The sequence below is a fragment of the Pedobacter sp. KACC 23697 genome (genome assembly GCF_045348445.1).
Taxonomy (GTDB): domain Bacteria; phylum Bacteroidota; class Bacteroidia; order Sphingobacteriales; family Sphingobacteriaceae; genus Pedobacter.
In genome coordinates, this window is record NZ_CP157485.1 from 3114262 (window position 1) to 3229604 (window position 115343).

The 115343-nt window shown below is 38.2% G+C and carries 102 protein-coding genes (2 of these 102 only partly in view); 66 read left to right on the forward strand and 36 right to left on the reverse strand.

All coding sequences use genetic code 11. The features are described 5' to 3' along the window. Positions 1 to 1759, reverse strand: the 5' portion of a protein-coding gene (locus ABEG20_RS12380) for an amidophosphoribosyltransferase (RefSeq protein ID WP_406823648.1). Its footprint begins 143 nt before the window's first position; only the first 1759 of its 1902 coding nucleotides appear in the window; its start codon is at positions 1757 to 1759; the stop codon falls past the left edge of the window. A gap of 368 nt (positions 1760 to 2127) precedes the next feature. On the opposite strand from ABEG20_RS12380, the gene ABEG20_RS12385 reads away from it, so the two are divergent. From ABEG20_RS12385 to ABEG20_RS12400, 4 genes are read left to right on the forward strand one after another with little or no spacing between them, the layout of a single operon-like run. Beyond that, on the forward strand, positions 2128 to 4902 hold the full coding sequence (locus ABEG20_RS12385; RefSeq protein ID WP_406823649.1) for a carboxypeptidase-like regulatory domain-containing protein: 2775 nt from the start codon (positions 2128 to 2130) through the stop codon (positions 4900 to 4902). 2 nt (positions 4903 to 4904) lie between these two features. Continuing rightward, positions 4905 to 6230 carry a DUF4876 domain-containing protein gene (locus ABEG20_RS12390; RefSeq protein WP_406823650.1) on the forward strand — a complete coding sequence of 442 codons (1326 nt, stop codon included), beginning with the start codon at positions 4905 to 4907 and terminating at the stop codon, positions 6228 to 6230. A gap of 29 nt (positions 6231 to 6259) precedes the next feature. Next, on the forward strand, positions 6260 to 7840 hold the full coding sequence (locus tag ABEG20_RS12395) for a DUF6850 family outer membrane beta-barrel protein (RefSeq protein WP_406823651.1): 1581 nt from the start codon (positions 6260 to 6262) through the stop codon (positions 7838 to 7840). Between the two features lie 3 nt (positions 7841 to 7843). Next, on the forward strand, positions 7844 to 8983 hold the full coding sequence (locus ABEG20_RS12400) for a cytochrome-c peroxidase (RefSeq protein WP_406823652.1): 1140 nt from the start codon (positions 7844 to 7846) through the stop codon (positions 8981 to 8983). A 152-nt stretch (positions 8984 to 9135) separates the two neighbouring features. On the opposite strand, the gene murI is transcribed toward ABEG20_RS12400, so the two are convergent. The 14 genes from murI to ubiE all read right to left on the reverse strand — a co-directional run bounded on the left by murI (position 9136) and on the right by ubiE (position 22741). Continuing rightward, positions 9136 to 9963, reverse strand: coding sequence for a glutamate racemase (murI, locus tag ABEG20_RS12405; RefSeq protein ID WP_406823653.1), 828 nt, complete (start codon positions 9961 to 9963; stop codon positions 9136 to 9138). Positions 9964 to 10447: 484 nt separating this feature from the next. Continuing rightward, positions 10448 to 11026: an OmpH family outer membrane protein gene (locus ABEG20_RS12410; protein WP_406823654.1), complete on the reverse strand. Its 579-nt coding sequence runs from the start codon at positions 11024 to 11026 to the stop codon at positions 10448 to 10450. Between the two features lie 62 nt (positions 11027 to 11088). After that, positions 11089 to 11619, reverse strand: a complete 531-nt coding sequence (locus tag ABEG20_RS12415) for an OmpH family outer membrane protein (RefSeq protein WP_406827397.1) — start codon at positions 11617 to 11619, stop codon at positions 11089 to 11091. 252 nt (positions 11620 to 11871) lie between these two features. Continuing rightward, positions 11872 to 12852 carry a hypothetical protein gene (locus tag ABEG20_RS12420; RefSeq protein ID WP_406823655.1) on the reverse strand — a complete coding sequence of 327 codons (981 nt, stop codon included), beginning with the start codon at positions 12850 to 12852 and terminating at the stop codon, positions 11872 to 11874. Between the two features lie 108 nt (positions 12853 to 12960). Then, a complete protein-coding gene (bamA, locus tag ABEG20_RS12425; RefSeq protein ID WP_406823656.1) occupies positions 12961 to 15519 on the reverse strand; it encodes an outer membrane protein assembly factor BamA in 2559 nt (852 codons plus the stop codon). A 149-nt stretch (positions 15520 to 15668) separates the two neighbouring features. Next, complete coding sequence (locus ABEG20_RS12430) at positions 15669 to 16409, reverse strand: isoprenyl transferase (RefSeq protein ID WP_406823657.1); 741 nt, start codon at positions 16407 to 16409, stop codon at positions 15669 to 15671. 19 nt (positions 16410 to 16428) lie between these two features. Beyond that, positions 16429 to 17241 carry a DUF6089 family protein gene (locus ABEG20_RS12435; RefSeq protein WP_406823658.1) on the reverse strand — a complete coding sequence of 271 codons (813 nt, stop codon included), beginning with the start codon at positions 17239 to 17241 and terminating at the stop codon, positions 16429 to 16431. Positions 17242 to 17243: 2 nt separating this feature from the next. Then, positions 17244 to 18125, reverse strand: a complete 882-nt coding sequence (locus ABEG20_RS12440) for an NAD kinase (protein ID WP_406823659.1) — start codon at positions 18123 to 18125, stop codon at positions 17244 to 17246. A 9-nt stretch (positions 18126 to 18134) separates the two neighbouring features. Continuing rightward, positions 18135 to 18797: a CBS domain-containing protein gene (locus ABEG20_RS12445; RefSeq protein WP_406823660.1), complete on the reverse strand. Its 663-nt coding sequence runs from the start codon at positions 18795 to 18797 to the stop codon at positions 18135 to 18137. Next, complete coding sequence (locus ABEG20_RS12450; RefSeq protein ID WP_406823661.1) at positions 18798 to 19562, reverse strand: alpha/beta fold hydrolase; 765 nt, start codon at positions 19560 to 19562, stop codon at positions 18798 to 18800. A 194-nt stretch (positions 19563 to 19756) separates the two neighbouring features. Next, positions 19757 to 20203 (reverse strand): GatB/YqeY domain-containing protein, encoded by a 447-nt coding sequence (locus ABEG20_RS12455; RefSeq protein WP_406823662.1) that lies wholly within the window; start codon positions 20201 to 20203, stop codon positions 19757 to 19759. A gap of 163 nt (positions 20204 to 20366) precedes the next feature. Next, entirely contained in the window at positions 20367 to 21125 is a 759-nt protein-coding gene (locus tag ABEG20_RS12460; RefSeq protein ID WP_406823663.1) for an SDR family oxidoreductase, read from the reverse strand. A 90-nt stretch (positions 21126 to 21215) separates the two neighbouring features. Beyond that, entirely contained in the window at positions 21216 to 22013 is a 798-nt protein-coding gene (locus tag ABEG20_RS12465) for an outer membrane beta-barrel protein (RefSeq protein ID WP_406823664.1), read from the reverse strand. Continuing rightward, positions 22010 to 22741 (reverse strand): bifunctional demethylmenaquinone methyltransferase/2-methoxy-6-polyprenyl-1,4-benzoquinol methylase UbiE, encoded by a 732-nt coding sequence (ubiE, locus tag ABEG20_RS12470; RefSeq protein WP_406823665.1) that lies wholly within the window; start codon positions 22739 to 22741, stop codon positions 22010 to 22012. Before ubiE ends, ABEG20_RS12465 begins: the two co-directional genes overlap by 4 nt. Before the next feature lie 154 nt (positions 22742 to 22895). Here ubiE and yihA point away from each other — a divergent pair, with 154 nt between their 5' ends. From yihA to ABEG20_RS12490, 4 genes are all read left to right on the forward strand, one after another. Beyond that, complete coding sequence (gene yihA / locus ABEG20_RS12475) at positions 22896 to 23519, forward strand: ribosome biogenesis GTP-binding protein YihA/YsxC (RefSeq protein ID WP_406823666.1); 624 nt, start codon at positions 22896 to 22898, stop codon at positions 23517 to 23519. Between the two features lie 204 nt (positions 23520 to 23723). Beyond that, the gene (locus tag ABEG20_RS12480) at positions 23724 to 24581 is read left to right on the forward strand and encodes a UbiA-like polyprenyltransferase (RefSeq protein ID WP_406823667.1); all 858 of its coding nucleotides are present in this window, start codon (positions 23724 to 23726) and stop codon (positions 24579 to 24581) included. 84 nt (positions 24582 to 24665) lie between these two features. Then, entirely contained in the window at positions 24666 to 26372 is a 1707-nt protein-coding gene (locus tag ABEG20_RS12485; protein WP_406823668.1) for a M3 family oligoendopeptidase, read from the forward strand. A 65-nt stretch (positions 26373 to 26437) separates the two neighbouring features. Next, on the forward strand, positions 26438 to 27175 hold the full coding sequence (locus ABEG20_RS12490) for a hypothetical protein (protein ID WP_406823669.1): 738 nt from the start codon (positions 26438 to 26440) through the stop codon (positions 27173 to 27175). A 32-nt stretch (positions 27176 to 27207) separates the two neighbouring features. Here ABEG20_RS12490 and ABEG20_RS12495 read toward each other — a convergent pair whose 3' ends face one another. Next, complete coding sequence (locus ABEG20_RS12495) at positions 27208 to 28431, reverse strand: MFS transporter (protein WP_406823670.1); 1224 nt, start codon at positions 28429 to 28431, stop codon at positions 27208 to 27210. 292 nt (positions 28432 to 28723) lie between these two features. Between ABEG20_RS12495 and ABEG20_RS12500 the strand changes: the two genes are divergently transcribed. Together ABEG20_RS12500 and ABEG20_RS12505 are read left to right on the forward strand one after the other, a co-directional pair. Next, the gene (locus ABEG20_RS12500; protein ID WP_406823671.1) at positions 28724 to 30673 is read left to right on the forward strand and encodes an amino acid permease; all 1950 of its coding nucleotides are present in this window, start codon (positions 28724 to 28726) and stop codon (positions 30671 to 30673) included. A gap of 167 nt (positions 30674 to 30840) precedes the next feature. Then, positions 30841 to 31209 (forward strand): transposase, encoded by a 369-nt coding sequence (locus tag ABEG20_RS12505; RefSeq protein WP_406823672.1) that lies wholly within the window; start codon positions 30841 to 30843, stop codon positions 31207 to 31209. Between the two features lie 63 nt (positions 31210 to 31272). Here the strand turns inward: ABEG20_RS12505 and ABEG20_RS12510 are convergent, their stop codons facing one another. After that, positions 31273 to 31425, reverse strand: coding sequence for a hypothetical protein (locus ABEG20_RS12510; RefSeq protein WP_406823673.1), 153 nt, complete (start codon positions 31423 to 31425; stop codon positions 31273 to 31275). 3 nt (positions 31426 to 31428) lie between these two features. Then, positions 31429 to 33387 (reverse strand): KUP/HAK/KT family potassium transporter, encoded by a 1959-nt coding sequence (locus tag ABEG20_RS12515; RefSeq protein ID WP_406823674.1) that lies wholly within the window; start codon positions 33385 to 33387, stop codon positions 31429 to 31431. Positions 33388 to 33566: 179 nt separating this feature from the next. Between ABEG20_RS12515 and ABEG20_RS12520 the strand changes: the two genes are divergently transcribed. From ABEG20_RS12520 to ABEG20_RS12560, 9 genes are all read left to right on the forward strand, one after another. Beyond that, the gene (locus ABEG20_RS12520; protein WP_406823675.1) at positions 33567 to 34097 is read left to right on the forward strand and encodes a T9SS type A sorting domain-containing protein; all 531 of its coding nucleotides are present in this window, start codon (positions 33567 to 33569) and stop codon (positions 34095 to 34097) included. A 73-nt stretch (positions 34098 to 34170) separates the two neighbouring features. Then, a complete protein-coding gene (locus ABEG20_RS12525) occupies positions 34171 to 34782 on the forward strand; it encodes a fumarylacetoacetate hydrolase family protein (protein WP_406823676.1) in 612 nt (203 codons plus the stop codon). Positions 34783 to 34785: 3 nt separating this feature from the next. Further along, positions 34786 to 36519: a M23 family metallopeptidase gene (locus ABEG20_RS12530; RefSeq protein WP_406823677.1), complete on the forward strand. Its 1734-nt coding sequence runs from the start codon at positions 34786 to 34788 to the stop codon at positions 36517 to 36519. A gap of 122 nt (positions 36520 to 36641) precedes the next feature. Next, on the forward strand, positions 36642 to 37106 hold the full coding sequence (gene bcp, locus ABEG20_RS12535) for a thioredoxin-dependent thiol peroxidase (RefSeq protein WP_406823678.1): 465 nt from the start codon (positions 36642 to 36644) through the stop codon (positions 37104 to 37106). Positions 37107 to 37163: 57 nt separating this feature from the next. Further along, on the forward strand, positions 37164 to 38009 hold the full coding sequence (locus tag ABEG20_RS12540) for a transketolase (RefSeq protein WP_406823679.1): 846 nt from the start codon (positions 37164 to 37166) through the stop codon (positions 38007 to 38009). Positions 38010 to 38097: 88 nt separating this feature from the next. Beyond that, the gene (locus ABEG20_RS12545; protein ID WP_029274068.1) at positions 38098 to 39054 is read left to right on the forward strand and encodes a transketolase family protein; all 957 of its coding nucleotides are present in this window, start codon (positions 38098 to 38100) and stop codon (positions 39052 to 39054) included. Positions 39055 to 39132: 78 nt separating this feature from the next. After that, entirely contained in the window at positions 39133 to 39693 is a 561-nt protein-coding gene (locus ABEG20_RS12550; RefSeq protein WP_406823680.1) for an RNA polymerase sigma factor, read from the forward strand. A 33-nt stretch (positions 39694 to 39726) separates the two neighbouring features. Continuing rightward, entirely contained in the window at positions 39727 to 40389 is a 663-nt protein-coding gene (locus ABEG20_RS12555; protein ID WP_406823681.1) for a hypothetical protein, read from the forward strand. Between the two features lie 7 nt (positions 40390 to 40396). Next, entirely contained in the window at positions 40397 to 40837 is a 441-nt protein-coding gene (locus ABEG20_RS12560) for a hypothetical protein (RefSeq protein WP_406823682.1), read from the forward strand. Positions 40838 to 40876: 39 nt separating this feature from the next. On the opposite strand, the gene ABEG20_RS12565 is transcribed toward ABEG20_RS12560, so the two are convergent. The 3 genes from ABEG20_RS12565 to ABEG20_RS12575 all read right to left on the reverse strand — a co-directional run bounded on the left by ABEG20_RS12565 (position 40877) and on the right by ABEG20_RS12575 (position 44756). Continuing rightward, positions 40877 to 43519, reverse strand: a complete 2643-nt coding sequence (locus ABEG20_RS12565) for a hypothetical protein (protein ID WP_406823683.1) — start codon at positions 43517 to 43519, stop codon at positions 40877 to 40879. Continuing rightward, positions 43519 to 44286: a GLPGLI family protein gene (locus ABEG20_RS12570; RefSeq protein WP_293744324.1), complete on the reverse strand. Its 768-nt coding sequence runs from the start codon at positions 44284 to 44286 to the stop codon at positions 43519 to 43521. The genes ABEG20_RS12565 and ABEG20_RS12570 overlap by 1 nt, the downstream gene beginning before the upstream one ends. A 236-nt stretch (positions 44287 to 44522) precedes the next feature. Then, positions 44523 to 44756, reverse strand: a complete 234-nt coding sequence (locus ABEG20_RS12575) for a hypothetical protein (protein WP_406823684.1) — start codon at positions 44754 to 44756, stop codon at positions 44523 to 44525. A 235-nt stretch (positions 44757 to 44991) separates the two neighbouring features. Between ABEG20_RS12575 and ABEG20_RS12580 the strand changes: the two genes are divergently transcribed. From ABEG20_RS12580 to ABEG20_RS12610, 7 genes are all read left to right on the forward strand, one after another. Then, the gene (locus ABEG20_RS12580) at positions 44992 to 45702 is read left to right on the forward strand and encodes a LytR/AlgR family response regulator transcription factor (protein ID WP_406823685.1); all 711 of its coding nucleotides are present in this window, start codon (positions 44992 to 44994) and stop codon (positions 45700 to 45702) included. A 29-nt stretch (positions 45703 to 45731) separates the two neighbouring features. Beyond that, positions 45732 to 46922 carry an aspartate aminotransferase family protein gene (locus tag ABEG20_RS12585; RefSeq protein ID WP_406823686.1) on the forward strand — a complete coding sequence of 397 codons (1191 nt, stop codon included), beginning with the start codon at positions 45732 to 45734 and terminating at the stop codon, positions 46920 to 46922. A gap of 57 nt (positions 46923 to 46979) precedes the next feature. Next, the gene (locus tag ABEG20_RS12590) at positions 46980 to 47657 is read left to right on the forward strand and encodes a response regulator transcription factor (RefSeq protein ID WP_406823687.1); all 678 of its coding nucleotides are present in this window, start codon (positions 46980 to 46982) and stop codon (positions 47655 to 47657) included. A gap of 281 nt (positions 47658 to 47938) precedes the next feature. Beyond that, complete coding sequence (locus tag ABEG20_RS12595; RefSeq protein WP_406823688.1) at positions 47939 to 49249, forward strand: sensor histidine kinase; 1311 nt, start codon at positions 47939 to 47941, stop codon at positions 49247 to 49249. Between the two features lie 170 nt (positions 49250 to 49419). Next, a complete protein-coding gene (locus tag ABEG20_RS12600) occupies positions 49420 to 49884 on the forward strand; it encodes a hypothetical protein (protein WP_406823689.1) in 465 nt (154 codons plus the stop codon). Next, a complete protein-coding gene (locus ABEG20_RS12605) occupies positions 49871 to 50146 on the forward strand; it encodes a hypothetical protein (protein WP_406823690.1) in 276 nt (91 codons plus the stop codon). Before ABEG20_RS12600 ends, ABEG20_RS12605 begins: the two co-directional genes overlap by 14 nt. Then, positions 50133 to 50408: a hypothetical protein gene (locus ABEG20_RS12610; protein WP_406823690.1), complete on the forward strand. Its 276-nt coding sequence runs from the start codon at positions 50133 to 50135 to the stop codon at positions 50406 to 50408. The genes ABEG20_RS12605 and ABEG20_RS12610 overlap by 14 nt, the downstream gene beginning before the upstream one ends. Positions 50409 to 50555: 147 nt before the next feature. On the opposite strand, the gene ABEG20_RS12615 is transcribed toward ABEG20_RS12610, so the two are convergent. Together ABEG20_RS12615 and panB are read right to left on the reverse strand one after the other, a co-directional pair. Then, on the reverse strand, positions 50556 to 51242 hold the full coding sequence (locus ABEG20_RS12615) for an RluA family pseudouridine synthase (RefSeq protein ID WP_406823691.1): 687 nt from the start codon (positions 51240 to 51242) through the stop codon (positions 50556 to 50558). 157 nt (positions 51243 to 51399) lie between these two features. Further along, a complete protein-coding gene (gene panB, locus ABEG20_RS12620; protein ID WP_406823692.1) occupies positions 51400 to 52215 on the reverse strand; it encodes a 3-methyl-2-oxobutanoate hydroxymethyltransferase in 816 nt (271 codons plus the stop codon). A 278-nt stretch (positions 52216 to 52493) separates the two neighbouring features. On the opposite strand from panB, the gene carA reads away from it, so the two are divergent. The 6 genes from carA to ABEG20_RS12650 all read left to right on the forward strand — a co-directional run bounded on the left by carA (position 52494) and on the right by ABEG20_RS12650 (position 58414). Further along, a complete protein-coding gene (carA, locus tag ABEG20_RS12625; protein WP_406823693.1) occupies positions 52494 to 53606 on the forward strand; it encodes a glutamine-hydrolyzing carbamoyl-phosphate synthase small subunit in 1113 nt (370 codons plus the stop codon). A gap of 75 nt (positions 53607 to 53681) precedes the next feature. Then, positions 53682 to 54542 carry a hypothetical protein gene (locus tag ABEG20_RS12630; RefSeq protein ID WP_406823694.1) on the forward strand — a complete coding sequence of 287 codons (861 nt, stop codon included), beginning with the start codon at positions 53682 to 53684 and terminating at the stop codon, positions 54540 to 54542. A 96-nt stretch (positions 54543 to 54638) separates the two neighbouring features. Continuing rightward, positions 54639 to 55403: an ABC transporter ATP-binding protein gene (locus tag ABEG20_RS12635; protein ID WP_406823695.1), complete on the forward strand. Its 765-nt coding sequence runs from the start codon at positions 54639 to 54641 to the stop codon at positions 55401 to 55403. 78 nt (positions 55404 to 55481) lie between these two features. Further along, entirely contained in the window at positions 55482 to 56603 is a 1122-nt protein-coding gene (locus ABEG20_RS12640) for an ABC transporter permease (protein WP_406823696.1), read from the forward strand. 115 nt (positions 56604 to 56718) lie between these two features. Then, the gene (locus ABEG20_RS12645) at positions 56719 to 57675 is read left to right on the forward strand and encodes a Fic family protein (RefSeq protein WP_406823697.1); all 957 of its coding nucleotides are present in this window, start codon (positions 56719 to 56721) and stop codon (positions 57673 to 57675) included. A gap of 55 nt (positions 57676 to 57730) precedes the next feature. Continuing rightward, a complete protein-coding gene (locus ABEG20_RS12650) occupies positions 57731 to 58414 on the forward strand; it encodes an XAC2610-related protein (RefSeq protein WP_406823698.1) in 684 nt (227 codons plus the stop codon). Between the two features lie 82 nt (positions 58415 to 58496). On the opposite strand, the gene ABEG20_RS12655 is transcribed toward ABEG20_RS12650, so the two are convergent. The 4 genes from ABEG20_RS12655 to kbl all read right to left on the reverse strand — a co-directional run bounded on the left by ABEG20_RS12655 (position 58497) and on the right by kbl (position 61860). Continuing rightward, entirely contained in the window at positions 58497 to 59072 is a 576-nt protein-coding gene (locus tag ABEG20_RS12655; RefSeq protein WP_090501759.1) for a TetR/AcrR family transcriptional regulator, read from the reverse strand. 1 nt (position 59073) lies between these two features. Beyond that, on the reverse strand, positions 59074 to 59484 hold the full coding sequence (locus ABEG20_RS12660; RefSeq protein ID WP_406823699.1) for a hypothetical protein: 411 nt from the start codon (positions 59482 to 59484) through the stop codon (positions 59074 to 59076). Beyond that, positions 59484 to 60524, reverse strand: a complete 1041-nt coding sequence (gene pheS, locus ABEG20_RS12665) for a phenylalanine--tRNA ligase subunit alpha (RefSeq protein ID WP_406823700.1) — start codon at positions 60522 to 60524, stop codon at positions 59484 to 59486. The genes ABEG20_RS12660 and pheS overlap by 1 nt, the downstream gene beginning before the upstream one ends. A gap of 148 nt (positions 60525 to 60672) precedes the next feature. Then, the gene (gene kbl / locus ABEG20_RS12670) at positions 60673 to 61860 is read right to left on the reverse strand and encodes a glycine C-acetyltransferase (RefSeq protein ID WP_406823701.1); all 1188 of its coding nucleotides are present in this window, start codon (positions 61858 to 61860) and stop codon (positions 60673 to 60675) included. A 243-nt stretch (positions 61861 to 62103) separates the two neighbouring features. On the opposite strand from kbl, the gene ABEG20_RS12675 reads away from it, so the two are divergent. The 13 genes from ABEG20_RS12675 to ABEG20_RS12735 all read left to right on the forward strand — a co-directional run bounded on the left by ABEG20_RS12675 (position 62104) and on the right by ABEG20_RS12735 (position 84616). Beyond that, positions 62104 to 64551 (forward strand): DUF5686 and carboxypeptidase regulatory-like domain-containing protein, encoded by a 2448-nt coding sequence (locus tag ABEG20_RS12675; RefSeq protein ID WP_406823702.1) that lies wholly within the window; start codon positions 62104 to 62106, stop codon positions 64549 to 64551. Between the two features lie 137 nt (positions 64552 to 64688). After that, a complete protein-coding gene (locus tag ABEG20_RS12680; RefSeq protein ID WP_406823703.1) occupies positions 64689 to 65624 on the forward strand; it encodes a rhodanese-related sulfurtransferase in 936 nt (311 codons plus the stop codon). Positions 65625 to 65908: 284 nt separating this feature from the next. Then, entirely contained in the window at positions 65909 to 68788 is a 2880-nt protein-coding gene (locus ABEG20_RS12685) for a triple tyrosine motif-containing protein (protein WP_406823704.1), read from the forward strand. A 373-nt stretch (positions 68789 to 69161) separates the two neighbouring features. Beyond that, positions 69162 to 72176, forward strand: coding sequence for a SusC/RagA family TonB-linked outer membrane protein (locus tag ABEG20_RS12690; protein WP_406823705.1), 3015 nt, complete (start codon positions 69162 to 69164; stop codon positions 72174 to 72176). Between the two features lie 11 nt (positions 72177 to 72187). Continuing rightward, on the forward strand, positions 72188 to 73672 hold the full coding sequence (locus tag ABEG20_RS12695) for a RagB/SusD family nutrient uptake outer membrane protein (RefSeq protein ID WP_406823706.1): 1485 nt from the start codon (positions 72188 to 72190) through the stop codon (positions 73670 to 73672). Between the two features lie 19 nt (positions 73673 to 73691). Continuing rightward, positions 73692 to 74516 (forward strand): LamG domain-containing protein, encoded by an 825-nt coding sequence (locus tag ABEG20_RS12700; RefSeq protein WP_406823707.1) that lies wholly within the window; start codon positions 73692 to 73694, stop codon positions 74514 to 74516. A gap of 117 nt (positions 74517 to 74633) precedes the next feature. Continuing rightward, positions 74634 to 75923, forward strand: coding sequence for a M57 family metalloprotease (locus ABEG20_RS12705; RefSeq protein ID WP_406823708.1), 1290 nt, complete (start codon positions 74634 to 74636; stop codon positions 75921 to 75923). 53 nt (positions 75924 to 75976) lie between these two features. Then, positions 75977 to 77644, forward strand: a complete 1668-nt coding sequence (locus ABEG20_RS12710; RefSeq protein ID WP_406823709.1) for a glucoamylase family protein — start codon at positions 75977 to 75979, stop codon at positions 77642 to 77644. 16 nt (positions 77645 to 77660) lie between these two features. Further along, positions 77661 to 79022 carry a glucoamylase family protein gene (locus tag ABEG20_RS12715; RefSeq protein WP_406823710.1) on the forward strand — a complete coding sequence of 454 codons (1362 nt, stop codon included), beginning with the start codon at positions 77661 to 77663 and terminating at the stop codon, positions 79020 to 79022. Between the two features lie 57 nt (positions 79023 to 79079). Beyond that, a complete protein-coding gene (locus ABEG20_RS12720; RefSeq protein WP_406823711.1) occupies positions 79080 to 79481 on the forward strand; it encodes a hypothetical protein in 402 nt (133 codons plus the stop codon). A gap of 13 nt (positions 79482 to 79494) precedes the next feature. Further along, positions 79495 to 81249 (forward strand): discoidin domain-containing protein, encoded by a 1755-nt coding sequence (locus ABEG20_RS12725; protein WP_406823712.1) that lies wholly within the window; start codon positions 79495 to 79497, stop codon positions 81247 to 81249. 96 nt (positions 81250 to 81345) lie between these two features. Then, positions 81346 to 83643 (forward strand): beta-glucosidase BglX, encoded by a 2298-nt coding sequence (gene bglX, locus ABEG20_RS12730; protein ID WP_406823713.1) that lies wholly within the window; start codon positions 81346 to 81348, stop codon positions 83641 to 83643. 193 nt (positions 83644 to 83836) lie between these two features. Next, the gene (locus ABEG20_RS12735) at positions 83837 to 84616 is read left to right on the forward strand and encodes a prolyl oligopeptidase family serine peptidase (protein WP_406823714.1); all 780 of its coding nucleotides are present in this window, start codon (positions 83837 to 83839) and stop codon (positions 84614 to 84616) included. A 568-nt stretch (positions 84617 to 85184) separates the two neighbouring features. On the opposite strand, the gene ABEG20_RS12740 is transcribed toward ABEG20_RS12735, so the two are convergent. Both ABEG20_RS12740 and ABEG20_RS12745 read right to left on the reverse strand, forming a co-directional pair. Then, positions 85185 to 85913, reverse strand: a complete 729-nt coding sequence (locus tag ABEG20_RS12740; protein ID WP_406823715.1) for a YebC/PmpR family DNA-binding transcriptional regulator — start codon at positions 85911 to 85913, stop codon at positions 85185 to 85187. Between the two features lie 74 nt (positions 85914 to 85987). After that, positions 85988 to 86932, reverse strand: a complete 945-nt coding sequence (locus ABEG20_RS12745; protein WP_406823716.1) for an NAD-dependent epimerase/dehydratase family protein — start codon at positions 86930 to 86932, stop codon at positions 85988 to 85990. Between the two features lie 481 nt (positions 86933 to 87413). Between ABEG20_RS12745 and ABEG20_RS12750 the strand changes: the two genes are divergently transcribed. The 20 genes from ABEG20_RS12750 to ABEG20_RS12845 all read left to right on the forward strand — a co-directional run bounded on the left by ABEG20_RS12750 (position 87414) and on the right by ABEG20_RS12845 (position 107525). Then, positions 87414 to 88001: a gluconate 2-dehydrogenase subunit 3 family protein gene (locus tag ABEG20_RS12750; RefSeq protein WP_406823717.1), complete on the forward strand. Its 588-nt coding sequence runs from the start codon at positions 87414 to 87416 to the stop codon at positions 87999 to 88001. A gap of 18 nt (positions 88002 to 88019) precedes the next feature. Beyond that, positions 88020 to 89720, forward strand: coding sequence for a GMC oxidoreductase (locus tag ABEG20_RS12755; RefSeq protein WP_406823718.1), 1701 nt, complete (start codon positions 88020 to 88022; stop codon positions 89718 to 89720). 167 nt (positions 89721 to 89887) lie between these two features. Continuing rightward, positions 89888 to 91045 carry a Gfo/Idh/MocA family protein gene (locus ABEG20_RS12760; protein ID WP_406823719.1) on the forward strand — a complete coding sequence of 386 codons (1158 nt, stop codon included), beginning with the start codon at positions 89888 to 89890 and terminating at the stop codon, positions 91043 to 91045. 8 nt (positions 91046 to 91053) lie between these two features. Further along, positions 91054 to 92112, forward strand: coding sequence for a sugar phosphate isomerase/epimerase family protein (locus tag ABEG20_RS12765; protein WP_406823720.1), 1059 nt, complete (start codon positions 91054 to 91056; stop codon positions 92110 to 92112). 22 nt (positions 92113 to 92134) lie between these two features. Next, positions 92135 to 92515 (forward strand): c-type cytochrome, encoded by a 381-nt coding sequence (locus ABEG20_RS12770; RefSeq protein WP_406823721.1) that lies wholly within the window; start codon positions 92135 to 92137, stop codon positions 92513 to 92515. 32 nt (positions 92516 to 92547) lie between these two features. Continuing rightward, complete coding sequence (locus ABEG20_RS12775) at positions 92548 to 94005, forward strand: Gfo/Idh/MocA family protein (RefSeq protein WP_406823722.1); 1458 nt, start codon at positions 92548 to 92550, stop codon at positions 94003 to 94005. Positions 94006 to 94107: 102 nt separating this feature from the next. Beyond that, on the forward strand, positions 94108 to 94788 hold the full coding sequence (locus tag ABEG20_RS12780) for a DUF1080 domain-containing protein (RefSeq protein ID WP_406823723.1): 681 nt from the start codon (positions 94108 to 94110) through the stop codon (positions 94786 to 94788). A 152-nt stretch (positions 94789 to 94940) separates the two neighbouring features. After that, complete coding sequence (locus ABEG20_RS12785) at positions 94941 to 96179, forward strand: nucleoside permease (protein WP_406823724.1); 1239 nt, start codon at positions 94941 to 94943, stop codon at positions 96177 to 96179. Between the two features lies 1 nt (position 96180). After that, positions 96181 to 97071, forward strand: a complete 891-nt coding sequence (locus ABEG20_RS12790) for a hydroxypyruvate isomerase family protein (protein WP_406823725.1) — start codon at positions 96181 to 96183, stop codon at positions 97069 to 97071. A gap of 8 nt (positions 97072 to 97079) precedes the next feature. Beyond that, entirely contained in the window at positions 97080 to 97955 is an 876-nt protein-coding gene (locus ABEG20_RS12795) for a sugar phosphate isomerase/epimerase family protein (protein ID WP_406823726.1), read from the forward strand. Between the two features lie 8 nt (positions 97956 to 97963). Then, on the forward strand, positions 97964 to 98833 hold the full coding sequence (locus tag ABEG20_RS12800; protein WP_406823727.1) for a sugar phosphate isomerase/epimerase family protein: 870 nt from the start codon (positions 97964 to 97966) through the stop codon (positions 98831 to 98833). Between the two features lie 619 nt (positions 98834 to 99452). Further along, on the forward strand, positions 99453 to 100442 hold the full coding sequence (locus ABEG20_RS12805; protein ID WP_406823728.1) for an aspartate-semialdehyde dehydrogenase: 990 nt from the start codon (positions 99453 to 99455) through the stop codon (positions 100440 to 100442). 59 nt (positions 100443 to 100501) lie between these two features. Then, positions 100502 to 101104 carry a CDP-alcohol phosphatidyltransferase family protein gene (locus tag ABEG20_RS12810; RefSeq protein ID WP_406823729.1) on the forward strand — a complete coding sequence of 201 codons (603 nt, stop codon included), beginning with the start codon at positions 100502 to 100504 and terminating at the stop codon, positions 101102 to 101104. Between the two features lie 105 nt (positions 101105 to 101209). Beyond that, a complete protein-coding gene (gene dacB / locus ABEG20_RS12815; protein ID WP_406823730.1) occupies positions 101210 to 102619 on the forward strand; it encodes a D-alanyl-D-alanine carboxypeptidase/D-alanyl-D-alanine-endopeptidase in 1410 nt (469 codons plus the stop codon). An 18-nt stretch (positions 102620 to 102637) separates the two neighbouring features. Further along, positions 102638 to 102997: a hypothetical protein gene (locus ABEG20_RS12820; protein ID WP_406823731.1), complete on the forward strand. Its 360-nt coding sequence runs from the start codon at positions 102638 to 102640 to the stop codon at positions 102995 to 102997. A 30-nt stretch (positions 102998 to 103027) separates the two neighbouring features. Then, the gene (locus ABEG20_RS12825) at positions 103028 to 103537 is read left to right on the forward strand and encodes a GNAT family N-acetyltransferase (protein ID WP_406823732.1); all 510 of its coding nucleotides are present in this window, start codon (positions 103028 to 103030) and stop codon (positions 103535 to 103537) included. Between the two features lie 72 nt (positions 103538 to 103609). Continuing rightward, a complete protein-coding gene (locus tag ABEG20_RS12830) occupies positions 103610 to 104458 on the forward strand; it encodes a DUF2911 domain-containing protein (protein WP_406823733.1) in 849 nt (282 codons plus the stop codon). Between the two features lie 527 nt (positions 104459 to 104985). Continuing rightward, entirely contained in the window at positions 104986 to 106281 is a 1296-nt protein-coding gene (gene eno / locus ABEG20_RS12835; RefSeq protein ID WP_406823734.1) for a phosphopyruvate hydratase, read from the forward strand. 218 nt (positions 106282 to 106499) lie between these two features. Then, positions 106500 to 106799 carry a septum formation initiator family protein gene (locus ABEG20_RS12840; protein WP_025145767.1) on the forward strand — a complete coding sequence of 100 codons (300 nt, stop codon included), beginning with the start codon at positions 106500 to 106502 and terminating at the stop codon, positions 106797 to 106799. Positions 106800 to 106910: 111 nt separating this feature from the next. Further along, entirely contained in the window at positions 106911 to 107525 is a 615-nt protein-coding gene (locus ABEG20_RS12845) for a trimeric intracellular cation channel family protein (protein ID WP_406823735.1), read from the forward strand. A 65-nt stretch (positions 107526 to 107590) separates the two neighbouring features. Here ABEG20_RS12845 and ABEG20_RS12850 read toward each other — a convergent pair whose 3' ends face one another. Next, entirely contained in the window at positions 107591 to 109675 is a 2085-nt protein-coding gene (locus tag ABEG20_RS12850) for a hypothetical protein (protein ID WP_406823736.1), read from the reverse strand. A gap of 255 nt (positions 109676 to 109930) precedes the next feature. Between ABEG20_RS12850 and ABEG20_RS12855 the strand changes: the two genes are divergently transcribed. Next, positions 109931 to 110665 carry a murein L,D-transpeptidase family protein gene (locus ABEG20_RS12855; protein WP_406823737.1) on the forward strand — a complete coding sequence of 245 codons (735 nt, stop codon included), beginning with the start codon at positions 109931 to 109933 and terminating at the stop codon, positions 110663 to 110665. Between the two features lie 80 nt (positions 110666 to 110745). On the opposite strand, the gene fabG is transcribed toward ABEG20_RS12855, so the two are convergent. From fabG to ABEG20_RS12885, 6 genes are all read right to left on the reverse strand, one after another. Continuing rightward, a complete protein-coding gene (gene fabG / locus ABEG20_RS12860; protein WP_406823738.1) occupies positions 110746 to 111489 on the reverse strand; it encodes a 3-oxoacyl-[acyl-carrier-protein] reductase in 744 nt (247 codons plus the stop codon). 64 nt (positions 111490 to 111553) lie between these two features. Further along, on the reverse strand, positions 111554 to 111922 hold the full coding sequence (locus ABEG20_RS12865) for a VOC family protein (RefSeq protein WP_265850854.1): 369 nt from the start codon (positions 111920 to 111922) through the stop codon (positions 111554 to 111556). A 19-nt stretch (positions 111923 to 111941) separates the two neighbouring features. After that, entirely contained in the window at positions 111942 to 113018 is a 1077-nt protein-coding gene (locus ABEG20_RS12870) for an agmatine/peptidylarginine deiminase (protein WP_406823739.1), read from the reverse strand. Between the two features lie 235 nt (positions 113019 to 113253). Next, positions 113254 to 113607 carry a four helix bundle protein gene (locus ABEG20_RS12875; RefSeq protein WP_132400569.1) on the reverse strand — a complete coding sequence of 118 codons (354 nt, stop codon included), beginning with the start codon at positions 113605 to 113607 and terminating at the stop codon, positions 113254 to 113256. Between the two features lie 186 nt (positions 113608 to 113793). Then, on the reverse strand, positions 113794 to 114669 hold the full coding sequence (locus ABEG20_RS12880) for a carbon-nitrogen hydrolase (RefSeq protein ID WP_406823740.1): 876 nt from the start codon (positions 114667 to 114669) through the stop codon (positions 113794 to 113796). Between the two features lie 266 nt (positions 114670 to 114935). Further along, positions 114936 to 115343, reverse strand: partial view of an efflux RND transporter periplasmic adaptor subunit gene (locus ABEG20_RS12885; RefSeq protein ID WP_406823741.1) — the end only. The gene runs 735 nt beyond the window's last position; the window shows 408 of its 1143 coding nt (coding positions 736-1143); its start codon lies beyond the right edge, outside the window; it ends in the stop codon at positions 114936 to 114938.

A 115343-nucleotide genomic window follows, 5' to 3' on the forward strand; every position in this document is an offset into this window, starting at 1 on the left:
TCTGGTAAATTACTTCAACCTCAGCAACAGTACCTTTTGGGGTAATAATCTGTGCAATTTTAGCCGAAATTTCTTCCGGGGTAAATGGTTTATAAATTTCTTTAACGTGGTTTACAATTTCCTCTTTAGGTAAAAGTAGCGAAGCTTTACATTTGGTATAAACATCTTCAATTACCTGCCACATGCCGCGTTCGGTAAGCAACTGGATAGCCGCATCAAAAGCCACAAACTGCCCCATTCTACTCATATCAATACCATAACAATCAGGGTAACGGATTTGAGGTGCTGAAGAAACAATAATAATTTTCTTCGGGTGTAAACGGTCTACAATTTTAATAATACTCTGCTTTAAGGTCGTACCACGTACAATTGAGTCATCAAGTGCAACCAAAGTATCCTGATGGTTGTTTATAATACCATAAGTGGTATCGTAAACGTGTGCTACCATTTCACTACGATCAGCATCCTGGGTAATGAAAGTTCTTAGCTTCACATCTTTAACCGCCAGCTTCTCTACCCGGGGTGCTAAAGACAGCAAGTCCTCAAGCTGTTGATGGGTTAGCGTTTCTTTTTTATGCAAAAGTATATCTTTCTGGTGCCGGCGTACATATTGCTGAACACCATCAACCATACCAAAGAAGGCTACTTCAGCCGTATTCGGGATGAAAGAGAATACTGTATTTTTTAAGTCGTAATTAACCGCCTGAAGAATTTTATCACTCAATAAGCGGCCCAGCTGTTTCCGTTCACGGTAAATCTCCACATCACTTCCTTTTGAGAAATAGATCCGTTCGAACGAGCAGGATAATCTTTCGGTAGGTTCACGAAACTGCTCCATGCTTACCTCACCGTTTTTCTTGATAATTAAAGCATGACCCGGATCGATCTCTTTAACGTCCTTAAACTGAATATTAAATGCAGTTTGTAAAGCTGGTCTTTCAGAAGCAGCTACAACAATTTCATCATCGTAATAGTAATATGCCGGACGGATACCTGCCGGATCGCGCATGATGAACGAATCGCCATTACCTACCATACCACAGATCGAATAACCGCCATCCCAGGTTTTGGCCGAGCGGCGAAGAATATTGGCAATATCCAGGTTATCAGATATTTTATGGGTAATGGCAACGTTATCGTGTCCTTCTTTTTTGTACTGATCAAAAAGCTCCTGGTTTTCATCATCTAAAAAGTGACCGATTTTTTCTAATACGGTTACCGTATCTGCTTTTTCTTTTGGATGCTGCCCCAACTCGTACAATTGCTCCAATAACTCATCTACATTCGTCATGTTAAAGTTACCGGCAATGACCAGGTTACGTGTCATCCAGTTGTTTTGCCTTAAAAAAGGGTGGCAATTTTCAATACTGTTCTTACCATGGGTACCATAACGCAAATGGCCCAATAAAACTTCGCCAATAAAGCTGACGTTGTTTTTGAGCCATTCTGTATCCTGCATCAATTCGGGGGTATTTTCCTGAATATCAACAAATTTGTTCTGCACATATTCGAAAATATCGGCTACCGCGTTAGAGGCCATGCTCCGGTATCGGCTAATGTACCTGCTACCGGGTTTCATATCCAGTTTAATGGTGGCAATACCTGCGCCATCCTGGCCCCGGTTATGCTGTTTTTCCATTAAAAGGTATAATTTGTTAAGGCCGTAAAGTGCTGTACCGTACTTTTGCTGGTAGTAAGAAAGTGGTTTTAACAGGCGAATAAAAGCGATTCCGCATTCGTGTTTTATCTGATCACTCATTGTGTGGGTTTGAAGCCGCAAAGTTATCCTTTTAAAACATTACTACCTAAACAAAAGTGTTTTCTTTTGTCACAACCGGGTTAATTTGGAAATCATGAAATCCACGAGATTATTTAGAATTATTCAAAATAATTTGCAATTAACTACAATACTAGTTATTATTGTTGCTCAGATATTAATTTATAAAAACTAAAAACTATGAAAAAAAACTTTAGATTAACAGCCCTGGGCGGCTTTTTCTTTATATTAAGATTTCAACAGAGCAAAAAACCATAAAACACTGTATTATTAATTAGAACCATTCTAAATAACTTGCATAATCCATCTTAAATTAACACCTTTGCTTCTTTATTAAGATTTAGTCTAAATTGAAGAAAATTTACACATCCCTATTATTCTTATTTATTTGTGGCAGTGCGCTGGCGCAAATCAAGAACGTGGTTACCGGAAAAGTGGTTGACCCGCAAAACAAGCCTTTAGAACTTGTTAACATCAAAATTGTAGAAACCAACCAATATGCCATTACCGATAAGCATGGTATGTTCAGGGTTAACGGATCGGAAACGAACAACATTTTAACGCTTGAGTTCTCGTACATCGGTTACCAGAAGTTAAGCTTCCCCGTAACTGTTAAAGCCGGAGAAACCAATCTAGGTAATATTCAGTTAAAGGTTTTAGACTTAAGCCTGGAGAACATTGAGATCAATGCCAAGCGGAATTACTCAGGCTCTACCAACTCATCGCTGATTATTAACCGCGATATGATAGAGCAGACTCCAGCCCTGAGCGTAAACGATTTGTTGAACCAGATTCCGAACAGGAAAATTACGCCACCTTCTTTACAGAATATCCAGAATTTGACGTTGCGCTCTGTTTTTGAGCCAACCACTACTGGCCGAGATCCATTTACACTTAACAATTCATTTGGAGTGGCCATCATCATTGATGGAAACAATATTTCCAATAATGCCAACATGCAAGGCTATAACCCCGGACTAAGGGGATTAGGCAGCACAAGTATCAGCAGTAATGATTTTGGTTTAACAGGAACAACCTCTACAAGCTCTTACAGTGGCGATTTTGCTTATGGAGGTACCGATTTAAGGCAGATCCCGGCAGATAATATCGAAAGTATTGAAGTTATTGCTGGCGTACCGTCAGTAAAATATGGCGATTTATCAGATGGTGCAGTGATCATAGAACGCCAGGCAGGAAAATCTCCTGCCTATGTTCGCATGCAGGTAAGGGATAATGCTACATCCTACAATTTTTCTAAGGGTTTTGTACTTGGACCAAAACTGGGCAGCTTTAATATTGGCGTAAATTACGTTAACTCTTATGCTGATAACCGGGATAAAATTAAAGCCTATAAACGTGTTAACACCAATGCAATGTGGACAAATGCCTTTGGAAAAGACAAAAGGCTTAAAAATACTTTGAGTTTTGATTATGGAAAAAATTTGGATGGTGTTAAAAAAGATGATGATGATCCAACCTCAAAAATATTGAATTTCGATAGTTGGAACATGAGCTTAAGCAACCGCACAAGTTATAGGTTTGAGGGAAATTTCTTAAAAAACATCAGCTTAAACTTACGCTATAGCGATTCGCATCAACGCAGTTATACTGAACAATTTGTTAATAGCCCTTATATTTTGTACAGCAACTCAACCGAAACCGGTTTTACCAATGGAATTTACGACAAAGGGATTTACACTGCGGTAAGTGATGTAGATGGAAGGCCGGTTACAGCTTCAGCTCAGTTGGAGCTAAATGCTGAATATAGAACTGGCGAAATAAGGCATTTTGTAAACTTTGGAGGAAACTTTTCCTATGCCGCCAATAGGGGTTTGGGCAGGCTTTCAGATCCAGCCAGACCTAGGATCGGCTATAATACAACCGGTAACAGCCTTTCAAGTGGTCCTTCTGAGCGTTACTATGATTTTTCTCTTGTTTATACGCAAAAAGATTTTGGACTGTATGCCGAGGATGTATTTTCACTAAAAATCAATAACAGGGAACTCAATTTCCGTGGCGGATTAAGGTTAGACGGACAAAACGGTTTTGTTACGCTTTCTCCGCGTACCAACATCAACTATCAAATTACCAACGATTTTAGGTTAGGTTTTGCATATGGCCTATCAGTAAAATCGCCGGGTTTAGCACAAAGATACCCAGGCCCTACATTTGTTGATATTCCACTCATAAATGCCTACAACGGAAATGCTAACGAAAGCGCAAGTATTTTCTACATCCAGCGCTTTGATCCAGATGGCAGCAAATTAAAATCATCGAAAGGGCAAACTTTTGAACTTTCAGGTTTATATAAAATCACAGATTATCAGTTATCGTTTTCATTGTTTAATAAGCTAAATACGCAGGGCTATAATACCGTTAATCAATACGATATATTAACACTCCCGCAATATTCGGCGGTGTTTGTCCCAGGTGCTAAACCTATACTTACCGAAACTGGTGTTAAAAGATTTTTAATTAACCACAATGAGTTTAACAACGATCTAAAAACAGATAACCAAGGTTTCGATTTAATATTAACTACGCCAAAATACGAAGCCATATCTACTTCATTTAATATCAGCGGTGGTATATACCGTTCAAATTATAAGGAAACATCAAATCGTTTTGGGACTACCATTTCGGATAATAATACCGCTCCTGATTATCCTGTTACCGGAGTTTACGCGCCAAGAAAGCGGACTACCTATTTTAGTTCTGGCAGGGTTATCTCTTCAACCCATATACCGGCTATTAGTTTAATTGTACAGTTAACTGCAGAGTTTAGTTTCTTAAACAAAACCCTTATCAACGCAAGCGACGGTGTACCTAAAGCCTATTTTACACGGGATGTTAGGTATGTAGAAATCACAAATCCAGATCCTAACAGCAGCGTTTATGGTCATTTGTTTATACCGGAAAATGAGCTTACCTCTGACAATCAATATCGGATTTACTCCAACTACCATTTAAGCTTGGCCAAGGAAATTAAAAAGAAATTTAGGTTTGCATTTAATGCCTATAATTTCTTGAATTACCAACCTAGATATCAAAGACCTAACAGTATTACAGTTGTGTCGCCAAATAGCGCACCAACATTTGGTATTGAATTATCCTTAAAACTTTAATCATGATGAAAAATTTTCTTTTAATAATAGTTATCGGATTACTGTTCTCTTGCAAAAAAGAACACTCACCAGAGGTACCACCTACAGATTTGAATGTAAAAGTTGCTTTTGATCTTGCCAATAGCGGCTACACCTTTCCGGTAGCAAATATTACAGTTAGGATAAAGAGTTTAATTTCTGGCAGGTTCCGTACACTTACCACAAATGATAAAGGCTTGGGTACTTTTGATGATTTACCAGCTGGAAGATATGATGTAGATGTAAGCTATACGATATCTGCGGCAGATTACACAGCGATAACAGGGATAATTACATCAAAACCCGTAATATTTAATGCCTCTGAAAAAAACAAGCTAGTTAATAAAAATAATACTGCACAATTAATATTAAACCTTAAAGCAGGTGCTGTAGGTACTTGGTTAATAAAACAGGTATATTATGCAGGATCAGATAGAACATTAGGCGCACTTTACAGAGATCAGTTTATCGAAATTTATAATAATACAGACCAGGTAATGTATGCAGATAGCTTGTACATTACCGAAATTTGGGGAAGACAAAGTACAGCTAACACTACCTATAATCTACAAGCAAACGGGCAATATGATTGGTCGAAGTCTCTCAACATGGTTACCGCAAATGGAGATCCTAATAATGACTTCATTTACGCAAAAACGCTTTGTATGATCCCGGGTAATGGCACAACACATCCAGTAAAACCTGGAGAAAGTATTGTTTTGGCTCAAACCGCTTTAAATCATAAATCGCCATTTACAGGAACCGATGGACAAACAATATCAGTAAGAAACCCAGAGTTGACAGTAGATTTAAGTACGGCAGACTTTGAAGCATATTATGGCTCTTTTCTGGCAAAACCTTTAGATTCAGATATCGATAACCCATTGGTAACTAACGTTGAAGTGCTTTCTTATATAGGTACTGATATGATTTTGGATAATAATGGAAGAACAGGTATTGCTATTTTTAAAGTGGATAGGACACAAAATGTAAAAAACTGGCCAATGTATAACGAGCCTAGTAAAACTACGCCGTCATCTACAGCACGCAAGTATTATCAAATTCCGTCGAAATATGTCATCGATGCGATGGAAATACAACCCAATATTGCTTCATCCAGGTTGCCAAAAAAACTTGGGGCCGACCTTGATGCCGGATTTGCATTTGTGCCACAAGGAGCCTACACTTCTCAATCGGTTATCCGCAAAACGGACAGAACAGAAAACGGAAGGGTCATATTAAAAGACACTAATAACTCTACCGAAGATTTCGACTTTTTAGACATTGCTTTAGCAAGAGCTTTTAAATAAAAACATTTACAAGTACCATTTAGATTTATATGAGAAAACTCATCATTATATCAATAGTTATACTTTTATCCACCTCACAGTTGTTTGCACAGCGCAATGATCTTGCATCGAGTGACCAATCACTAGTGAGCAAAATCTATTCTGTTGATTCAGCACTCCTACAACTGTATCAATTTTCAAAAGAAAACCCTTTCTTCATTGAAAAAATGATGCCGAACAAATACAATAATCTAACCGTTAAGTACGATTTTGATAAAGGGCATTATATTCCTGTTCAAGACGCTACTAAAATCAATGCTATTTCTTTGTTCAGTGAAGGTAAAACAACGTTAGAGAAATTTCATCTATATGGTTCATTCAATTATCAGAGGAGCACTGAAGACAGTACCCGATGGGCACACCAATCAAGATTTAGCAATAGCTCACCTTATTATTTCGGATCGATAAAAAATAACCATTACGAACGTTCGGTTTACAGAATCAATGCAGCGGTAAGTAGACCGATAATTGGAAATAACCTGCCCCTTACGTTAGGATTAGACTATAGAATAGGAAATCATTTTAGCAATAATGATCCGCGCGGTGATGTCAAAGATTTTCAGTTAAATATTAATCCGGCATTAGGCTATAACATTACCAGTAAATTACTGGTTGGAGTGGGCTATCAATACGGTTATGGCAGAGAACAAATTAGTGTAGGTTATAAAAACAGTTCGTACTTTGAAAATACGGTTAACGAAATTTTCACTAATTATTTAATAACCGGTTATTCCAGTGCACAGATACTTCAAACTAAAAACTTATTAAAATACGATAATAACCAGGATCGTCAATTTGGAAAAGTATATGCCAATTATGCAATAAGCCCAAATGACAACATAATGTTAGCCTTTAAAAAGGGTAAAGAATCTCAACTGTTTAAACGAAATTTTACCGACAATGTTGGCTTTAGTGAATTTATGACCTACAACATTGAGCATTCTTCTGCAGACCTTATCTGGCACAAAAAAACAGCTAAAAGCGAAATTAATTTCGCTATCAATTACAATTACAATGCCGATGCCGGTTATGACACTGAACTTTCAGGAATAAACTACATCAATGATCAGGAATATTATGGATTGAAACTATTTTATACCTTAAAGGGTGAAAATGGATTAATTAATAATTTAAACTTTGGCGTACAGCATTTTGAAGATATCAAGAAAGATGGAAATTATTCGGTTGATGTTTCTTACAGCCGGATTAATTTTAATGCAGGTTGGGGTATTAATAAACTTTTAGACAAAAACCATAGTTTCGGAGCAGCTGTATCTGCAAATTACAGCATAAAAACATCTTCTAACTTTTATGCACCAATAGAAAATGAAAATATTTTCTACAACTATGTTATTTATCCAGATTACCAGTTCAATACATCTAATAACTATGCAGTTGGTTTTGCGGCTGATTATTCGTTTCCAACCTATAAAGGTATACAAACCTCTATCAGAATATCAGGCAATTACATTCAACATACAGGAAACTACCTCGATCTTCAGAGAACTACCTTTAATACCCCCGGCAAAGACCGTTTTTCTTCCAATATCAGCTTAAACCTCTATTTTTAACCCATGAATAAAATTTTTGCCACCCTTTCCTTAATTCTCACCGGACTAATCTTATTCTCTTTCCAATCGGTCAATTTTAACGATGAGGAAGAACTAAGTGTTGATAGCCTGCGCAAAGTTTATTCGAAACCTACTGATCAATGGCCGAAACCAACGATAGATAAAGGTGTGGTATTTCAGGAACTGGGCGAACTCCCACCCTCCCCTGTTGACCTGAAAAATGATTCAATAAAAAAGGTAGTAGAGCTGGGTAAAATTTTATTTTTCGATCCGCGTTTATCGGGTTCCAACCAGATTTCTTGCTCAAGCTGCCATGCGCCTGATTTACACTGGACGGATGGCCGTCAAGTTTCAATTGGTCACGATCATTTAACCAATATCAGAAATGCACCATCACTGGAGAATGTATGGTTTTACAAACGCCTGTTTTGGGATGGCAGGGCAAACAGTTTAGAAGAACAGGCAGGTAGTCCGGTAGCGGCCCATAATGAAATGCACCAGGACATGAAAGTTTTATCTAAAAAACTGAGTAAGATTAAAGGTTATCAACCTTACTTTACTGCCGCATTTGGCTCAAATAAAATTACCAATAAGCGGATTTTTGAGAGCCTGGCCACTTTTCAGCGCAGTATTGTAAGCCGCAGAACACCTTTTGACCGTTTCCTGGCTAAAGATAAAAAAGCACTTACCGATCAGCAATTGGTGGGTTTACATTTATTCCGCACCAAAGCCCGCTGCATCAACTGCCATAATGGACCATTGTTTACCGATAATGAATTTCACAATGATGGTTTGACCTATTTCGGTCGTAAATATGAAGACTTAGGGTTGTACAACGTAACCAAGAAACCAGAAGATGTAGGCAAGATTAAAACACCTGGTTTAAGAAATGTGATGAAAACTGCTCCATGGTTCCATAATGGTCTGTTCCCTGATATGGATGGCGTAATGAATATGTATAACATAGGCATGCCGGTGCAAAGGGTAAAACCAGAACAAGTAAACGACCCACTTTTGCCTAAAAACGATAAGTTATTAAAAGGTTTAAAGCTGAGCAAGGCCGAGAGGGATGCTGTTATTGCCTTTTTAGATGCCTTGTCATCGCCAACAGTATTGTTGAGGGTTGAGCAGTTACCGCGGTAGGTAGTTTGAAGTTGGCAGTTTACAGTTGGCAGTTTACAGTTTGCAGTTCAGAGTTGGTAGTAGTTTAACAGCTTTAAAAGTTAACCTACCAATCGTCCTCCAGGTCTAGCGGTTTGGTATACAAACAAATAACCAATTACTAATAAATTAACTTACATCTTACCCGATTTCAGCGCTTCGCCAAAAAAGATTGATGCATGTTCGTCAAATGCTGCCGGATCACCGCTGGTGTAAAAAGATCGTTCTCCTTGCTTGCCTAGTTTTTCTTCAATTTCAGGATGCCGTGCTAAATAATCTACTAAACTGCTGGCTACGATATCTCCTTGCGATAAAATATTGATGTAGTCTGGAAATATAGTCTTTAATTTAGGCAATAATAAAGGATAATGCGTACAGGCCAACAATACACAATCGATATCGGCCGACTGGTTTAGCAGCTGACTGCAGTATTCTTCAATAAAAAAATCTGCTCCTGATTCTAAATGCTCATTGTTTTCAATGAGTGGAACCCACATGGGGCAACTTTGCTGGTACACTTGTATATCGGGGAAAAATTTATTGATTTCTAACAGGTATGATTGCGAATTAACCGTTCCTCTGGTACCCATTACCCCCACTTGTCTGGTGCCGGTGTACTCACCTATTACTTCTGCCGTTGGCCTGATTACACCTAATACGCGCCTATCGGGATACCTAGCAGGCAGATCACGCTGTTGAATGGTCCTAAGTGCTTTAGCTGAAGCGGTATTGCAAGCCAAAATCACCAAATCGCAACCTTTTGTAAAGAGCCATTCTACGCATTCTAAAGTATACTTATAAATGGTATCGAAAGCATGATCGCCATATGGGGAACGGGCATTATCGCCCAGGTATATATAATTATAATCGGGCAATTTATCGGCAATGGAGCGAAATACCGTTAAACCTCCGTAACCTGAATCGAAAATACCTATTGGTGAAAAATTTTGCTTGCCTGCCATTGAAAAGTTGGAATGTTGTAAAGTTAGCTTAAATGTTTGATGGTTGAAGAGTTATAAAAGCAGAACCTTTTAATTTAACTTTGCAAATGATGTAATAAGCGTTTAAGAAAGTCCATCGACAGGCTACTACTGACAGAATCCACTAGTCGTGTCGTCATTCTCGCGCATGCGGGAATCTTAAAGCGCTTGCGTTAAGATTCCCAATCAAGTTGGGAATGACGATTTTTCTAGAGATATTAACTAATAAAATTTACCTGTCAATCATATTGATTTTTATAAAATAAATTTTCCCTCAGGATGACATGTAATCTGATATAGATTTCTTCAGAACCTACCTTCTAAATGATGATCTCATTTTTATGATTCTGAAACAAGTTCAGCAAGACGACACTTAATAAAACAAAAAGCGGAACTAAGTTAAACTTAATTCCGCTTTATATTTTGAAGTAGGATGGAGAATTGTGCTCCGAAGTCCCGACTTAGACTATTTCTTAGGTGCAGCTGGTTTTGCAGCAGTAGCTGAAATACCTAATTTAGATTTAACTGCAGCGGTAATATCATCACCACCATCCCAGAATACTAAATTGTTACCACCTTGACCGTTTGCAATATCGAAAACGTAAGCTAATCCTTTTTCTTTAGCAATAGCAGAAATGGCTGTTGCCACTTTAGCCTGGATGGGCTGGAATAACTCACCTTGTTTGGTACCTATATCTTGCGAAGCTTTAGTACGGGCATCAGTGATACGTTTCTCTAAATCCTGTAATTCCTGACCAGCAGCTTGTAATTCTTTACCAACTGTTTCTTTGTTTGCCTCACTTAACGTTTTTTGCTTAGCTTCTGCTGCTGTCATTTTAGTCTGATATTCTTTGATCATGGCGTCAATATCAGCTTGCTTTTGTTTACCCAAGGTTTCAAGTGTAGTTTGAGCTGCTTTAGCTTCAGGTAAATTTGCAAAAACCTCCTCAGAATTAATGTGACCTAATTTTTGTTGTGCACTTGCCATATTCGCTGTAAACATTAACCCTGCTGCTACAAAGAATACGTTAATTAACTTTCTCATCGTTTTATTTTACTTTTTTATTTTTTCTGTTTGTTTTCCTTCAAAAATCAGGGACGAATATACTAATTATTTACGGTCCCTGGTTTATAACCTAATTTTACAATTACATCGTTACTTACATCGTAACTGCTACTGGCATAAATCATCATTGTGGCTTCACTACTCTTGTCGAAGATGAAGTCTAAATATTTAGCTTTTGCAATCTGTTTAATAGCTTCGGCTACTTTATCCTGGATAGGCTTAATGAGTTTCACCCTGCTCTGAAAAAGATCCCCATCAGGCCCAAACTTCGAACGTTGAAATTCTTTAGCTTGTTTTTCTTTTTCTATAATCTCGTTTTCACGTCGTTTGCGCATATCATCAGTTAATAAAACCTGATCGGCCTGGTAAGCTTTATACATCCTGTCAATTTCAGAAAAATTCTGATCCACTTGTTGTTGCCATTGTTTAGAGGCTACGTTTAACTGACTGAGTGCCGATTTATATTCTGGCAAATGTTTCAAAATATATTCGCTGTCTACGTAAGCAAACTTCTGCGCAAATGCACCAAAAGAAGTGCAGAGTAGAAATGCGATAAAAAGATACTTTTTCATCATGTTAATGTTTTTTTAAAGGTGATGAAGCTATCATGATTTTATCTTCTTTATTGCCAAGTAGGCAAAATCCTGATGGTTTCATTTGTGTGTGTGTGTGTGTGTGTGTTAATGATATATAATAACCTAAGCTTTCTTTAAACTCTGATCTTGATATTTTATTTTATTAAATTTAATTTTTCACAAAGATACTATCAAATAGCAAAAGCCCAAGTAAACTTGGGCTTTTAACTTTTTTTAACAAAATTTAAATTAAAAATTCTTTACAAAAGTTTCCTGTGGATTCTGAGGAGCTTTTCTCCATTCGTATGTAGCATTTAATGTATTTATTACAGGCGTCAATCCAGATGAACCTGAAGAAAAAGTATTTCTACACTCAGATATAAGACTTTGTGCTCCTGTGTCGAAGGTATTTGTAAATATTCCGTAGTGAGTAATAGTGTAGCTTCCATAAATTCTTGAATAATACATTAAGTCTTCTCTCCAACTCTTACCTCCGAAAGCCCCGCCCTTTCTATATGCTTCACCAGTAAGAGAAACCCCACAAGAAGAACTAAAAGTGTAATTTTCTGCCCATGCAAATATTTTAACTCTTTCAGGCCTGCCGTTATCGTATTCATTTGAGTAATTTACTTGAGTCCCTCCGCTTAAAACAGATAAAGTAACGGGCCTTTTTATCCCAGGGGATAATGACATAACACTTAAATTTTTACCATCAGATTTAACATCTAATCTCCCTCTCTGAATTATCTTTTCAACCACCTTCGTTGTATCGTTTTTTAACAAAGAGTTATTTATATCTCCTTTTAACTTTTCATAAATTTCAAAATCAGAATTTTTGACAGTAAATTCCTTATCTCCAACTAATAAGTAAATTTTATCACCAATATTAATGGCTCCATCTCTATTTAATAACCTTTTAATAACAGGATCTTTAACATCTGTTATTTTGTTTTCGCTTAGGGTATCTGTTGCCAAAGAATGATAATTGTAATGAATTAACTTTTCATCCACTTGTTTTAAAGATAATTGGTTATATTCTTTAACAAGCTTATTAAAATCCGCCTGTGAGCTAAAAGATAACATATCATTCTTCACGGATAAAGCTGTTGCTTTACTCACAGATAATAAATTGCCATTCTGCTCATTTTCTTTTTTACAAGAATTTAATGTAGTCAATAGAACTGCAGCAAAAGCAGTACTAAAAATAATCTTTTGAGTGTTTGTCTTCATAAATTTTTAAGAGTTATATAATAAAAACAAACATACTAATAAAAATTTAGTTAAACCACATCAAGCAGAATTATAAACAATACAAAAAAAGCTAACAAATAATACAAACTAAAATCCACCCAATTGCTGTGCAATACTGAAAGTAAAGTTTTGTTTACCCCCATCTTGAATACCAGGGATCCTATCAAATGCATGTCCGTAATCAATACCCAATAATCCAAATATAGGTAAGAAAATACGTGCACCAACACCAACTGATCTTCTCACGTTAAAGGGATTAAAATCACCAAATCTATTCCAGGTATTACCAGCTTCTGCAAAAGCTAAAACGAAGGCTGTTGCCTGCTGACTAGCAATTACCGGATAACGGGCTTCTAACACATATTTTGTATAGATCGGACTACCAGAAGTTTGTGCAGTATTTATTCCGCTTGGATTGGTACCAGCAGGAATAACAGCATTATTTGCATAACCACGCATAGCAATTATCTCTGATCCCTGTAAGAAATCGAATCCCTGCATCCCATCACCACCCAGCTTGAACCGTTCGAAAGCAGATTGACCAACGGCTTTGTTATACTGGCCTAAGAAACCAAATTGCGCCTGGGCTTTAACAACCAGGTTACCTGCTATCCTTTGGTACCATTGCGAATCAAATTTCCATTTATGGTATTCCGTAAAACGGTATTTTTGTTGATCAGATGCTGTCGCATAATTTGTTTTATTCAACAACGAATATGGTGGCGTTGCCTGGATAGAGAAACGTAAGAAAGAGCCTGATTTAGGAAATATCGGTGAATCTCTTGAATCACGACTTAGCTCCTGTGATAGATTAATATTATAAGATGTTCCTGTCCGAAATAGAAATCCTCCATAGTTATTTAATATATACTGTTGAAAACTTACAGCATGACTTAGCTGAAAGTAATTATCCGGCCAGTTTAATCTTCTACCCAAACTAACCGTTACCCCATTTAAACGGATTTTTTGATCTAATGGACTGCTACCAGTATTACTATACGGAACATTTTGCAATGAGGTAAACGCACTTACACCAAAGCTTACCGGTTTCTCGCCACCAAACCAGGGTTGTGAGAAGGAGAAGCTATAGGATTGATAATATTTACCGTTGGTTTGTCCACGTAAGCTTAATTTCTGTCCGTCACCTTTTGGCAGTGGTTTGTAAGCTTTTAAGTTAAACAGGTTACGTAACGAGAAGTTATTAAAAGTTAAACCTAACGTACCAATGATCCGGCCACCGCCAAAACCACCTGAAAGCTCGATTTGATCTGAAGGTTTTTCCTCTACCGCATATTCAATATCCACAGTACCATCAGCCGGGTTAGGGCGAGGTGTAGGCACGGTTTTAGACTCATCGAAATTACCCAGTTGACCAATTTCGCGAATGGTACGGATTAAATCACTTTTGTTAAATTTCTGTCCAGGTTTGGTACGGATCTCACGTAAAACAACCTTATCATTTGTAATCGTGTTACCTTTTACCGTAATGCGGTTATTGGTATATTGTGGCCCCTCATACATCCGTAATTCCACATCAACCGTATCCCCATAAATTTTGGTCTGTACCGGGTCGATGTTAAAAGTTAAGTATCCGTTATCGGTATACATACTGTTAATATCGCCGCCGTTTTCGCCGCCACCGTTTAATTTTTTATTTAATCTTTCTTCGCTAAAAACATCACCTTTTTCAATGGTTAACACTTTTTTCAGAATACTATCCGGGTAAATGGCATTACCAGCCCAGGTGATATTACCAAAATAATATTTTTTACCTTCGTAAAGGTCCATTCTGATGTTAACTTTTTTCTGGTTGTACTGGTAAATGGTATCTTTTAATAATTCTGCATCACGATAACCTTTCTCGTGCATTTTAGCAATCATTTTAACCTTATTCTCTTCGTATTTCTCTTTTGAGAATTTTCCGGAACCCCAAAAACGCCACCATGCAAACTGTTTAGGGCTTTTAAGGAATTTTCTCAGTTTTGCTGATTTGAAATCTTTATTTCCGGTAAAATCAATGTGCTGTACTTTAACGCGGTGACCTTTATCAATATAAGCTTCCAATACCACACTGTTTTCTGCATTCGGATCTTTCCGTGTTTTGTAATCGATTTTGGTAAAGAAGAAGCCTTTATCCAGTAAGTACTTTTTAACAATGGCCGATGTGGTATTGTACAGGTTATCGTTTACAATTTTGCCTGTTTTATCATTCAGCTTTTCCTGAATGGCCGTTTTTTCAGATTTACGGACACCTTTTAAATCGATAGAACTTAAACGAGGACGCTCCACTACTTCAATTTCAAAATAAACTGAATCCTGTACAAATTTTTCGATGTTCAGTTTAACGTCATCAAATAAGCCCTGTGCCCACAGTGTTTTAATCGCATCAGAAGTTGCCTCGCCAGGAAGTATAATTTTATCGCCCTTAGTTAGTTTAGACAAAGTGATTAATACTTCTTTATCTAAATATTGGGTTCCTGTTACCGTTGTACCTCCGATAATATACTCTTTTGGACTAAAATAATCGAGATCTAAGCCACCAACCTTTAAAGAGGGGGTTACCGGAGCCTGACCTTGTGGACGTATTTGAGCGAAGGCCGGAGCTGCTAAAACGAGTAGGATTAAAACCTGAAATATTCTTTTCATTAAAATTATTTGTTCAGTAATGACCAAAAGGTAACGCTGTTTTATAAAGCAAAATTTCTTTACGTTGTTCCCTTATTATGGTTTCATTTATCGTATAAAAGTGGCGCTAAGTTAGTTTAAACGCTTGTTAAAAAGTGTTAAAAGAAAAATTAGTTTAATTGTTCACTAATTTTACCAAAACGGCGTTCGCGTTTTTGATAGTCTACAATAGCCTCGAAAAGATTTTCGCGTCTGAAATCTGGCCATAAAACATCAGTAAAATAAAACTCGGTATAAGCCATTTGCCAAAGCAGGTAATTGCTGATGCGGTGTTCTCCGCTGGTCCTGATCATGAGTTCGGGATCGGGTATATTTACAGTTGTCAGTTTAGATGCAAACAGGTCTTCGTTAATATCATCCAGAGCAATATCGTTATCCTTTACAGCTGAAGCAATTTTTTTGGCCGCCTCCAGAATCTCCCATTTTGCACTATAACTTAATGCCAGTGTTAAAGTACATTTTTCGTTATGGGCTGTTTTCTCCATGGCTTCTTTTAAATCATCGATACATTCTTGGGGCAAAGATGCAATATTGCCGATGGCATTTAACTTAACATTGTTTTTATTAAGTGTTTCGGTTTCCCTGTTGATGGTCGAAATCAGAATCTGCATCAAAGCATCTACCTCTTCTTTGGGCCTGTTCCAGTTTTCTGTAGAAAAAGCATATAAGGTAAGGTATTCTATACCCACTTCAACACAACCTTCTACAATATCTTTTACAGAAAGTACCCCCTGCTCATGTCCGAAAACCCGCACTTTGCCCTGGCCTTTAGCCCATCTTCCATTACCATCCATAATTACGGCAATGTGCTTTGGCAGGCGGCTATAGTCTATTTGTTCTTTAAATCCCATTAATTATGTCAAAATCAGCTTAAAAGGAATAGCATTTTGAGGATACAAAGGTAAAAGATATGCCTATACTAACAAATAGATAAGTATCCCTTTTTCTAAAATCGCCTCTTTGGGTACCCGGTGCTCCAATTTGATTAGCCGAAGGATCGGATAAATTAACCCAGCTATCTCCACTTTTAACTAAAACGGGATTAGTTGGATAGCGGCCGCTAACATCGTCAATATAATCGGTAAGTGGTGTTCTGTACCCCAATTCGGTAAAAACGCTCCAGGTATCTTTATAATTGTACCTTAGCCCCAAGCCGTAAGGAATAGTTAACACCGCATTTTTATAACTATTATCCTGGCCTTCGGTAGCTAATCGGTCTAACCTGTATTTTTCGCCATAAACATCTACGGTAGGCTTAAATACGAGTAATCCAACCCCGGTAAAAAGGTACGGCGTAAATTGACGTGTTCCGCCGCCAAGGTTAAAATTAAAAAAATTAAAATCCACCAATCCGCTAAACTCGTTTAGCGTTGTTTTAAAACGCAGGTTTCTTTCACGAAATTGTTCATTACCGGAGCTGGCATCATCAGCCCTGATCTGCCCATAGGTATAATTTAAACGGATGCCCACATATTGGTTAAAATTTCGCTTTACATAAGCTCCGCCTGACAAGCCACTGATCTGCAGGGGATTGTTCTGATTAAGATCGCCCATATAACCCGCACCGCCAGCCATCATCCCAACTTCCCAGGAAGGGTCGCCCACCACTGTACGCTGTGCATGAACTACCTGCGCACAAAAAATGAGAAGGGCTATAATGAATAGCTGTTTGCCTGGTGCCATAATTAGTAGTTACGGGTGTCAATACCCCATAATAATTTATTCCTTAACGTGTTTAAGTAAGTTTCATTATTAAGGCGGATCAGATTTAGGCAAAAGTCTGCCTTTTTTATGCTAATTTTTACTGAACGCTCAACGGTAACAGTCCGGCTATCGCACGAAACCAAAAATTTCGATTCTCTGGCTTCTACCTCAAAAGAGAGTTTATTACTATCAGGTACAACTACCGGCCGTACATTTAAATTATGTGGTGCAATAGGTGTAATGACAAAGTTTTTAGAATCGGGATAAATAATCGGGCCACCACAACTTAAAGAGTAGGCTGTAGATCCCGTTGGGGTAGCAATAATTAATCCATCGGCCCAATAAGAGTTGATGAATTCATTGTTCATGGAGGCATGGATAATCATCATCGCCGAATTATCGCGACGGTGAATGGTAATATCATTTAATGCAAAATTCTCTTCACCAAATAAACCATTGTCCGATTCTAATGCTAAAAGTGACCTGGAATCTAAAGTATATTCTTTATTGATCAATGCATGGAGTGCCGATCCGATTTCGTTTTTATTGATACTGGCCAGAAACCCGAGGCGGCCAAAGTTGATGCCGATTACAGGTATGCCAGAATTGCGGATCAATGATAAAGTATCCAGTAAAGTCCCATCTCCACCTAAGCTCAACAATACATCGGCATGTTCCTTTAGTTCTTTATGGTTATGAAAAATAATGGTATTTACAGGCAATTTTATCTTGCCATGAAGCGATGTTTTAAATTTAGCGTATAAAACAAGCTGAATATCATTTTCAATTAAATGATTAAAAACCTCTTGTACATAGGGCAAAACTGTATCGTTAAAATCTCTGCCGTAAATTGCAATCCTCATAAAGCAGGTTTATACATTTAAATAGTTCATGAAAGAATCGTAACGCTCCTGCGATCCATCATCAGTCTGGGTGTTATTGTATACCTCTTTAACCAGGTAATCATATCTTTCGAAAGCGGCTACCAATGAAGTAATTTCTGTTTTATTTACTTTGAGCGTTACCTCCAGTCGTGTAGAATCTTCAAAAGAATTTACGTAAGAAGAGAGCACCTGTGCATTATCAGCTTCAACAATCTGTGCAATATGTGCCAAAGAATTATCGCGGTTACCGATCTCCAAAACGATTATTCCTCCAGGTTCATTAACCGCGTACTGTTCGGCCATGGCATTTACCATACTGCTGACAGGGATTAAACCAACATAATTTTTATGCTGATCTAAAACCGGAACAGATGTTAACTTTAACTGGTTGAATAACCTGAGGACATCGTAGGCATGTGCATCACTAAAAACGAAAGCATGAAGTATATTTATAGCGCTATTGCTTAGTGGTGTATCGTGATTATCAATGTTCAATAAATCATCTTCAGATACCAACCCCAATAAAGTTACCTCGTTAACAACCGGTAAATGCTTTAGTTTAAAATCGTTCATACGATCTAAAGCTTTCTGTACCGTGTCATCGGTTCTTAGTGATGGAATTGCATCTGATATGATTTCTGCTGCAAACATTTATTTTAACAATATTCTATCTAAAAATTTCTCTAAAAATGCATTGAATATCTGTGGGTGCTCCATCATAGGTGCGTGTCCGCATTTATCAACCCAATTTAATTCGGAGTTGGGTAATAACTGGTGAAATTCTTCTGCCACTTCCGGTGGTGTAACCTTATCGTTTTTTCCCCAGATCAATGAAACCGGTATGGTAATTTTAGAGAGGTCTTTAGCCATGTTGTGGCGTATTGCCGATTTTGCCATGGTTAAAATCCGAATAACCCTCGATCTGTCGTTAACCGTTTTAAAAACATCATCAACCAGTTCCTTGGTTGCTGTTGCCGGATCGTAAAATGTAAATTCTACTTTTTCCTTAATGTAATCATAACTTTCTCTACGCGGGAAAGACCCTCCAAAAGCATTTTCATATAAACCAGAACTGCCCGTAAGTACCAGCGCTTTAACAAACTCCTGATGAGCAACCGTAAATACCAAACCTACGTGGCCACCAAGCGAATTGCCTATAAGCACTACCTGGCTTAAATTTTTATATTTTAGAAAGCGGTGAAGATATCTCGACAATGCTTTTACGCCTAATGTTAAAATAGGCAGATCGTAAATTGGTAAAATTGGAATAATTACCCTGTAGCGATCTTTAAACTGTTCTATAACCTGTTCCCAATTGCTTAGTTCGCCCATTAGGCCATGCAGCAATACCAGTGTCTCGCCAGTTCCGGCTTCAATGTATTTAAATCCGTCTTCTTCTATTATCGGGTAAGTCATATCTATTATAGATGGTATTGTAGTACTAAGTTAGTAGAGTAAAATTAAAATTATGCATTTATATGCCATTTTTCTGAAATAAAATCGAAAACGGTATAAAAACCTATTTATAAGTATCAAGAAGCAAGTAAATAGTATCAAGATACATATTCTTTTATCAGCTTTTAGCTTTAGTCTTTCTGCTTTAAGCTCTACTAAGCTAGTTTTTCTTTAACAATCTCCGCAATTAATTTACCATCTGCCTTACCAGCCAGTGCTGCGTTTGCCATCCCCATTACCTTACCCATATCTTTAACCGATGTAGCGCCAGATTGTTTGATAACCCCCTCAATAATTGAGGCAACTTCTTCCCTATCTAACTGTTTAGGCAAAAACTGATTAATTACTTCAATCTCTTCGTTTTCAACCTGATACAAATCTTCGCGATTTTGTTGCCTGTAAATATCAGCAGATTCGCGGCGTTGCTTAATCAGTTTCTGAAGAATTTTAATTTCGGTTTCTTCTGTAATTTCTTCTGAAGATCCTTTCTCCGTTTTTGCCAAAAGTAAAGCTGCCTTTATTGCTCTTAAGCCTCTTAACTGTGCATTATTTTTAGCCAACATGGCTTTTTTAATTTCCTGATCTATTGTATTTGATATCATTTTCTTTTAAATGGTTAATCGGTTAATCGGTTAATTGTCCAAATCGGTTAATCGCAGAAACCCATAGTCCAAAAACCTAATTTGTTTTTTCTTAGTTGGTTAATTTTTCAAATCGGTTAATCGTACAGTTTATCAATTTAAACAGTTTATACAGTTAACCTGACTAACCTCTGTTTATAATCGTAGCAGTAGCCTGTGCGGTTGGCATAATCAGCATATCGTTAATGTTAACATGTTTTGGCCTGCTTACCACATACCAAATGGCATCGGCAATATCATCGGCAATGAGCGGTTCCAGGTTTTCATATACCTTTTTCGCACGGTCTTCATCACCTTTAAAGCGCACTACCGAAAATTCGGTTTCTACCATACCCGGGTTAATTTCGGTAACCTTTATGCCATAGGGCAATAAATCAATACGCATGCCTTTACTCAAAGCATCTACGGCATGTTTGCTGGCACAATATACGTTTCCGTTTGGATAAACTTCTTTCCCTGCAATAGAGCCTATATTAATAATATGGCCAGATTGATTTGGAATCATCCAGTTGGACACAATTTTGGTTACATAAAGCAGACCTTTCACATTGGTATCAATCATGGTGTCCCAATCATTGGTATCACCTTTATCAATAGGATCTAAACCCTGACTCAAACCAGCATTATTAATCAAAACGTCAACCTTTTTCCATGCTGCCGGCAAGGATTCTAATGTTGCAGCAAGACTATCTTTATCGCGCACATCTGCCAAAACCTGTTGAATACTGATGCCATATTTATCTTCCAAATGATGAGCAGTTTTAGCTAACCGATCTTTTCTGCGGGCCAATAATACCAGATTGTAGCCTTGCTGGGCAAATGTATGGGCGCAAGCTTCGCCAATACCAGAAGTTGCGCCTGTAATTAATGCGATTTTAGACATTTTTATGAATTTTAAGTGTGGGTAAAGCCTTTAAGATACCTTCTTGGATTTACCTACACCAGCAAAGGTAAGTTTTTTTGAATTGCAGGACTATTGAAAAATTAAACTGAATGTTAATTGACGTAATTTCAACTTATCTATCGGGTTGGCGTAAATGGTATTGTCATGCTGTAGCAAATCGTTGGCCGAGTAGGATAGTTTTATTTCGGGCGACATTTTAAAATACTCAAAATAAATATCGAAACCGACACCCGTTTCGTAAGACAGATAATTCCTTTTATTTTTTAAAAACTTGTTAACAGCAGTTTCTCCTTCATCAAAGGTTTTCTTTTTCGAAGCGATGTCTATAGAATATTTAGCGCCACCTAACCAGTATACCCTAAAATTGTTCAGCCGGTTCGATTTTACCTTTATGCCCAGTGGAAATTCAAACATGGTGGCCTGCACTTTTCTATCCACCACTGTTTGGAAATTTTTAGTTTGGCCGTTGCCAACGTTAATCGGCGCCATAGGTTCATACTCGTAAGTGACTACCCTATCGCTAAAAATAAGCGAAGGCGTTGCCCTGATATCAAAGTTATCAGAGATCATTCTATTCATTACAAAGCCCAATCCAAAACCTTGAGATGGCGGACTGGAAACAGCATTTAAGGTTGAGGTAACCGGAATGCCAGAATTTGGATCATACGATGGATCCAAAGAATTTGGCACTTCATAAAAAGGGGATCGCCAATTTGGCTTTTTAAGGATTTTATACTCGGCAGAGATATATTGAAAATTAAAACCAAAACTCCAATCTTCATCATCTATTCCACCACCCCAGTTTTGAGCAAAGGCAGCTGTAGAAATCATAAGAAATGAAAGAATGAGGCTTAATTTTCTGATCATTTGGTTCCTACATATATCGAACTTATTCCAAACGTTAAAATTCTTTGTTTGGTACTTTTAAACCCAATTTTTTCCATCAGGCTGGTAAAATCCTTCCCGTCTGGAAAAGCGGCTACCGATTCTGGCAGATAAGTATAGGCTCTGTGGTCTTTCGAGAAAAGCTTTCCAAAAAAAGGCGTTACCTGTTTAAAGTAAAAACTATACAATTGCTTTACCGGGAAAACCTTTGGTTTTGAAAATTCCAGAATGACCATTTTACCATTGGGCTTTAATACCCTGTACATATCCGCTAATCCTTTTTCGAGATTTTCGAAGTTACGCACGCCATATGCGCAGGTTATGGCATCAAATGTATCGTTTTCGAAATGCAACCCCTCAGAATCGCCCACCTGAACGGCGAAAACTTCATTTAAACTACGTTCGTTAATTTTTTTTCTGGCCACTTCTAACATGCCTTCAGAAATGTCAACGCCAATTACCCTTTCCGGATGCAGCTTTTTAATCGCTTCAAAAGCAAAATCGCCAGTTCCTGTAGCTACATCCAGTAAAGTACGGGGTTGGATGGAAACCAATTCTTTAATGGCTTTTTTCCGCCATAATACATCAATCCCTAAAGAAAGAAAATGGTTTAAAAAATCGTAAGTGCCAGAAATGTTGTTAAACATGGTTGCAACCTGCTCTTTTTTAGTTGCATCTTCTACTTGGTATGGGGTAATATTCTGATTCATGATATGGAGCAAAGATATAGAAAAGAGTTTGCAGTTTGGAGTTTAGAGTTTGCAGTTTAGCGATTGCCTTAAACTTTACGAATCGCTGACGACGACGGATTTTCAACTCCGAACGCCCAACTCTCAACTCAAAACTAATTCATACCTTTGCACAATGATTATCAAAACGGCAACTTTTGTTTGCAGCAACACACAGATTTCGGCATTACCGGCACCAATTATGCCCGAATATGCATTTATTGGCCGCTCTAATGTAGGTAAATCTTCACTGATCAACATGCTCGTTAATCAACATGGTTTGGCCAAAACCTCTCAGCGTCCGGGAAAAACACAGTTGATTAATCATTTTTTAATTAATGAAGCCTGGTATATTGTCGATTTACCAGGTTATGGTTATGCGAAGGTTTCTAAAACGAGTAGAGAGAAGTGGGAAAAATTTATCCGCGCCTACATCACTAAAAGAGAAAGCTTACAGTGCGTTTTTGTTTTGATAGACAGTCGTTTAGAACCGCAGGGAATCGATATCGAGTTCTGCTATTGGCTGGGCGAAAAACAAATCCCTTTTTCGCTTATTTTTACCAAAGCAGATAAACAAGGAATGACCACCACACAGAAAAATGTAGCGGCCTTTAAAAAAAAGCTGGGCGAATTTTTTGAAGAGATTCCGTCAACCTTTATTACTTCTGCCGAAAAAGGCAACGGAAAAGATGAAGTTTTAAATTTCATTTATGAAGTGAATAAAGATTTCGTCGTTCCAACGGATTATAAAAAGTTTTAGATGGTTTATTAGTTCATTAGTCATTAGTTTGATTGGTCAAATGGTTTATAGTTTTGTAGTTCATTGGTCAAAGCATGTTTCAGAAATCGATTTAACGACTGATTTTTCTTTAAACCCTTAAGCTATCAATGAACGATAAAACCATTGACTCAACTAACACAATTAACCAGTTAACCGATTTGTACAGTTAACCCTTTCTAATAAATGAAAAAATACTTTTCACTCGTATTATTCGCTCACTCCGTTTTTGCGCTGCCATTTGCCATGATTGGTTTCTTTTTGGGCGTAACCACAACAGAAAATCCATTTTCCTGGTATAAACTCATTTTAGTGTTGCTCTGTATGGTTTTTGCCAGAAACTCAGCCATGGCTTTTAACCGTTATCTCGACAGGAATATTGATGCAAAAAACCCAAGGACCAAAATGCGCGATATCCCTGCGGGTAAAGTCTCGGCAAATGAGGCACTTACTTTTGTAATCATCAATTGCCTGCTATTCGCTATTGCTACCTATTTTATTAATCCACTTTGTTTCTATTTATCGCCGGTTGCCTTATTTGTGGTTTTATTTTACAGCTACACCAAACGTTTTACTGCACTGTGCCACCTGGTATTGGGCCTGGGCCTGGCGCTTGCCCCTATCGGTGCTTATATTGCCGTAACCGGACATTTTGCCCTGGTACCTGTACTTTACTCTTTAACGGTATTATTTTGGGTAAGTGGGTTTGATATCATATACGCCTTACAGGACGAAGAATTTGATCGCGGAGAAAAATTACATTCCATCCCATCAGCACTTGGCATTAAAAATGCTTTAAATGTTTCGGTGCTTTTGCATATACTTTCGGCCACTTGTGTTATTTTACCTGTGTTTTTTACATCCTTTAGCTGGGTTTATTACGTAGGTATTGTGTTTTTCTGTTCGATGTTGATTTATCAGCATTTGCTGGTAAAACCAAATGACATTAGTAAAGTAAATAGGGCATTTCAAACCTTAAATGGTTATGCATCGGTAGTATTTGCAATATGCTTTTTAATAGATGCGTATTTGAGACATAAATAAAAATGAGTGAATGAATGATTTTGAATGACTGAATGAAAACCATTCTCTAATTCAATCCTTCTCTCATTCAATAATCTTATAAACATGAATATCATAAAGAAACCCAGAAAATACATTCCACAGGAACTAAACATTACCTGGGAAAATTTAGAACCACTTTTTACTGAACTGCAAAACCGCGAAATAAACAGCACCGGCGAATTAGCGCAATGGTTAAAAGACCGTTCGGAGCTGGAAGCAGCTTTGGAAGAAGATTTTGCCTGGAGATACATTAAAATGAGCTGTGATACGGCGAATGAGGAGCTGGTTAAAAACTTTCAATATTTTGCGACGGAAATTGAACCAAAAATCTCACCGTTAGCCAACGAACTGAACAAAAAATTTGTCGAAAGCCCTTTTATGGATGATTTAGACAAAGAAAAATATTTCGTATACAGTCGTGCGATTAAAAAAGCCTTAGAACTTTACCGCGATGAAAATATTGAACTTTTCACTGAACTTCAGGTAAAACAACAGAAATACCAGCGTATTACAGGCGCCATGAGTGTGGAGTTAAACGGACAAGAGTATACTTTGGAGCAAGCTTCTATTTTTATTAAAGATTTAAACCGTGAAGTACGCGAAAATGCCTGGAGAACGATCCAACAACGCCGTTTGGTTGATAAAGACGATTTAAATATTTTGTTTGATGAGCTGATCAGGCTGCGTAATCAGGTGGCCTTAAATGCGGGCTTTGAAAACTATCGCGATTACATGTTCCAGGCTTTGGGACGTTTCGATTATACTCCGCAGGATTGTTATGATTTTGCAAATGCGATTGAAAAGGAAATTGTTCCGATTTTAAAAGAACAGGCTGAAAAACGCCGCGAAGCATTGGCCTTAGAGGTGTTGAAGCCCTGGGATTTGGAAGTAAGCGTAAGCGGTAAACCTGCCTTAAAACCATTCAACAATGGCGAAGAGCTGATTGATAAAAGTATTGCCTGCTTTAATGCCATTGATGAAAAATTGGGGTCAAAATTGGCCACCATGAAAGCCAATAATCTTTTTGATGTAGAAAGTAGAAAAGGTAAAGCACCCGGAGGTTACAATTACCCGCTGGCTGAAACAGGAGCCCCGTTTATCTTCATGAATTCGGCCAATTCGTTACGCGATTTAACCACCATGGTTCATGAAGGAGGACATGCTATCCATACTTTTTTAACCGCAAATCTGGAGTTAAACGATTTTAAACATTGCCCGTCCGAAGTAGCCGAACTGGCATCGATGAGTATGGAATTAATTTCGATGGATAAGTGGGATGTTTATTTCGACAATGAAGAGGATTTAAACCGTGCTAAAAAAGAACAGTTGGCTGATGTGTTGAAAACATTGCCATGGGTTGCCGTAATTGATCAGTTTCAACACTGGATTTACACCAATCCAAGCCATACCGCAGCTGACCGTGAGGAAACATTTAAGCAGATTTATAACCGTTTTGGTGCCGGTTTTGCTGATTGGACTGATTTAGAGCAGCAATTTGGAAATGTATGGCAAAAACAACTGCACTTATTCGAAGTGCCATTTTACTATATCGAATATGCCATCGCCCAGTTAGGTGCCATCGCCGTTTGGAAAAATTATAAAGAAAATCCTGAAAGAGCGCTAGCGCAATATTTAGATGCACTTGCGCTTGGTTATACTAAACCAATAAACGAAATCTATGAAACTGCAGGAATTAAATTTGATTTTAGTTCGGAATATGTACAAGAACTGGCAAGTTTTGTTAAAGATGAGTTAGAGAAATTGGGATAATCAAATATATTTATCAAGTCGCGGTTAATCTCCGCGACTTTTTTATTTTTAGAAAAAAAAATTTTATGCGCCTCCTTAGAGTAATATTGATCATTTTAATATTTTCAAAAAGCATTTGTTACGCACAACCAAATAGTACTATACAGAAATATACCTTAAGCGGTTTCATAAATAAAAAAATTCCGGTTGAATTAAACATTTCTGTTTCGAACCAGCTCATTTTAGGAGAAATCAAATATTTAAATACCAAGTTAAAAAAGCCAATTAAAATTATTGGCCATATAGAAGATCAAAATCAGTATTCGCTGTATGAATTTGAGAAAGATGGAAATATTAGCGGGCGTATTGATGCTGCACGTAAAAACAATAAATTGGAAGGCGAATGGTCTGGCACCAAATCGGATACCCGTTATACGATCATACTAGCTGTTAAAACCAATCAAAGTCTTAAGCCTGAAACATTTTTATCCCTTCAGCCTCATCAACTTGCGGGAGAATATGCTTATCAATACGGAGAAAAAGGGTATCAGGGAAGCATCACCATCAAAAAAGTAAGCGGTAATACCTACAGCTATGATATTGGTTCGGTTACCCATGATCCTGGAAGAAACATTGCTGATGCATCTGGGAAGGCTGTTTTAAAAAATAACCAGCTGATTATTCAGGTGAATAAATCCTGTAAATTCAAAGTTAAATTTTACAATGGCTTTTTAATCATTTCGCAGGAAGGTTCATACCAGTTAAATGATTGTGAATTCGGATTCAACGCAACATTAGAAGGTACTTATCTGAAAATAAAATAGCAAATAAGATCAGGTTATTGAGGCAGAAACAGTTAATCTCCTACCTCATCCTTTTTCCTGATCCTGAGAATTACAAACATCACTAAAACTGACAGTAAAATCATAATCAGATAACTATAACTAAGGTTACGTTCATCTTTAGCCGGGATCAGGTTTACCAATCCATAGCTTAAAAATGATACAATCACATAAGTAATACCTCCTGTTAATCCGCCTGCAATGCCTGCATTTTTCGGAAATTTGCTCAGACAGAAAGTAAAATAATTATTAAAGGTAAAGCCAGCCCCTACATGGATTAAAAAGGCAAAGAAAATTAACGACCAGATGTTAGAAACAAAGTTCAAACTTATCATCATCATAATTACAAATCCTACCTGAAACAGCGAGTTGATCATTAATCTTTTAAAGAACGGCCTGTTAATGGTAGCTTTGCCGATAAAGCCGCCGACCATCCATGCAAAACCTAAAAACAATGAGCTGTAACCCGCAATAACCGGTGAAAAATTAAAATGGTGTTCAATAATAAACGGACCGGTCATATTGTAAACCATCACCATACAATAGGCTAATCCCAACATGACAATACCTAACGTAAAACTGGTTGTTTTAATCATTTCGATATAAATACCTGTTATTTTCTTTAGCTGAAAATCGGTAAAATGTTTTAAAGTTTCGCCACTAAATAATAACTCAAATAATGCAAAAACAAGCGCAAAACCTGCCAAAAAATAGAAATTAGATTCCCAACCAAATACTGTTTGAAGATAACCACCAATAAAAGGCGCTACAATTGGCCCGGTAGACCAAATGATGGAAAACAGACTGAGGTAGTGTTTTAACTGATTGCCTTCGAAAAGATCGACAAAGTATGCTCTCTTTGCAACTACAATCGCGCCAACAGTAAGTCCGTGGATAATGCGCATTAAATAAATAAGGTAAATTTGATGTGTTGTGGCAATGACTACACTTGCTGCTGCAAAAATCAATAACGCATACAGGCAGATTTTATACCTGCCAAAGCTATCAAGCACACTCCCGATAAAAAGTTGTGCAACACCATAACTAATTAAAAAGATACTTAAAGTAAGTTGAACCTGAACACTGCTTACCTGCATTTCGCCTGCCATTGTTGGTAAGGAGGGGATATAAATATCGGTTGCAAAACCCGATAATGGAATTAAGGCAAAGGCCAGTATAGTGGCTAAACCCTGGTGACGTTTTTTAATATATTTTACTTGTGCTGTATCTGCATTCATCCTGGTACTGTTATCGTTAAAAATATTTCAATCAAACACCTGGTTAAGGGCTCTTATTTATCTGATTGATTATTGACAACAAAATTAGGACTTTTAAACAGCGTAAAATTATGCGAATCAAACAAAGGATTATTCAGCCCAAATAATTTTAAATTTTTACTCCAATCTAATAAACAAGCCTCTTTTTTGACTGCATTTTACTACCCATGGCATAGTGTATTGAAAATTATATCTTGCTTTAAACGTTTTTAGCCAAACTTTTTATAAGTTTGAACAAACAAGCAAACAAAAGATGTTCGAAAAGCTATTCAGAAAGAAATCTATTTCCAAGATATTACAAGATGCGGCAAAAGGCTATGGCGATCACGAAAATACATTACATAAAACACTCGGTGTACGCGATTTAACAGCTTTTGGAATAGCAGCAATTATTGGAGCGGGCATTTTCAGTACGATTGGCAAGGCCAGTGCAGATGGCGGTCCGGCGGTAATCTTTTTATTTATTTTTACAGCGGTGGCCTGTAGTTTTGCAGCCTTTGCTTACGCAGAGTTTGCCTCAATGGTACCGGTTTCGGGTAGTGCTTACACCTATTCTTACGTAGCCTTTGGCGAACTGGTGGCCTGGATTATCGGTTGGTCGCTCATTATGGAATATTCTATCGGTAATATTACGGTAGCCATATCATGGTCTGATTACTTTACGGGGCTACTCTCCACCATAAAAATACCGCCGCTTGGCATTGATGGCATCCACGTGCCCGATTGGATGACGATGGATTATTTAAGTGCTTATAACGGACATCAACATGCCGAAGCACTTTTAGCCGCTGGTAAAAACCTTGCAGATTTAGATTCTGCCACTGCTTTGGCCAATAATGCCTGGCTCACTGCTCCAAAAATCGGTAACTTTCACCTTGTTGCAGATATTCCTGCCTTAGGCATTATCATTTTAATTACCTGGTTAATTTACCGAGGTATGAAAGAGAGTCGTAATGCCAGTAACGCCATGGTGGTGGTTAAACTTGCGGTAATTCTTTTGGTTTTAGCTGTAGGTATCTTTTATGTTGATACCAAAAACTGGGATCCATTTGCTCCTAACGGAGTTTCTGGTGTTTTAAAGGGCGTATCTGCAGTATTCTTTGCTTATATCGGTTTTGATGCCATTTCTACAACGGCTGAAGAATGTAAGAACCCACAACGCGATTTACCCCGTGGAATGATGTGGGCAATCATTATCTGTACCATCCTTTATGTAGCTATTGCATTGGTTTTAACCGGTATCGTTAAATCAGATACCTTAGCTGTCGGCGATCCGCTTGCATTCGTTTTTGATCAGATTAACCTAAAATTAATGAGCGGTATTATTGCCGTAAGTGCGGTATTCGCCATGGCCAGTGTACTTTTGGTGTTTCAGATGGGTCAACCCCGGATCTGGATGAGTATGAGCAGAGACGGGCTGCTGCCGAAATCTTTTTCTAAAATCCACCCGAAATACAAAACACCATCATTTGCCACAATTGTAGTAGGCTTTGTAGTGGCTGTACCATCGTTGTTTATGAACCTCACCATCGTAACCGATCTTTGCTCCATCGGAACACTTTTCGCTTTCGTATTGGTTTGTGCCGGGGTTTTGGTACTACAGAACAGGCCCGATGTTCAACGTGGAAAATTCAAAATACCTTATGTAAACAGTAAGTTTATTGTTCCGGTTATTTTGATTGGCGCCTTAATTTTCGCTTTTACGAAATATGAAAAAGAGACCAAAGCATTCTTTTTTAATTCGCCTAAAACCATCCAAACCGTAACTTTTGTTACTTCTTTAACTGGCGATGAACTGAAAATTGTTAAAGCGGAAATTGTTAAAAATGCTGCACCGCAAATTGTATTGGCCGAGAAAGTAGATGCAGAATCTTACCTGAGTGCATTACCTGCTGATCGTTATGAGCAGTTTATTTCCGCCTCAAAAGTACCTGTAGAGAAGAAATACGAAAGCGGCTGGGGTTTATTTAAACACAAAATCCCGATGTGGATTTTCCTGATCATCTGCGTAGTCATCACATACTATTGCATCACCAAAAACCTATCATTGATTCCGGTTTTGGGCCTGATCAGCTGTTTATACATGATGTGTGAGCTTGGCATTTCGAACTGGATCGGTTTCGGTATCTGGCTGGTAGTGGGCTTAGTGGTTTATTTTGCCTATGGTTACAGGCATAGTAAATTGGCAAATCCGGAAATTTAACTTAAATGAAATTCAATCCTCTAATACATCATCGAAGATCGATCAGATTAAAGGGTTACGACTATTCAAAAGCAGGAGCGTATTTCATCACAATCTGCTGTGAAGATAGAATCCACAGATTTGGAAAGGTTTCAGGTGACGAAATGATCTTAAATCAGTCTGGAACTATGGCTTATAACGAATGGATTAATTTAGCGGAGAGATTTCCGAATTTTGAACTTAATGTTTTTCAGATCATGCCTAATCATATGCATGGCATCATCGTCTTATCAGATCGAACTACGGTCGGGGCGACCCTTGCGGTCGCACAAGAACAAAAAGAATTAAACAGGGCGACCGCAAGGGTTGCCCCGACCATTGCTGATATTGTTGGCGCGTATAAATCAATTGTTTCAAATGCTTGCTTGCAGTTGTTCATGTCACACAATAAAACAATGGGAAAGCTTTGGCAGCGTAATTATTACGAACACATCATTCGTGATGAAAGAGCATATCATAACATCTCTCATTATATCATCAATAATCCAGGCAAGTGAAATGAAGACAAGTTTTATTAAGAAACAAAAAATCCCCTTCCGTCAACAGAAAGAGGATTATGTTTATTTCTTTTTGATAAAGGCCAGCGAGGTAATCATCACGAGGCCTAATCCAGATGCGATCATATAATTATTCGCATGATCAAGATGGTATATTTTGGCTGCAGGACCCGCTATAAATAGCACCATACCCAAAATCAAAAGTGCAGTTCTCATTGCTTAAACGGGTAATCTATGCAATTCAATATCATCTGGTGTAACGAAGATCAGCGGTACCTTTTCTACATCAACATAACTGCTATCCAGGCCAAAACTTCGCTCCTCAGATAAACTTAATTTCTTCAGGATAAAATAGTAATCCATAATCTGTCTCTCATAGAAACTCAATTTGGTAAACTTCGATAAATGTTTTTCCAAAAGTACAAACCTGAAATCGCCAGCAATTTTATGCTTGTTTAACGATGTATATTGGCTGGTAATATCAATTTCTCCATTTTTCACTAACTCTTCAACCACTTTGCGGTAAAGTAAATTTACACGCTGCTCAATCCTAAAACCCAACCTGAAGTCGATCCGGATTAACTTGCCTGGAATCAAAAACTCAACTTTATAATCTAAGGTATAAGGCTCATCCATTACATCAACATGCACTAACCAGTATACATCAGCGCGTTTCGGCTCCTTTTGAATAATGGAATAGATAATTTTCGATTCGATCTCCGTTTTAAAGTTGGCACTCGTTAAATAAACCAATTGTGAAGAGTATTTCGGAACTGATTCATCACTGCTCAATTCGGTTAGAATCTGATAGTAATCTTCAATTTCGACATATTTAACGAAACGGTTTTTGATCTTCCGGGCTACAAACCAACTCCACATCACCGTAAATAATAAGGAACCAATTAATACCGTTACCCAGCCGCCATGTAAGAATTTAGTTAAGTTACTGATCAAAAATGTGCCTTCGATAATGACGTAAGTAAAGAAGAACAAGGCTATTAAATATTTCGGGAAACGTCTGCTCCGCAGATAAAAACTCACCAGAATGGTGGTCATCAACATGGCTATGGTGATGGATAAACCATATGCCGCATCCATTTTCTCTGCCTTTTGAAACAGGAATACTATACCACAGCAACCAATCCATAACATCCAGTTGATGGAAGGAACATATAACTGACCTTTTGAAACTGATGGATAAATAATTTTGATTTTCGGCCAAAGGTTTAGGCGTACTGCCTCAGCAATTAAGGTAAATGAGCCACTAATTAAAGCCTGACTGGCAATCACTGCCGCCATTGTGGCCAATATAACCATCGGGATCTGAAACTGACTGGAAACGATCTGAAAAAATGGATTCATTTTCGCACCAGGAATATAACTGTCGCTGTTCTGCAAAATCCAAACGCCCTGTCCTAAATAGTTTAGTATAAGCGTAAGTTTCACAAAAATCCAACTGATTCTGATGTTATTTCTTCCACAGTGACCTAAGTCAGAATATAAAGCCTCTGCCCCGGTTGTACATAAGAATACCCCACCCAAAATTAAAAACGCGAGTTTATTGGTTACCAATAAATGGATGGCATAATAAGGATTAAACGCCTTGAGAATGCTAAAATCTTTGATCACAAAGGAAACACCCACAACACCAAGCACAGCAAACCAAACAAACATTACCGGGCCAAATAGCTTGCCCACCATATTGGTACCAAACTGCTGGATAATAAACAGAATGGTTAAAATGGTGATGACAATTGGAATAACCGGTACATCAAACTTACTGGTAAGCCCTTCAATAGCTGATGTTACCGTAATACTAGGCGTAATGATACCATCTGCGAGTAATGCACAACCACCTACAACGGCCGGAACAACCAACCACTTAGCCTTTTTGCGCACCAGTGAAAATAGAGAGAAAATACCACCTTCACCTTTATTATCCGCTCTAAGGGTGATAATAACGTACTTAATGGTAGTTTGTAGAGTTAATGTCCAAATAATACAGGATAAAACGCCCAAAACATTGGTGGGGTTTATATCCTGTTTACCCCCTAAAATTGTAGTAAAAATTGCATTTAAGGTATATAGTGGAGATGTACCAATGTCACCGAACACAATTCCTAAACTAATTAGAACACCGCCGGCGGTTAACGCGTTGACATTTTTATGATTTGACACTTCGTTGATATTTTAGTGCGGCAAAAGTAAACTAACTATAACAATTTAACAACCAAATTATTGTGTATTTTTAACACTATGAAAATTAAATTTTATTGTTAAATTGTGTTAAATTATGGGTTTTAAACAAAATGTTTAATTTCTTTGTTTTAAATTAATACATTTGCTATACCAATTTGATGAAACTCTACACTAAGATAACGTTACTCACAAAACTCGCCTGCACATTGTGCATGGTTTTGTTATGCAGCGTAAATTCTTGGTCGCAACAAACTGATAGCATTCACATTAGCTTAAAAAACAGAACAAAAAAAACAAGTCGCATTCCTGAAATTAAAGCCAATATTACGCCTTACAAACCTCTTTTTATGACAGCAGGCGGTTCAGGAATGTTCAATACTTATTCTACAGTGCCCAAAAATGTAACAGTGGTACCAAAAGATAAATTGTTGAGCATCATAAAAATATATCCTAACCCGGTAGAAGACCAGTTAAATATTATTTTAGCTATTGGAAAAGATGGCACCCAAACAACGATTAAAATTATCGATCTGTTGGGAAATGAAGTAGCAACACTTTTAAACGAACGTTTAAATGCCGGCGAGCATGCCAAAAACTTTGTTGTTCCTAACAGAATTAATCCAGGCATTTACTTTTTAAGGGTTATTGCAGGTTCAGAAAGCCAGGTAAAACGGATCTCAGTTTTATAACACCATTTTCTTTTCTATTTTTGATTGATGCGGGTTAATCCCACATTTATTTTCTCATATATTATAATTAACAATGAAAATCATCGCCATTGGCAGAAATTATGCAGCGCATGCAAAAGAGTTGAGTAACCCGGTTCCAACTAGCCCTGTAATTTTCCTGAAGCCAGATACAGCTGTATTAAAAGACAACAAACCATTTTACCTTCCCGATTTCTCTGATGATGTGCATTACGAACTGGAGGTCGTATTAAAAATCTGTAAAGAAGGTAAACACATTGCTGAAAAATTTGCAACTAATTATTATGATGAATTGGGTCTGGGTATAGATTTTACCGCACGGGATATCCAAACTAAACATAAAGAAAAAGGATTGCCCTGGGAGCTGGCGAAAGCTTTTGACAATTCAGCGCCAATCAGTATTTTTTTGCCTAAAAGCGATTATGCAGATCTCTACAATTTAAATTTCGAGTTAAAGATAAATGGCGAACGCCGACAGATCGGCCATACTAAAGATTTGTTATTCTCGTTCGAAAAGATAATCAGCTTTGTTTCTCAATATATCACTTTAAAAAAAGGCGATTTAATTTTTACCGGAACGCCTGAGGGTGTTGGAAAAATACATAAAGGCGACAAACTGGAAGCCTGGTTAGAGGGAAAGCAACTTTTAAATTTTGAGGTAAAATAACGAATGATTAAAAACCCGATCCGCTACAAGTTAAAATTTTACATTTCAATCTGCCTTTTATTTGTTACAACCTTTACCCGGGCGCAACAGATTTTCAGTAACAATAAATATCCGATTACCGATTTCAGACAACCTTTGGATATCACCCCTCCTGCCCTTGCAGGCTCTTTTGGCGAAATAAGAGGCAATCACTTTCATTCCGGAATCGATTTCAGGACCAACCAGCGCGAAGGTTATCCGGTTTATGCGGTTGCAGATGGATATATTTCGAGGTTAAGGGTGCAAAACAGTGGTTTTGGGCAGGCATTGTACATTCATCATCCAAATGGTTTTACCACGGTTTACGGCCACTTGCAACGCTTTGCGCCAAAAATTGCCACAATTGTTAAAAATTTTGAATATGAAAAAAAATCATTTGAGATTGATGAATTTCCTGATGCTACATTAATTCCCGTGCATAAAGGCGAAATTATTGCCTGGTCTGGTAACCGTGGCAGCTCTGGTGGCCCACATCTGCATTTCGAAATCAGGGACACCAAAACGGAAGAAACCATCAATCCGCAGTTTTTCGGGATCAACATTCCCGATAATATCCCCCCTGTTATCCATGGATTGTATGTATACCGTTTAAACGGTAAGGTTTTTAATGAAAACACACCAAAACAAGCCATTGGCATCATTGGAGCAAATGGTAATTATAAAATCACGGCACCAATTAACCTAACTGGCGAAGTTGGCTTTGGCATAGTGGTAACCGACAGGCATAATGGTTTATCAGGAACTAATGGCGTGTATTCTATTCAACTAGAGGTGGACGGTAAAAAAGTATATACTTCAGCCCTTGAACGTTTTGCTTTCGAAAACAGTAAAGCGATTAATTCGCATATCGATTATCCTACTTATTTAAATACAAAGAGAAGTATCCAAAAAAGTTTTGTTGAACCTGGCAACCCTTTAAAAATTTATAGTGGTTTGGTCAATAACGGCAGGATCAATTTCAACGACGGAGCTCCACACCAGCTTCGCTACATCATTACCGATTCGAAAGGAAACTCCTCTATCCTCCCTTTTACGGTAAATGCAGGGTTGGCAACTACTGCTGCACCTGTTCTTCCAACTGGAATCATTTATCCATACAATAAAGCAAACGAATTTAATACCGAAGATATTAAAGTGCTTTTCCCGCTCGGGACATTGTACAGCGATTTAAACTTCACTTATAAAAAGTTGCCTAAACCAACGGGTAATGCCTGGTCTGCCGTTCATCAGATCCATAACAGATATACGCCATTACACCTGGGATTCGATATCTCAATCAAGGCCGATAACCTCCCGGAAAATCTTCGGAGTAAAGCCTTAATCGTAAATTCAAACGGTTCATCGCAGGGTGGTTTTTTCGAAAACGGCTATGTTACAGCCAAGCCAAAAAACTTTGGCAGCTTTTATATTGCCACCGATACCATTGCTCCAAGAATAACACCTGTAAATATCTCCGAGGGAAAAAATATGGCTGGTTTATCTAAAATAATTTTAAAGATCAGCGATAATTTATCCGGAATAAAAAGTTTTAACGGTTATATCGATGGTCAGTGGGTATTAATGGAATTTGATGCCAAAACCGCAACACTTTGGCACAGTTTCGATGAGCGAACGCCATCAGGCAAACATTCGTTTGAACTGGTGGTTACAGATATGAAAGAAAACACAAGACGATACCCAATACATTTTTCCAAATAAGGGGTAAAAATGTTTTAAAATGTCATCTTTTAAATCTCTGCGAACAGTATAACAATTTAAACTGTTTACATTGCGGCATTAATTAACAGATCCATGAACATAAAAATTCAATCATTTTATATATGGCAGAATTAAAAGAAGGTGATCAGGCACCTGCAATTACATCAAAAGATCAAAGTGGAAACGAAGTTTCGTTGAGCGATTATAAAGGCAAAACAGTTGTACTTTATTTTTATCCAAAAGACGATACCCCGGGCTGCACTGCGGAAGCTTGCGATTTCAGAGACAACTATCAAGGTTTACAGGCCAAAGGTATTGTTGTTTTAGGCGTTAGCGTAGACGATGAAAAATCGCACCAAAAATTTGTAACCAAACATCAATTACCATTTACTCTACTGGCAGATACAGACCAGAAAATTGTAAATGATTATGGCGTTTGGGCAGAAAAAAACATGTACGGCAAAAAATACATGGGCACGGTTCGCACCACTTTTATTATAGATGGCGATGGAAAAATTATCCATATTATTAAAAAAGTTGACACCAAAAATTCAACACAGCAAGTACTCAATTTAATCAATAACTAATTATGATATAGCGGGTAAAATATTAACTTTGCTATGTAACAACAACCTCTTATTTTAATGAAACATACAATTAAAGAGCTAGAAGATATTGCCTCTCAAATCAGAAGAGATATCGTAAGAATGGTTCACGGATGTCAATCTGGTCACCCTGGCGCTTCGCTTGGATGCACAGATTTTTTTACTGCGCTATACTTTGAAGTGATGAACCACAAAACAGACTTCACGATGGAAGGTGCAGGTGAAGATTTATTCTTCCTTTCGAACGGTCATATTTCTCCGGTCTGGTATAGTACACTGGCTCATGCCGGTTATTTCGATAAAAGCGAACTGGCAACTTTCCGTAAACTAGATTCAAGATTGCAGGGGCACCCTACCACACACGAACATTTACCAGGCATCCGTATTGCTTCTGGTTCATTAGGTCAGGGCTTATCTGTGGCTATTGGTGCTGCATTGGCTAAAAAGTTAAACGGTGATAAATCTTATATTTTTGCGCTTTTAGGTGATGGAGAATTACAGGAAGGACAAAACTGGGAAGCAGCGATGTTTGCCCCATTTAATAAGGTTGACCATTTAATTGCATCAGTTGATTATAACGGACAGCAGATTGATGGCCCTACCAGTAAAGTGCTTGCCCTGGATGATTTACAAGCTAAATTTGAAGCTTTCGGATGGCACGTAATCAATACTGATGGTAATGATATGCAGGCTATAGTTGAAGGATTACATTATGCTAAAACCTTAACCGGAAAAGGTAAACCGATCTTAAATTTAATGAGCACACAAATGGGTGCCGGTGTAGATTACATGATGGGTTCACACAAATGGCATGGTACAGCGCCAAATGATGAGCAATTGGCAAAAGCATTAGCACAATTACCAGAAACTTTAGGGGATTACTAAATTAGATTGGAGACGACAGATATGAGATTTGAAACGAATTGTCGCCTGATCTCACATCTAAAATCTCATATCTCATATCTAAAACAAAATGAAAAAATATACATATACAGAAAAAAAAGATACACGTTCGGGTTTTGGAGCTGGCTTACATGAAGCCGGAAAGAAAAACGAAAATGTGGTTGCATTATGTGCCGATTTAGTTGGATCGCTTAAAATGGATGCTTTTATTAAAGATTTTCCGGAGCGTTTTACACAGGTTGGTATTGCAGAAGCTAATATGATTGGTATTGCTGCAGGGATGACCATTGGTGGTAAAATTCCTTTTACAGGTACTTTTGCCAACTTCTCTACTGGCCGTGTTTACGATCAGATCCGTCAATCGGTAGCTTATTCTAACAAAAACGTTAAAATTTGCGCATCTCATGCCGGATTAACATTAGGGGAAGATGGTGCAACACACCAGATTTTGGAAGATATCGGCTTAATGAAAATGTTGCCAGGAATGGTGGTGATCAATCCTTGTGATTATAATCAGACCAAAGCAGCAACTATGGCCATTGCTGAGTACGAAGGTCCGGTTTATTTACGTTTTGGCCGCCCGGTAATCCCTGTATTTACAGATCCGGATCAAAAATTTGAGATCGGTAAAGCCTGGATGGTGAACGAAGGCACGGATGTAACCATTATTGCTACCGGCCATATGGTTTGGAAAGCAATTGAGGCGGGAGAAAAATTAGCTGAATTGGGTATAGATGCCGAGATTATCAACATCCACACCATTAAACCTTTGGATGACGAAGCCATCTTAAAATCAGTTAAAAAAACCGGATGTGTGGTTACTTGCGAAGAGCATAACAAATTTGGCGGATTGGGCGAAAGCGTAGCACGTTTGTTAACAACTGAACTGCCAACTCCACAGGAGTTTGTAGCCACCAACGATACTTTTGGCGAAAGCGGAACACCAGATCAATTAATGTCTAAATATGGTTTGGATGCCGTAAACATTGTTGAAGCAGTTCAAAAAGTAATTGGCAGAAAAAAATAGATTTGAGATATTAGATATGAGGTTTGAGACATCAATCAAATCTCATATCTCAATTCTCACATCTCAAATCTATATATAATGAAACAAGTTGAAGATTCAGAAATTCTTGCCATGTTTGCTGTTGAGCATACGCGTAATGAAGCCTTTAACCTGTTACTAAAAAAATACCAGCAAAAAATATACTGGCACATCCGCAGGCTGGTTTTAAACCACGATGATTGCGATGATCTTTTGCAGGAGGTATTTGTTAAGGTCTGGAAAAATCTTGATAAATTCAGAAGCGATTCGCAGCTCTATACCTGGATTTACCGCATTGCTACCAACGAATCGATCACCTTCTTAAATAAACAAAAGCAGCGTAACAATACACCCTTGGATGAGGTATCATCCGAACTTGCCGATAATCTGGTGGCATCATCCTATTTTAACGGCGATAAGCTCCAGCTTAAACTGCAAAAAGCCATCCTCACCTTACCAGAGAAACAAAGGATTATCTTCAATATGAAATATTTTGATGATATGAAATATGAAGAGATTTCAGAGGTATTGGGAACTTCGGTAGGTGCATTAAAAGCATCATTTCACATTGCTGCCAAAAAAATTGAAGCTTTTATTACAAATGATGAAATAGACTATTAAACCTTTTCGCATTAATTGTATCATATATCTGTGATGAACGAAAATATAGAAAATAACGATTGGATGAATGAAGCTCCTGCACTTGCTGCTTTGGAGAAACGTAATCCTTTCTCCATTCCAGATGGATATTTCGAAAATTGTGAAGAGGCTATTTTTTCTGCCATATTCTTAGATGGATTAAGACAGAAAACAGATAAAAACAATTTTGAAGTTCCGCAGCATTATTTTGAAGATTTAACGGAACGCATACAGACCCACATTGCCCTATCCGAAATTCCGGGAGCAGAAAAGGCTTTTACAGTGCCTGATAATTATTTTGATACACTGCAAAGTAGAATTGCCGGTAAGATTGCCAATACATCCAAACCCCGGAGAGAAGCCAAAGTTATTCCTTTATGGAGAAGAAATATCGTTAAATATGTAAGTGCAGCCTGCTTTTTATTGTTGGCCTCATTTAGTATTTATTTTTACCAAAGTGGATCAGTTTCTGTCAGTCAGTCATCACCATCTGCAGAAGCAATGGTAAATGAGCAATTATTGTATGACATTGACGAAAGTACGATCATTGATCATTTAGAGACACAAAATACAACCTCATCTAACATAAAAACAGCTTCTGCGTCAGATACAGAAATGGAAAACTATATCTTGAGCAATTTCTCGTCAGGGGATTTAGCTCAGGAACTAAACAATTAATACAGAAATGAAGAATTTACTTTTTGTTGCTTTAATGTTTTTGTTACCCACTACCTTACTGGCACAAAGACCAAGAGGAGAAGAAATAGAATCGCTTAAAATAGCTTTTTTTACTCAAAAACTGGATTTATCACCAGATGAAGCGAAGATTTTCTGGCCAATTTATAACGATATGCAGGCAGAACTAAATAGCTTGCACAAAGAACGCATGCAGAAAATGATCTCTTTCAGAAAAGTGGACGAAATTGATAACTTAACAGATGCGCAGGTACAGAATTTAATTACCAGTGAATTTGATTTTAAGCAAAGAGAGCTTAATCTCAATAAAAAATACTACAGCAAGCTTAAATCTTCTCTGCCCATAAAAGTTGTAGGCAAATTTTATCGGGCACAGGAAGGTTTTAAACGCGAGTTGCTCAATAGGTTTAAAGGCAGTCAAAAACCATAACCAAAAAGACTTACATTACTGTAAGTCTTTTTGGTTTAATTATTTAATTGACATTGATACATTAAACAAAATATATCTTCCCAGAATTGAAGAGGAATAATTAGAAGAATATACTTCATTAACACTTAAAGTGGTAAAAGCTTTAAGGTTAGCAAGATTTTTACCCTGGATACTATACTTAAAATTCCCCTTGATAGGATTAAACTGTAGTTCTGTATCAATTAGATCAAAGTTTTGATTATTTACATCATATCTATTGTAGGAAGAAATATTAAAAATCTGATCATTGATCTTATATCTATACTCAAATGTATATTTAAAGGACTTATTATTAACAATTTGTTCTCCCTCACTACTAGTGGAATTAATTTGTAGTTCGGTTCCTATTCCAAAGTTTATGGGCAAGTTGAATCCCGTATTTATTTTTAATGACCCCGCTTGATTAAAAGTCTTATATTCTTTTACTATACTAACTGCTTTACCATAGTAAGTAGAGAGAGAGGGGGCGTAATTTGCAGTAAATGACATGGATAAAACTGGAAAGAACTTCTTTGCGCTAAAATTGGCTGTTATTGTTTTAACCCCTTTAAATGGTTCTTTTTTAGCATAATTTAAGGTGTTTAAGAAAAAGTTAGTGTAAAGAAATCCATATTGACTATAACTCCCATTTATTGCCAAATTGAAATTAAAATAACTGTTATCGAAATCATTTAAATTATAATTCATACCTAGATTATGCGTATTATAGTTATAAAAATTGTTCAATCCACTATTTATATTCCGCAGATTGGTAAGTATATAATTTTCATAATATTCAATCGGCTGGGGATTAGAATTTTTATAATTATAACTTAAAGAAATACTTTGTACATCGGTTAACTTATAAAAAAAAGATAAATTTGGTTCAAAAATCAAATAAGTACTATCCTTCCCCATGTTTTTTAGTAGCTGAACCGTTGACTTTAGTTGCATTAATATCTTTATGGGCTGATTATCGTAAACATATTTACCCGTAATATAGATTTGGTTTAACTTAAAGAGATTCTCATTGATGAAATCATTCCCAATTGATACTTGATTATTTTGAAATCCACCAAAGAGATTTGATTTTAGTTTAAAATAGTTAATTTCATTACCTAGATTTAAGTAGAGAAAGCTGGTATGATATCTCTTTAGTCCCTCAAAATCAAACTTGAATTTAAAATTATCATTATTTACTACTTGGTATAAATTTCGGCTTCCATTAAATATGGGAACATTCTGATAAAGCTGTGAACCTGTTTGGTAATTTTGATTCATATCATAGGTTGAAATCCTTAACGAAAGCAAATAGGCAGTTCTTTGATTTGTTTTGACAGTGTATTTCATCTGTGCATCAAAATTTCTGTTTAAATCATCCTGATTTTGAGAAACACTGTCACCAGCTACATTATTATATATCGAAAAAGCGGAACTATTAAATTGCTCAGTCGCTTGTTTATATGTAAATTTAGACCTGAAACGAGCATTGCTTTTAACCAAGTAATCCGTACTAAAATCACCTTTAAATGTTCTGTTTAAACTGGTCCTATTATCGGTGTCTTCCGTGTAAATCGAATTTGGAGGAAAATAAATATTCTGCAAATATGATTGCCCGTAAAGTTTAATCCACGAATACAGCAGTGCATAGCTGATCTTGAACCTGTCCGTCACTCTTGTAACGGCATTTATAGTTCCCTGAGTTGTATTGTTAAGGGTAAATGAAGTTGCATCAAAAGGATTGTAGGTACCAACCTCATGACGGATAATTTGGTTATTACCTATAAAAGCACTATTCTCATCTATAAGATCTGAGGCCTTGCCATTTGTTGCTGTATTTAAATTATTGTGGTTAGCAAAGGCAAATGCTTTGGTTTTATTAATAAAAGACATCAGGTTTGCAGACAATACGTTTCTATGGTTTGTACCTAAACCGCCGTCGATGCTCCCTATTATCTTTTTAGCTTGCTTATTTTTTACTTTAAGGTTTAAAACAATATCATCGCTGTTAATAATGCCCTTAAGCAGATTATCTTCGACATAATGTTCTATAGCCTGTATTTGTTCAACAAACTCGGGCCTTAGGTTTTTGGTAATGGCTTTATATCCCCCCCCGGTTAAATCATCCCCCTCCAATAATACTTTGCTGATTTTATTACCTTTAAAAAAGATCGTTCCGTCTTTATTGACTTCAATTCCAGGCATCTTTCTTAAAACGTTTTCCAGGTTTCTATCCTCAGGACTGGTAAAACGCTGAACGTTATAGGTTGTGGTATCGTTATTTACCTGAATGGCATTAGGCGCTTTAATATAAATTTCATCAAGCTGTTTTTTATCTTCTTTTAAATTGAAATTGTAATGAAAACTAACTTGTTTTATAAGATCAGTTCGACTTACAATTAACGTATCTCTTTTATAACCAATATAGGCCGCAATTAAAAAGAATTTATCGGATTCGCCTATTTCACCGCTAAGTTTATAATTCCCTTCTTCGTCAGAAAAACCATAAATTAAAATATCTTCGTTTCCAAAAGTTTTGAGTTGAATCGAAGCAGCGGGAAGTTTATCGGTTCCAGAGATTACTGAACCAGTTAACCGTACAGATTGTGCTAAAGAAAGATGGTGTGTAAAAACAATAAACAAAAAGATGAAATATTTGCACATTAAAATTTCTCTTGTTTTTCGGGCATATGTAAGTCTATTGTCCCAGTAATGCCTTCGGGTGTGGTTTGTTCAACTCTAGATAATCTAATATAATCTTCAATTTTTTTCCTGTACAAAGTTCTAAATTCCTTATAAGTAACAACTTTATCTTTTTCATAGGCTACAGGAATGCCAATTACATTATTTTCAAATCTTGCCTTCAAATCAACACCTGTTAATTCGTATACAAAATCAGATGCGGTGTCTTTAACCATAACGATTAAGCCAGGCAAACCACAAAATTTCCACGGTCCATTTTGAATAGGAACATCTTCGGTATACCAGGCTTCATATAACCTCCCTCTAAATGCGGTTTCTGCTTTTCTACAATTAAAATTTCCTATTTTCTTCTTTTCCTTTAAAATTCTCCATTTAAAATTATTTAAAGTATCCATTAATATTACTTTTTTAGTGCCAATATAATCGGATAATAATAATTTTTTTCTCGAGAAGTCTTTGAACACAAAGGTTGGTTTTCCTGATTTAAGTACCCTAACTTGATTTAAATCATCGCCTTGATTGTTACCACTTTGATTTTTTTGTTTAATCCTTAGTTCTACAGAATTCAACTTATCAAAATAGATAATTAAATTCTGTTGCATCTCTCTGCTAAGATTTTTCTCATTAACGGTCAGTTTATAACTAATAGTACCTTTTTGCGCTTTTGCACAAAACGAATGAAGAACAAAAATTAAAAGCAAAAAATTTAATAAATATTTTCTACGCACAATACATCATTTAAGATTTGACAGACAATTTAGTTCGTTTACACCACAATCAATGACATCCTAGTTTACGATAGACCGTCTTATTGAACTGAAACGTAAACGAACTACTAACTTTTGATTAAGTTTCACTATTAAAAAATGAGCTACTACCAGTAGCTTTGAAGTAAAGTACCTCGCAATACTGCCGCATGTTCAGGTGTATTGGCTAACCCCCAGATAACACTCACCAGTTTCATTTACTTCGGAAAAACTGAACTGTCACCAGTAGCCATATGGTAAAACGACCTGGCAAGCCCTAATGCATGTTCACATGTATCCGCTGACACGTTAGCTGGCCCCCAGATAACTGCACCATCTTCGTCTACAACGGTATAATGTACCGTACATTGCCTTAGGTTTGAAAAATCCACTTCAGCAAATGTTGCTAAACTCATCAAACACATCATTCCAATAAATAATAATTTTTTCATGTCTTTTAGTTTAAAATAATTAGATTAATAATTTCAAACCTATTTTATAAAAATCTAAAATAAAATTTTCCGTACCAATTACTATCTAATAAACATGAACAGCTCATTAAAGGACATGAACGACCATTTTACTTTTTTTTCGAATTTTATAAATTTGCAAAACTGTAACACAACTATTACTTTAGCATTAATCAATTCTAAATAAAAATGACTACTCTAACGATCACTAGAAAATATGTATACCTGCCTAGCAATTGATGATGAATTTCCTGCGCTGGAAATCATAATTGATTATATTGCCCTGCAGCCCAAACTTAAATTACTCAAGTCTTACTGTAGTGCACCAACTGCACTAAAAGAGATTGAGAATCTTAAAAAACCTGTTGATGTGATTTTTCTTGATATCGAAATGCCAACAATGAACGGCCTCGAGCTTGCAAGATTAATTAAACACAAAACCAATAAGTTGGTATTTACTACTGCCCATGCCAATTATGCCATTCACTCCTATGAAATGGAGGCAGATGCTTTTCTCTTAAAACCAATTTCACAGGCAAAATTTGATCAAGTTATTCGGAGATTGTTTCAAAACCCTCCAAATGTGCAAACAGAAAAAGCTAATGATTATGTTCTTTTAAAAAGTGATGAACAAAGAAACAGATTTATTAAAATCAAATTAGATAAAATTTATGCGATAGAAGCCCAAGAGAGATTAACTAAAATATACCTTGAGCATGAGATAATTTTTTCGAGGTCAAGCTTTTCTGAGGCATTAGCACTGCTGACCAAAAATAAAGGTTTTTCCCAGATACACAGATCATTTATTATTGCAGAAAGTCAAATTAAAACCTTAGAAAGGTCATATGTCATTTTAAATAATAATCATAGGATTTCTATTGGCAGAAAATATCTGGATTTTTATCATAAAATGTCGATGAAGAGATAGGATCCTTCTTAAATCCGTACTTTTGTGCCATGCTTACTCAACGTCAGTTGTTTTTACAACATAATGCACAAACCTCTCCGGAACCCCTGATGCTCGAATTTGTAAGGGCAAAAGGGATCTATATTTATGATGCGCAAAATAAAAAGCACATTGATCTTATTGCCGGTATCGGTGTAAGTAATGTTGGCCATTGCCATCCCGCAGTAGTAAAAGCCATTCAGGACCAGGCAGAAACCTATATGCACCTGATGGTTTATGGCGAATATGTTCAAACACCGCAGGTCAATTTTGCCAAAGCCCTGGCCGAAATTTTACCGGAAAGCTTAAGCTGTACCTACTTTCTAAACTCCGGAACTGAAGCCGTAGAAGGTGCCATGAAACTGGCCAAACGTTATACCGGCCGCAAAGGATTTATTGCCTGTAAAAATGCCTATCACGGTAGTACGCAGGGTGCTGAAAGTTTAATGGAAAGTGATTTTTATTCTGCCGGTTACGGTCCCTTTTTACCTCATGTAAGTTTTATTGAGCATAATAACCTAAATGATCTCGAAAAAATCACTTCAGACATCGCAGCTGTTTTTATTGAGCCTATACAAGGTGAAGCTGGGATAAGGGTTGCCGATTTAAGTTATATGCAGGCTTTAAGAGCAAAATGTAATGAAACAGGTACCTTATTAATTTTCGACGAAATACAATCGGGCTTTGGCCGCAGTGGCAAAATGTTTGCTTTTGAACATTACCAGGTTGTACCAGATGTATTGCTACTGGCAAAAGGAATTGGCGGCGGAATGCCAATCGGGGCTTTTATCAGTTCGTTAGAGATCATGTCAGTATTGTCGCATACGCCGATCTTAGGCCATATGACTACCTTTGGAGGTCATCCTGTTTGCTGCGCTGCCGGATTAGCTACTTTACGCACCTTGGTAGACGATCATATTGTTGATGAAGTAGAAGAAAAAGGCCGGTTGTTTAAACAGCTTTTAAAACATCCTGCAATTAAAGAAATCAGGGGCAAAGGTTTAATGCTTGCCGTGGAGTTTGAAAATTTCGGGGTCAACAAGAAAATTATTGATGCCTGCATTTTAGATGGCGTATTATCAGACTGGTTTTTACATTGCAGCAATTCTATGCGGATAGCTCCTCCATTAATTATAACGAAAGAAGAAATTAAAGAAGCTTGCAAGACGATATTAAAAAACATTAACTTAGTTGCAGGGTAAACACGTAGCGCTGAGCGCAAAGCATGGCGGTAAAAAATTAAAATAAAGTTAGCTGGAATGAATGTATTAATCGTTGAAGATGAAAAAAGCCTGGCGCTTGAAATGGATGAATTCCTGAGTAAAGAAGGATTTATTGTAGAGCATGCCTGGAAAAAATCTTCTGCTGAAGAAAAGATATTTGTAAATAATTACGATTTCATTTTATTAGATCTGGGGTTGCCTGACGGCGATGGTTTCGAGATTTTGAAACAGCTGAAAGCCATGAAAGACCGCGATGATGCCGTAATCATTTTAACCGCCCGTAGTGCCGTTGATGACCGGATTAAAGGTCTTGATGAAGGAGCAGATGATTATTTACCAAAACCATTTTCACTAAATGAACTTTTGGCGCGTATGCATGCCATTACGCGTAGAAAACATAAGTTAGAAAAAAATGAGGTCAATGTTCACCATTTCTTACTCAATATCCAGAACAGAACTGTTTCTTTTGGCGATGAAAGATTAAACCTGACTAAAAAGGAGTTCGAGATATTTAACTACCTGGTGTTGAATAAAAACCGTGTGGTGTCTAGAATGAGTTTAACCGAGCACGTTTGGGGTGATATTTTAGAAGTTAATTCTGATTCAAACTTTGTAGATGTACATGTTAAAAACCTGCGAAAAAAACTCGCCGGCGTTACACCAATAGATTGGTTTGAAACCGTAAGAAGTATAGGGTATAGGATTAATTGCTAAAAGTCCGGAAGTCAAGGGATCTGAGGTCGGAAGATTATGATGTTGATCGTTTAATAGCTGATAAACGATAGCCAAACAGCCAATAATAATTAATGGAGAATAATTTCAGTAATTATTTTTTTATAAACGGATGCTTTTTAACTATGAACCATTAACTATAAAACCATGAACCATAACTTCAGTTTGAGCACATTTTGTGGTTAGTGCTGAGCGTCAATTAAACAATTAACCCAAAAATAACTAAACCTTCATCCATCATACATCAAACATCATCCATCTTAATGAAGTTACAGGTTAAGTTTTCTTTATATAATGCAGTAACCAAAGTGGCCATCATACTGGTATTAGGCGCCATCATCCTATTTTCATTAGATAGATTGGCTTATAACCAGCTGGATAACCGTTTGATTAAAAAGAAGAATAAAATCATCAAACATTTAGATGATAATGAGATCGATAGCCTTTTAAATAAAGAACAATCTTTTACCGACTATAATATTCTGAAAGAAGAATTTATTGTATTAACAGTCCTTCCCGACAATCAAAAAGATTCTACTGCAAAGGTATTTACTGAAAAAAGGGAGATTGAGGGTGATATTGAAGTATATCGCATCTTAAACTATAAATTCTCTTATCATAAAAACTGGTACAACCTGGAGATCGGAGAAACCATGACAACACTTCAGTCTATTAAAAATTCGATCCGTTTTTATATGCTGATTGTACTTGTTGCTGCATTGTTCATTACCCTCGTGGCCGATTATACGTTCTCTAATTTTTTACTGAGACCATTTTACCGCATTATTGATAAAAAGATTAACCTGGTTGATGATCCTACTCATTATAATTACCAGAACATCCCCACCAGCACGAGTGATTTTAAAATTCTTGATAATAGCATCAACTCGTTAATGCGTAAGATAAATACGCTTTTCGCTTTAGAAAAGCAGTTTATTGCTAACGTTTCGCATGAGCTGCTTACCCCTATTTCGATTTTAAGTACACGATTTGAAAATATGCTCAATACACCAGACATTCCTGTTGAGCATGAAAATAAGATCTATGCCTCATTAAAAACGCTGAACCGCTTAAAGTTGATTATCAATAGTTTGTTGCTCATTTCGAAAGTTGAAAATAATCAGTACCTAAAAACAGAAGAAATTAGCCTTAAACAAGAAATCGATGATATATATGAAGATCTGGAAGACCGGATAGCGGATAAAAATATTAATTATAGTGCCCAGCTTTCAAAAGACTTCCATTTTACCGGGAACAAAGCACTGATCCATACGCTATTGATCAACGTCATCAACAATGCAATTAAATACAATGTTGGTAGCGGAACTATTACCATAACTGACAAAACCGAAAGTGAAAAATACATCCTCACCATCAGCGATACCGGAACGGGCATGAGCGCCGCATTGGTTGAAAATGCTTTCGATCGTTTTAAAAGAGGGAATTCAGAAGAAAATGGCTTTGGTTTGGGCCTTGCCATTGTGCAAAGTATTGCCCGGTTCCACAAAATAGAGGTTGATATAAAATCTGAAGAACAAAAAGGCACCCGCATTTCCTTATCTTTTACGATATAGAACTCTCTGTTACGGTATCAACACTATAAAAAAGTTTATGCCTACCTGTTTCAAGAATCATCTATACTATAAAAGTCTGGATTTTGATTTGAAGGTCGGAATCAGCGCAAGAATTTTTGGCAGGGGCTTTGCTTAAAAATAAAAATCAATCCGATAACAAAATGAAAAACATGTTCCCAGTATTAGGCCTTGCCACTTTATTATTAGCTGCATGCCAGGGCGGTACCGCTAAAAAAACGCAGGCCAAAATAGACTCTACCATTGTAACCAACGCCGAAAGCGCACCAGATTCGGTTCAATGTTATCAATACATTAAAAACCGCGATACGGCTACTCTTTCGCTAAAAAGTGAGAATAACAAAGTAACAGGCACTTTAGGCTATAACTTATACGAAAAAGATAAAAATGCAGGCACTATAGCCGGGATGGTTAAAGGTGATACCATAATTGCTAACTACACTTTTCAATCTGAAGGCAAAACATCAGTAAGAGAGGTGGCCTTTTTGAAAAAGGGTAATCAGCTGGCAGAAGGGTTTGGTGACGTACAGGAAATAAATGGCGAAAGCAAATTTAAAGACCTGAGCAAACTAAAGTTTGATGGATCGATGACTTTCGAAAAAATTGATTGTAAATAATAATTCGTCATCTTCATCCATAATCGATAAAAATGCAGGCACTATAGCCGGGATGGTTAAAGGTGATACCATAATTGCTAACTACACTTTTCAATCTGAAGGCAAAACATCAGTAAGAGAGGTGGCCTTTTTGAAAAAGGGTAATCAGCTGGCAGAAGGGTTTGGTGACGTACAGGAAATAAATGGCGAAAGCAAATTTAAAGACCTGAGCAAACTAAAGTTTGATGGATCGATGACTTTCGAAAAAATTGATTGTAAATAATAATTCGTCATCTTCATCCATAATCGATAAAAATGCAGGCACTATAGCCGGGATGGTTAAAGGTGATACCATAATTGCTAACTACACTTTTCAATCTGAAGGCAAAACATCAGTAAGAGAGGTGGCCTTTTTGAAAAAGGGTAATCAGCTGGCAGAAGGGTTTGGTGACGTACAGGAAATAAATGGCGAAAGCAAATTTAAAGACCTGAGCAAACTAAAGTTTGATGGATCGATGACTTTCGAAAAAATTGATTGTAAATAATAATTCGTCATCTTCATCCATAATCGTCGGCGGAAGTGGAGAAATCTGTTGTCTAGTACCATAGATTTTTCTACTTCGTTGCATTTGGCTCGCAATTCACATAAATATTCCGGGCAGTGATTACTTTTGTTTATCCCGAGCATTGATTTATAAATCCTCAAATCTTTCCCAAAACCCATCAACAGGTAATTTGGCGAAGATATTTACAGGTTCCTTTTTTACCGGGTGCATAAATTGTAACCGACGGGCATGCAGGCAAATACTTCCTTTTCTGCTCCCCCGCGGATAACCATATTTATTGTCGCCCATAATCGGGCAACCCATTGAGGAGAGCTGAACCCTGATCTGGTGTGAGCGGCCTGTTAACGGATCAACTTCCAAAAGATAATAATCACCTACCTTAGCCTTTACCTTATAAGAAAGTTCTGCACGCTGACTACCTGTAACTTCAGTATGATAATAAGAAACTACATTTTTCTGTGGATTTTTAACCAGCCAATGTATTAATGTGGCTGACTCTTTCTCTGGCTTGTTCTTCACCACAGCCCAATAGGTTTTCTTTACCTCCCTGTTTTTGAAAACGGCGTTCATGCGTTCCAAAGCCTTACTTGTTTTAGCAAACAAAATTACACCGCTCACCGGGCGATCTAAACGATGTACCACCCCTAAGAAAGCACCATTGGGTTTATTGTATTTTTTAGCAATATACTTTTTTACCTGTTCATCCAATGGCTCATCACCAGTTTCATCAACCTGTACAATATCACCTGCCCTTTTATTAATGGCGATTAAATGATTATCTTCAAAAAGGATGTCGTTATCAGTAATGGGCATCAGTTAGTTCATTGGTTCATCCGTCATTAGTTCATTTGATAATGCAAATCTTGTAATGCGAAAGTGTATTGGTTAATCGGTTAGCTGCTTAATTATTAAAGGTTGGACGGTTATCTGCGCCTTAAGAAACGCCAAACTCAAAACGCCCAACTCCAACTTAATACTGTTCTTTTTCGTTCGGGAAATCATTTCCCTTTACATCACGGATATACGATTGTGCTGCACCCAAAATTTCATCGTAAAGGTTAATATATTGGCGTAAAAAGCGCGGCTTAAATCCTTTGGTTAAACCGATCATATCATTTACCACCAAAACCTGTCCATCACAGTCTGGTCCGGCGCCAATGCCAATAGTTGGAATATGTAGGCTTTCTGTCACTTCTTTACCTAGTACAGCAGGAATTTTTTCCAATACAATAGCAAAACAACCCGCAGCCTGTAAAGCCAAAACATCGGTTTTTAACTTATTTGCCTCTTCTTCTTCCTTTGCACGAACGGTATAGGTTCCAAATTTATAAATAGACTGAGGAGTTAAACCCAAGTGCCCCATTACAGGAATTCCTGCCGTAATAATACGCTGAACAGATTCGATAATTTCTTCTCCGCCTTCCAGTTTAACACCATGAGCACCTGATTCCTTCATAATCCTGATCGCCGAATTCAAAGCTTCCTTCGAATTTCCCTGATAGGAACCGAAAGGCAGATCGACTACAACAAATGCGCGTTTAACCGCTCTGATTACAGATGCAGCATGGTAAATCATCTGATCAAGGGTGATGGGCAAAGTTGTTTCATGACCAGCCATTACATTCGAAGCGGAATCGCCAACCAATAAAACGTCCAATCCTGCATCATCGAGAATGGTTGCCATCGAATAATCGTAGGCGGTCAACATCGATATTTTTTCACCACGCTGTTTCATTTCCTGTAAAATGTGCGTGGTGATGCGTTTGATTTCTTTATGTACCGACATGGAATTTATTTTGTGTTGCCAAAAGTATTGTTTTTTCTTTAAAAAGGCATAAGGTAAAAGGTTTAAGGTTTAGGGCCAATCAACCTGATACCATATACACTCAACCTCCAACCTTATTTCACTTTTCTCTTTACATTACAAATCTTAAACGCTATCTTTGTACCCCGAAATGGAAGGGATATATTCATCTTTTTTTGCCCCCTGCAAATACGGCTTTAATGCCGAAAGCCATTGTTTTTTCAACTCTTTTTTAAATCAAAATCCATATTGTAATTACCATGACTAACTACACCAAGTTACCTGCGATTTTATTACTGGCCGACGGCACGGTTTTTTACGGCAAAGCAGCCGGAAAAATTGGAACCACCACTGGCGAAATTTGTTTTAATACCGGGATGACAGGTTACCAGGAAATTTTCACAGATCCAAGTTATTTTGGACAGATAATGGTTACCACCAATGCACATATCGGTAATTATGGTATCCATAAAGATGAAATTGAATCTGGTTCAATCAAAATTGCTGGCTTAGTGTGCAAAAATTACAACATCGTTTATAGTCGTAAAGAAGCAACAGAATCTATTCAGGATTATTTCCAGAATGATAACCTGGTTGCTATTGCAGATATAGATACACGTGCACTGGTGCGCCATATCAGAGATAAAGGCGCTATGAATGCGATTATTTCTTCTGAAATTACCGATCTTGATGAATTAAAACAAAAACTGGCCGAGGTACCCTCAATGGAAGGTTTAGAGCTTTCTTCTCAAGTAAGTACCAGCGAACCCTATTTTTACGGCAACCCTGAAGCAAGCTTAAAAGTGGCAGCCCTTGACTTGGGTATTAAGAAAAACATTTTGCGCAGCTTTGAAAACCGCGATATTTATGTTCAGGTTTTCCCGGCTAAAACCACTTTTGCCGAAATGGAAAAATTTAGCCCTGATGGCTATTTTATTTCAAACGGTCCTGGCGATCCTTCCGTAATGCCTTATGCAGTAGAAACGATCAAAGAAATTTTATCGGTTGACAAACCATTATTCGGGATTTGCTTAGGTCACCAATTATTGGCCGAAGCTAATGGTATCGGAACCATGAAGATGTTTAACGGTCACCGTGGATTAAACCACCCGGTTAAGAATATTATCAAAAACCACTGCGAGGTCACCTCACAGAACCATGGTTTTGGTGTAATACCTGATGAGGTTCGAAACTCAGATAAAGTAGAAATTACACACGTTAACTTAAATGATAAATCAATTGAGGGGATCCGTGTTAAAGGTAAAAAAGCATTCTCGGTTCAATATCACCCGGAATCTTCTCCAGGCCCACACGATTCACGTTACCTGTTCGATGATTTTGTTGATGTAATGAAGGGTGAATTGACCTGGTAAACAATTAGTTTTTCTATTAAAGCATTAAAACACTGCTCATTTCTATTGGCAGTGTTTTTTTATTTAAATTAGAATATGTTTAAAAAACGCTCCGTAATATTTGTTGTTATTCTTATCTGTCTGTTTAGCTCCTGCATCTCCAGGCTGGCAAGGCCAGCCATATCAGGCACTATATTAGATTATGAGAACAAACCCATTGCAGGTTGCCATGTTGGCGAAACCGTTACCGGCGCAAATGGTAAATTTTACCTCAAAGAAATCAGGTACAATAAATTTTTCTTTCCTGAAATATTTATGATGGAAGCCCCGCCGCTTCATTTTTCTGAAAACATTAAAAAAGATGGCTATTTAAGCTATAATATAGAAGGCTTTAACCGTTTTGGTGGCGGACAAGGCAAAGGTGCATCAATCACAATAGATACCGTATACCTGAAAAGGATAAATGAAGTAATAAAACCAGCAGATTATATCTATACAAAATGGAAATTTACCGCAAACCAAAACCTGGATACATTATATGGTACCAACGCCAACTTCAGGCTTCATAACACGATAACAAACAATAAAAATTTTGTAGAAAAGATCCAGTATGGATTAATCTACAAATTTAATTCAACCAAGAAACCTGATAGCGTTTGGAGCGCAGAATCTTACAATCTAAAAACCACCTATTTTGTATCGCTTAAGCCTAACGGCACTTATACCGGGAAAAAGGTGCTGGAGTATCAAAACCCATGGAAACACAGGATGGAATACAACCGTACTTACAGGCAATCTTACGTCATTCCAAACAATAGTATCCAAACTAAGGGAACATTTACTTTTTCTAAAGATAAAATTGTTTTTGACGAGGCTTTTAGTCAGGCAAAGAACAATTATAAAATAGATTCGATAGACCGGGACGTCCTCATTTTAACCAGGAAAAACATGAATTGATGGTTTCACCTACCCTAAACATCATTTTACCGACATTTTCGCATCTGTATTCAAAAATTCATTCCCTATTCATTTAAAGCTCCTTACATTCGCAACATGGAAACAAAAAAAGCCATTATCAGCGTTAAAGACCTGGTAAAAAAATATGATGATTTTGTAGCCGTTCAAGGGCTTAGTTTTGAAGTATACGAGCATGAAATTTTCGGTCTGCTCGGTCCTAATGGTGCTGGAAAGACCACTACCCTCGAAATTATCGAAACATTAAGACCTAAAACTTCAGGTGAAATTATTGTAAATGGTTTTTCTGTTGATAAACAGTCACAGGATATTAAACAGATTATTGGCGTACAGCTACAGGCAGCCGGTTATTATCCAAATTTAAACCTGATCGAACTGATTGAACTTTTTGCCGGTTTATATGGCGCCAACATCAAACCGATGGAGATGCTGGAGAAAGTAAATCTTCAGGATAAAGCCAAAGCTAAATATAAAGCACTATCAGGCGGCCAAAAACAGCGTTTTTCTATAGCCACTACCCTCATTAACCAGCCAAAGATTATTTTTTTGGATGAGCCTACAACAGGCCTGGATCCACAGGCCCGCAGGAATCTTTGGGATCTGATTACAGAAATCCGAAATGCAGGCACTACGGTTGTGATTACCACACACTACATGGATGAGGCTGAACAGCTTTGCGACCGCGTTGCTTTTGTAGAACGCGGACAGATTATTGCGTTGGATACACCTGACAACTTAATAGACCAATTGGTAAACAGTGGTTTTGAGCGTAAAAAAGAAGTTAAAAAGGCCAACCTGGAAGATGTTTTCATTAATCTTACAGGTCAGGAATGGCGCGAATAAGCTCCCTACCCCCAAAAAGAAGCACTTGAAACCTAATGTGCTTCATATATTTTTAAAATAAAATCCAGCAGAACCAATATGCAAAAAGATATACAAGAAAAAAATCTAAATTCCCCTTCAAAGGCCGGAGGCTATAGTAATGCCAAAGCAACCCTGGCACTCGCCAAAGCAAGTTTCCGTTCTATTATGCGGAGTCCATCGGCAGTGGTTTTCACCCTTGCTTTCCCCCTGATATTTATCCTCGTTTTTGGATTTTTGGGTGGCGGCGGAACCCGTATTGATGTTGGGGTTACACCAGGTTCTGATTTAAATAACCCGGTAATGGGTATGCTCGAAAAAACGGGTATGATCCGTTTGGTAAAAGATAAATCAAAAGCCGAATTTGATAAATTACTGGAAAAAGGGAATGTTGATGCGATGATTGATGTACATAGAAAAGTAAATACCGCCGCCTATTCGGTTAATGTGGTTTATACTTCGGCTTCGAGAGATAAAGGCGGGATTCTAAAATCAGTTTTAAACAATATCTTTTATGATAAAACCTTGAAACCCACCGTTGCAGAAATTAAGGAAAGCACCATTACAGGCCGTGAGTATAAAACCATTGATTTTATTCTTCCTGGTCAATTGGGCTTTTCGCTATTAAGCACGGGCGTTTTCGGAACAGCATTCGTATTCCTAAGTCTGCGCCAAACCCTGGTCATCAAACGTTTTTTTGCTACTCCTGTGAGGCGATCGAGCATCGTTATCGGCGAAGGGATTGCCCGTATCGGCTTTGCCTTAATCGGTGCTTTATTTATCATTTTAATTGGCCATTTCTTTTTTGGCTTTACACTCGTACATGGTGCACTCACGGTCGTCAACATGCTTATACTGGCCACTCTTGGTGTCATTGTGTTTATGGGTTTTGGCTTTATTATTTCTGGTATTGCCAAAAGTGAAAGCATGGTACCTCCAATATCGAATATTATTACCCTGCCACAGTTTTTATTATCGGGAACATTCTTTTCTATCGAGGCTTTTCCAGGTTGGTTACAACCGATTAGCCGGGCCTTACCCCTTACCTATTTAAATGACGCCATGCGCAAAGTAGCTTTTGAAGGCTTAGGCTTATGGGACGTTAAATTTCAGATCATGATTCTATTGCTCTGGGGTATCGGCATTTACGCAGTAGCGGTAAAAGTATTTAAGTGGGAATAAGATAACTCAAAGCATTTTAAAATGATAACATCAAGTTATCATTTTTTTTGGAGAAAAAATTTTAATATCGGATAAGTTTATTTTTTTAATCATCCGATAATTAATATCTTTGGGTATGTGGGATTTTGATTTAATTGATTTAGAAGAGCTATTACCTCAAATAGAAAGGTTATACGAAAAAAAGGCCAGGTTAGCAACTTCAAGGCCTTTGCCTAATAGCGCCCTGCACCGCATCAGAGAAGACCTTACCCTCGAGTGGACATATAATTCGAATAGTATAGAGGGAAATACTTTAAGTCTGAAAGAAACCCAAATGGTTTTACAGGAGGGTATGACGGTTAAAGGCAAATCGTTACGGGAACATTTCGAAGCCTATAACCACGAAAAGGCTATCGATTACCTGTATACTTTGGTTAATAAAAATTATACACTCAGAAGCATTGACATATTATCGCTTCATGGCCTGGTACTCAGAAGTATTGAGGATGATTATGCCGGCCGTTTAAGAAATGGTGGTGTACGCATTGTGGGTGCAAACTTTACACCACCCAGTGCCAATAAGGTTTCTGATTTATTAGATCAATTGATCACTTTTATTAACGATAATCCACTGGGATTAAATGATATTGTATTGTCTACTATTTTCCACCATAAACTCGTTTGGATCCATCCTTTTTTTGATGGGAACGGGCGTACGGTGAGGCTTGCCATGAATTTACTACTCATGAGAAATGGCTTTCCTCCAGCCATCATCCTTAAAAACGACAGAAAGAAATACTACGAAGCACTTAACCAGGCTAATAAGGGCAATTACCATAAACTTTGTTTATTGATGCTACAAGCCTTAGAACGCTCCTTAAATATCTATTTAAATGCATTGCCAGGAAACCACTATGGAGATTACGAACCCATATCACAAATCGTTTCAGAACCTGATGTTCCATATGGCCAGGAGTATATAAGCCTATTGGCCAGGCAAGGCAAAATAGATGCCTATAAAGAGGGCAGAGATTGGCTCACCACCAAAGCTGCAGTACAAAGCTATATCAAAACACGCAAGAGAAAACGTTAACCTTTTTTAACTTTTTGATAAGTGATATTGGCTTAATTTTACATAAAAATAGTTAATGAAAAGTTTGATCATCTTTTTCGGTATTTTACTTATGGCCACTGCTTCGCAAGCACAGTTTAAGTTCCTGGCAAACAACAGTTCCAACCAATACAAGGCCAAAATTTTTGTTGATAAATGTGCAGGAAATGCTTGTAGCGGTAAAGCCACCGTTATTGTTTACGATAAGATTACGGACAGAGAAATAGACACTTTTCATTCAGAAGACCTGGATTTTGGCCTAACCGAATCTCAAAATGCCAAACTAGGATGGCTGGAACTCGGCAAATATCAAACCCCTTTAATTTTTGGTGATTTTAATTTTGACGGCTTTGAAGATTTCGCCATTCGCAACGGTAACAATGGCGCCTATTCTAGCCCGTCATACGATATTTATTTATCGTCAAAAGAAAATAAATTTTTAAAGAGCGAAGAGCTTACTAAACTGGCCAGCGAGAACCTGGGCATGTTTGATATTGATAAAAAAACAAAGCAAATTGCTATCCATCAAAAAGAAGGTTGTTGTTTTGATAAAACCATCAATTATAAATTCGATGCTAAAAATGTGCCGTACGAAGATTCATCGGTCATTGAAGATTCGAGCATTGCTGATATAGTTACTGTGATAACCCAAAAAATTGTTGACGGCAAGGTAAAAAGAACGGTCCAGAAATTTAAAATGAAAGATTATTCTAATCAATAAATCGACTTGATTGATCTCGTTTTAATTTGATCTTAATAGATCTCTCCACTCCGCAATGCACCTGATATAGATGAAGACTTTTTTATAGTGCTGCCTTGACCAAAAATGGCAGTATTTCTTTCTGAAAACTCACAAAGTTTTTACGCACATCAGAATCGCTAACCGAAGTAAATGCAAATGAAAATACAATACTTTTACTTGCTTTTAGCAAAAATGCCAGTCCTTCTCTTCGTGCCGGGTTATTTTTAAAGTTATCCAATTGCAGGTAAGCGGCCAACAATAAAGCTTCAAGCTGATCTGATAAATGTTTCAAAAACTCTTGTGAGTTTGCATTTTCGCGTACAAAATCCCAGCCGATAAACTCATTACATGCAGTAAATGATAAACGGCTTGTTTTCATTACCAATGCTTTCAAGTGTTCTTCTTCTGAAGCGTAACTTACTTTATTGTTTAATATCTCATAAAGGTTCTGATCCAGGTAATCCATCAGGATACTATCTAAAACCTGCTCTTTACTCTCAAAATATTTGTAAATAGTTGCTTTGGCTATGCGGGCCTTTTTTGCAATTTCATTTACACTGGTTTTATGATAACCGTATTTTCTAAATAATTCTTTGGCAGCCTTTTTTACTGTTTCTTTTATTTTTTCAGCTTCCATTTTAATTGCTTACGTGTAATAATATGTTGCCTTGCAAAGAAATATTATAGGCTTTTAGGCTTCTTTCGGCAGGTGCTTTTTGCGGACTACCATCAAGTAGTGAAAATTTAGCACCCGAACAAGGGTCGGTAGCCGTTATGCCATTATCATCTGGTACTACCTTGCAAATCTTTTCCGGGTTTACCGTGCTGCACCGATCGAAGGCAACATAGCCTCCAAGCGGTGTTTTTACAATCAGCAATCCACCCACTCCATTGTTTGAAACAACTAAGACATTGTTTACCGCCTTTAAGCTGAACTCCGTTATTGTTACATTATAGTTTACAGGTACGTCAGGAATAAAACCCTGGTCTTTACCGCAACCCGTAACCATCAGGAGTATAAACAATATACTATATAGATATTTCATCATTAAATTAAAGCAGATTTAAATTGCTTTAAGAAACGTGCATCATTCTCTGAAAATAAACGCAGGTCTTTAATTTCATACTTTAGATTGGCAATACGTTCTATCCCCATTCCGAATGCGAAACCACTGTATTTTTTTGAATCAATACCACAGTTTTCCAAAACATTTGGATCTACCATGCCACAACCCAAAATTTCTACCCAACCACTGTACTTACAAAGCTGGCAGCCAGCACCTTTACAAATGGTACAGGAAATATCCATCTCTGCCGAGGGTTCGGTAAAAGGAAAATATGACGGACGGAAACGCACTTTTGTACCTTCCCCGTATAATTCCTGCACGAAATAAAACAAAGTCTGCTTTAAATCTGCAAATGATACATTTTCATCCACATACAGCCCTTCTATCTGATGGAAAAAGCAGTGTGCACGGGCAGAAATGGCTTCGTTACGGTAAACACGGCCTGGCATAATGGCCCTGAACGGTGGCTGGCCCTGCTCCATCATGCGTACTTGCACCGATGAGGTATGCGTACGTAGAGCAATATCGCCTTTCTCACCTCCTTTTTTAATAAAGAAAGTATCCTGCATATCTCTTGCAGGATGCTCTTCAGGGAAGTTTAGGGCCGAGAAGTTATGCCAATCGTCTTCAATTTCAGGCCCTTCTGCTACAGTAAACCCCAGTTTGGCAAAAATTTCTACAATTTCTCTACGTACAAGGGCTAAAGGATGGCGTGAGCCAATCTCGAAACCCTCGCCCGGCAAAGTTAAATCCAGTTGCGAACTTTCGCTTTTAGTATCGGTACTTTCTGTTGCCTCTTTTAAAGTAAGGTATTTTGATTCGGCCAGTTGTTTAAACTCGTTTAAAACCTTTCCCAACGACCTTTTTTCTTCAACAGAAACAGATTTGAATTCGTCGAAAATCTCTTTTATGATGCCTTTGCTTCCTAAATATTTAATACGGAATTGCTCTAACTCATCTGCTTTTTCAGTTACGAAAGCATTAATTTTCTCGGTATATTGTGTTATTTTGTCCTGTAACATGGCTTCAAATATACAGCAAATTATCTAATAATTTTAGGGTAAGCCGGTTCAAATAATCTGTTTACAATATCATTATAAAAGAAAATGAACCCGTAAAGCACAAAAGCCGCTTGAAGCGGCTTTTGTAATTATAATAGATCTATACGTTTTAAATTACGCCTAATTCTTTTCCCACTTTAGTAAATGCGGCAATGGCCTTATCTAAATGATGTTGCTCATGCGCGGCAGATAATTGCACACGGATTCTGGCTTTGCCCTGAGGTACAACCGGATAAAAGAACCCGATAACGTAAATTCCTTCTTCTAACATTTTAGCAGCGAATTGCTGGGCAATTTTAGCATCGTATAACATTACCGGAACAATTGGATGAAAACCAGGCTTAATATCAAAACCTGCCTCCGTCATTTTTTCACGGAAATATTTTGTATTTTTTTCTAATTTATCCCTTAATGAGGTGGTTTCGCTCAACATGTCCAATACTGCAATAGATGCACCTGCAATTGCCGGTGCCAAGGTATTAGAGAACAGATAAGGACGCGAACGTTGGCGCAACATATCGATAATTTCTTTCTTACCCGAGGTAAAACCACCAGATGCACCGCCTAAAGCTTTACCTAAAGTACCGGTAATGATATCGATCCGGTCCATCACATTAAAATGCTCATGTGTTCCACGGCCGTTTTTACCAATAAAACCAGTACAGTGCGACTCATCAATCATAATCAATGCCTCATATTTATCGGCTAAATCTGCAATCTTATCCAGCGGAGCTACAGATCCGTCCATAGAGAAGGCACCATCGGTAACAATAATCCTGTGTCTGCAATCTTTAGCCGCAATTAATTGTTTCTCTAAATCTTCCATATCGGCATTTTTATAACGGAAACGCTGTGCCTTACACAATCTAACCCCATCTATAATTGATGCGTGGTTTAATTCATCAGAAATAATAGCGTCTTCTGCATTAAATAATGGCTCAAAAACGCCACCATTGGCATCAAAAGCCGCAGCATATAAAATAGTATCCTCGGTACCTAAAAATTTAGAAATTTTTGCTTCAAGCTCCTTGTGCACATCTTGTGTACCGCAGATAAAACGTACAGAAGACATTCCATAACCATGATCGTCGATTGCTTTTTTAGCTGCTTCTATTACTTTTGGATGAGAAGAAAGCCCTAAATAATTATTAGCACAAAAGTTAATCACTTCATGACCACCGCTTACTTTAATGTCGGCACCCTGGGGGGTAATGATGATACGTTCACGTTTAAATAATCCAGCGTTTTCAATTTCTTCAAGTTCCTTTTGGAGAACAGGTTGTAATGTTTTGTACATGGCCTTTTTTATATGGTTGATTTGACGTCAAAGTTATAAAAAAAAGTCTTTTCCGACCTAAAAAGGCAATTTTATCCCTATATTTTGCGTGTAAATCTTTAACTGATCAGATCAGCATTAGTGTGACGAATTTTTAAAAACCATTTATCCCGGTTATTTTTTTTCGATCTTAACAAACTTTAACACCAACCTATGTGTATAGTGTTAAAGTTATTCGATATTTATAGCTTACTAACCTAACATATGATAAGAATTTTATCGCTCCTGTTTTTTTGCAGCTTTACCAATATAATTTTAGCCCAACAATCTACCATTACCGGAATGGTTAAAGATAATAGCGGACAAGCTATTCCTTTCGCAACAATTTATTTAAAAAATACCACTAAGGGAACATCGGCAAATATTGATGGAAAATACGCCCTGAAGTTAAAAAACGGCCAATATACACTAAGTTTTAGGGCTGTTGGTTTTAAACAGCAAGATCATATTATCAATTTATCGGCAGATCAGTCACTCAACGTTACCTTAACATCAGAAAGTTATACTTTAGAAAATGTGAATATCACGGCCAATGCGGAAGATCCGGCCTATGCCATTATACGCAATGCTATTCGGGAACGAAAAGTACACTTGAATGAAGTGAAAGCGTTTAGCTGTGATGTATATATTAAAGGAGTGCAACGGTTAAAAGGCGCACCTAAAAAATTCTTCGGACAGGATATACAGAAAATTTTAGAGTTGGATACCAACCGAAGAGGTATTATTTATCTTTCAGAATCGCAGAGCAAATTTAATTTCAGACGGCCCAATGAGGTACATGAGGAAATGATCTCATCAAAAGTTGCCGGGAGGAACAATACATTTAGTTTTAACAAGGCATCAGATCTGATTGTCAATTTTTACGACAATTACCTGCTTGAAAATAAATTAAGTGCTAGGGGATATATTTCGCCTATTGCAGATAATGCCCTCTTTTATTATAAATATAAATTGTTGGGCGAAAGCAATGAGAATGGGGAAATCATCCATAAAATAGAAGTGATTCCACGTCGGGAAAACGATCCGGTTTTCAGGGGGATTATTTATATTATTGATGATAGCTGGAGAATTTACAATACCGATGTTTACCTGACCAAAAACGCAGGTATTAACTTTATTGATACACTGCACATTAGCCAGCAGTTTACTAAAGTTAATGAAGCGTATATGCCTACAGCCATTAATTTTAAATTTGGAGGCAATGTGCTGGGATTTAAAATAGCAGGTTATTATGTTGGGATTTATAGCAATTATAACCTTGACCCCAAATTCCCAAAAAACTTTTTCAACGGGGAAATCTTAAAGGTTACCGAAATGGTAAATAAAAAAGATTCCATTTATTGGAAAAACAACCGGCCTATCCCGCTAACAGAAGATGAAAAAATCAATTATGTTAAAAAAGATAGCATAGCGAAGCTGAAAGAATCGAAAAAATATCTCGACTCTCTTGAAAGAGAAAATAATAAATTCGGAATAGGTAAGCTTTTACTTAGAGGGGTAAGTATCAATGACCGGTACGACAAAGAATATTGGAGCTTCGACCCTGTATTAAAAGCAATATTTTATAATACGGTAGAAGGATTTGCTATAAAATATGGCGTTACCTACCGGAAAGATTTTGAGAACAGAAGATCTTATTCCATTAGACCTGAGTTGAGGTATGGTTTCGCTAACCAGAAGCTTACCGGAAGCTTAACCGGAAGTTATTACTACAACCCGCTTAAACGGGCAAGTATAGGTGCCTCATTTGGAAACGGCATATTTGATTTGAACAATCTGGGTTCTATGACACAGCTGGGCAATACCATCAACTCACTATTGTATGAAAAAAACTTCGCCAAATTTTACGAAAAGAGTTTTATAAACATTAATACCACCCGCGAACTGATCTCGGGCCTGCAAGGAAGTTTGGCTGTAGATTACAGCAGGAATAAAAGCCTCACCAATAACACTACGTTTAAATTTATAGATGCGAAAGACCGCGAATTCACATCTAATAACCCATTCAACCCAACAGAAGACAAGCCGCTTTTCCCAACCTATAATTCTTTCAGTGCCACGGCAAGTTTAACCTATACTTTCGGACAGCAGTACATTACCCGTCCGGATGGTAAGTTTTATACCGAATCGAAGTTTCCAAAAATTACGTTATTGTATAAAAAAGGCTTTCATGGTGTACTGAACAGTGATATTGACTACGACTTTGTAAAACTGGAAGTATCTCAAGATAGAATTGGAATGGGATTATGGGGATATACCTCGTTTTTGGCTGGCGTGGGCAAATTCCTGAACAACAAAAACATGTATTACCCTGATTTCAAGCATTTCGCTGGTAATATTTCCACCATTTTTCCTCCTAATTTGAGAAAGTTTCAGTATCTGGACTTTTACCAGTTCAGCACCAATCAACAATATTTCGAAGCCCACCTGGAACATAATTTTGCGGGATTCTTTATGAATAAAATTCCCTTGTTGCGTAAAGCAAAGCTGGAAGAATTTATTGGTGGAGGTTATTTATCTTCTCCCGAAAAACGGAATTACAAAGAATTCTATTTTGGTATCCAACGCCTGGTATTGCGCGCCAGTTATGGCTTTGCCTATGATGGCGGACGTAAGCTAACGCAGGGGTTTAGGATCGCTTATGGATTTTAGTATAGAAAATGTTTGATGTAAGATGGATAATGACAGGCCATACATTATCCATCTTACATTTTCCATTTTTACATCTTACATAATTCCCTTATCTTTGCTGCGCTTTAAACGCCGTTTGCAACGGTATCAACAGCGTTATGAAAAAATATCAAACACTACTTTACTATTGCTATAGCCACATAGCAGAGGCTGAACAATTTGCTGCCGATCATCTTAAATTTTGTAAATCTCTGGGTCTTGTAGGTCGGATTATTGTTGCAGACGAAGGTTTAAACGGCACCGTATCTGGTACTCCAGAAGCCTGCGAAGCTTACATGAAAGCTATACATGCCGATGAAAGGTTTGCCAAAACGGAATTTAAAATTGATGATGTAGAAGAGCTTTCGTTCCTGAAAATGCATTGCCGCTACAAATCGGAAATTGTACACTCGGGTTTAAGGGATACGACCATTATTGATCCCAACAAACAAACGGGTAAACACTTAGAACCGGTCGATTTCATGAAAATGAAGGATGATGAGGATGTAATAATCCTTGATGTACGCTCTAACTACGAACATAATCTTGGTAAGTTTAAAAACGCACTAACGCTTGATATCGAGAATTTTCGTGATTTCCCAGAGCAGATTAATCAACTTGCCCAATATAAAGACAAAAAAATATTAACTTACTGCACAGGTGGGATTAAATGCGAAAAAGCATCTGCCCTATTGTTACACCATGGATTTAATGATGTTTACCAATTGCATGGCGGTATTATTAAATATGGTAAGGAAGCAGGCGGAAAAGATTTTGAAGGCAAATGTTATGTATTTGATAATCGCATAGCTGTAGATGTAAACCAGGTTAACCCAACGGTAGTTTCAGTTTGTTACAATTGTGGGGTTACTACACCCAAAATGATCAATTGTGCCAATCCAGAATGCAACGAACACATTACCCAATGCGATGCCTGCGGTGAACAGCTTCAGGGCTGCTGCTCGGTAGCGTGTACAACCAATCCCCGCAAACGCCCTTACGATGGTACCGGTTATTATGTGAAGGTTCCGCAGCCGGTGGTGGCGAAAGGATAAAGAAAACAAATAGAAAGACCATCATCCCGATCCGATAGCTATCAGATGAAACGCAGTGAAACGGAGAGCTCTGTTGAGATAGATTTAGCTTCGCTGAGCATCTTCGTGGTTCTCGACTTCGGTGCACCGATAGCGATCGTTTCCGCTCGAAATGACGGTATTTTTCGGAACTCTAGAAATTTCAATCTTTTTCTCACCTGATTCGTTTACATCTGCCACCACCCGCCTATTTTAACAATTTTTCATTACTTTGTACCATAATAGGTTTACCCAATTACCTTTTTATGCTAAACTACTTCAGGTTTTTATTACTGTTATCCTTCTTTACTATAAATGCCAGCGCAGCGGAAATTAAAAGTATAGGCGTTCCCTACATCGAAAATTACCCAAAAGCCACTTATTCGTCTGGAAACCAGAACTGGAGCATAGCTAAAGATAAAAATGGTGTAATGTACTTCGGTAATGCGGAAGGATTATTAACTTTTGATGGACGTTACTGGCAGAAATACCTAATGCCAAACCGACAGATTGTGAGAGCGGTTGCCACCGATAACAAAGGAAAAATTTATACTGGTAGCTTTGGCGAGTTTGGCTACTGGGCCGTTAAAAACAATAAGTTAAGCTACCATTCGCTTACCAATTTGTTGCCGAAAGGTATAAAAATAGATGACGAAGTATGGAAAATCTATGTTGATCCGGACAGGATAATTTTCCAGTCCTTTTCCAAAATATTGATCTATAAAAACAACAAAATTGAGGTCATAAAATCACCCTCTTCATTTCTTTTTTTGCACAAGGTAAACAACAGGTATTTTATCGAAGTACTGGAAAAAGGCTTATTTGAACTGAGCGGCAATAAATTAGTTTTTATCCCTAATAGTGGAAAGCTAGGTAAAGAGGGCATATTATCTATTCTTCCTTACAAGACTACGGGCCTGATTATTGGAACCAGTAAACAGGGATTATTTACTTACGATGGTAAAGATTTTACACCTTTAAACACACCTGCAAATCATTACCTAAAAACCTACCAGCTTAACAACGGAGTAAGTTTACTGGGCAAGTATTTCGCATATGGAACCATTCTCAACGGTTTGATCATAATAGATGAAAATGGAAAAATAGTGCAGCGGATCAATAAATCAAGCGGTTTACAGAATAATACAGTTTTAAGCCTATATGCAGATAACGAGCAAAACCTGTGGACTGGGCTGGATAATGGCATTGACCGTATAGAACTTAATTCACCATTATATTTTTATTTTGATAAAACAGGTCAGTTTGGAACCGTTTATTCCAGTATTATTTTCAACAATAAAATTTACCTCGGCACTAATCAGGGTTTGTTTTACAGCGAATGGTCGCCAGATAATCTTCTGCCTTTCAATTTCCGATTAATTCCTAATTCGCAGGGCCAGGTTTGGGAGCTGGCCATTATAGATAATGAGCTAATTTGCGGTCATAACAGCGGTACATTTAAAGTCCTGGGCGACAAAATCGAATGGATATCAAGATCGGCAGGTGGGTGGACCATTAAGAGATTAAATTCAAACCCAAATTACCTTATTCAGGGAACTTACACAGGCTTATCTTTATTTACCAAGTCGCCAGCTGCAGGATTAGAGTTTTCAAACAAAATAGCTGGTTTTGCAGCGCCTTCAAGATATGTAGAACAAGATAACAGGGGCGATATCTGGGTTGGCCATGCCTACAAAGGCTTATTTAAACTAAACCTTAGTCCGGATTACACCAAAGTAACGAGTACTAAATATTTCGATGAGAAGAATGGTTTACCTGGTAATTATAATATTAACATTTTCAACCTGGAGAATCGGCTTGTTTTTTCATCTGATGCAGGTTTTTATACCTATGATGAACTAAGCAATAAATTCACCAAATATGAAGTGCTGAATAAAAGCCTGGGCTCTTTTGAAACCTCCAACAAAATTATACCTGCAGGCAGTAAAAAATACTGGTTTATTAATCATGGTAAAACTGCACTGGTTAACTTCAGCGAGCCTGGTAAGGTAGACATTGATTCGAATCAATTCAGCATTTTGGATGGCCGGATGGTGCAATACTATGAAAATATCAGTCGCATCAGTAACTCAATTTACCTGATCAGTGTTGATGATGGTTTTGTAATCTATAATCCAACCGCCCAGCTTAATCAGGAAAAGAAAAAGCTGCCCGCTGTTTTAATCAGGCGTGTAGAAGATATTACTGATAAATTCACACTGATCAGCGAAGCTGGAAATGATGAAGAAGCAACAGAAATCCATAACAGCAGAAATAATATCCGGATCTCCTACTCCCTGCCTTATTACAGGCAGGCTAAAGTAAGATATCAGTTTTACCTGGAAGGTTACTCCCACACCTGGTCTGACTGGACTTACGCAACGCAGAAAGATTTCACCAATTTAAGCGCAGGCACCTATACTTTTAAAGTGAGGGCAAAAGTTGACGACAATACCGTAAGTTCTGAAACGAGTTATACATTTACCATTCTACGCCCATGGTACCTGAACAATTGGGCCATTTTATTATACACCATTTTGGTTGTGGTGGTTTTAATCTCAGGTAAAAAGATATATGAAAGGAAACTGCTGCGCGATAGTCAAAAAATTACCGATCGCTTGAAGGCCGAACAACAGGAAAAGTTTAGGCAGGAAGCCGAAATCAGCGAAAAGCAGATTATTAAATTACAAACAGAGAAACTGCAGGCCGAACTGGCTTCGAAAAACAGGGAGTTGGCCAACTCGGCCATGACACTGGTTTATAAAAACGAGTTGCTCCAAAAACTGGCTGACGACATTACCAAGCTGAAAGATGAAAATGGAAAGAAACTTTCTGATGAGCAGACCCGCAAAATTCAGAAAGTAATAAATGATGGGATGAATGATGAACGTGACTGGCACCTGTTTGAAAATAGTTTTAACGAAGCACATGAAAGTTTCTTTAAAAAGTTAAAGGCGCAGCATCCTGATCTGGTTCCGAATGATTTAAAACTTTGCGCCTATTTAAGGATGAACATGAGCAGCAAGGAAATGTCATCGTTACTGAACATCAGTTTAAGAGGGGTAGAAATCCGCAGATACCGCTTGCGCAAAAAACTTGAAGTACCACACGACAAAAATTTAACCGAATTTTTAATGGAACTTTAGCTTTTTCTATTTCTCCAATTTGCGCGGTAAATTATCATAAAAACAACAGATCTTCATATATGAAACAGTTTCTTTAAAAACGATTTTTGCTCATTCTATTAACTTTTTTTGCCATTAGGCACTACATCATTACCTCTCATAACGTTTTTAATTACCCCACAAAATACTTGGTGTACTTTTTACACTTGCTTAAGTGTTAATGTTTTGTTAAAATTAAAAAAACTGTGTTTTTGGCCTAAAATCACGTTTGGTTTATGTATCTGTGTAACCCCACATGCCTTGATGATGTATTAATGTAGAGGTAAAATCACTTGCACATCCACAAAAACAACCTCACTTTTAACTAACAATTAAACTAAATTTATAATAAAGCATGAAAAGAATCTTTACAAGAATTTCTGTTCTCGCTGCATTTTGTTTGCTAACAATTAACGTAGCATTAGCGCAAAACATTACTGTAAAAGGTAAGGTAATCGATGGCGGTGACAAGACCCCATTGCCAGGCGTATCTATTTTAATCAAGGGCACACAAGGTGGCACCCAAACAGATGTAAATGGCAACTACTCACTTAGTGTGCCAGCAAATGCCACATTAGTATTCAACTTTGTAGGCTACACAGCACTAGAGCAGGCTGTAAACAATCAAACTACCATTAACGTATCATTGGTATCTTCAACACAACAATTAGAGCAGGTTGTGGTAGTGGGTTATGGTACACAAAGAAAAATTGATGTTACTGGATCGGTAGCTTCGGTAAAAGGAGAGGAAATTTCTAAGCAGGCTTCTGTAAATCCGGTTAGTGCATTACAGGGTAAGGTTGCTGGTGTATCGATTACCAACAATGGTGCACCAGGTTCTTCGCCACAGATCACCATCCGTGGTACTGGAACAGTTTACGGTAATACAGGCGTTTTATATGTTGTTGATGGCGTTTGGTATGATGATGTAAGTTTCTTAAATCCAAGTGATATTGAAAACTTAAGTATTTTAAAAGACGCATCATCACAATCTATCTACGGTATACGTGCAGCAAATGGTGTGGTTTTAATTACGACCAAAAAAGGCAAAACAGGTGAGCCAACAGTGAGTTATAATGGTTCTATAGGTTTTAAAGCTGTAACTAACCAGGTAGAAATGGCCAATGCAACGGAGTATGCTACCATAATCAATGAGTTATCTGCCTATAATGATGCTAACCCATTATTTGCAAATCCATCTTCTTTTGGTAATGGTACAAATTGGTACAATCAGGTATTTAAAAATGCGCTTCAAACCAATCACCAGATTTCGGTAAATGGCGGCACAGAGAAAACAACATATAACTTCTCGCTAGGTTATACCAATGAAGACGGAATTGTCAAAACCCAAAATTATAAACGTTATACGGCTAAACTATCGAATGATTTTCAAGTATTAAAGCCTTTAAAAATTGGTTATACTGTATCTGGTACAGCAATTAATACAAATGATATTGATGGAGCTATTTTCCGCCAGTTATATACTGCCGGTCCTGTTGTTCCGGTTTATTATGCAGATGGAACTTATGGTGATGCAAATGACTTCAGTTTAGGTGGCGGTAATAACTTTAATCCACAGGTTACGATAGATTATTACAATCAAAAATCAAAAAATTATCGCTTTACCGGTAGTGTATACGCAGAATTAACCATAGCCAAAAATTTCACTTTTAGAACAAGTGCAGGTGGCGATTTTGGACAGAATGAAGTGAGAAACTATGTACCGCTTTATTCCGCGACACAGGGTCAGAGAACAACACAAAGTACACTGAGTATCAACAGATCAGAAACCAGGAATTGGATTTTAGAAAACACATTAACTTACAAAAATACTTTTGGTGATCATAATATTACCGTACTGGCAGGTACAACCGCCCAGAGAAGGAAATCTTATTACATCAACTCAACGGCATTTAATGTTCCTTATTCAAGTGACGGAGACTTATATCTGGCCTTAGGTACTGCTGCAACACGCACCGTAGTAGATGGCGGAAGTTTAAATACTTCAGCTTCGTATTTTGGCCGTGTTAACTATTCATATAAAGACCGTTATTTATTAAATGCAACAATCCGTAGGGATGGTGCATCACAGTTTTATGGAGGTGGAGATCTTTGGGGCAATTTCCCTGCAGTTGGTGCAGGCTGGGTAATCAGCAGTGAAGAGTTCATGAAAGATCAGAAAGTAGTGAACTATTTAAAATTAAAAGGATCATGGGGTAAAGTGGGTAACGCAGGTGTACCTATTAACCCTACTACTTTAACCGTTTCACAGGGTGGTGATTTGGTTGCCTTTTATAACGGTGTAGGTTATACCGGCGCAAATGTGAACTCTTTAGTGCCTTCTTTCTTAAACTGGGAGCGTACAACAGGTACTGACATAGGTTTGGAAGCTAAATTTTTAGATAATCGTTTAAGCATTGAAACAGGTGTTTACAACAAAAGGACCGAACAGGCTATTTTCGAAATACCTGTATTAAGTTCTATCGGTACTGCATCAGGAAAATTGATCGGTAACCAGGCCGACTTCCAAAACCGTGGTTTCGAATTTTTAGCCACCTATGCAGATCAGTCCAAGGATGGTTTTAGCTATTCAGTTAGTGGAAATATCGGTATCAACCAAAACAAAGTATTATCTGTAGTAACAGGCTTGAACCCGATTTATTCTGGTGGTGCAGGCATTGCAAACGGTGCACTGGCAACACGTACCATACAAGGAGGTGCTATTGGAGAATTTTTTGGATATAAGGTAGATGGCATTTTCCAAACCACAGCAGAAGTTGCAGCATCTGCTCAAAAAAGTGCTAAACCTGGCGATTTTAAATACGTAGACCAAAATGGCGATGGAGTAATTGATGGTAGGGACCGTATTGTTTTAGGAAATCCAAACCCTAAATTTACCTATGGTTTAAATACAACTTTTGGCTATAAAAATTTCGATCTAAGTATAGATATCCAGGGTGTGGCAGGTGTTGATGTTTACAATGCCAATCTTGCTTACCGTTTCGGCAATGAAAACTTTAGTAAAGACTTTTACGATAACAGGTGGCATGGTGCAGGAACTTCCAACACCTATCCTTCAGCGGCAATAGGTAAAACGGCAAATGCGGCTCCGAATTCATTTTATGTTGAAGATGGCTCATATATACGCCTTAGAAACATTCAGCTTGGCTATGCCCTACCTTCTTTGCTAACCAGCAAATGGAAAATACAAAGGGTAAGATTTTTTGCTGATGCACAAAATGCAATCAATTTATTTGGCTATAAAGGCTTCACTCCAGAAATTGGCGGTACGCCTACAAACGCCGGAATTGATGCTACTGTATATCCTTTAGCTGCTACCTACAGATTTGGCCTTCAAGTTACTTTCTAACAAATAAAGCAATGAAAATAAATCATAAAAATAATTATATACAAAAGATTGGGCTTATTGCTTTATGCTCTGGTCTTTTCGTTTTACCTGCATGTAAAAAAAGTTTTTTAGATGTAGATCCACAGGCACAACAGCCTGCGGTTACTTTTTGGAAGTCGGCAGATGACGCCACAAAAGCTGTAAACTCCATTTACGCCATCCTTCGTAGTAACGATAACACAGGCTTTCCGGCTATTGCTATTGAAAGTGTTGGGGGAGATGATGCTGAAAAAGGCAGCGATCCTAATGATGCGACCTATTACAACAGCTATAATGATTTTTCGGTAACTGCTACTGAAGGACAATTGCAAGGTTTTTGGAACGGACAATACAAAAATATTAACTTATGTAATCAGGTTTTAGACAATGTGCCAAATATTAGTATGGACGCAAGCCTTAAAGCACGTTATCTTGCAGAAGCGAAGTTTGTGCGTGCTTATTCATATTTCAGGCTGGTTCGAGCGTATGGTGATGTGCCTTTACGCTTAAACGTTCCAAAAGATGCTTCAGAGTTTAATATTCCTAGAACGCCTAAAGCACAGGTTTATGCAGCGATTGAAAAGGATTTGAATGATGCTGCAGCTGTATTGCCTCAATCATACCCTTCAGCTGATATAGGTCGGGCTACAAAAGGGGCTGCATTGGCATTGCACGCAAAAGTGGCCATGTACCAACAGAAATGGGCCGATGTATTATCGTACACCAATACCGTAATGACTTTGGGTTATGATTTATTCCCTAACTACGAACAGGGTTTCCGCCTGAATAATGAAAATAACATTGAGTCAGTATTTGAAATCCAATGCGAAATCATTCCAAGTATTGCAGGCTCCGCTACTTCTCAATATAGCCAAATACAAGGTGTTAGAGGAACAGTGGCCGGTTACGGGCTAAATGTACCCACCGCTACACTAGCAGCAGCTTACGAGCCTGGAGACGTACGGAGAGATGCAACAATTATCTTCAGAGGAGAAACAACCCCACAAGGAGACCCAATCCCTGTTACTGTACCAAATCCAATGTATAGCCAAAAACCATATGTTCCTTTCAATTTAATCAATACCAGTTTTAATCAGGGCGCACAACAGAATGTAAGGGTAATGCGCTTTGCCGAGGTTTTACTAATGAATGCCGAAGCAGCAAACGAGCTGGGAAATACAGCGCTGGCTAAAACTTCGTTAAACCGCGTTCGTGCCCGCGCCAGAGGTGGGGTTGCAGGTGTTCTACCTGATGTAACCAGTAATGATAAGGAGGTTTTACGCCAAGCCATCTGGAAAGAAAGATTTGTTGAATTGGCGATGGAATACGACCGTTATTTTGATGTGATCCGTCAGGGACGCGCCGCAACAGTATTTGGTCCATTGGGATGGAAAGCAAATAAAAATGAAGTATGGCCAATCCCTTCGAACGAAATAGACATAAGCGCAGGAACATTAACACAAAACCCAGGTTATTAACCGCTTAATTGAAAAAGAAATGAAAAAAAAATATTTTATATTGATGGCAGCCGTAGTCCTTGGATTATCGTCGTGCCAGAAAAAATTTGATCCTTCAAGCTATGCTCCAGCTTTGAATATCGGTGGATTTACAAATGCAAAGCAGATTGCGCCCAGCAACCTTATCGCTTATTGGGCTTTTGACGGAGGTTTAATCGACAGTGTGTCAAATGGTGCAGGAACAAATACCGGTACCAGTTTTGGAACTGGCATTAAAGGCAAGTCACTTCAGGGAGCGGCAAACAGCTATGTTTTAGCTACACCATCCTCCAAAGTTACTTCTCTGTCGAGTTTTACATTAACAGAATGGATTAATACCCCTCCCCCATCTAACGGGATTATTGGTTTATTCAGTTTATCTAACAAAACAGAGTTCTGGGGTAACATAGAAGTGTTTGTAGAAAACGGCAGTACTAACGATAATGGTAAATTAAGAATCCATATCAATAAGGGTGGCGATAAAACCTATGCCGTGGATAATATTGTTAATCTCTTTGGCAAGTGGATTTCCCTAGCAATCTCGTACGATGCCACTTCAGGTATGGTTAAAGTATTCGTAAATGGCTCAAGAGTAAGCGCTGGAACAGTTACCGGTTTGACAGGTCCATTAACCTTTACCAATACAGGCAATTTGGTTTTCGGGACTGTTCAGTTTCAAACCACTCCGAGCCAAACTACCGGAACATCCAAGCAAGATTGGGCAAGCTTCCTAACTGGCCAACTGGATGAAGTTAGGCTTTATGATAAAGCTTTATCTGAAGATGAAATCGGATATCTTTCTAAGCTTGAGGCGAGAGGAAAATAATTCACTAAAAATAAAAAGGGCTACTTCTGGGTAGCCCTTATCTACTCAATTATCAATTTAAATCATAATAATTTTTTTACCGAAACAACGATAAACTGAAAAACTAAAACCACTACCATGAAAAAAAATCTAAAATTTTATGCTCTGATCTTGTTATCTGTTATTTTTATAGCCTCCTGTAAAAAAACTGATCAAGACACTCCACTTGCTGAATCAAAAAACGATGCAGTATTATCCTACATTAAGAGTTTAGGCTTTTCTGCAAACTCAATTAAAGACATTGGTGTCGAGTACCTTGTAGATGGCGATATTACCTTCGCCAAAAACATGGAAATTCCTCTTAATAAAAGTCAAAAAGTTGAAAATAACCTCATATTAACTGATCGCCAAATGTCATTACCATCTATTAATGACCACAAAATTGGGCAGTATTATGGAGGAACTTTAGTAAATCAAACGAATAGAATTAATGTTAGGATTATGGTAGATCCATCCATGAACAGTATGATTAATGAAATCAATTCTGCCATAGGACAATGGAACAATGAGCCTTCTGGAATTTCATTTAGTATCGTTTCTAGTGGTTCTTACGATATTTTAATTAAAGATGCAAATTTAGGAAATGGTGGGTGTGGAAGGGCACGCTTTCCACTAAATGGTAAAGCTGGTGATTTAGTTGAAATAAATAAAAGTTATATTTCTGGTAATAGCTTCGATCAAAGGCAGAGAACAATTACTCATGAGCTGGGACATACAATAGGTTTTCGCCATACCAACTGGTCTGCAAATGGAGAAAATCAAAATGATAGTGACCTTATTGGTACACCAGTTACGGCAATTGATGTACCCAACGCAGGTGGAACGGATGCAAATTCTCTGATGAACGGAAGCCAGTGTGGTATAGGAGCAGCCTATTTATCTGCTAAAGATAAGTTGGCATTAATTAACTTGTATCCTATATTTTATAACGCTGCAGTTAGTCAAAACTTTACCCAAACAAACTGTAGTACAGGAACACCTGACGTTGTTCCATTTACCATTCCTGCAGGCACCTATAGTTCAAAAATTTCGCAGGCTGATGCAGATCAAAAAGCCGCCAATGCATTGGCAAGTCAAGGCCAGGCAAATGCAAACTATGTTGGTACATGTGGTGGTACAAAACCTAAATTTACTTTAAGCAACTCATCATATAGAACAATCACTGTAAATATTATACGCCCAACAGGCGTTAATTATTTTACTATAGAATTAAGAAATTATCAAACAGGCGTAGTAACCTATAGCACAGCAACCTCAAGTACCGGAGTAGTTTCGGTTAGTTCCTCAGGCTATTATGGAATAGCTGTGGTTGTCAACACTTCTCAGGGCTCAGTAAGTATCCCTGCTGAAGGTATATATGTTAATTAACAAATATAAAACAAGCTTACAGGGGTATCCCCTGTAAGCTAAAATTTAGCTCAATGTTAAAATTAAAAAATGTACTTGCATTCCTTTTTATCATAAATCTTTTCGCGTGCAAAAAAGGTGATACACCTGCACCCGTTGATCCGCCAATTACACCAACATCTTTCGCTTTCAGCGATCTAAAGGTAAACGATGCTTACAGCGGTTTTACCTACTATGGCTTAAGCAATAGCCCAATTGTCAAAATTACCTTCTCATCACCGATTAACTCCACTTCTGTAAGTGGCAATATTACCCTTGCCGATGCGTCCGGAAATCCGGCCGCATTCACATCCAAATTAGAGAACAATGATAATACGGTTGTAATTACCCCTACGGCATTACAGCCCATTACTAAATATATTTTAAATGTTAACAATAATTTATCATCAAAAACCGGTGGCAAGCTGCAATCGGCAGTGTCAGTAAACCTGATCACAGCAGTTGATGATAATGATAAATTCGCCCGCATCAGCGATGAAGAACTGTTAACGCTGGTACAGAAACAGACCTTTAAATATTTCTGGGACTTTGCGCATCCCACAAGTGGCCTGGCCAGGGAAAGGAACACATCTGGCAATATTGTAACCTCCGGAGGTTCGGGCTTTGGCATCATGGCCCTAATTACAGGTATTAACAGAAATTTTATCAGTAGGGCTGATGGACTGACCAGGATACAAAAAATGGTAACCTTTTTAAAAACTGCTGACCGTTTTCATGGTGCTTATCCACACTGGTTAGATGGTAATACAGGAAAAGTAATTCCATTCAGCACCAAAGATAATGGTGGAGACCTGGTAGAAACTTCATTTTTAATGGCAGGTTTAATCACCGCTCGTCAATATTTTAATGGAACTGATGTAGCGGAAACAGCATTAAGAAATGATATCAATACCATTTACAATGGCGTGGAGTGGAACTGGTATAGGAAAGACAACAGTAGCACCCTCTACTGGCACTGGAGCCCAAATTACAACTGGGACATGAACCTGCCCATTAAAGGCTGGAACGAATGCTTAATCACTTATGTGATGGCAGCAGCCTCTCCTACTTATTCCATTCCAAAAACTGTTTATGATAACGGTTGGGCACAAAACGGAGCGATGAAAAACGGCAACACCTACTATGGCGTACAACTGCCTTTAGGCGTTGCCAATGGCGGCCCATTATTTTTTGCTCATTATTCTTTCCTGGGCATCAATCCAACAGGTTTAAGCGATGCTTACGCCAATTATGAAATGCAGACCAGGGCACACGCGCAGATTAACTATAACTATTGCAAAGCCAATCCACTTGGAAACTACGGCTATGGCGAAAATTGCTGGGGTTTAACAGCCAGTGACATTCCAAACGGATATACTGCCAGTGCACCCAACAATGATGTTGGCGTAATTGCCCCTACCGCAGCCTTATCATCTTTTCCATATACGCCAACAGAATCGATGCAGGCGCTAAAATATTTTTATTATAAACTAGGTAACAAAACCTGGGGAGATTATGGTTTTTATGATGCTTTTTCTCTAAAAGATCAATGGTTTGCTTCTTCGACCCTGGCGATAGATCAGGGACCAATAGTAGTGATGATCGAAAATTATAGAACCAAATTAATATGGAACTTATTTATGTCGGCCCCTGAAGTTAAAACAGGCATGAAAAATCTTGGGTTCAGCAGTCCCAATCTTTAATATTATCCCATCAGCAATGAAATTTATATTCCGAAACTTCCTCTTATTATCATTTTCGCTTTTTACGTTGACATCATGCGCACAACATGAAAAACAGGTTTACAATCCGGATCTCAGCATTAAGAAAAATCTGAGCGATGAGCAATTGCTCGATCTCGTTCAAAAACAGACTTTCGAGTATTTTTGGGATGGTGCAGAACCAACTTCTGGTGCTGGCAGAGAGCGTTTCCATGTAGATAACATTTATCCGGAAAATGATAAAAGCACTGTTGCAACAGGCGCTACAGGATTTGGCTTGATGGCTATTTTAAGTGGAATTGACAGGAATTACGTAACCAAAAAAGAAGGATTGGACCGGTTAAATAAAATATTGGATTTTCTATCCAAAGCCGATCGTTTTCATGGTGCATGGCCACACTGGATTGATGGAGAAACCGGTAAAGTACGTCCATTCGGACAAAAAGATAACGGTGGTGATTTAGTAGAAACCTCATTCATTGCACAGGCATTGATCTGCATTAACGAATATTATAAAAATGGCACAAAAGCAGAAAAAGCTTTAGCTAAAAAAGCTGACGAACTTTGGAAAGGCATTGATTTTAACTGGTACCGCAATGGTGGCCAGAATGTATTGTACTGGCATTGGTCGCCACAATACCAGTGGGAAATGAATTTCCCCGTAAAAGGCTATAACGAGTGTTTAATTATGTACGTCATGGCTGCCTCTTCTCCTACCCATACGATACCCGCCGAGGTTTATCATGAAGGCTGGGCGAGAAATGGCGGAATTAAAACCAATTTTAAATTTTACGGTCACGCTTTTACACTGGATTATCAGGGGCAGAAAAACTCGGTAGGCCCTTTGTTTTGGGCTCATTATTCTTACCTGGGTTTAAACCCGAAAGGACTGAAAGACCGCTATGCCGATTATTGGGAAAACAATGTAAACCATACACTGGCCATACACGATTATTGCGTGGCCAATCCAAAAAAATTTAAAGGTTATGGAGAAAATAACTGGGGTTTAACGGCCAGTTATTCAGTAAAAGGTTATGCCGCACATAACCCGCAGGAAGATTTTGGTGTCATATCACCTACTGCAGCCATCTCATCCATTCCATACACCCCAAAAGAATCGATGAAAGTGATCAGGCACCTTTACGAAGACCTGGGTGATAAAGTTTGGGGTAAATACGGTTTTTATGATGCCTTTTCCGAAACAGATAACTGGTATCCGAAACGCTACCTGGGTATCGATCAGGGCCCTATGGTGGTGATGATCGAAAATTACCGCTCAGGCTTGCTTTGGAAGCTATTTATGGGAAATAAAGACGTACAGAATGGTTTAAAGAAGCTGGATTTCCAGTTTCAACCTTAACATCAAGTTGTAAATAAATGTTTAGCCATCAAATATTTCAAATTAATCTACAGAACCATGAAAAAAGTAATTTTAATATTAACAGCAATGATGGGATTTGTAATCCTGAATTCAGGTTTTACTTCAATATCTAAAGCCAAACATAAAACCACAAAAGCAAAATTTGCTATGGTAAATGTTACGGCGACCAACTCAACCAGTGATGGTGTGTATGTAAGATTAGAAAATAATACCAGTGGTGGTGTTTATTCGTTCTTTATTCCACCAAATTCTCCAGGTGGAACGGTTATCGGTCAAATACCGGAAAATGGTGATGTTTACACCGTTAAATTAACTTCAACTGGCGGTGCCCATGATATGTGGGTTTACTGGGAGCACCAATCGCATGTTACCGGATTAACGGTTAGCGGCATGTCTATAGGCTGCTCCAGCTGTGCCAAAATCAATATTTTCAATTAATTCCTAATGAATAATGGCTAAACATTTATTCAAAATATTGTTAACAATCTCGCTATTCTGCAATACTTATAAACTGCTTGCGCAGCAAAAAACCTATTGCAACCCCATCAACGTAGATTATGGTTACACCCCTTTCGAGTCTTTTACCGAATGGGGAAAACACCGTGCTACTGCCGATCCGGTTATTGTAAATTACAAAGGCGATTTCTACCTGTTTAGCACCAACCAATGGGGCTACTGGCATAGTGCCGATATGCTGAACTGGAAATTCCACGAAAGAAAGTTCTTGCGCCCATGGAACAAAACCAAAGACGAACTCTGTGCGCCCGGCGTGGGCATTGTTGGCGATACCATGGTGGTTTTCGGAAGCACTTACACCAAAAACTTCACCCTCTGGGGTAGCACCGATCCTAAAGGCAACAAATGGTTTCCTTTGGTTGATTCTTTGGAAATCGGTGGCTGGGACCCAGCCTTTTTTACCGACGATGATGGTAAATTTTACATGTATAACGGCAGCAGTAATAATTATCCGATGTATGGTGTAGAGCTCGACCGCAAAACTTTTAAACCAAAAGGTACACGTACACCGATGTATTTACTGGAGAGCTGGCGCTACGGTTGGCAACGTTTTGGCGAGTATATGGATAATACCTTTCTCGATCCTTTTGCCGAAGGTGCCTGGATGACCAAACATAACGGCAAATATTATTTTCAGTATGGTGCACCCGGAACCGAATTTAGCGGCTATTCGGATGGTGTGGTAGTGGGTAACAAACCGCTTTTTTATGACACACCTACAATACCACAATCCGACCCTCTTAGTTATAAAGGCGGAGGATTTTCACGCGGTGCAGGTCATGGGGCAACTTTTCAGGATAACAACAAAAATTACTGGCATATTTCTACCAGCATTATCTGTGTAAAAAACACCTGGGAACGCCGCATGGGCATCTGGCCTACTGGTTTTGATCAGGATGATGTGATGTGGACCAATACCGCATTTGGCGATTATCCGCTTTATTTACCTGCCGAAAGAAAAGAAGGCGGACCTGCCGGGCCGGGCTGGATGCTCATTAACTATAAAAAACCGGTAACCGTCTCCTCTACCCTTGGCGGCTTTAATGCCAATAATGCGGTTGACGAAAACATTAAAACCTATTGGAGTGCGAAAACAGCAAATAATGGCGAATGGATCCAGACTGATTTGGGGAGTCTTGCAACTGTTAACGCTATCCAGATCAATTATGCCGATCAGGATGCAGAATTTTTAGGAAAACAGATCGGAATTTATCATCAATATAAAATCCTTTCATCAGTTGATGGCAAAAAATGGACGACTTTGGTTGATAAAAGCCAGAACAAAACAGATGTTCCGCATGATTATATCGAATTGCCAAAACCGGTTAAAACCAGGTTCATCAAAATGGTAAACATCCACATGCCTACCGGAAAATTCGCCATCAGTGGCCTGCGTGTATTCGGCAACGGAAATGGAGAGAAACCCACCACAGTAAAAAACCTGATTGTATTAAGAACAGAAAAAGACAAACGCAGTGCCTACATTAAATGGGAACCTGTTGACAATGCCTTCGCTTATAATCTGTACTATGGTACAGCACCTGACAAGCTGTACAACTGCATCATGATTCACGATTTTAATGAATATTGGTTTAAAGCAATGGACAGTCAAAAAGCATATTATTTTGCTATTGAAGCCATAAATGAGAATGGCGTATCGGTAAAAACTGAAGTGAAGAAAGTTGATTAAAATAAATGTTCACACCCCTTTCTAAAGAGTGTGGAAATAACCAATCGTTTTTAACGATTAAAATTTGAGAAGGAAAAAGAATAAAACACATATATAATGAAGAGAGCGAATATCCTGGTTGTTTTTTTAACCTTTTTTGTACTGAACGGATCAGCACAAAACAAAAAGCCAATCCCGGCAGAAGAAGCAAAGATGAATACATTCATCAGCAACCTGATGGCGAAAATGACCATCGATGAAAAAATTGGACAGCTGAATTTGCCAAGTTCTGGCGATATTACCACAGGACAGGCCAACAGCAGCGACATTTCTAAAAAAATTAAAGCCGGACAAGTTGGTGGTTTATTCAACATCAAGGGGGTAGATAAGATTAAATCAGTACAAAAAATAGCGGTCGAAAACAGCCGTATGAAAATTCCGTTGCTTTTCGGAATGGACGTGATCCATGGGTACAATACCGTTTTTCCAATTCCTTTAGGCGTTAGTTGTATCTGGGATATGGCCACGGTGCAAAAATCGGCCCGTATAGCCGCAATAGAAGCCAGTGCGAGTGGAATTAACTGGACCTTCTCCCCTATGGTCGACATTTCGAGAGATCCACGCTGGGGCCGCATCTCAGAAGGAAGTGGCGAAGATGCTTATTTAGGCTCACAAATTGCTGCAGCCATGGTAAAAGGCTATCAGGGAAAACTCCAGGCCAATAACGAGATTTTAGCCTGTGTTAAACATTATGCGCTTTATGGTGCTGCTGAAGCCGGCAGAGACTACAATACAACCGATATGAGCAAAGTTCGTATGTACAACGAATATTTCCCACCTTACAAAGCCGCTGTTGATGCAGGTGCAGCCAGCATTATGGCTTCCTTTAACGAAGTTGATGGCATTCCGGCTACCGGAAGTAAGTGGCTAATGACAGAGGTTTTAAGAAATCAATGGGGTTTTAAAGGTTTTGTGGTTACCGATTATACCGGTATTCCTGAAATGATTGCACATGGCATGGGTGATCTGCAAACTGTTTCTGCTCTGGCTTTAAATGCAGGTGTTGATATGGATATGGTTGGCGAAGGCTTTTTAGGCACTTTAAAAAAATCACTGGCAGAGAAAAAAGTGGGTATGGCACAGATCGATAGGGCCTGCCGGTTAGTGCTGCAAGCCAAATACAAACTGGGTTTGTTTACAGATCCTTATAAATTTTGCAATACAGAAAGAGCAGCAAAAGAAGTTTTTAGTCCGGCTAACCGCCAGGTGGCACGCGAAGTTGCAACAGAAAGTTTTGTGCTTTTGAAAAATAACAATGATATACTTCCTTTAAAGAAATCAGGTACAATTGGCTTAATTGGCCCGTTGGCAGATAATACCGCCAATATGTACGGTACCTGGAGTGTTGCTGCGCTTTTTGATCAATCGGTAACTGTGCTTCAAGGCTTAAAAAATGTGTTGGGTGATAAAGCAAAGATTTTAACTGCACGCGGTGCTAATTTTTTAGCAGATTCTGCTATGGAGCAGCGTTATGTAAACATCCACAACCCAACATACAAACGTGATCCGCGTACCGAAGCTGAAATGATTAAAGAAGCTTTAGAAGTGGCTAAAAAATCAGATGTTGTTGTGGCTACTATTGGCGAAGGTTCTGAATTTACAGGTGAGAGCAGCAGTGTAACCGATATCCAGATTCCTGAAACACAGAAAAACCTCTTAAAAGCTTTGGCCAAAACAGGTAAACCGGTGGTATTGGTGCTGTTTACAGGCCGTCCGTTGGCATTAAATTGGGAACAGCAAAATATCCCGGCTATCTTAAATGTATGGTTCCCAGGTAGTGAAGCCGGAAATGCAATTGCCGACGTGCTTTTTGGCGATGTTAATCCATCCGGTAAACTGAGCGCAACTTTTCCTCAAAATGTGGGTCAGGTGCCATTATATTATGCACACAAAAATACCGGCCGTCCATTGGCCGAAGGTAAATGGTTCGAAAAATTTCGTTCCAACTATTTAGACGTAAGCAATGATCCTTTATATCCATTCGGTTTTGGTTTAAGCTATACATCATTTAACTATAGTGATGTTAAACTCAGCGCCAATACATTGACCAAGGGAAAATCGATCACAGCATCAGTTACTTTAAGCAATACCGGCAAATATGAGGGTAAAGAAGTTGTTCAATTATATATCCAGGATCTTGTTGGAAGTATTACCCGTCCGGTAAAAGAACTAAAAGGTTTCCAAAAGATTAATTTAAAAGCCGGAGAAAGCAAAACGGTTACTTTCAATATTTCAGAGAACGACCTTAAATTTTACAATTCAGATCTGAAATTCGTTGCCGAACCTGGCGATTTCAAGGTATTTATTGGTACAAATTCACGCGATGTAAAAGAAGCATCTTTTACGTTGAAATAAGATAATAGGTTTGGTTATAAACCCTGAGCTATTGTAAAGTAGCCAGGGTTTTTTATTTTTGTTGAATGAAAAGATCATGATTTCTCAAAACACAACTGATATTAAGAAGTTATGATAACTTGTTCACCATATTGAAAAATCGAGCTTAAAGCTCCAACACCGGACATTACACAACATATTAATATATCAACAGATGAAAAAGATTATTCTAACTATTTGCATTCTTTTTCCTGTACTCTTTTTAAACGCTCAAGACTTAAAAAAATACGACAGGGGAAGTTTTATTAAAGGAAAGGATTCTATTTACTACAGGATTTTATTCCCAGAGAATTTTAATCCAGGCCAAAAATATCCGATTGTTTTCTTTTTGCACGGAAGTGGGGAAAGGGGAAGCGACAACGCCAGTCAACTGGTACATGGTGGAAAATTGTTTTTAAAAAATGATGTCCGTAAAAATTTCCCTGCTATTGTAGTTTTCCCTCAATGTCCGAAAAACGATTATTGGGCCAATGTTAGTATTGCGCAGGAAGCAAACGGCAAAAGAAAGTTCAGTTTTACAGAAGGTGGTAAACCCACTAAAATTATGCATGCTTTACAGGGAATGTTCAAAGATTTTCTTAAAAAGCCATATGTAAACAGAGATCAGGTTTATGTTGGCGGCTTATCAATGGGTGCAATGGGTACCTACGAGCTATTAAGGCGGGAAAGACGTAAATTTGCGGCAGCGATTGCTATTTGTGGTGGAGACAATACCAATAACATTAAAAAATACCAGAAAGTGCCCCTTTGGATTTTTCATGGCGCTAAAGATGATATTGTAGATCCGGCATTATCGATTGCCATTGCTGAACGACTAAAAAGTGTAGGCGACGAGGTTAAATTTACGCTTTACCCTAACGCAAATCACAATAGCTGGGATAGTGCATTTGCCGAACCTGATTTGTTGAGCTGGCTATTTTCGCATAAGAAATGATAGACAAATCAAACCTCGCAGGTTTTCTCCTGATTGTCACCCTGAAATAAATGCTGAAACAAGTTCAGCAGGACGACTCTTTTTAAAAGATGCAATGTAAAATCAACTTTCAGTTAAAAGAATTAAAAAAACAGGGGTCGGTATGTTATTGATTTCGAAAGCCCTGCCATCCGCTTTACTCGCCCCAATTGAAAAATTGGAGCTCGTGCCCGCTTTTGTAAGGTTTATCTTACCTGGTTTGACCTAAGTAAACCAGACCAGACATAAATGGAAAGCCCGGAGGTTGAGGAACGAAGCCGAGGACTTGAAATGATGGCGGGACTGCTGTAACCTATAAGTACAGGTTTTGCTCTTCAAAAAAGCATGAAGAAAAATTTTCAAGATCATTCAACCTTAGTTTTTTACCACATCAATCGGAAAACACATCAATCGGGAAGTCTTAGCGAGACGCCAAGATGGAAGGAACTATCCAAGCCAGACCTCGCAGGTTTTAAAAACCTGCGAGGTCTAAATACAAAAAAGGCCTGAAGAAAATCCCCAAGCCTTTATCAATAAATATCAGTAGCTATCACTCCGACATGTTGTTGTAAACGGCCTGCACATCATCATCTTCCTCCAACTTATCGATCAGTTTTAATACATCGGCAGCCTGCTCTTCTGTAACCTCGTGATGAGATAAAGCAATACGCTCCAGTTTTGAACTTTTTAACTCAATGCCTTTCTCTTCTAAAGCCTTTTGCAATGAGCCAAAGTTTTCGAATGCGCCCTGCGCCACCACAATATCATTTCCCTCTTCATCGGCCTCTACATAAAGCTCTTCCAAACCAGCGTCAATTAATTCGAACTCCAGTTCTTCCAGGTCTAAACCTTCAGCAGGCACGAAACGGAAAATAGATTTACGGTTAAAAATAAAGTCCAATGATCCTGTTTTACCTAAAGTACCATTCGTTTTGTTAAAGTAACTACGCACGTTAGCCACCGTACGGTTGGTGTTATCAGTAGCGGTTTCAATCAATACGGCTACACCGTGCGGTGCATACCCTTCGTATACAATTTCCTCGTAATTGGCCATTGATTTATCAGAAGCACGTTTAATTGCTGCTTCTACCCTATCTTTCGGCATATTAACAGCTTTCGCATTTTGTATCGCGGTACGTAAACGGGAGTTGGTTTCCGGATGAGGTCCTGATTCCTTAACTGCCATTACAATATCCTTACCTATACGCGTAAACTGAACCGCCATTTTGGCCCAACGCTTAAATTTCCTCTCTTTTCTAAATTCGAATGCTCTTCCCATTATTTTAGTATTGAGATATGAGATGTGAGATTTGAGACCTTACGCCTTCAACCTTCAAACCTTCTACCTATATCTTATTTTTTTAAATTATTTAACATGTCAATTGTCAGTTTCGATAAATCGAACTCGGGTTTCCATCCCCAATCTTTTGCAGCATAGCGATCATCGATGGAACGTGGCCAGCTGTTTGCAATCTGCTGACGGGGATCATTGGCTGCGTAAGATAAGGTAAAATCCGGAATATGTTTCCTGATTTCAGCTGCCAAAACCTCAGGCGTAAAACTTACCCCACCAAAATTATAACTGCTACGCACCGAAATCTGATCGGCTGGCGCATCCATCAACTCGATTGTTCCGCGGATCGCATCATCCATATACATCATAGGCAATTCTGTTTCCGCATTTAAGAAACTCTGGTAACTCCCCTTTCTCAACGCATCATGAAATATATGAATCGCATAATCTGTTGTTCCACCTCCAGGGGCAGCTTTCCAGCTGATCAATCCCGGATAACGGATACTACGCACATCCAATCCGTATTTTTGATTGTAATATTCGCACCAGCGCTCACCTGCCAGTTTACTGATTCCGTATACAGTGTTCGGATCCATTATACAATATTGCGAAGTATGATCTTTAGGTGAATTTGGTCCGAATACAGCAATAGAACTTGGCCAATATACTTTAGCCGTTTTATATTCTAAAGCTAAATCCAACACATTCAACAAACCGTTCATATTTAAATCCCATGCCAGTTTTGGGTTTTGCTCACCCGTAGCCGATAGTAGGGCTGCCAAAAGATAAACTTGTGTTGGTCTGTATTTATGAAAAATGCCATTGATCATTTCTTTATCAAGTACATTCACAAATTCGAAAGGTGCAGCGTTTTTGATATCATAATCCGGCCTGCGTATATCGCATGCAACAACATGATCATCACCATATATTTTACGTAACATAGTTACCAATTCGGTGCCGATTTGCCCGTTAGAGCCTAAAACAACAATTTTTTCTTGCATATTTTTTTTGAGATTGAGCAAAGGTAAAAAAATGAGATAAAAGGCAATAAAATATTTTGAGAAGGGAACAATTGGTAAGGGTATAAAGTGGCTAATTATTAACCAGATGATGCTAACTGAAAACTTTAAACTGCAAACGATGAACGGTGGACTGGAAATTTTGATCAATTGAATCATAAACTGCTCAACCGAACTATTTTTAGTCTGATGTTTGACGAAAAAACCTACATTTTTGTATTTATAGACGAACAACATACCAACCACTACTAAATGTACTTTTTACACCAAGAAAAATTAGTATAAAATCGCGGCCAAAATCATCAGCAAGCCCTAAAATAGCCATTATTTAGAACAATTCTACAGGGTAACAATCATATTGCAAATCAATAATTTAACGTCATATAGTTACGCTTTACGTTATATTTTTTCTAATATTACTAATTGAACACATAAGTAACCAAAATATAAAATCATAAAGACGATGCACAGAAGAGAAGCACTCAAAAACGTTGCATTTTTGTTGGGAGGAGCAATCTCGGCAAGTACAATGGGCGTGTTATTTGAAAGTTTTACGCTCCCCGAGAATGAAAAAAACTTTGTAAGCTATTCACTGGAAGACGAAAAGATTTTTGCCGAATTTGCGGATATCATTGTCCCGACAACCAAATCATCAGCAGGTGCCAAAGCAGCTGGTTTAGGGAAATTTATCCCGATGATGATGAAAGATTGTTACCCTGCTACCATGCAAACTTCCTTTGCTAAAGGCTTCAAAGATCTTCAGGCAAAATCAATGAAAGATTTCGGAAAAAGTTATATCACTTTAACACCTGCCGACCGTAAAAAGCTAATGATCGATTTGAGGGCTATCGCACTTGCTCAAAAAGATGGTCAATCAGAAGAGAATAAAGATTTAGCTTACTTTTTTATCACTGCGCGTGATTTGACTCTACTCGGTTACTATTCTTCAGAAATTGGTTGTACCAAAGCAAGAGAATATGTTCTTATTCCGGGTCGATATGACGGCAATGCGCCTTTAAAACCTGGCCAAAGATCCTGGGCTACCTCCTAACAACAACTACAAAAAATCATGAATTTAAATACGAATTTAAAAGCAGAAAATACTTACGATGCTATTGTTATAGGATCGGGGATTAGTGGCGGCTGGGCCGCAAAAGAACTTACCGAGAAAGGCTTACGTGTACTCATGCTCGAAAGAGGGATGAACATTGAGCACATTACCGGTTATGAAAATGCGATGAAAAATCCCTGGGATTTCAAACATGCAGGTAGACTTACCGAAGAACAAAAGCGTACCCACCCTGTACAAAAAAGAGATTATCCATACCAGGAAGCAAACGAAAAATGGTGGGTAAACGATTTAGAATGCCCATACACCGAAGATAAACGTTTCGATTGGTACCGTGGTTTTCATGTAGGTGGTAAATCATTGATGTGGGGCCGTCAGAGTTACCGTTTAAGCGACCATAACTTTGAGGACAATGCAAAAGATGGCCACGGAAACGATTGGCCGATCCGCTATGCAGAACTTTCACCATGGTACGATTATGCAGAACGTTTTGCCGGCATCAGTGGTTCTAAAGAGAACTGGCCTACTTGCCCGGATGGCGATTTTTTACCTCCAATGGATTTAAACATTGTAGAGAAATCTGTTAAAGCCCGTATAGAAGAACATTATAAAAGAGAACGGATTATGATGATTGGCCGTGTGGCTAACCTAACCGTTCCGCATAAAGGCCGTGGTAATTGTCAGTACAGAAACCTGTGTAGCCGCGGCTGTCCGTTTGGAGCTTATTTCAGCACGCAGTCTTCTACCCTACCTGCGGCAATGGCAACTAAACGTTTAACCCTAAGGCCATATTCTATCGTAAATCATATTATTTATGATAAAGATACCAAAAAGGCTAAAGGCGTAATGGTTATTGATGCAGAAACCAACAAAACGATGGAATTTTATGCTAAAATCATTTTCGTAAACGGTTCTACATTAGCTTCTACGTTTATCTTATTAAATTCAACGTCAGATGCACATCCAAACGGATTAGGTAACGGTAGTGGCCAGTTAGGGCATAACTTAATGGATCACCATTTCCGTTGTGGTGCATCCGGAGAGGCTGAAGGCTTTGATGATAAGTACACCTACGGCCGCCGTGCAAATGGAATTTATGTACCCAGGTATCAAAACATCGGTAATGATAAACGCGATTACTTACGTGGATTCGGTTACCAGGGCGGCGCGAGCAGAAACAACTGGCAAAATGACGTTGCTGAGTTATCGTTTGGTGCAGACCTGAAACAAAAAATGACCACTCCGGGAAAATGGACCATGGGATTAGGCGGTTTTGGAGAAATGTTACCTTACTACGAAAACAAGGTTTACATTGATAAAACCAAAAAAGATAAGTGGGGACAGCCTGTATTGGCAATTGATTGCGAATACAAAGAAAACGAGAAAAAAATGCGTTTGGATATGATGAATGATGCCGCTGAAATGTTGGAAAGAGCAGGCATCAAAAACATCAAAACATACGATGCAGGCTGTTATCCGGGTATGGCTATCCACGAAATGGGCACTGCCAGGATGGGTAACGATCCAAAAACTTCTGTACTGAACAAATGGAATCAGATGCATGAAGTAAACAATGTTTTTGTAACCGACGGATCGTGCATGCCATCAATTGCTTGCCAAAACCCTTCATTAACATTTATGGCGCTAACTGCGCGTGCTGCTGATTATGCAGTAAAAGAACTTAAGAAAAAGAATATCTAGAAAGGTCTAACACATGAGGTTTAAGGTTTAGGGTAAAGGGCGTAAGGTCTTATCCCTAAACCTTAAACTTTATTTAAAAACAATATCTAAATAGGGAAAGGCTTAAGCATTAAGGAATAGGAAATTCACCCAAAACCTTACACCTTACACCCGACACCTTTTATAACATGAAAAGAAAATTAAGAATGGGCATGATAGGCGGTGGAAAAGACGCCTTTATTGGTGCCGTACACCGTTTGGCCGCTAACATGGATGGCCTGATCGAATTATCTGCCGGAGCTTTAAGTGTAAATCCTGAAATTGGATACGAATCTGGAAAAATGCTTTTTCTTCCCGATAACAGGATCTACAACAATTACGAGGAAATGCTGACAAAAGAAAGTGAATTGCCGGCAGAAGAAAGAATTGATTTTGTAACCATTGTTACCCCAAACTTTGCCCACTTTGCACCTGCAATGATGGCATTGGATAAAGGTTTCAATGTGGTCATAGAAAAACCAATGACTTTAACTTTAGAAGAAGCAAAACAGCTACACGCTAAAGTAGAGGAAACAGGATTAACGCTTTGTTTAACACATACTTATTCGGGTTACCCAATGGTTAAGCAGGCTAAACAAATGGTAAGTGAAGGTAAATTGGGTGCTATCCGTAAAATTGTTGTAGAATACCCTCAAGGCTGGTTAAGCACACTTTCTGAACGTGAAGGTAATGCGCAGGCGGCCTGGCGTACCGACCCCTCTAAAACCGGAAAAAGCGGTTGTATGGGTGATATCGGTACACATGCAGCACATCTTGCAGAATATATTTCTGGATTAAAAATCACTAAAATCTGTGCCGATTTAAATATTGTAGTACCTGGCAGAGCCATTGATGATGATGGCAACGTACTGTTAAAATTCGATAACGGCGCTAATGGCGTATTGGTGGCTTCACAAATCGCCGCTGGCGAAGAAAATGCACTAAAAATCAGGGTTTATGGCGAAAAAGGAGGTTTAGAATGGCACCAGATGGAACCAAACACCATGATTGTGAGGTGGTTAGATGCACCAGCACAAATTTACAGAACCGGTAACGGCTACATGGGTAGCTTTGCAAAACACAATACCCGAACACCAGGCGGCCACCCTGAAGGTTATTTAGAGGCATTTGCCAATATTTATAAAAACTTTGCCCTAACTGTAACTGCAAAATTAAACAATGAGCAGCCTACCGCTGAAATGCTTGATTTCCCTGGCACTTCAGATGGAATCAGGGGAATGGCATTCATTGAAAATGTAGTGGCATCAGGCCAATCAGATCAAAAATGGTTCGACTATAAAATATAATTTCCGGCATGACAACAATAAAAGGACCAGCTGTATTTTTAGCACAATTTATCAGCGACGATGCTCCATTTAATTCACTGGATAGCATTTGCAAATGGGCTGCAGATTTAGGATTTAAAGGCATCCAGATGCCAACACTTGATGCCCGCTTTATTGATCTCAAACAAGCAGCTGAAAGTAAAACCTATGCTGATGAGTTAAAAGGAAAGATTGCAGGATACGGTTTGGAAATTACCGAACTTTCTACACACCTACAAGGCCAGTTGGTTGCAGTTCACCCTGCTTACGATGACCTGTTTGATGCTTTTGCACCAAAAGATGTACACAAAAACCCAAAAGCCAGAACAGAATGGGCTGTACAGCAGATGAAATATGCTGCTAAAGCATCACAAAACCTGGGTTTAAATGCACACGCAACTTTTAGTGGTTCGTTATTGTGGCAATATTTCCATCCCTGGCCACAACGTCCGGCCGGCCTGGTTGAAGAAGGTTTTGCAGAACTGGCAAAACGGTGGACACCGATCTTGAACGAATTTGATCAATGTGGTGTAGACGTTTGCTATGAAATACACCCTGGAGAAGATTTATTTGATGGCGAAACTTACGAAATGTTCCTTTCTGCGGTCAATAATCACCCTCGGGCATGCTTATTGTATGATCCATCACACTTTGTGTTGCAACAATTGGATTACATTCAGTACATCGATTTTTACCACGAACGCATCAAAGCTTTCCATGTAAAAGATGCAGAATTTAATCCTACGGGCAAACAAGGCACTTTTGGTGGATACCAGAGTTGGGCAAACCGTGCAGGGCGCTACCGCTCGCCGGGTGATGGACAGGTTGATTTTAAAACCATTTTTAGTAAATTAGCCCAATATGATTTTAAAGGCTGGGCCGTTATGGAATGGGAATGCTGCATTAAAAACCAGCAGGACGGTGCGCGAGAAGGTGCAGAATTTATCAAAAAGCATATCATTAACGTAACGGATAAAGCATTTGATGATTTTGCTGCATCAGGTAGTGATAGCGCTTTCAATAAAAGAATATTAGGATTACAAGAATAACAACACACAAAACACACACAACATGAAAAAAACATTTTTAATCTTAGGCGCTGTAGTCATTTTTATGGCGTCGTTTTCAAAAGCCGATTTAGCGAAAGAGAAGACCGTACTTGCAACGGCAACAAATCATGCAACCCTTCAATCAAATCCAGGTGAAAAACTGATCAATAAATCAGATTGTTTAGGTTGCCACAACAAAACCAATAAAATTATTGGTCCTGCATACGTAGACATCGCCAAAAAATATCCGGCTACCGAAAAAAACATCAACATGTTAGCCGATAAGATCATTAAAGGTGGAACAGGCGTTTGGGGCAACATGCCGATGACCGCTCATGCTACACTTAAAAAAGATGATGCAAAATTAATGGTAAAGTATATTTTATCTTTAAAGAAAAAATAATCGAATTCCGTTAGCAAATCGATTTACTAAATATGAAAACAGAGCAAGAAAATAAAACCACGAGTAACCGACGTGATTTTATTAAAACATCGGCAATCGCTGCCGCAGCCTTTATGATCGTTCCGCGCCATGTTTTGGGCGGAACAGGTTATTTAGCACCGAGCGATCGTTTATTGGTTGCCGGAATTGGGGTTGGCGGAAAAGGCCAAAGCGATTTAGACATGTTTTACAAAAGCGGAAAAGCAGATATTGCTTTTCTGTGTGATGTAGACGATCGCCGTGCAGCCAATAGTGTAAAAGCTTTCCCTAAAGCCAAATATTATAAAGATTGGCGCGAGATGCTGGATAAAGAACATAAAAACTTCGATGCTGTCTCTGTTTCTACTCCCGATCATAACCATGCCATCCAGGCTTTGGCTGCCATGCAATTGGGCAAACATGTTTATGTTCAAAAGCCCCTAACACACGATATTTATGAAGCGCGGATCTTAACCGCAGCAGCAAAAAAATATAAGGTAGTTACGCAAATGGGTAATCAGGGTGCATCAAACGACGGTCCACGCCAAATGAAAGAATGGTATGAAGCTGGTTTAATCGGCGATGTACATACGGTTTATGCCTGGACTAACCGCCCGGTATGGCCGCAAGGTATTCCATGGCCAAACAAAAAAGCAGAAATTCCTAAAGAATTAGACTGGAATTTATGGTTGGGAACGGCTCCTGAAAAGGATTATGTTGATAAATTGGTTCCTTTTAACTGGCGTGGCTGGTGGGATTACGGAACAGGTGCTTTGGGTGATATGGGCTGCCACTTAATCGAGGCTCCTTTCAGCGTATTAAATTTAAAATATGCCAAAGAAGTTCAGGCAAGTGTGGGCTCTGTTTACGTAGATGAATTTAAACGTGGTTATTTCCCTGAAAGCTGCCCGCCTTCAAGTCATGTTACCTTAAAATTCCCTAAAACGAATAAAACAAAAGGAGATGTTACTTTACATTGGATGGATGGCGGTATCCAGCCAGAACGCCCGGAGGAATTAGAAGCAAACGAAACTTTTGGTGATGGTGGTAATGGTACATTATTTATCGGAACAAAAGGTAAAATGATGGCCGAAACCTATAGTGCAAATCCTAAACTATTGCCTTTAAGTAAAAATAAAGACATTAAAGTTGCACCAAAATATGCCCGTGTACCAGATGGCGCAAACGGACACTACAAACAATGGGTTGAGGCTGCAATTGCCGGTTATGGCAAACAAGAAGTAAGTTCGCCTTTCGAAATTGCAGGTCCGTTAACAGAAGCTTTATTGATGGCCAATCTGGCGATCAGAAGTTTTGATATCCAGAAAACGGTAAATGATAAAATTACTTATCCGGGCAGGTACACGAAGATGTTATGGGATAACGATAATATGAAAGTGACCAACTTTGATGAAGCAAACCAGTTTGTAAAACGCGAATACCGTAAAGGCTGGAACAATTTAACACTTTAATTATTACAAACCCTGCAGGTTTTGAAACGATGAAGTCTTCAATAAGGCTTTTTAAATGTTAAAAAATCCGGTTTAAACCTGCGGGGTTTTACGCAAAAAAAAATGAAAAAAATCTTTCTTTCTGCTTGTATCATACTGGCAGTTACACAAATATCAAAAGCACAAAAGGGCTTTAAACCACTTTTTGATGGCAAGACTACAACAGGCTGGCATACTTACAACAAAACTACTGTTGGTAGTGGCTGGCAGGTTCAGGATGGTGCATTGCACTTAGATTTGGCTAAAAAAGGTAAAGATGGTGGTGGCGATCTAGTCACAGATAAAGCGTATGGCGATTTCCACTTAAAGTATGACTGGAAAGTAGCTCCTAAAGCAAATAGCGGTCTGATTTTTTATGTTCATGAAGAGCCTAAATACCATGCTACCTATTCAACAGGTTTAGAAATGCAGGTAATCGATAACGATGGCCACCCTGACGGAAAAATCACAAAACACCGTGCGGGCGATCTGTATGATTTGGTAAAAAGTTCATCAGAGCCAGTTAAACCTGTCGGCGAATGGAACAAAGCAGAGATCATTAGCAAAAAAGGTAAACTGACCTTAATTTTAAATGGTGTTGAGGTCGTAAAAACTACCCTTTGGGATGATAACTGGAAAAAGATTGTTGCCGGCAGCAAATTTGCCACCTGGGAAAACTGGGGAACCTTTAAAACCGGCAAAATCGCCTTGCAAGATCACGGAGACGAAGTTTGGTACAAAAACATCTCTATCAAAGAACTTTAAAAACGGAAAATGTAAGAGGGAAAATGTATAATGTGAATTACAAAATCCCTCTTACCGAATCCAGTTAAAATATTATAAAATTGTAGATGAGTTACGGGGATACGTTTCCATCATCCCTCTTACCTCAACCATCTTACATAACGACTAGCCAAATGAATAGCACTACTCGCTTTAAACTTTCTGCCATGATGTTCCTGGAATTTTTTATCTGGGGCGCGTGGTTTGTAACTTTAGGAGCTTTCTTAAACAATAACCTGAAAGCAACCAACTCTGAAATTGGTTCTGTATTTTCAACCCAATCCTGGGGGGCTATTATTGCTCCTTTTATAATAGGCCTCATTGCCGACAGATATTTTAACGCCGAAAGAATTTTAGGTGTTCTCCACATTATTGGTGCTATTTTAATGTACCAGATGTATAGTGCGCCGGATGTAAGTGTTTTCTATCCTTACGTTTTAGCTTACATGATATTGTTCATGCCAACCCTTGCATTGGTAAATTCTGTTTCTTTTAATCAAATGAAAGATGCCGAAAAAGAGTTTGCCAACATCAGGGTATTTGGTACAATCGGCTGGATCATTGCTGGTTTGCTGATCAGTTTTGCCTTCCATTGGGACTCTCCGGAAGGAATTCAGGCAGGATTATTAAAAAGCACGTTTTTAATGGCTGGTATCGCCTCTTTAGTACTGGGATTATTTAGTTTCACTTTGCCTGCAACCCCTCCAAAAGTTGCTAAAGATGAAAAAATAAAATTAAGTGACATTTTAGGTTTAGATGCATTGAAATTATTAAAAGACAAAAACTTTGCAGTTTTTTTCATTTCTTCCATCCTGATCTGTATCCCATTGGCATTTTATTATCAAAATGCAGGTCTTTTCCTGGCAGACATCAAAGTTTCTAACCCAACAGGTAAAATGGCCATTGGTCAGGTTTCCGAAGCATTATTTTTACTGGCTATTCCTGTGTTCTTTTCAAAATACGGCTTTAAGAAAACCATTATAGTTGGTATGTTGGCCTGGGCAGTACGCTATATTCTTTTTGCTTATGGCAATGCCGGCAGTTTAAGTTTTATGCTGATTATAGGTATTGCTCTTCACGGTGTTTGTTACGATTTCTTTTTCGTTTCCGGCCAGATTTACACCAACTCAAAAGCGGGAGAAAAATTTAAAAGTGCAGCTCAGGGCATTATTACCCTAGCCACCTATGGCGTTGGTATGCTGATCGGGTTTAAAGTGGCAGGATTAATTACAGACATGTATAAAACCGGGGATGTAACTGATTGGAAAATGGTTTGGATTATACCAGCAGGAATTGCAGCTGCCGTTTTCTTATTATTCGCCCTGCTGTTCAATGATAAAACTAAATCTGAAATTGAAGCTAAAGCAATTTAACATGGCCTCAAACGTAAATAGAAGAAATGCTTTAAAGAACATCATCGCAGGAACTGCTGCAATTGGTGTTTCTTCAGGATTTTCAGCACTAGCAATGGATAAACCAGAATCAGATCAGCCGTTAAGGCTAAAAGGAAATATCAACCATGCCGTATGCCGCTGGTGTTTTAGTAGTTTTGATGTAGACGCACTTTGCATTGAAGCAAAAAAAATAGGGATCAAAGGAATTGATCTGGTGGGTCCGAAAGATTGGCCTACCTTAAAAAAACATGGCTTAGAATCGACCATGTGCAATGGTGCTGAAATTAATTTGGTAGATGGTTTTAACGACGAAAAATTCCACGAAAAGTTAATTCAAAATTATACCAAAATGATTCCGATTGTGGCCGAAGCCGGTTATAAAAATCTGATCTGCTTTAGTGGAAACCGTCGCGGTAAAGATGATGAAACCGGTTGGAATAATTGTGTTAAAGGATTAAAACAGTTAATGCCACTAGCTGAAAAGCATAACGTGGTATTGGTAATGGAATTGCTAAACAGCAAAGTAAACCATAAAGATTATCAATGCGATAGAACATCGTGGGGGGCAGAGCTTTGTAAACGCTTAGAATCTGAAAACTTCAAATTGTTATATGATATTTATCATATGCAAATTGATGAGGGTGATGTGATCAGTAACATCAGGCAGTACCACCAATACATTGCCCATTATCACACCGCTGGCGTACCGGGCCGTAATGAAATAGACGATACACAGGAGTTGTATTACCCTGCCATAATGAAAGCCATTGCCGAAACCGGCTTTAAAGGTTACGTTGCACAAGAATTTATACCTAAACAAGCAGATAAAATAGCGTCATTGAAAAAGGCGGTATCAATTTGCGATATTTAATCTACATTATGATATCAAGAAGAAATTTTCTAATCAACAGCAGCGTGGCTGCAGCATCGGCACTTCTCGTTCCGTCATTTGTTTTTGCAGCAGACACTAAAAGAGTTGTTGGCCTCCAACTATATTCTTTAAGAGATGAGTTGCCAAAAGATGTAAAAGGAACGATCGCAAAAATTGCCAAAGCAGGCTTTAAAGAAGTTGAAACTTACGGTTTTTCGATAAAAGATCAGTTTTGGGGTTTAACACCCAAAGAATTTAAAGCATTGTTGGATGCTCATGGTTTAAAAGCACCAAGCGGGCATTACGGCTTAGGCACTTATTTAAGTGATGGCAATACCACCGAATTAAAAGCGGCAATTGCAGCAGCAAAAATACTGAAGAGCGAATATGTAACCATCCCCTGGTTAGATTCGGGCATCAGAAAAAATGCCGATGATTATAAAAAAATTGCAGCCAGGATTAATGAAGCCGGAAAAATGTGCAAGGCAGCAGGTATCCGTTTGGCTTACCACAACCACAATTTTGAATTCGATAAACAAGGTGATACTACCGGTTACGAAATCCTGTTAAAAGGAACAGATAAAAAATTGGTTGATTTCGAACTCGATCTGTATTGGGTGGTACGTTCAGGAAACGATCCTTTAAAACTGTTTAAAGAAAATCCAGGCCGTTTTACCATGTGGCATGTTAAAGATATGGATAAAGCCAACCCGGCATTAAATGCTGAAGTAGGCACCGGTTCTATAAATTTTAAACCGATTTTTGCACAAGCCAAACTTTCGGGCATGAAACATTTCTTTGTAGAACACGAAACCAACTACAAACCAAATCCGATGGCATCTGTTGCTGCAAGCTGTGCCTATATTAAAAAAGAGATCATTTAATTTAAGAGATGCATTCAAGAAGAACATTCCTAAAGCAGGCAGGATTAGCGGCCGGAGCAGCATTATTAATTCCATCATTTGCCTTTGATAAAGTAAGCAAAAGTGTTGGTCTGCAATTGTATACCCTACGCGATGAATTGCCAAAAGATGTAAAAGGCGTTATCGAAAAAGTAGCAAAAGCCGGATACAAAGAAGTTGAAACTTATGGTTTTGCCAATGGAAAATTCTGGGGCCTAACGCCTAAAGAATTTAAATCCTTACTTGATGCAAATGGCTTAAAAGCACCAAGTGGTCATTACCACATGGATGATTTTGTAAAAACAGGGAATACCGATAGATTAAAAGCCGACATTGAATCATCAGCTGCAATTGGTGGTAAATATTTTACCATTGCCGGTGCCCATGTTGATATGAGCAAAGGTGTAGATGGCTTTAAGAAAACAGCAGATGATTTTAATAAAGTGGCCGAAATGGCCAAGGCATCGGGCTTAAAGTTTGCTTACCACAACCACGATTTCGAATTTAAGAAATTGGGAGATACTACCGGTTATGACATTTATTTAAGCGAAACCGATAAAAACCTGGTCAACTTTGAAATGGATCTATATTGGGTGGTCCGTTCAGGTAACGATCCTTTGGCTTTGTTTAAAAAATATCCGGGCCGTTTCCCGATGTGGCATGTTAAAGATATGGATAAAACTAACCCGGCCTTAAATGCAGAAGTAGGTACCGGTTCTATAGATTTCATACCGATTTTTGCTCAGGCAAAACTTTCAGGCATGCAGCATTTCTTTGTAGAGCACGAAACCAATTACAAACCCGATCCGATCGGCTCGATCAAAACCAGCTGCGATTATATCAAAGCCAGTTTGATTTAAACTTATCTAAACCCCACAGTTTTGAAAACATGTGGGGTTTATAAAAAACGATTCTGGCTGTAAACTGCATGTTGCAAACTGGTATGGGCGTTTCCCAATCCCGATAAAAAATCGGGAAAGGATCGGTCTTTGCAGGGCTCCGCTTCGCTCCGGTGCCGATGATAATATCGGCACTAAACCCTTCCAATCCCTAACGCAGACCCTCTCTTACTAAAAATCTCTTCCAAGTGAGAAGGGAGATGACTTAGGTTAATTAAACCTGATAGAACGGCAATACTTTTTAATTGCTATGCCTATAAATCTTTTAGCCTGCAACCGATGAAAAAAAATTTATTTCATAAATAAATTTTAGTGAATTAAAAACTGCGAGGAATCGTCATTCCCAATCCGATTGGGAATCTTAAAGCCTTTTGCATTAAGATTCCCGCCTGCGCGCGAATGACGATCTATCAAGCATCACTAAATCGAATTCACGCTTTATTCTTAACCATATTTTCTATTGAAAACCAAAAATTTCAAACATTAAAAACAAATTTAATTGGCAACAATAGGGATATCAGCTTAATTTTTAGCATATTTGAGCTCATATCAAATAATTAATAATATAACAAAAATCAAAATGAAAGTAGCAGTAGTAGGTGCCACCGGGTTGGTCGGCACTGTCATGTTAAAAGTATTGGAGGAAAGAAATTTCCCTTTAACAGAGTTAATTCCCGTAGCATCAGAAAAGAGTGTTGGTAAGGAAATTACTTTTAAGGGTAAGAAGTTCCCAATTGTTAGCATGGATACTGCAATCAGCATGAAACCGGATATCGCTTTGTTTTCAGCAGGTGGAAATACTTCTTTGGAGCATGCCCCACGTTTTAAAGAAGCCGGAACGACTGTTATTGATAACTCTTCGGCATGGAGAATGGATCCTGCAATTAAATTAATTGTACCGGAGGTTAATGCACACGAACTTTCTATCGATAACAAAATCATTGCTAACCCAAACTGCTCTACCATTCAAATGGTGGTCGTTTTAAAACCTTTGCACGATAAATACAAAATTAAACGTGTAATCGTATCTACCTATCAATCTGTTACCGGTACAGGGGTTAAAGCGGTTGAGCAGTTAATGAACGAACGCAAAGGCATTGATGGTCCTAAAGCTTATCCATACGAAATCGACCTGAATGTTCTTCCGCATATTGATGTTTTCACCGAGAACGGATACACCAAGGAAGAAATGAAAATGGTGAAGGAAACGAACAAAATCATGAGCGATAATAACATTAAAGTTACTGCTACCACAGTTCGTATCCCGGTGATGGGCGGTCACTCAGAATCGGTAAATATCGAGTTCGAAAATGATTTCGATTTAGCCGAAGTACGTAGCATTTTAGAAAAAGCCCCAGGCGTAATCGTTGTGGATGATGTGGCCAACCTAAAATACCCGATGCCAAAAGACGCACATGAAAAAGATGAAGTTTTTGTAGGCCGTATCCGTAGAGATGAATCGGCACCAAAAGCATTAAACCTTTGGATCGTTGCCGATAACTTACGTAAAGGTGCAGCAACCAATGCCGTTCAAATTGCCGAGTACCTGGTTCAAAAAGAACTGGTTTAATCAATAAATAACTTAAGAAAAGCCTCGATTTATTCGGGGCTTTTTTATGCGCTCCAACAATGAAACACATTCCAATTGCCTTAATATTCTCCAGACTACTTATCGGTTTTGGAATTATTCTTTTAAGCGTTTTCCATGTTAACCACTATTCCTTTTTAGCCATCAACTTATTATCCGTGGGTTTGTTAACCGATGTATTTGATGGCATTATTGCACGCAAGCTCAATATCTCATCTGAAAAATTAAGACGCTTGGACTCCAGTATAGATCAGGTATTTTTTATTTCTGTAGCAGTTGCTACCTATATCCAATGTCCGGATTTCTTTAAAACCAATCTCATCAAATTAATTATCCTTGGTGCTTTTGAGGCTTCAACTTATGTTTTAAGTTATATCAAATTTAAAAAAGAAATAGCCACACATTCTATTGGTGCTAAAATCTGGACGATAACCATATTCGCTTCCCTGGTCGAAATTATGGTACATTGCGAATCTTTTGTGCTCTTTGAAATTTGCTTTTGGCTTGGTCTTGTCACCCGCTTAGAAATACTGGCCATCGTTATCACCCTCAAAAAATGGACGAATGATGTGCCTACCCTTTATCATGCAATAAAATTAAGGCAGGGAAAAGAAATAAAGCGAAATAAGCTGTTTAATGGCTAAACGCGAAAAACAATAAAAAAGGGATCGTAATCACTAAATTATATATAAAAAAGAGATTATAATCACCGAATTATATATAATTTAGTAATTCCCATTGCATCACAAATGAAATTTTTCAAACTCCTTTCCATCCTTCTGTCTCTCTCTTTTACACAAAGCTTTGCACAGAACAGGATTCAAAATTTAGAAAAAGCATTTAATAATCTACTGAACGACGAGCAAGCTAAACATGCCACTGTATCGCTTTGCGTTTTAGATGCCAATACCGGTAAAATGCTTTATGCCAAAAATGAGCAGGTTGGTTTGGCTACCGCTTCCACCTTAAAAACCATTACCGCCGCCACAGCATTCAGTATATTGGGAAAAGATTTTCGATATCAAACCACACTGGCTTATACGGGAACAATTACTACTGATGGAATCTTAAAAGGAAATTTAATGATCATGGGTAGCGGCGATCCAACACTGGGTTCCTGGCGTTATCAGAACAAAGAAAATACTGTTTTAACCAACTGGGTTACGGCCATAAAAGCTGCAGGCATCAAAAAAATTGAAGGTACTGTAGTTGGCGATGACCGTATTTTTGGCACGCAAACAACACCAGAAGGTTGGGTTTGGCAGGATATCGGCAATTATTATGGCGCGGGAACTTCCGGTTTAGCCTGGCGTGAAAATCAGTTCGACATCCATCTAAAACCCGGAAACAGCACAGCAGACGAAGTAAAAGTTGTAAAAACAGTTCCTGTAACACCGTATGTACAAATTGTAAATGAACTTAAAACCGGAAGTCCGGGTTCGGGTGACCGTGCTTATGCTTTTTTTCCGCCATACAGCAATACGGCTTACCTCAGAGGAAGCTGGGGAATGGGCATTTCCAAAACGGGTATTTCAGTAGCCCTCCCCGACCCTGCTTTTGATTGTGCTTACCGTTTGCAGGATACATTGAAGAGGCTGGGAATTTCTACCGGTCAGCAGGCCACAACAGCAAGGTTAATGACTTTGAACAATCAGGTTATTCCTTCTATTACACAGAAAATAACCACCATCAGTTCGCCAAGTTTAAGCGAGATGACCTATTGGTTTTTAAAGAAAAGCATCAATTTATATGGCGAATCACTTTTGAAAACCATTGCACTCAAAATGGGTAAAGAGGCTACAACAAGTAAAGGTGCAGAAACCGAGATCAATTTCTGGGCCGGTAAGGGTTTAGACAAAACGGCACTCAATATCATTGATGGCAGCGGACTTTCCCCGGGCGATCGGATTACAACTTCGGCAATGGCCAATATACTTTTCCAGATCCAAAAAGAAAACTGGTTTCCTGATTATTACAAAGCCCTGCCAGAATACAATGGCATGAAAATTAAAAGTGGCACCATTAACGATGTTTCGGCATTTGCAGGTTACCACACTGATGTTGCAGGGAACAAGTATGTGGTCGTGATCAATATCAATAATTATAGCGGAAACAGTATTAACAAAAAATTGTTTAAGGTGTTGGATGAATTAAAATAAACACTGTTATTAAATAATATGACTTTTTTTGTGAAAAACCTGCAAACGGTTGATGGATTGATTTCGAACCTGTATAAAGATATTTCTATGGAGGAAATGACTAAAAAGATTACCGAGTTATTTGAATTACAGGGCTATAAAGTTATTGATCAACAATTTGGGAATTTAATTTTAGAAAAAGGTAGCCGCACCAAACGACTCTTATTGGGTGCATTTGCCACCTACTATAAATTCAGCGTAACCATGATGCCCGGCGAAGAAAACGAACTTACCGTGAATGTTTTTCAGCAGTCAAGCGGTATGTCGGGTGGTTTAATTGGCATGAACCAGATTAAAACAGAATTAAAGCGCTTAAATTTTATTTTTGCCAATATTTAGCTTTACATTCGGCAGATTCTAATCTAAACCATGTCACTCATTTTACGACCTTTTCAATCAACTGATGTATATGATCTGGTTAAACACGCCAATAATTTCAAGATATCTAAATACCTGACCAATAAATTCCCTTTCCCCTACGAAAAAAAAGATGGCGAGGCTTTTATTCAACTGGCTTTGAGTCACGATCCCCTGCAGATCAAGGCTATTGTGTTAAACGATGAAGTTATCGGATCGATCGGCGTGCATCAACTCGCAGACATTTACAGCAAAAGTGCAGAAATGGGTTACTGGATTGGTGAAGAACATTGGGGTAAAGGTATAGTTGCGCATGCGATTAAGGAAATGCTTGCATATGGTTTTGACACCTTTGATATCGAGAGAATTTTCGCCCGGACAACACATACTAACCTCGCTTCACAAAGGGTTTTAAAGAAATCTGGCTTTATCTTCGAAGCGGAATTAAAGGGTACTATTTTTAAAAATGGTGAATATTTTGATGAACTGATTTTTGGTTTCAGAAAAAATCAACTTGGGTAAAGGCGTCATCAAAATTTTTGTTAAACCCGCAGCTTATTGCGTAAATTCGCACAAACCAAAAACAACAAAGCAATGAAATTATCGATCAGATCTTTAATGCTGTTTGTAGCACTATTGGGTGCGGCAAATTTAGCAAATGCCCAGGAAGTCAAATTCCCGCAACCAAGTAGTGGCCAAACCATCATACAGGATTTTGGATTAGGCAAAATAAAGTTAACATACTCACGTCCGAACGTAAAAGGACGCAAAATTTTTGGTGGAATGGAACCAATGGGTGTAGTTTGGCGAAACGGTGCAAATGCAGCTACCCGGATTAAATTTACAGATGACGTTAAAATTGAAGGCAAAGATTTACCAGCAGGAGAATACGGCCTGTTCAGTATTCCTGGCAAAAACGAATGGACTGTTATTTTTAACAAAATTGCCGATCAATGGGGTGCGTATGAATATAAGGAAAGTGATGATGTATTGCGTGTAAAAGTAAAAACGATCGCTTTAAAGGATAAAGTAGAAACGCTAACCCTGCAATTCTCGGCAGTTGGCGAAACCTCAGCAACTTTAAACATGATGTGGGAGAACAGTGCCTATGCCATTAATATTACCACTGCTATTGATGAAAAAGTGATGGCCAATATTGCTGAAGCCATGAAAGGTGAAAAGAAGCCCTATTTTGCGGCAGCACAATATTATTTTCAACATGGAAAAGATTTAAAACAGGCTTTAGCATGGATGACAGAAGCAGAAAAATCAGATCCAAAGGCACCCTGGTTTAAACTCTGGAAAGGTCGTATCCAATTAAAAATGGGCGACAAAGCAGGTGCAGCAGTTACGGCGCAGCAAGGTATTGATGCAGCTAAAGCTCAAAAGGTTGATGAGTATGTACGTCTGAATTCAGAACTTCTGGCTGAAGCTAAAAAATAAAGAATAATTAACCCCGCCATGCCGTCATTTCGAGCAGACCCGATAGCAATCGGGTGTAACGCAGCCTAGAACCACGAAGTGCTCAGCGAAGCTAAATCTGCCTAGATAGATCGCTCCATTCCATTGCGTTCCATCCGGTAGCTATCGGATCGAGATGACGGTATCTTCAGGCATATTACCCTATAAATTACCGAACCCAAGTAATTTAAACCCGATTGAAATGGAAAGCCCGCATCCCGATTTTTTCAATCGGGAGAGGACTTGTAATGAAAAGCGGGGTCAACCCCAACCGAAGCAATACTGCAATTGCTTTTCAAAAAAGTATAATGGTTCGTGCTATAAGGATTATGAATTTGACGACCAACATTAACTTAAAATTAACCATCTATTAACTCAACCAATTATCGTAACATTAAGCCTCAAAACGCTTTATTTATTTAAAAAATATACTAACTTTGATGTTGGGCTTAGTAATTGTACTTTGTACACTAAGCAGGTTAAGAAATCAATAAAAAATTAAAATAAAAATGAGCATAATTGTTAATGTCCATGCGAGACAAATCCTTGATTCAAGAGGAAATCCAACAGTAGAAGTAGAAGTAGTAACAGAGGCAGGTGCATTTGGCCGTGCTGCTGTACCAAGCGGTGCATCTACCGGACAATATGAAGCTGTTGAATTACGCGATGGAGATAAATCTACATATTTAGGAAAAGGTGTTTTAAAAGCAGTAGAAAATGTAAATACCAAAATTGCTGATGCATTAAGAGGTATTGATGTTTTTGAACAAAACGCAATTGACAAACTTATGTTAGCACTTGATGGTACCGAAAACAAAGGTAACTTAGGCGCCAATGCTATTTTAGGTGTTTCTTTAGCTGTTGCAAAGGCTGCTGCTGATGAAATTGGCCAGCCGTTATACCGTTACATTGGCGGTGTAAATGCAAACACTTTACCTATCCCGATGATGAACATCATCAATGGCGGTTCTCATTCTGATGCCCCTATTGCATTCCAGGAGTTTATGATTATGCCTGTTGGTGCGCCTTCTTTCTCTGAGGCATTACGTTGGGGAACTGAAGTTTTCCATAGCTTGAAAAAAATCCTTCACGACAGAGGTTTATCTACTGCTGTAGGTGACGAAGGTGGTTTTGCACCAACTTTTGATGGTACTGAAGATGCGATTGAAACGGTATTAAAAGCAATCGAAACTGCTGGTTACCAACCAGGTTTGCAGATCTGTTTAGCTTTAGACTGTGCTTCATCTGAGTTCTATAAAGATGGTAAATATGACTATACCAAATTTGAAGGTGCTACCGGTGTAATTCGTTCTAGTGAAGAGCAGGCACAATATTTAGCTGATCTTTCTGCAAAATATCCGATTATCTCTATCGAAGATGGTATGGACGAAAACGACTGGACGGGCTGGAAAAGCTTAACCGATAAAATTGGTGACCATGTTCAATTGGTTGGTGACGATTTATTTGTAACCAATGTAACCCGCTTGCAACGTGGTATCGATGAAGATACGGCTAACTCAATCCTGGTAAAAGTAAACCAGATCGGTTCTTTAACGGAAACCATCAATGCAGTTACTTTAGCGCAAAACAGTGGTTATACTTCGGTAATGAGTCACCGTTCTGGCGAAACTGAAGATGTTACCATTGCTGATTTGGCTGTAGCGTTAAACTGCGGACAGATTAAAACCGGTTCTGCATCACGTTCAGACAGGATTGCAAAATACAATCAATTATTACGTATTGAAGAAGAATTGGGTGAAAACGCACGTTTCATCGGTTCAAAATTCAAATACGCTAAGAAATAGTTCTTATGTTGAGTGTCATTCTGAGCTTGTCAAAGAATTTTTCGATAGATGATTTGACTGGCTCAACATGACAATCCAATTTATTGTTAACAAGTTGAAAAACTGATTTGTAAAACATCCGGAGATTTTAAATCTTCGGATGTTTTTATTTTTATACTATATTTGCTTATTGGATGGGGATTTTCTCAAATCTAACAGCAAAAATCTCATATCAGGATATGAAACGTTTAATAGATCTTTTCCGCAATAAATATTTCCTTGCAACGGTTGCTTTTGCGATGTGGATGCTGTTTTTCGACAAAAACGATATGATGTCGCAATACGAATACCGCAGTCAGGCCAATAAACTGCAGGAAGAAAAAGAATATTTCGAGAAAGAAACCGCTCAGGTTAAAAAAGATTTAAACGAGCTAAATACCAATCTGAATACGGCTGAGAAATTTGCCCGCGAAAAATACTTCATGAAGAAAGACAATGAAGATGTTTTTGTAATCATTCAGGAAGAAAAGAAAGATTAGTCTGGAGTTTTGTGTTGAGCGTTTGGAGTCACCTAGCGGTTGAACCATCAAACCATCAAACAACCCATCTATCAGTTAACCGATTAAGCACTTCAAACAGTTAACCATCTCATGCTCCACATCCTTTACATTATCGCCATAACAGCTGAAGCCATGACTGCTGCACTTTCTGCAGGCAGACGTGATATGGATTGGGTAGGTGTTTGTATTATTGCCTGGGTTACAGCACTAGGTGGCGGCACGGTTAGAAATGTATTATTTGGCCATTATCCAATGAGCTGGGTAGAACATCCGGAATATTTAGTGATTACCGCGGCAGCCGCCTTACTCGCTGCATTTATTGCCTCGATCATGACCAAACTAAAAAAGCTTTTTCTTTATCTTGATGCCTTGGGTTTGGTCGTATTCACCATTATTGGTTGTCAGGTAGCCCAACAGATTCATTTGCCTTATTTAATTGTACTTTTTAGCGGAATGATTACCGGTTGTGCAGGCGGCGTACTCCGCGATGTGCTCTGTAATGAGGTACCATTTCTTTTTAGAAAAGAAATTTATGCGAGTGCAGCTATTGTTACAGGTGCAGTTTATATCGGCATAGAACATTTTCATGGATCCGAAATGCTGGCAACCATTTCAGCTGCTGTAGTTGGATTAGCTTTGAGACTGCTCTCGATCCGTTTCGAATGGCACATGCCCAAGTTTGTTTACCGGGATGAATGGCATTAGGAAAGTAAAATGGAAGAGGGATGATGGAAGATGGGGTAAATTGGCACATCATCCATCTTCATCAACTAAAGCTCACCGTTCCTTTTCCGTAAAAACCACTCTGTTCCAAGCAAGATCATGATTAAGCCAAACAGCCACTTCATATTGATCAACTCATCATACTTTCGGTCTTCGTAGCTGATGGTTTTGATATTTTCATTTTTCAGGATTTCATCGGCTATTTTAAGCAGCTCTTCAGGCATAAATAACTTACCATTGCTTTGTTTAGAGATCGTATTTAAAAGCTGGTGATTGGCTGTTGTTTGCTGGTATTCTGCCATTAGCGCATTTACATAGAAATTCCCGGAAGCCGTGTATTTCTTTCCGCCCAGTTCAGTATTGGCCACATACGAATAATTACCGGCAGGCATTGTTCCGGCATCTAACTGATAACCTGTTTCTGTTTTAGAGAAGATATAATTAAATACTTTTCCAGCTTCATTTTTAACCCGCAGATTCACCTCCGGTTCATTAACTGCCTGGTAACTGTCATTATAAAGAGTACCGTTAAACTGGATACTTTCATTTTCATCATAAGCTGCTTTAGCCGTAAACACTTTAAACCTGCGTTTATCATCTTTAACTGAAAGGTATTGAACAGTTTTTGAAATCAGATCATTTAAAACAGATTGCTGTGCTTCATTTTCAGCCTCTGCAAGTTTCCATCGCCACAACCCCTCTCCCATTAAATACCCGGTTTTTAAGCCGTTTTCATGAGCAAAAAACAGCAATGGTTGCTGCGTACTCACCTTGCCAATACGTTGGTTAAATACTGGAGTTGCTCCTGCATTTACCGTTAGCCTGCCAAAAGGACTGAGCAAGGGATCGAAAGACGAAAACTGCTTTTTATCATTATCAGTCAGGTTGAAACTGGTAAAACCATTGGCAAAATCGGCATAAACTTCCTGAACAGAACCGTTGGCCGAACTCAGATTTGCCTGATTCTGGATCTGGTTAAAGGCATTGATATTGCTCTGCGCGCCGAGGATGTACCAGATAGGCTTCTTTAATCCGGTTATTTTTTTTAAAAAAGCTGAAGAAATATTCTGCGCATCAGGTAATTGATACAATACAATTAAATCGAATTTGGATGGATCTGTTGCCTTTAAATCATCTGCAAGGGCGAGTTTTGCTTCATAATGTTTATTGAGCGAAATAGCCTCCTTTAAAACGCCCAGATCGGGATGAGGAGCAGCGGCAGCAAGCAATACTTTCTGCCTGCCATCAATCACCTCTACATAAAAGGTCTGAACATTGTTTCTGGTCGTAATTTCGTTTTGTAAAGCTGCCAATTGAATGGTATACTTTTGAACGCCAATTTTCCCAGCATGGATCTTAACCGGGATTATTTTATTGAACGTACTTCCATTAATCAATATTTTCTGCTGCTCTATCTTCGCACCATTTTGGCTAACTGTTAACGAAGTACTTTCTCCATCACTTTGAAAGGCCTGAACCTGAATTTCGACAGTAAAATCGTCATCCAGGTATACAATGTTATTATAACTGACATTGGAGATCAACACATCACGTTTAGGAATACTATCGCCTAAGGCAATGCTGTAAATTGGTGCATTGATCTGATTAACGCTGTACAATGGGTTGCCGCCATGATTAAAAATCCCATCGGTAGCCAAAACGATTGCTCCAACATTACGGTTGGTATATTCGTCTTTAATTTTCTGAAAAAATGCCGAGGCATCTGTTGATTTCCCCTGGTTTTTAAAGTCGAAACCATCAGCAACCCGATCGCTAAAATGAAGCGCTTTTACTTCATATTTGCCTGCCAGCTTATCCCGTAACTTTTCAAGGTTCTGTTCATATCGTTTCTGGTCGAAACCAGTCGCTTTAACCTGACCAACTGATAGTGAATTATCCTGTCCGATAATAATTACAGGCTTATCTAAGGTATAATTTAAGGTTTTAATGAGTGGCGCAAATATGAACCATGCAATGGTGGAAACCACTACAATACGCAATGCCGTTAGGCCATATTGAAGTTTTTTATCCAGATTTTTGTTACCGCGATAAAGCAACCAGGCATACAGGGTACCTAAGGCCAAACAGCCCAGAAAAGATAAAATAGAAGCACCCGAAAAAAAACCAGTCATAATTCATAAAGATGGTAATTTTAAGGAAATTTTCAAGGTTATTCATTATAAAGAATTTATGCTAAGACTAAAAAACATCCATTTGTTTAACCACCAAGTGCACTGAGTTTTACACAAAGTATCACAAAGTACCTAAACCTTTTTAGGCACCTAACTCTGTGTACTTCGTGTCTTTTCTTTGTGAACTTTGTGGTAAAAAAGAGAGCGCTATGCTCTATGTGGTTAAATTCATATTTTTAACCCAAATCAAGCCTTATGAAATTAATCTGTTTAACGTTTTTGCTATCCCTCAGCCTCATGGTCAATGCCCAAAATAATTTTAAAGCCACTCAAATCAAATTTGAAAGAGTAGAAAAGGCATACAGCGAAAAATGGGAAACATTAAGGGAGTTTATCCAGGCCGATGGTTTTGGCGATCAATTTTCTATGGTGATTAATGCTTATAAAACGGAAGGCAAACTTGAGGTTTGGTTAAAGAATAATTCGGCTAAAACCTATTCTTTATTCAGAACTTACGATTTTTGTGCACATTCTGGTACCATTGGCCCAAAAGTAATGGAAGGTGATGGACAAACACCCGAAGGTTTTTATTACATCAATGTTTTCAATCCGATGAGTAATTTTCATTTATCGCTTGGTATAAATTATCCTAATATGATTGATAATGCCCGCACTGGAAAAGATCGAAAACCAGGAAATGATATTTACATCCATGGCAGTTGCGTAACCGTAGGTTGTATTCCGTTAACAGACGAAAAAATTAAAGAAGTTTATATTATAAGCGTTGAGGCCCGAAATGCAGGTCAGGAAAAGATTCCGGTTAACATCTATCCTTTCAAAATGACGCATGTGAATATGAAGAAATATTGTGCTCAATTCCCTAGGCAAGCGACCTTTTGGAAATCTTTGCAGACCGGATATTTGGCTTTTGAGAAGAATAAAACCCAGCCGGACATTAGTGAAGATAAAGGACGATACCTTGTAAAGTAACAAAAGAAGTCAAGTTTTTAAACTTGACTTCTTTAATATTTTATGGCTTTGGAAAGAAAACCCTCCACCTTAAACCTTTCTTACAGCATTCCACCGCAAACAGACAATGTTTGTCCGGTTACGTACGCGCTCATATCAGAAGCTAAAAACACACAAACATTGGCAATATCTTCCGTTTCGCCGGCACGTTTTAACGGGATATCTTTTTCCCAGCCTTCCACTACCTTAGGATCTAAAATATCGGTCATTTCGGTACGGATAAAACCTGGTGCAACTACGTTTGCACGGATATTTCTTGATCCCAGTTCTTTCGCAACTGATTTGGTAAACCCGATAATTCCTGCCTTAGAAGCGGCATAGTTAGCCTGACCAGCATTACCTGAAACGCCAACTACCGAACTCATGTTAATGAAAACACCTTTACGGGCTTTCATCATCACTTTAGAAGCTGCTTTGGTTACGTTAAAGATCGATTTTAAGTTAACATTGATTACATCATCCCAGTTTTCTTCGCTCATACGCATCAATAAACCATCTTTGGTAATGCCCGCATTATTCACTACGATATCAATTGTTCCAAACTCAGCAACGATATCATTGATTAACTGTTCTGCTTCATCAAATTTAGAAGCATCAGAACGATATCCTTTAACTTTGGTACCAAAGCTTTGCAATTCCTGCTCCAAAGCCTGACCTTTTTCTACTGATGATAAATAGGTGAATGCTACATTAGCGCCCTGCTCTGCAAATTTCTCCGCTATTTTACGACCGATTCCTTTTGATGCACCGGTAATTAATGCTGTTTTTCCTTCAAGTAATTTCATTATGAAATGTTGTAAAGTTGAAATATTTTAATGTTGTAAAGTTATAATTTATAGCGACAAAAGATTATGCTCTTTTCTGGCTAAGCTGGAAAATGTTCCCTTCAATATCCTCTCCATCACAAAAAAGGTAATCAATATTTTCAAAAGACTTAACATCTTTCATTTTAACACCTTTTTCCAGGAGCTTTTTTCTGAAATCTTCAATATCTTCATCTATACTGAACACCAATTTAGTATTACTTTCTGCTTTAAAAGGAATTTCATTTTTGAATGATTCTCCAATTCTATGGAATGCAATTTCAATCGAACCTGAATTGAAAACTAACCATTCGCCTTCGATTTCCTCAATTAAAGGAAGATTAAAAATGGATTGATAAAATACTTTTAGCGCATTAATATCATCCCCAAATAAAATTATTCTACTGAGTTTCATATTTATTTATTACAAGATATTATACGGCTGGTTCTTGTTGACTTAAACAGTGAAAGCTTCCCAATCCCCAGATAATATCAACAGAATTAATACCTACTACCTTACGATCAGGAAAACAGCCCTGGATAATATCTAAAGCTTTTTGGTCGTTCACATCATCAAAAACAGGAACAATTACAGCCGCATTAGCAATGTAAAAGTTCGCATAAGATGCAGGCAAACGCGTATCATCATAAATTACCGGTGAAGGCATTGGTAACTCCACAATATTTAATGAGCTGCCATCTTTTAGTTTCATTGCCTTTAAAGCTTCCAGATTTTCCTGCAGCAGCACGTAGTTTTCATCAAGCGGGTTACTTTCAACAACCGTTAAAACGGTATCCTTGTTTACGAAACGGGTAATATCATCAATATGGCCATCGGTATCGTCGCCTACAATTCCATCGCCCAACCACAGTACCTGGTCTTGACCATAATACTCAAGCAAATACTTTTCAATCTGCTCTTTAGTTAAATGTGGATTGCGATTCTCGTTCAACAAACAGGCTGTAGTGGTTAAAACCGTTCCGGCGCCATTAAATTCTACTGAACCACCCTCCATTACAATATCGGGATTGAACAATGGTAAATTAAAATGTTTCGCAATTTTGGTAGGCACAACATCATCCAGATCAAACGGTGGGTATTTACCGCCCCAGGCGTTGTAACCCCAATCTACCACTGCTTTTTCGTTCCCTTTAACCACAAATGCAGGCCCGTGATCGCGGCACCAGGCATCGTTGGTTTCGTTGAAATAAAATTCAATCCGCGTTAAATCGGCATCTACTTTTTGAAGTTCGGCAATGGCAAAAGCTTTCATTTCTTCGTCTTTTACGTTAATCCGTACCTTTTCGCCCTCTGCCACCGCTTTAATAAACTGGCAATAAGGAGCGTAAATAGTTTCGATCTTACCCGGCCAACTGGCTTCTTTGTGCGGCCAACTTAACCAGGTAGCTTCATGTTTAGCCCATTCAGCGGGGAAAGCATATCCTTGTTGCTTGGGAGAATAATCGAATTGATTGATATTTAAATCTTTTCTTGGCGGAAAGTTTGACATATGTTTTAGTCCGAAGTCGGATGTCCGAGGTCCGGTGATTTAGTGTTAATAAAGTCCGAAAGTCGGATGTCCGAAGTCCGGTGATTTAGTATTGATAAAGTCCGAAAGTCGGGTGTCCGAGGTCCGGTGATTTAATATTAGCAAAGTCCGAAAGTCGGGTATCCGAGTTCCGGTGATTTAGTATATTCATAAATCGCCTGTATCGCCGGACTTCAGTCTTCTGACCCCCCGGGAATCAATTCAGCGATTTGATTAAAGCAGAAATCATGATCAAAATTTCTTCGCAGGATTGATAATGTTTCTGAAATATTTCTTCTGTAATGTAGCCTCTTCTTATTGCCAAGTGTAAACAGTTCACAACTTCTATATCAGAACGTAAAGAATATCTTAAAAATCTACAAAATTCAGGGTTACTTTGACCTGTACTTCCTTCGGCTATATTCATTGAAATTGAATCGGCAGCACGCTTAACCTGTGATGTTAAAACATAAATCTCTTCCTTTGGAAAAGTTTTTGTCATTTTATCAATCTCATCAGCTAAGTCTAAAGCCTTTTGCCAGACCTTAAGTTTTTCAAATTTGAATGCCATAATTAAGTCCGAAAGTCGGAGGTCCGAAGTTATAATTTATTAAAAATATACTAACAATTTACAATTTCTTACAATGCAATCCAAACTTATAGTCTACGTTTCCAGACTTGTTTATGGATTTCAAAATAGCCATTTGGCATGTACGCTCTCCGGCTTCCGTCTTCGGTCTCCTGACCTCTGACTTATTTAATCCCCATCAATATACCTCTTTGTAATCGGCTGATAAGAATCGATTCTTCTGTCTCTTAAAAATGGCCAGTGCTTGCGCATAAAATCGCTTTGATCCAGGTCCAACTCCACCACTTCGGTTTCTTCCTGATCATGTGATGCCAGATAGAGTAATTTACCCTGAGCATTCGTAGCAAAACTTCCGCCCCAGAATTTCATAGCGCCATCCTGCTCAAAACCAACCCTATTTACACTTACAACAGGTACACCATTGGCAACAGAATGAGAACGTTGAATGGTTTGCCAGGCATTGTATTGATCCTGGTTGGTTTCTTCATCCTGATCAGTTGCCCAACCAATTGCAGTTGGATAGAACATGATATCGGCACCCATTAATGCAGTAATACGCGAGGCTTCAGGATACCATTGGTCCCAGCAGATTAAAATACCAATCTTCGCAAATTTAGTTTGGAAAACCTTATAGCCTAAATCACCTGGTGTAAAATAGAATTTTTCGTAAAAAGCAGGATCATCAGGAATATGCATTTTACGGTATTTACCTAAATACGATCCATCCGCATCTAAAACAGCAGTGGTATTGTGGTACAGACCTTCAGCACGTTTTTCAAACAATGAAGCAATAATTACGACGCCCAATTCTTTGGCCACCACCTGCAAAGCATCTGTAGATGGGCCAGGGATGGCCTCTGCCAAGTCGAAATTGTCATAATCTTCAACATCGCAGAAGTATAAGGATGTAAAAAGCTCCTGCAAACACACAATCTGTGCACCCTTTGCAGCGGCTTCCCTTACTTTCGCAATCGCTTTATCTAAATTTTCCTGCTTATCCTTAGTACAGCTCATCTGCACCAGGCCAACTTTTACTTTCTTCATTTCTTAAATTATTGGATGAGCGAATGGTAGAATGAGTGAATTTACAAATCACTCCATCATTCAAAATTCAGTCATTCTAAATTAGGCTGCAAAGTTACTATTTTGTTTAAAAGTAGAACGGCATAAAATTGTAAATGTTATTTTAAATCAGCCTCAATTATTTGTGCTTGAAATATGGACTTGTTTAGCAAACACTTTTCAGAAAATCGAAATGATCCAAAAGAACCACTTTATTACTACAAACTTAATATATATTACTAATCAACTTATTCGCCTTCTTCCCCTCCGTTTTTCATTTTCATTAAAATTGCATACGCATTTTTTGTTACCACATTACCTGGCTTTTTATTGGTTTTAACTTCTATAAATCCATCTATTGCTTTCCCAATTTCCACGGGCACCATTTTAAATCGCTTATGACCAAGCTCTTCAAAAATGTAATATTTATTTTCCCATTTAACAACGGCATCTTCTGGTAAGGCATCAACTTTTGCGGCACCAATAGAAATCGCTGCATTTAAAAATGTACCGGGCAATAATTGATGATCTGAATTCTGGATATCGCAATGCACACTGGTCGTGCGGTCGTCTTCTATATTAGGGGTAATCAAATGTACCTTCGCTATGTATTTTTTTTCTGGATTTGCAGTAGTGTTACAGATCACCTCCTGCCC

What these genes read in the sequence shown, in the direction of transcription:
- eno (WP_406823734.1), top strand. Translation starts at nt 104,986, where the DNA reads ATGAGCATAATTGTTAATGTCCATGCGAGACAAATCCTTGATTCAAGA.
- ABEG20_RS12630 (WP_406823694.1), top strand. Translation starts at nt 53,682, where the DNA reads ATGTTTAAAAAACGCTCCGTAATATTTGTTGTTATTCTTATCTGTCTG.
- murI (WP_406823653.1), bottom strand. Translation starts at nt 9,963, where the DNA reads ATGGCAGGCAAGCAAAATTTTTCACCAATAGGTATTTTCGATTCAGGT.
- ABEG20_RS12840 (WP_025145767.1), top strand. Translation starts at nt 106,500, where the DNA reads ATGAAACGTTTAATAGATCTTTTCCGCAATAAATATTTCCTTGCAACG.
- ABEG20_RS12395 (WP_406823651.1), top strand. Translation starts at nt 6,260, where the DNA reads ATGAGAAAACTCATCATTATATCAATAGTTATACTTTTATCCACCTCA.
- ABEG20_RS12865 (WP_265850854.1), bottom strand. Translation starts at nt 111,922, where the DNA reads ATGAAACTCAGTAGAATAATTTTATTTGGGGATGATATTAATGCGCTA.
- bamA (WP_406823656.1), bottom strand. Translation starts at nt 15,519, where the DNA reads ATGAAAAGAATATTTCAGGTTTTAATCCTACTCGTTTTAGCAGCTCCG.
- ABEG20_RS12790 (WP_406823725.1), top strand. Translation starts at nt 96,181, where the DNA reads ATGGCCTCAAACGTAAATAGAAGAAATGCTTTAAAGAACATCATCGCA.
- ABEG20_RS12845 (WP_406823735.1), top strand. Translation starts at nt 106,911, where the DNA reads ATGCTCCACATCCTTTACATTATCGCCATAACAGCTGAAGCCATGACT.
- yihA (WP_406823666.1), top strand. Translation starts at nt 22,896, where the DNA reads ATGATTATCAAAACGGCAACTTTTGTTTGCAGCAACACACAGATTTCG.
- ABEG20_RS12580 (WP_406823685.1), top strand. Translation starts at nt 44,992, where the DNA reads ATGTATACCTGCCTAGCAATTGATGATGAATTTCCTGCGCTGGAAATC.
- ABEG20_RS12485 (WP_406823668.1), top strand. Translation starts at nt 24,666, where the DNA reads ATGAATATCATAAAGAAACCCAGAAAATACATTCCACAGGAACTAAAC.
- ABEG20_RS12870 (WP_406823739.1), bottom strand. Translation starts at nt 113,018, where the DNA reads ATGTCAAACTTTCCGCCAAGAAAAGATTTAAATATCAATCAATTCGAT.
- ABEG20_RS12745 (WP_406823716.1), bottom strand. Translation starts at nt 86,932, where the DNA reads ATGCAAGAAAAAATTGTTGTTTTAGGCTCTAACGGGCAAATCGGCACC.
- kbl (WP_406823701.1), bottom strand. Translation starts at nt 61,860, where the DNA reads ATGTACAAAACATTACAACCTGTTCTCCAAAAGGAACTTGAAGAAATT.
- ABEG20_RS12480 (WP_406823667.1), top strand. Translation starts at nt 23,724, where the DNA reads ATGAAAAAATACTTTTCACTCGTATTATTCGCTCACTCCGTTTTTGCG.
- ABEG20_RS12550 (WP_406823680.1), top strand. Translation starts at nt 39,133, where the DNA reads ATGAAACAAGTTGAAGATTCAGAAATTCTTGCCATGTTTGCTGTTGAG.
- ABEG20_RS12830 (WP_406823733.1), top strand. Translation starts at nt 103,610, where the DNA reads ATGAAATTATCGATCAGATCTTTAATGCTGTTTGTAGCACTATTGGGT.
- ABEG20_RS12855 (WP_406823737.1), top strand. Translation starts at nt 109,931, where the DNA reads ATGAAATTAATCTGTTTAACGTTTTTGCTATCCCTCAGCCTCATGGTC.
- ABEG20_RS12650 (WP_406823698.1), top strand. Translation starts at nt 57,731, where the DNA reads ATGAAAAGTTTGATCATCTTTTTCGGTATTTTACTTATGGCCACTGCT.
- ABEG20_RS12690 (WP_406823705.1), top strand. Translation starts at nt 69,162, where the DNA reads ATGAAAAGAATCTTTACAAGAATTTCTGTTCTCGCTGCATTTTGTTTG.
- ABEG20_RS12420 (WP_406823655.1), bottom strand. Translation starts at nt 12,852, where the DNA reads ATGAAGACAAACACTCAAAAGATTATTTTTAGTACTGCTTTTGCTGCA.
- ABEG20_RS12505 (WP_406823672.1), top strand. Translation starts at nt 30,841, where the DNA reads ATGGCTTATAACGAATGGATTAATTTAGCGGAGAGATTTCCGAATTTT.
- ABEG20_RS12675 (WP_406823702.1), top strand. Translation starts at nt 62,104, where the DNA reads ATGATAAGAATTTTATCGCTCCTGTTTTTTTGCAGCTTTACCAATATA.
- ABEG20_RS12500 (WP_406823671.1), top strand. Translation starts at nt 28,724, where the DNA reads ATGTTCGAAAAGCTATTCAGAAAGAAATCTATTTCCAAGATATTACAA.
- ABEG20_RS12850 (WP_406823736.1), bottom strand. Translation starts at nt 109,675, where the DNA reads ATGACTGGTTTTTTTTCGGGTGCTTCTATTTTATCTTTTCTGGGCTGT.
- bglX (WP_406823713.1), top strand. Translation starts at nt 81,346, where the DNA reads ATGAAGAGAGCGAATATCCTGGTTGTTTTTTTAACCTTTTTTGTACTG.
- ABEG20_RS12660 (WP_406823699.1), bottom strand. Translation starts at nt 59,484, where the DNA reads ATGATGAAATATCTATATAGTATATTGTTTATACTCCTGATGGTTACG.
- ABEG20_RS12875 (WP_132400569.1), bottom strand. Translation starts at nt 113,607, where the DNA reads ATGGCATTCAAATTTGAAAAACTTAAGGTCTGGCAAAAGGCTTTAGAC.
- ABEG20_RS12455 (WP_406823662.1), bottom strand. Translation starts at nt 20,203, where the DNA reads ATGATATCAAATACAATAGATCAGGAAATTAAAAAAGCCATGTTGGCT.
- fabG (WP_406823738.1), bottom strand. Translation starts at nt 111,489, where the DNA reads ATGAAATTACTTGAAGGAAAAACAGCATTAATTACCGGTGCATCAAAA.
- ABEG20_RS12715 (WP_406823710.1), top strand. Translation starts at nt 77,661, where the DNA reads ATGAAATTTATATTCCGAAACTTCCTCTTATTATCATTTTCGCTTTTT.
- ABEG20_RS12415 (WP_406827397.1), bottom strand. Translation starts at nt 11,619, where the DNA reads ATGAAAAAGTATCTTTTTATCGCATTTCTACTCTGCACTTCTTTTGGT.
- ABEG20_RS12640 (WP_406823696.1), top strand. Translation starts at nt 55,482, where the DNA reads ATGCAAAAAGATATACAAGAAAAAAATCTAAATTCCCCTTCAAAGGCC.
- ABEG20_RS12410 (WP_406823654.1), bottom strand. Translation starts at nt 11,026, where the DNA reads ATGAGAAAGTTAATTAACGTATTCTTTGTAGCAGCAGGGTTAATGTTT.
- ABEG20_RS12560 (WP_406823682.1), top strand. Translation starts at nt 40,397, where the DNA reads ATGAAGAATTTACTTTTTGTTGCTTTAATGTTTTTGTTACCCACTACC.
- ABEG20_RS12825 (WP_406823732.1), top strand. Translation starts at nt 103,028, where the DNA reads ATGTCACTCATTTTACGACCTTTTCAATCAACTGATGTATATGATCTG.
- ABEG20_RS12695 (WP_406823706.1), top strand. Translation starts at nt 72,188, where the DNA reads ATGAAAATAAATCATAAAAATAATTATATACAAAAGATTGGGCTTATT.
- ABEG20_RS12525 (WP_406823676.1), top strand. Translation starts at nt 34,171, where the DNA reads ATGAAAATCATCGCCATTGGCAGAAATTATGCAGCGCATGCAAAAGAG.
- ABEG20_RS12680 (WP_406823703.1), top strand. Translation starts at nt 64,689, where the DNA reads ATGAAAAAATATCAAACACTACTTTACTATTGCTATAGCCACATAGCA.
- ABEG20_RS12390 (WP_406823650.1), top strand. Translation starts at nt 4,905, where the DNA reads ATGATGAAAAATTTTCTTTTAATAATAGTTATCGGATTACTGTTCTCT.
- ABEG20_RS12685 (WP_406823704.1), top strand. Translation starts at nt 65,909, where the DNA reads ATGCTAAACTACTTCAGGTTTTTATTACTGTTATCCTTCTTTACTATA.
- ABEG20_RS12645 (WP_406823697.1), top strand. Translation starts at nt 56,719, where the DNA reads ATGTGGGATTTTGATTTAATTGATTTAGAAGAGCTATTACCTCAAATA.
- ABEG20_RS12545 (WP_029274068.1), top strand. Translation starts at nt 38,098, where the DNA reads ATGAAAAAATATACATATACAGAAAAAAAAGATACACGTTCGGGTTTT.
- ABEG20_RS12805 (WP_406823728.1), top strand. Translation starts at nt 99,453, where the DNA reads ATGAAAGTAGCAGTAGTAGGTGCCACCGGGTTGGTCGGCACTGTCATG.
- ABEG20_RS12725 (WP_406823712.1), top strand. Translation starts at nt 79,495, where the DNA reads ATGGCTAAACATTTATTCAAAATATTGTTAACAATCTCGCTATTCTGC.
- ABEG20_RS12755 (WP_406823718.1), top strand. Translation starts at nt 88,020, where the DNA reads ATGAATTTAAATACGAATTTAAAAGCAGAAAATACTTACGATGCTATT.
- ABEG20_RS12795 (WP_406823726.1), top strand. Translation starts at nt 97,080, where the DNA reads ATGATATCAAGAAGAAATTTTCTAATCAACAGCAGCGTGGCTGCAGCA.
- carA (WP_406823693.1), top strand. Translation starts at nt 52,494, where the DNA reads ATGACTAACTACACCAAGTTACCTGCGATTTTATTACTGGCCGACGGC.
- ABEG20_RS12735 (WP_406823714.1), top strand. Translation starts at nt 83,837, where the DNA reads ATGAAAAAGATTATTCTAACTATTTGCATTCTTTTTCCTGTACTCTTT.
- ABEG20_RS12575 (WP_406823684.1), bottom strand. Translation starts at nt 44,756, where the DNA reads ATGAAAAAATTATTATTTATTGGAATGATGTGTTTGATGAGTTTAGCA.
- ABEG20_RS12615 (WP_406823691.1), bottom strand. Translation starts at nt 51,242, where the DNA reads ATGCCCATTACTGATAACGACATCCTTTTTGAAGATAATCATTTAATC.
- ABEG20_RS12770 (WP_406823721.1), top strand. Translation starts at nt 92,135, where the DNA reads ATGAAAAAAACATTTTTAATCTTAGGCGCTGTAGTCATTTTTATGGCG.
- ABEG20_RS12740 (WP_406823715.1), bottom strand. Translation starts at nt 85,913, where the DNA reads ATGGGAAGAGCATTCGAATTTAGAAAAGAGAGGAAATTTAAGCGTTGG.
- ABEG20_RS12775 (WP_406823722.1), top strand. Translation starts at nt 92,548, where the DNA reads ATGAAAACAGAGCAAGAAAATAAAACCACGAGTAACCGACGTGATTTT.
- ABEG20_RS12465 (WP_406823664.1), bottom strand. Translation starts at nt 22,013, where the DNA reads ATGATCAGAAAATTAAGCCTCATTCTTTCATTTCTTATGATTTCTACA.
- ABEG20_RS12520 (WP_406823675.1), top strand. Translation starts at nt 33,567, where the DNA reads ATGAAACTCTACACTAAGATAACGTTACTCACAAAACTCGCCTGCACA.
- ABEG20_RS12635 (WP_406823695.1), top strand. Translation starts at nt 54,639, where the DNA reads ATGGAAACAAAAAAAGCCATTATCAGCGTTAAAGACCTGGTAAAAAAA.
- ABEG20_RS12760 (WP_406823719.1), top strand. Translation starts at nt 89,888, where the DNA reads ATGAAAAGAAAATTAAGAATGGGCATGATAGGCGGTGGAAAAGACGCC.
- ABEG20_RS12440 (WP_406823659.1), bottom strand. Translation starts at nt 18,125, where the DNA reads ATGAGGATTGCAATTTACGGCAGAGATTTTAACGATACAGTTTTGCCC.
- ABEG20_RS12810 (WP_406823729.1), top strand. Translation starts at nt 100,502, where the DNA reads ATGAAACACATTCCAATTGCCTTAATATTCTCCAGACTACTTATCGGT.
- ABEG20_RS12780 (WP_406823723.1), top strand. Translation starts at nt 94,108, where the DNA reads ATGAAAAAAATCTTTCTTTCTGCTTGTATCATACTGGCAGTTACACAA.
- ABEG20_RS12600 (WP_406823689.1), top strand. Translation starts at nt 49,420, where the DNA reads ATGTTCCCAGTATTAGGCCTTGCCACTTTATTATTAGCTGCATGCCAG.
- ABEG20_RS12880 (WP_406823740.1), bottom strand. Translation starts at nt 114,669, where the DNA reads ATGAAGAAAGTAAAAGTTGGCCTGGTGCAGATGAGCTGTACTAAGGAT.
- ABEG20_RS12800 (WP_406823727.1), top strand. Translation starts at nt 97,964, where the DNA reads ATGCATTCAAGAAGAACATTCCTAAAGCAGGCAGGATTAGCGGCCGGA.
- ubiE (WP_406823665.1), bottom strand. Translation starts at nt 22,741, where the DNA reads ATGAATCAGAATATTACCCCATACCAAGTAGAAGATGCAACTAAAAAA.
- panB (WP_406823692.1), bottom strand. Translation starts at nt 52,215, where the DNA reads ATGTCGGTACATAAAGAAATCAAACGCATCACCACGCACATTTTACAG.
- bcp (WP_406823678.1), top strand. Translation starts at nt 36,642, where the DNA reads ATGGCAGAATTAAAAGAAGGTGATCAGGCACCTGCAATTACATCAAAA.
- ABEG20_RS12710 (WP_406823709.1), top strand. Translation starts at nt 75,977, where the DNA reads ATGTTAAAATTAAAAAATGTACTTGCATTCCTTTTTATCATAAATCTT.
- ABEG20_RS12555 (WP_406823681.1), top strand. Translation starts at nt 39,727, where the DNA reads ATGAACGAAAATATAGAAAATAACGATTGGATGAATGAAGCTCCTGCA.
- ABEG20_RS12820 (WP_406823731.1), top strand. Translation starts at nt 102,638, where the DNA reads ATGACTTTTTTTGTGAAAAACCTGCAAACGGTTGATGGATTGATTTCG.
- ABEG20_RS12490 (WP_406823669.1), top strand. Translation starts at nt 26,438, where the DNA reads ATGCGCCTCCTTAGAGTAATATTGATCATTTTAATATTTTCAAAAAGC.
- ABEG20_RS12585 (WP_406823686.1), top strand. Translation starts at nt 45,732, where the DNA reads ATGCTTACTCAACGTCAGTTGTTTTTACAACATAATGCACAAACCTCT.
- ABEG20_RS12400 (WP_406823652.1), top strand. Translation starts at nt 7,844, where the DNA reads ATGAATAAAATTTTTGCCACCCTTTCCTTAATTCTCACCGGACTAATC.
- ABEG20_RS12705 (WP_406823708.1), top strand. Translation starts at nt 74,634, where the DNA reads ATGAAAAAAAATCTAAAATTTTATGCTCTGATCTTGTTATCTGTTATT.
- ABEG20_RS12565 (WP_406823683.1), bottom strand. Translation starts at nt 43,519, where the DNA reads ATGTGCAAATATTTCATCTTTTTGTTTATTGTTTTTACACACCATCTT.
- ABEG20_RS12720 (WP_406823711.1), top strand. Translation starts at nt 79,080, where the DNA reads ATGAAAAAAGTAATTTTAATATTAACAGCAATGATGGGATTTGTAATC.
- ABEG20_RS12590 (WP_406823687.1), top strand. Translation starts at nt 46,980, where the DNA reads ATGAATGTATTAATCGTTGAAGATGAAAAAAGCCTGGCGCTTGAAATG.
- ABEG20_RS12655 (WP_090501759.1), bottom strand. Translation starts at nt 59,072, where the DNA reads ATGGAAGCTGAAAAAATAAAAGAAACAGTAAAAAAGGCTGCCAAAGAA.
- ABEG20_RS12495 (WP_406823670.1), bottom strand. Translation starts at nt 28,431, where the DNA reads ATGAATGCAGATACAGCACAAGTAAAATATATTAAAAAACGTCACCAG.
- ABEG20_RS12785 (WP_406823724.1), top strand. Translation starts at nt 94,941, where the DNA reads ATGAATAGCACTACTCGCTTTAAACTTTCTGCCATGATGTTCCTGGAA.
- ABEG20_RS12510 (WP_406823673.1), bottom strand. Translation starts at nt 31,425, where the DNA reads ATGAGAACTGCACTTTTGATTTTGGGTATGGTGCTATTTATAGCGGGT.
- ABEG20_RS12540 (WP_406823679.1), top strand. Translation starts at nt 37,164, where the DNA reads ATGAAACATACAATTAAAGAGCTAGAAGATATTGCCTCTCAAATCAGA.
- ABEG20_RS12765 (WP_406823720.1), top strand. Translation starts at nt 91,054, where the DNA reads ATGACAACAATAAAAGGACCAGCTGTATTTTTAGCACAATTTATCAGC.
- ABEG20_RS12595 (WP_406823688.1), top strand. Translation starts at nt 47,939, where the DNA reads ATGAAGTTACAGGTTAAGTTTTCTTTATATAATGCAGTAACCAAAGTG.
- pheS (WP_406823700.1), bottom strand. Translation starts at nt 60,524, where the DNA reads ATGTTACAGGACAAAATAACACAATATACCGAGAAAATTAATGCTTTC.
- ABEG20_RS12450 (WP_406823661.1), bottom strand. Translation starts at nt 19,562, where the DNA reads ATGACTTACCCGATAATAGAAGAAGACGGATTTAAATACATTGAAGCC.
- ABEG20_RS12435 (WP_406823658.1), bottom strand. Translation starts at nt 17,241, where the DNA reads ATGGCACCAGGCAAACAGCTATTCATTATAGCCCTTCTCATTTTTTGT.
- ABEG20_RS12700 (WP_406823707.1), top strand. Translation starts at nt 73,692, where the DNA reads ATGAAAAAAAAATATTTTATATTGATGGCAGCCGTAGTCCTTGGATTA.
- ABEG20_RS12445 (WP_406823660.1), bottom strand. Translation starts at nt 18,797, where the DNA reads ATGTTTGCAGCAGAAATCATATCAGATGCAATTCCATCACTAAGAACC.
- dacB (WP_406823730.1), top strand. Translation starts at nt 101,210, where the DNA reads ATGAAATTTTTCAAACTCCTTTCCATCCTTCTGTCTCTCTCTTTTACA.
- ABEG20_RS12460 (WP_406823663.1), bottom strand. Translation starts at nt 21,125, where the DNA reads ATGTCTAAAATCGCATTAATTACAGGCGCAACTTCTGGTATTGGCGAA.
- ABEG20_RS12430 (WP_406823657.1), bottom strand. Translation starts at nt 16,409, where the DNA reads ATGGGATTTAAAGAACAAATAGACTATAGCCGCCTGCCAAAGCACATT.
- ABEG20_RS12530 (WP_406823677.1), top strand. Translation starts at nt 34,786, where the DNA reads ATGATTAAAAACCCGATCCGCTACAAGTTAAAATTTTACATTTCAATC.
- ABEG20_RS12750 (WP_406823717.1), top strand. Translation starts at nt 87,414, where the DNA reads ATGCACAGAAGAGAAGCACTCAAAAACGTTGCATTTTTGTTGGGAGGA.